93 protein-coding genes and 9 pseudogenes (2 of these 102 cut by a window edge) are annotated in these 115,343 nt (G+C 58.7%); 47 read left to right on the top strand and 55 right to left on the bottom strand.

Going from position 1 to position 115,343, the window contains the following annotated elements:
* From AB4O11_RS23550 to AB4O11_RS23535, 4 genes are all read right to left on the bottom strand, one after another.
* Positions 1-324: the beginning of a c-type cytochrome gene (locus AB4O11_RS23550; RefSeq protein ID WP_460128816.1), read on the bottom strand. Its footprint begins 1,029 nt before the window's first position; only the first 324 of its 1,353 coding nucleotides appear in the window; the start codon lies at positions 322-324; the stop codon falls past the left edge of the window.
* Between the two features lie 17 nt (positions 325-341).
* Positions 342-2,594: a xanthine dehydrogenase family protein molybdopterin-binding subunit gene (locus AB4O11_RS23545; protein ID WP_460128814.1), complete on the bottom strand. Its 2,253-nt coding sequence runs from the start codon at positions 2,592-2,594 to the stop codon at positions 342-344.
* Complete coding sequence (locus AB4O11_RS23540; RefSeq protein WP_460128812.1) at positions 2,594-3,049, bottom strand: (2Fe-2S)-binding protein; 456 nt, start codon at positions 3,047-3,049, stop codon at positions 2,594-2,596. Before AB4O11_RS23540 ends, AB4O11_RS23545 begins: the two co-directional genes overlap by 1 nt.
* A gap of 77 nt (positions 3,050-3,126) precedes the next feature.
* Positions 3,127-4,059, bottom strand: coding sequence for an AraC family transcriptional regulator (locus AB4O11_RS23535; RefSeq protein WP_460128811.1), 933 nt, complete (start codon positions 4,057-4,059; stop codon positions 3,127-3,129).
* Positions 4,060-4,289: 230 nt separating this feature from the next.
* Here AB4O11_RS23535 and AB4O11_RS23530 point away from each other — a divergent pair, with 230 nt between their 5' ends.
* Complete coding sequence (locus AB4O11_RS23530; protein ID WP_460128809.1) at positions 4,290-5,534, top strand: MFS transporter; 1,245 nt, start codon at positions 4,290-4,292, stop codon at positions 5,532-5,534.
* A gap of 16 nt (positions 5,535-5,550) precedes the next feature.
* On the opposite strand, the gene AB4O11_RS23525 is transcribed toward AB4O11_RS23530, so the two are convergent.
* Both AB4O11_RS23525 and AB4O11_RS23520 read right to left on the bottom strand, forming a co-directional pair.
* Entirely contained in the window at positions 5,551-6,012 is a 462-nt protein-coding gene (locus AB4O11_RS23525; RefSeq protein ID WP_099759175.1) for a hypothetical protein, read from the bottom strand.
* A gap of 170 nt (positions 6,013-6,182) precedes the next feature.
* Positions 6,183-6,494, bottom strand: a pseudogene (locus AB4O11_RS23520) (LysR substrate-binding domain-containing protein); the annotation flags it as partial.
* Here AB4O11_RS23520 and AB4O11_RS23515 point away from each other — a divergent pair.
* Positions 6,489-6,614, top strand: a pseudogene (locus AB4O11_RS23515) (zinc-binding dehydrogenase); the annotation flags it as partial. The pseudogenes AB4O11_RS23520 and AB4O11_RS23515 overlap by 6 nt on opposite strands.
* 123 nt (positions 6,615-6,737) lie before the next feature.
* Here AB4O11_RS23515 and AB4O11_RS23510 read toward each other — a convergent pair.
* Both AB4O11_RS23510 and namA read right to left on the bottom strand, forming a co-directional pair.
* A complete protein-coding gene (locus AB4O11_RS23510) occupies positions 6,738-7,121 on the bottom strand; it encodes a nuclear transport factor 2 family protein (RefSeq protein ID WP_093431509.1) in 384 nt (127 codons plus the stop codon).
* Between the two features lie 40 nt (positions 7,122-7,161).
* Positions 7,162-8,202, bottom strand: a complete 1,041-nt coding sequence (gene namA / locus AB4O11_RS23505; RefSeq protein ID WP_257355143.1) for an NADPH dehydrogenase NamA — start codon at positions 8,200-8,202, stop codon at positions 7,162-7,164.
* Positions 8,203-8,314: 112 nt separating this feature from the next.
* Between namA and AB4O11_RS23500 the strand changes: the two genes are divergently transcribed.
* Positions 8,315-8,704 (top strand): winged helix-turn-helix transcriptional regulator, encoded by a 390-nt coding sequence (locus AB4O11_RS23500; RefSeq protein ID WP_093431515.1) that lies wholly within the window; start codon positions 8,315-8,317, stop codon positions 8,702-8,704.
* 153 nt (positions 8,705-8,857) lie between these two features.
* On the opposite strand, the pseudogene AB4O11_RS23495 reads toward AB4O11_RS23500, so the two are convergent.
* A pseudogene (locus AB4O11_RS23495) lies at positions 8,858-9,819 on the bottom strand (AraC family transcriptional regulator ligand-binding domain-containing protein).
* Positions 9,820-9,886: 67 nt separating this feature from the next.
* On the opposite strand from AB4O11_RS23495, the gene AB4O11_RS23490 reads away from it, so the two are divergent.
* Together AB4O11_RS23490 and AB4O11_RS23485 are read left to right on the top strand one after the other, a co-directional pair.
* Complete coding sequence (locus AB4O11_RS23490) at positions 9,887-10,744, top strand: sterol desaturase family protein (protein WP_093431520.1); 858 nt, start codon at positions 9,887-9,889, stop codon at positions 10,742-10,744.
* Positions 10,741-11,334: an NADPH-dependent FMN reductase gene (locus tag AB4O11_RS23485; protein ID WP_460128807.1), complete on the top strand. Its 594-nt coding sequence runs from the start codon at positions 10,741-10,743 to the stop codon at positions 11,332-11,334. The genes AB4O11_RS23490 and AB4O11_RS23485 overlap by 4 nt, the downstream gene beginning before the upstream one ends.
* Before the next feature lie 93 nt (positions 11,335-11,427).
* Here the strand turns inward: AB4O11_RS23485 and AB4O11_RS23480 are convergent, their stop codons facing one another.
* Entirely contained in the window at positions 11,428-12,330 is a 903-nt protein-coding gene (locus AB4O11_RS23480; RefSeq protein ID WP_460128806.1) for a LysR family transcriptional regulator, read from the bottom strand.
* 123 nt (positions 12,331-12,453) lie between these two features.
* On the opposite strand from AB4O11_RS23480, the gene AB4O11_RS23475 reads away from it, so the two are divergent.
* Both AB4O11_RS23475 and AB4O11_RS23470 read left to right on the top strand, forming a co-directional pair.
* The gene (locus tag AB4O11_RS23475; protein ID WP_460128804.1) at positions 12,454-13,890 is read left to right on the top strand and encodes an aldehyde dehydrogenase family protein; all 1,437 of its coding nucleotides are present in this window, start codon (positions 12,454-12,456) and stop codon (positions 13,888-13,890) included.
* A 141-nt stretch (positions 13,891-14,031) separates the two neighbouring features.
* Positions 14,032-14,275: pseudogene (locus AB4O11_RS23470) on the top strand (hypothetical protein).
* Positions 14,276-14,710: 435 nt separating this feature from the next.
* On the opposite strand, the gene AB4O11_RS23465 reads toward AB4O11_RS23470, so the two are convergent.
* A complete protein-coding gene (locus AB4O11_RS23465; RefSeq protein ID WP_460128802.1) occupies positions 14,711-15,616 on the bottom strand; it encodes a LysR substrate-binding domain-containing protein in 906 nt (301 codons plus the stop codon).
* A gap of 94 nt (positions 15,617-15,710) precedes the next feature.
* Here AB4O11_RS23465 and AB4O11_RS23460 point away from each other — a divergent pair, with 94 nt between their 5' ends.
* From AB4O11_RS23460 to AB4O11_RS23445, 4 genes are all read left to right on the top strand, one after another.
* Entirely contained in the window at positions 15,711-16,877 is a 1,167-nt protein-coding gene (locus tag AB4O11_RS23460) for an MFS transporter (RefSeq protein ID WP_460090941.1), read from the top strand.
* 58 nt (positions 16,878-16,935) lie between these two features.
* A complete protein-coding gene (locus AB4O11_RS23455) occupies positions 16,936-17,562 on the top strand; it encodes a TetR/AcrR family transcriptional regulator (RefSeq protein ID WP_460090940.1) in 627 nt (208 codons plus the stop codon).
* A gap of 325 nt (positions 17,563-17,887) precedes the next feature.
* Positions 17,888-18,997 carry an efflux RND transporter periplasmic adaptor subunit gene (locus AB4O11_RS23450; protein WP_460128801.1) on the top strand — a complete coding sequence of 370 codons (1,110 nt, stop codon included), beginning with the start codon at positions 17,888-17,890 and terminating at the stop codon, positions 18,995-18,997.
* Positions 18,994-22,083, top strand: a complete 3,090-nt coding sequence (locus AB4O11_RS23445; RefSeq protein WP_460128799.1) for an efflux RND transporter permease subunit — start codon at positions 18,994-18,996, stop codon at positions 22,081-22,083. Before AB4O11_RS23450 ends, AB4O11_RS23445 begins: the two co-directional genes overlap by 4 nt.
* Positions 22,084-22,135: 52 nt before the next feature.
* On the opposite strand, the gene AB4O11_RS23440 is transcribed toward AB4O11_RS23445, so the two are convergent.
* A complete protein-coding gene (locus AB4O11_RS23440; RefSeq protein WP_093431546.1) occupies positions 22,136-23,050 on the bottom strand; it encodes a LysR family transcriptional regulator in 915 nt (304 codons plus the stop codon).
* A 214-nt stretch (positions 23,051-23,264) separates the two neighbouring features.
* Here AB4O11_RS23440 and AB4O11_RS23435 point away from each other — a divergent pair, with 214 nt between their 5' ends.
* Positions 23,265-24,596: a nucleobase:cation symporter-2 family protein gene (locus AB4O11_RS23435; RefSeq protein WP_460128797.1), complete on the top strand. Its 1,332-nt coding sequence runs from the start codon at positions 23,265-23,267 to the stop codon at positions 24,594-24,596.
* A gap of 31 nt (positions 24,597-24,627) precedes the next feature.
* The gene (locus AB4O11_RS23430) at positions 24,628-25,137 is read left to right on the top strand and encodes a nucleoside deaminase (protein WP_257355135.1); all 510 of its coding nucleotides are present in this window, start codon (positions 24,628-24,630) and stop codon (positions 25,135-25,137) included.
* A 73-nt stretch (positions 25,138-25,210) separates the two neighbouring features.
* Here AB4O11_RS23430 and AB4O11_RS23425 read toward each other — a convergent pair whose 3' ends face one another.
* From AB4O11_RS23425 to AB4O11_RS23415, 3 genes are all read right to left on the bottom strand, one after another.
* Positions 25,211-27,679, bottom strand: coding sequence for a fimbria/pilus outer membrane usher protein (locus AB4O11_RS23425; protein WP_460128796.1), 2,469 nt, complete (start codon positions 27,677-27,679; stop codon positions 25,211-25,213).
* Positions 27,680-27,876: 197 nt separating this feature from the next.
* Positions 27,877-28,626, bottom strand: a complete 750-nt coding sequence (locus tag AB4O11_RS23420) for a fimbrial biogenesis chaperone (protein ID WP_093431555.1) — start codon at positions 28,624-28,626, stop codon at positions 27,877-27,879.
* A 68-nt stretch (positions 28,627-28,694) separates the two neighbouring features.
* Positions 28,695-29,300, bottom strand: a complete 606-nt coding sequence (locus tag AB4O11_RS23415) for a fimbrial protein (RefSeq protein WP_093431558.1) — start codon at positions 29,298-29,300, stop codon at positions 28,695-28,697.
* Positions 29,301-29,621: 321 nt separating this feature from the next.
* Between AB4O11_RS23415 and AB4O11_RS23410 the strand changes: the two genes are divergently transcribed.
* From AB4O11_RS23410 to AB4O11_RS23380, 7 genes are all read left to right on the top strand, one after another.
* Positions 29,622-30,842, top strand: coding sequence for an EAL domain-containing response regulator (locus AB4O11_RS23410; protein WP_414926011.1), 1,221 nt, complete (start codon positions 29,622-29,624; stop codon positions 30,840-30,842).
* Between the two features lie 174 nt (positions 30,843-31,016).
* Positions 31,017-31,724, top strand: a complete 708-nt coding sequence (locus AB4O11_RS23405) for a response regulator (protein WP_460131143.1) — start codon at positions 31,017-31,019, stop codon at positions 31,722-31,724.
* 7 nt (positions 31,725-31,731) lie between these two features.
* Positions 31,732-35,364: a transporter substrate-binding domain-containing protein gene (locus AB4O11_RS23400; protein WP_460128794.1), complete on the top strand. Its 3,633-nt coding sequence runs from the start codon at positions 31,732-31,734 to the stop codon at positions 35,362-35,364.
* A gap of 104 nt (positions 35,365-35,468) precedes the next feature.
* Positions 35,469-35,852, top strand: coding sequence for a type 1 fimbrial protein (locus tag AB4O11_RS23395; RefSeq protein ID WP_460128791.1), 384 nt, complete (start codon positions 35,469-35,471; stop codon positions 35,850-35,852).
* A gap of 309 nt (positions 35,853-36,161) precedes the next feature.
* Positions 36,162-36,413: a hypothetical protein gene (locus tag AB4O11_RS23390; RefSeq protein ID WP_460128790.1), complete on the top strand. Its 252-nt coding sequence runs from the start codon at positions 36,162-36,164 to the stop codon at positions 36,411-36,413.
* Positions 36,410-36,622 (top strand): hypothetical protein, encoded by a 213-nt coding sequence (locus AB4O11_RS23385; RefSeq protein ID WP_460128788.1) that lies wholly within the window; start codon positions 36,410-36,412, stop codon positions 36,620-36,622. Before AB4O11_RS23390 ends, AB4O11_RS23385 begins: the two co-directional genes overlap by 4 nt.
* Before the next feature lie 115 nt (positions 36,623-36,737).
* On the top strand, positions 36,738-38,366 hold the full coding sequence (locus AB4O11_RS23380; protein WP_460128785.1) for a methyl-accepting chemotaxis protein: 1,629 nt from the start codon (positions 36,738-36,740) through the stop codon (positions 38,364-38,366).
* 75 nt (positions 38,367-38,441) lie between these two features.
* Here the strand turns inward: AB4O11_RS23380 and AB4O11_RS23375 are convergent, their stop codons facing one another.
* Positions 38,442-38,981 carry a hypothetical protein gene (locus tag AB4O11_RS23375; protein WP_093431579.1) on the bottom strand — a complete coding sequence of 180 codons (540 nt, stop codon included), beginning with the start codon at positions 38,979-38,981 and terminating at the stop codon, positions 38,442-38,444.
* Positions 38,982-39,280: 299 nt separating this feature from the next.
* On the opposite strand from AB4O11_RS23375, the pseudogene AB4O11_RS23370 reads away from it, so the two are divergent.
* Positions 39,281-40,198, top strand: a pseudogene (locus AB4O11_RS23370) (fimbrial protein); the annotation flags it as partial.
* A gap of 60 nt (positions 40,199-40,258) precedes the next feature.
* Here AB4O11_RS23370 and AB4O11_RS23365 read toward each other — a convergent pair.
* Positions 40,259-40,621, bottom strand: a complete 363-nt coding sequence (locus AB4O11_RS23365) for a response regulator (RefSeq protein ID WP_460128783.1) — start codon at positions 40,619-40,621, stop codon at positions 40,259-40,261.
* 23 nt (positions 40,622-40,644) lie between these two features.
* Positions 40,645-42,084 (bottom strand): ATPase domain-containing protein, encoded by a 1,440-nt coding sequence (locus AB4O11_RS23360; protein WP_186622267.1) that lies wholly within the window; start codon positions 42,082-42,084, stop codon positions 40,645-40,647.
* 501 nt (positions 42,085-42,585) lie between these two features.
* On the opposite strand from AB4O11_RS23360, the gene pstS reads away from it, so the two are divergent.
* From pstS to AB4O11_RS23330, 6 genes and pseudogenes are all read left to right on the top strand, one after another.
* Positions 42,586-43,617 (top strand): phosphate ABC transporter substrate-binding protein PstS, encoded by a 1,032-nt coding sequence (pstS, locus tag AB4O11_RS23355; protein ID WP_093431591.1) that lies wholly within the window; start codon positions 42,586-42,588, stop codon positions 43,615-43,617.
* A gap of 71 nt (positions 43,618-43,688) precedes the next feature.
* A pseudogene (pstC, locus tag AB4O11_RS23350) lies at positions 43,689-44,653 on the top strand (phosphate ABC transporter permease subunit PstC).
* The gene (pstA, locus tag AB4O11_RS23345; protein ID WP_093431597.1) at positions 44,653-45,546 is read left to right on the top strand and encodes a phosphate ABC transporter permease PstA; all 894 of its coding nucleotides are present in this window, start codon (positions 44,653-44,655) and stop codon (positions 45,544-45,546) included. The pseudogene pstC and the gene pstA overlap by 1 nt, the downstream one beginning before the upstream one ends.
* Before the next feature lie 75 nt (positions 45,547-45,621).
* On the top strand, positions 45,622-46,383 hold the full coding sequence (pstB, locus tag AB4O11_RS23340; protein WP_217827632.1) for a phosphate ABC transporter ATP-binding protein PstB: 762 nt from the start codon (positions 45,622-45,624) through the stop codon (positions 46,381-46,383).
* A 100-nt stretch (positions 46,384-46,483) separates the two neighbouring features.
* A complete protein-coding gene (locus tag AB4O11_RS23335; protein ID WP_095048981.1) occupies positions 46,484-47,182 on the top strand; it encodes a hypothetical protein in 699 nt (232 codons plus the stop codon).
* A gap of 59 nt (positions 47,183-47,241) precedes the next feature.
* Positions 47,242-47,813: pseudogene (locus tag AB4O11_RS23330) on the top strand (hypothetical protein).
* An 81-nt stretch (positions 47,814-47,894) separates the two neighbouring features.
* Here the strand turns inward: AB4O11_RS23330 and AB4O11_RS23325 are convergent.
* Both AB4O11_RS23325 and AB4O11_RS23320 read right to left on the bottom strand, forming a co-directional pair.
* Positions 47,895-49,139: a saccharopine dehydrogenase family protein gene (locus AB4O11_RS23325; RefSeq protein ID WP_093431607.1), complete on the bottom strand. Its 1,245-nt coding sequence runs from the start codon at positions 49,137-49,139 to the stop codon at positions 47,895-47,897.
* A 29-nt stretch (positions 49,140-49,168) separates the two neighbouring features.
* Positions 49,169-50,266, bottom strand: a complete 1,098-nt coding sequence (locus AB4O11_RS23320) for a carboxynorspermidine decarboxylase (RefSeq protein WP_099759153.1) — start codon at positions 50,264-50,266, stop codon at positions 49,169-49,171.
* Between the two features lie 242 nt (positions 50,267-50,508).
* On the opposite strand from AB4O11_RS23320, the pseudogene ppk2 reads away from it, so the two are divergent.
* Positions 50,509-51,425: pseudogene (gene ppk2, locus AB4O11_RS23315) on the top strand (polyphosphate kinase 2).
* A gap of 40 nt (positions 51,426-51,465) precedes the next feature.
* Here ppk2 and AB4O11_RS23310 read toward each other — a convergent pair.
* Complete coding sequence (locus tag AB4O11_RS23310) at positions 51,466-52,593, bottom strand: alanine--glyoxylate aminotransferase family protein (RefSeq protein WP_460128779.1); 1,128 nt, start codon at positions 52,591-52,593, stop codon at positions 51,466-51,468.
* A 228-nt stretch (positions 52,594-52,821) separates the two neighbouring features.
* Between AB4O11_RS23310 and AB4O11_RS23305 the strand changes: the two genes are divergently transcribed.
* Positions 52,822-53,880 (top strand): aromatic ring-hydroxylating dioxygenase subunit alpha, encoded by a 1,059-nt coding sequence (locus AB4O11_RS23305; protein ID WP_460128776.1) that lies wholly within the window; start codon positions 52,822-52,824, stop codon positions 53,878-53,880.
* Positions 53,881-53,922: 42 nt separating this feature from the next.
* Here AB4O11_RS23305 and AB4O11_RS23300 read toward each other — a convergent pair whose 3' ends face one another.
* The 6 genes from AB4O11_RS23300 to AB4O11_RS23275 all read right to left on the bottom strand — a co-directional run bounded on the left by AB4O11_RS23300 (position 53,923) and on the right by AB4O11_RS23275 (position 61,895).
* Positions 53,923-55,221, bottom strand: a complete 1,299-nt coding sequence (locus AB4O11_RS23300; protein ID WP_093431622.1) for an MFS transporter — start codon at positions 55,219-55,221, stop codon at positions 53,923-53,925.
* A 233-nt stretch (positions 55,222-55,454) separates the two neighbouring features.
* Positions 55,455-56,414, bottom strand: coding sequence for an EamA family transporter (locus AB4O11_RS23295; RefSeq protein ID WP_460128774.1), 960 nt, complete (start codon positions 56,412-56,414; stop codon positions 55,455-55,457).
* Positions 56,415-56,642: 228 nt separating this feature from the next.
* Positions 56,643-57,755, bottom strand: a complete 1,113-nt coding sequence (locus AB4O11_RS23290; protein ID WP_460128773.1) for an alkene reductase — start codon at positions 57,753-57,755, stop codon at positions 56,643-56,645.
* 170 nt (positions 57,756-57,925) lie between these two features.
* The gene (locus AB4O11_RS23285) at positions 57,926-60,160 is read right to left on the bottom strand and encodes a xanthine dehydrogenase family protein molybdopterin-binding subunit (protein ID WP_460128771.1); all 2,235 of its coding nucleotides are present in this window, start codon (positions 60,158-60,160) and stop codon (positions 57,926-57,928) included.
* Complete coding sequence (locus tag AB4O11_RS23280; protein WP_093431633.1) at positions 60,157-60,630, bottom strand: (2Fe-2S)-binding protein; 474 nt, start codon at positions 60,628-60,630, stop codon at positions 60,157-60,159. The genes AB4O11_RS23285 and AB4O11_RS23280 overlap by 4 nt, the downstream gene beginning before the upstream one ends.
* Entirely contained in the window at positions 60,627-61,895 is a 1,269-nt protein-coding gene (locus AB4O11_RS23275) for a c-type cytochrome (protein ID WP_460090924.1), read from the bottom strand. The genes AB4O11_RS23280 and AB4O11_RS23275 overlap by 4 nt, the downstream gene beginning before the upstream one ends.
* Positions 61,896-62,202: 307 nt before the next feature.
* On the opposite strand from AB4O11_RS23275, the gene AB4O11_RS23270 reads away from it, so the two are divergent.
* Positions 62,203-63,402 (top strand): MFS transporter, encoded by a 1,200-nt coding sequence (locus AB4O11_RS23270; RefSeq protein WP_093431639.1) that lies wholly within the window; start codon positions 62,203-62,205, stop codon positions 63,400-63,402.
* 94 nt (positions 63,403-63,496) lie between these two features.
* The gene (locus tag AB4O11_RS23265; RefSeq protein ID WP_460128770.1) at positions 63,497-64,420 is read left to right on the top strand and encodes a LysR family transcriptional regulator; all 924 of its coding nucleotides are present in this window, start codon (positions 63,497-63,499) and stop codon (positions 64,418-64,420) included.
* 10 nt (positions 64,421-64,430) lie between these two features.
* Here AB4O11_RS23265 and AB4O11_RS23260 read toward each other — a convergent pair whose 3' ends face one another.
* From AB4O11_RS23260 to xylA, 4 genes are all read right to left on the bottom strand, one after another.
* Entirely contained in the window at positions 64,431-65,567 is a 1,137-nt protein-coding gene (locus tag AB4O11_RS23260; protein ID WP_093431645.1) for a sugar ABC transporter permease, read from the bottom strand.
* A complete protein-coding gene (gene xylG, locus AB4O11_RS23255; protein ID WP_460128769.1) occupies positions 65,568-67,124 on the bottom strand; it encodes a D-xylose ABC transporter ATP-binding protein in 1,557 nt (518 codons plus the stop codon).
* Positions 67,125-67,277: 153 nt separating this feature from the next.
* Positions 67,278-68,279, bottom strand: coding sequence for a D-xylose ABC transporter substrate-binding protein (gene xylF, locus AB4O11_RS23250; RefSeq protein ID WP_016986083.1), 1,002 nt, complete (start codon positions 68,277-68,279; stop codon positions 67,278-67,280).
* 148 nt (positions 68,280-68,427) lie between these two features.
* Complete coding sequence (xylA, locus tag AB4O11_RS23245; protein WP_460128767.1) at positions 68,428-69,744, bottom strand: xylose isomerase; 1,317 nt, start codon at positions 69,742-69,744, stop codon at positions 68,428-68,430.
* A 175-nt stretch (positions 69,745-69,919) separates the two neighbouring features.
* Between xylA and AB4O11_RS23240 the strand changes: the two genes are divergently transcribed.
* Positions 69,920-71,101: a XylR family transcriptional regulator gene (locus AB4O11_RS23240; protein WP_093431655.1), complete on the top strand. Its 1,182-nt coding sequence runs from the start codon at positions 69,920-69,922 to the stop codon at positions 71,099-71,101.
* A 57-nt stretch (positions 71,102-71,158) separates the two neighbouring features.
* On the top strand, positions 71,159-71,815 hold the full coding sequence (locus AB4O11_RS23235; protein ID WP_460128765.1) for a dTMP kinase: 657 nt from the start codon (positions 71,159-71,161) through the stop codon (positions 71,813-71,815).
* A gap of 236 nt (positions 71,816-72,051) precedes the next feature.
* On the opposite strand, the gene AB4O11_RS23230 is transcribed toward AB4O11_RS23235, so the two are convergent.
* From AB4O11_RS23230 to AB4O11_RS23220, 3 genes are all read right to left on the bottom strand, one after another.
* On the bottom strand, positions 72,052-73,374 hold the full coding sequence (locus tag AB4O11_RS23230) for a chloride channel protein (protein ID WP_460128763.1): 1,323 nt from the start codon (positions 73,372-73,374) through the stop codon (positions 72,052-72,054).
* A 135-nt stretch (positions 73,375-73,509) separates the two neighbouring features.
* A complete protein-coding gene (locus AB4O11_RS23225) occupies positions 73,510-74,964 on the bottom strand; it encodes a TrkH family potassium uptake protein (RefSeq protein ID WP_460128761.1) in 1,455 nt (484 codons plus the stop codon).
* 221 nt (positions 74,965-75,185) lie between these two features.
* On the bottom strand, positions 75,186-76,112 hold the full coding sequence (locus AB4O11_RS23220) for an alpha/beta hydrolase (RefSeq protein ID WP_460128759.1): 927 nt from the start codon (positions 76,110-76,112) through the stop codon (positions 75,186-75,188).
* Between the two features lie 121 nt (positions 76,113-76,233).
* Between AB4O11_RS23220 and AB4O11_RS23215 the strand changes: the two genes are divergently transcribed.
* Both AB4O11_RS23215 and AB4O11_RS23210 read left to right on the top strand, forming a co-directional pair.
* Entirely contained in the window at positions 76,234-77,172 is a 939-nt protein-coding gene (locus AB4O11_RS23215; RefSeq protein WP_116256157.1) for a LysR family transcriptional regulator, read from the top strand.
* Positions 77,173-77,215: 43 nt separating this feature from the next.
* Positions 77,216-77,992 carry an SDR family NAD(P)-dependent oxidoreductase gene (locus AB4O11_RS23210; protein WP_460131141.1) on the top strand — a complete coding sequence of 259 codons (777 nt, stop codon included), beginning with the start codon at positions 77,216-77,218 and terminating at the stop codon, positions 77,990-77,992.
* A gap of 55 nt (positions 77,993-78,047) precedes the next feature.
* Here AB4O11_RS23210 and AB4O11_RS23205 read toward each other — a convergent pair whose 3' ends face one another.
* The 3 genes from AB4O11_RS23205 to AB4O11_RS23195 all read right to left on the bottom strand — a co-directional run bounded on the left by AB4O11_RS23205 (position 78,048) and on the right by AB4O11_RS23195 (position 80,443).
* On the bottom strand, positions 78,048-79,106 hold the full coding sequence (locus AB4O11_RS23205; protein WP_460128757.1) for an ArsO family NAD(P)H-dependent flavin-containing monooxygenase: 1,059 nt from the start codon (positions 79,104-79,106) through the stop codon (positions 78,048-78,050).
* Positions 79,107-79,334: 228 nt separating this feature from the next.
* Positions 79,335-79,850 (bottom strand): cupin domain-containing protein, encoded by a 516-nt coding sequence (locus AB4O11_RS23200; protein ID WP_093432626.1) that lies wholly within the window; start codon positions 79,848-79,850, stop codon positions 79,335-79,337.
* A gap of 122 nt (positions 79,851-79,972) precedes the next feature.
* Entirely contained in the window at positions 79,973-80,443 is a 471-nt protein-coding gene (locus tag AB4O11_RS23195) for a MarR family winged helix-turn-helix transcriptional regulator (RefSeq protein WP_007910265.1), read from the bottom strand.
* A gap of 284 nt (positions 80,444-80,727) precedes the next feature.
* Between AB4O11_RS23195 and AB4O11_RS23190 the strand changes: the two genes are divergently transcribed.
* Positions 80,728-81,681, top strand: a complete 954-nt coding sequence (locus AB4O11_RS23190) for a PDR/VanB family oxidoreductase (protein ID WP_460128755.1) — start codon at positions 80,728-80,730, stop codon at positions 81,679-81,681.
* A gap of 36 nt (positions 81,682-81,717) precedes the next feature.
* Complete coding sequence (locus AB4O11_RS23185) at positions 81,718-82,791, top strand: Rieske 2Fe-2S domain-containing protein (protein ID WP_460128753.1); 1,074 nt, start codon at positions 81,718-81,720, stop codon at positions 82,789-82,791.
* Positions 82,792-82,886: 95 nt separating this feature from the next.
* Here AB4O11_RS23185 and AB4O11_RS23180 read toward each other — a convergent pair whose 3' ends face one another.
* From AB4O11_RS23180 to AB4O11_RS23125, 12 genes are all read right to left on the bottom strand, one after another.
* Entirely contained in the window at positions 82,887-83,681 is a 795-nt protein-coding gene (locus AB4O11_RS23180) for a cyclase family protein (protein WP_460128751.1), read from the bottom strand.
* The gene (locus tag AB4O11_RS23175) at positions 83,659-84,660 is read right to left on the bottom strand and encodes an NAD-dependent epimerase/dehydratase family protein (RefSeq protein ID WP_460128749.1); all 1,002 of its coding nucleotides are present in this window, start codon (positions 84,658-84,660) and stop codon (positions 83,659-83,661) included. Before AB4O11_RS23175 ends, AB4O11_RS23180 begins: the two co-directional genes overlap by 23 nt.
* 9 nt (positions 84,661-84,669) lie before the next feature.
* Positions 84,670-85,653, bottom strand: coding sequence for a fumarylacetoacetate hydrolase family protein (locus AB4O11_RS23170; RefSeq protein ID WP_460128747.1), 984 nt, complete (start codon positions 85,651-85,653; stop codon positions 84,670-84,672).
* Positions 85,650-86,231 carry a cupin domain-containing protein gene (locus AB4O11_RS23165; RefSeq protein ID WP_460128745.1) on the bottom strand — a complete coding sequence of 194 codons (582 nt, stop codon included), beginning with the start codon at positions 86,229-86,231 and terminating at the stop codon, positions 85,650-85,652. Before AB4O11_RS23165 ends, AB4O11_RS23170 begins: the two co-directional genes overlap by 4 nt.
* Before the next feature lie 13 nt (positions 86,232-86,244).
* Complete coding sequence (locus AB4O11_RS23160) at positions 86,245-87,492, bottom strand: MFS transporter (RefSeq protein ID WP_460090889.1); 1,248 nt, start codon at positions 87,490-87,492, stop codon at positions 86,245-86,247.
* The gene (locus AB4O11_RS23155; RefSeq protein WP_460090888.1) at positions 87,482-89,956 is read right to left on the bottom strand and encodes an efflux RND transporter permease subunit; all 2,475 of its coding nucleotides are present in this window, start codon (positions 89,954-89,956) and stop codon (positions 87,482-87,484) included. The genes AB4O11_RS23160 and AB4O11_RS23155 overlap by 11 nt, the downstream gene beginning before the upstream one ends.
* Positions 89,957-89,960: 4 nt before the next feature.
* Positions 89,961-91,064, bottom strand: coding sequence for a WD40/YVTN/BNR-like repeat-containing protein (locus tag AB4O11_RS23150; RefSeq protein WP_460128741.1), 1,104 nt, complete (start codon positions 91,062-91,064; stop codon positions 89,961-89,963).
* Between the two features lie 60 nt (positions 91,065-91,124).
* A complete protein-coding gene (locus AB4O11_RS23145; RefSeq protein ID WP_460090885.1) occupies positions 91,125-92,513 on the bottom strand; it encodes a DUF1329 domain-containing protein in 1,389 nt (462 codons plus the stop codon).
* Positions 92,514-92,525: 12 nt separating this feature from the next.
* Positions 92,526-94,223 carry a DUF1302 domain-containing protein gene (locus tag AB4O11_RS23140; protein WP_460128738.1) on the bottom strand — a complete coding sequence of 566 codons (1,698 nt, stop codon included), beginning with the start codon at positions 94,221-94,223 and terminating at the stop codon, positions 92,526-92,528.
* A 57-nt stretch (positions 94,224-94,280) separates the two neighbouring features.
* Complete coding sequence (locus AB4O11_RS23135; RefSeq protein ID WP_116256170.1) at positions 94,281-95,417, bottom strand: FAD-dependent oxidoreductase; 1,137 nt, start codon at positions 95,415-95,417, stop codon at positions 94,281-94,283.
* Positions 95,418-95,552: 135 nt separating this feature from the next.
* Complete coding sequence (locus AB4O11_RS23130) at positions 95,553-95,915, bottom strand: Rieske (2Fe-2S) protein (protein ID WP_460128736.1); 363 nt, start codon at positions 95,913-95,915, stop codon at positions 95,553-95,555.
* Positions 95,916-95,929: 14 nt separating this feature from the next.
* A complete protein-coding gene (locus AB4O11_RS23125) occupies positions 95,930-96,871 on the bottom strand; it encodes a VOC family protein (protein ID WP_095048942.1) in 942 nt (313 codons plus the stop codon).
* Between the two features lie 257 nt (positions 96,872-97,128).
* Here AB4O11_RS23125 and AB4O11_RS23120 point away from each other — a divergent pair, with 257 nt between their 5' ends.
* From AB4O11_RS23120 to AB4O11_RS23105, 4 genes are all read left to right on the top strand, one after another.
* A complete protein-coding gene (locus AB4O11_RS23120) occupies positions 97,129-98,091 on the top strand; it encodes a LysR family transcriptional regulator (RefSeq protein ID WP_460090882.1) in 963 nt (320 codons plus the stop codon).
* A gap of 59 nt (positions 98,092-98,150) precedes the next feature.
* A complete protein-coding gene (locus tag AB4O11_RS23115; RefSeq protein ID WP_460128734.1) occupies positions 98,151-99,308 on the top strand; it encodes an alpha/beta hydrolase family protein in 1,158 nt (385 codons plus the stop codon).
* 190 nt (positions 99,309-99,498) lie between these two features.
* Positions 99,499-100,848, top strand: coding sequence for a metal-dependent hydrolase family protein (locus tag AB4O11_RS23110; protein WP_460128732.1), 1,350 nt, complete (start codon positions 99,499-99,501; stop codon positions 100,846-100,848).
* Between the two features lie 11 nt (positions 100,849-100,859).
* Positions 100,860-101,306, top strand: coding sequence for a GlcG/HbpS family heme-binding protein (locus tag AB4O11_RS23105; RefSeq protein WP_460128730.1), 447 nt, complete (start codon positions 100,860-100,862; stop codon positions 101,304-101,306).
* Here AB4O11_RS23105 and AB4O11_RS23100 read toward each other — a convergent pair.
* From AB4O11_RS23100 to AB4O11_RS23080, 5 genes and pseudogenes are all read right to left on the bottom strand, one after another.
* Positions 101,291-102,226, bottom strand: a complete 936-nt coding sequence (locus AB4O11_RS23100) for a LysR family transcriptional regulator (RefSeq protein ID WP_460128728.1) — start codon at positions 102,224-102,226, stop codon at positions 101,291-101,293. The genes AB4O11_RS23105 and AB4O11_RS23100 overlap by 16 nt on opposite strands.
* A gap of 332 nt (positions 102,227-102,558) precedes the next feature.
* A pseudogene (locus tag AB4O11_RS23095) lies at positions 102,559-103,091 on the bottom strand (DinB family protein).
* A gap of 97 nt (positions 103,092-103,188) precedes the next feature.
* Positions 103,189-103,593 carry an acyl-CoA thioesterase gene (locus AB4O11_RS23090; protein ID WP_186623203.1) on the bottom strand — a complete coding sequence of 135 codons (405 nt, stop codon included), beginning with the start codon at positions 103,591-103,593 and terminating at the stop codon, positions 103,189-103,191.
* Positions 103,594-103,721: 128 nt separating this feature from the next.
* Positions 103,722-104,471: a hydroxypyruvate isomerase family protein gene (locus AB4O11_RS23085; RefSeq protein ID WP_460128726.1), complete on the bottom strand. Its 750-nt coding sequence runs from the start codon at positions 104,469-104,471 to the stop codon at positions 103,722-103,724.
* 93 nt (positions 104,472-104,564) lie between these two features.
* The gene (locus AB4O11_RS23080) at positions 104,565-106,130 is read right to left on the bottom strand and encodes a carbohydrate porin (protein WP_460128724.1); all 1,566 of its coding nucleotides are present in this window, start codon (positions 106,128-106,130) and stop codon (positions 104,565-104,567) included.
* A 168-nt stretch (positions 106,131-106,298) separates the two neighbouring features.
* Between AB4O11_RS23080 and AB4O11_RS23075 the strand changes: the two genes are divergently transcribed.
* The 6 genes from AB4O11_RS23075 (at position 106,299) to AB4O11_RS23050 (ending at position 113,136) form a co-directional block, all read left to right on the top strand.
* Positions 106,299-107,573 carry an ABC transporter substrate-binding protein gene (locus AB4O11_RS23075; RefSeq protein WP_460128722.1) on the top strand — a complete coding sequence of 425 codons (1,275 nt, stop codon included), beginning with the start codon at positions 106,299-106,301 and terminating at the stop codon, positions 107,571-107,573.
* Positions 107,574-107,594: 21 nt separating this feature from the next.
* Positions 107,595-108,557: a carbohydrate ABC transporter permease gene (locus AB4O11_RS23070; RefSeq protein WP_460128720.1), complete on the top strand. Its 963-nt coding sequence runs from the start codon at positions 107,595-107,597 to the stop codon at positions 108,555-108,557.
* On the top strand, positions 108,554-109,396 hold the full coding sequence (locus AB4O11_RS23065; RefSeq protein ID WP_186623213.1) for a carbohydrate ABC transporter permease: 843 nt from the start codon (positions 108,554-108,556) through the stop codon (positions 109,394-109,396). Before AB4O11_RS23070 ends, AB4O11_RS23065 begins: the two co-directional genes overlap by 4 nt.
* A gap of 27 nt (positions 109,397-109,423) precedes the next feature.
* On the top strand, positions 109,424-110,569 hold the full coding sequence (locus tag AB4O11_RS23060; protein WP_257355111.1) for an ABC transporter ATP-binding protein: 1,146 nt from the start codon (positions 109,424-109,426) through the stop codon (positions 110,567-110,569).
* A 29-nt stretch (positions 110,570-110,598) separates the two neighbouring features.
* Positions 110,599-112,068, top strand: coding sequence for a glycoside hydrolase family 32 protein (locus tag AB4O11_RS23055; RefSeq protein WP_460128718.1), 1,470 nt, complete (start codon positions 110,599-110,601; stop codon positions 112,066-112,068).
* Positions 112,069-112,143: 75 nt separating this feature from the next.
* Positions 112,144-113,136 (top strand): LacI family DNA-binding transcriptional regulator, encoded by a 993-nt coding sequence (locus AB4O11_RS23050; RefSeq protein WP_460090871.1) that lies wholly within the window; start codon positions 112,144-112,146, stop codon positions 113,134-113,136.
* 47 nt (positions 113,137-113,183) lie between these two features.
* Here AB4O11_RS23050 and AB4O11_RS23045 read toward each other — a convergent pair whose 3' ends face one another.
* Positions 113,184-115,343 carry the 3' portion of a TonB-dependent siderophore receptor gene (locus AB4O11_RS23045; protein WP_460128716.1) on the bottom strand. 240 nt of this gene lie beyond the right edge of the window, so the window shows 2,160 of its 2,400 coding nt (coding positions 241-2,400); the start codon falls outside the window, past its right edge; it ends in the stop codon at positions 113,184-113,186.

Genomic DNA, 115,343 nt, shown 5'->3' with positions numbered 1-115,343 from the left:
GTCTGCCAGGCTGTAGTGGCCGATGCCGGTTTCCGTGTCCGGGGTGATATTGGTCGCATGGATTGAGCCCAGCGGTGTGGCCATTTCCAGACCGCCAGCGAACGGCGCGCCGCCCGGCACGCTGTGGCAGGCCACGCAATCGCTGAGCCGGGCGACGTATTCGCCACGGGCGACCAGTGCCGGGTCGATGTCGGCCACGGCGATCTGATGGTTTTCCAGGCGCGAGACAGGCTCGCGGGTGACATACCAGGCCAGCAGGCCTGCCGCGACCAGGCACGGCACTGCCAGCCAGCCAGCGGTTCTTGCGAATCGGCTGTTATTCATGGACGCTCCGGCGCTGATCAAGTGAAGGTGTGTCGGCTCATGGGCAGGCTGCGCACCCGCTGACCGGTTAGCCTTGCCACCGCGTTAGCGACGGCGGGCGCGACCGCAGGGAGCGGCGGTTCACCGATGCCACCCATTTTTTCTCCACTCTCGACCACCCGCACGTGAACCCGGGCCATCCGCGCAGGCGGCAGGATCGGATACAAGTCGTAATTGCGCGCCCGGGGTTTGCCATCAATCCACACGGCTTCTTCCACCAGGGTTTGCGACAGCCCCAGCGCCACGGCGCCATTGACCTGCGCTTCGACAATCGCCGGGTTGACGATGCTGCCCGGATCGATCGCCTGCCAGATGTCGTGCACCTTGACCTGACCGTTCTCGATGGACACCTCGGCGATCACCGCCGTCTCGGTACCGAACGGCGAAGCCATGGCCACGCCGCGCGCACGTTTGCTGCCATCCTCGGCGGTAAACGGCCCGCGCTTCCAGCCACCGGACAGTTCACCCACTGCTTGCAGCAGAGTGGTCAAGCGCTTGTTGTCGCGTAACAGATGCAGGCGCAAATCGAACGGGTCTTTGCCGCCCTTGTCGGCCAGTTCGTCGAGGAACGATTCATAGAAGAAGTCGTTCAGTGAGTTACCCACCGAACGCCAGTAACCGAGCATCGCCGGGCCTTTGACGTAGATCTGCGCGATGCGTTTGTTGGCGATTGCGTAGGACTTGCCCGACAAACCTTCAAGCGCCGTCGGATCGAGCTTTTCACCTTGCTTGCCGGCAAGGGCTTCGGTCGGGCCTTCGGTGGCACTGATCGCTTCGATTGCCAGCGGCCAGCCGTCGCTGTCCAGTGCGGCACGGAAATTCACTGCGGCAACGGGACGAAGCACGTCACGCAGAAATTCTTCCTCGCGACTCCAGATCAGTTTGACCGGGCGGCCGACCGCTTTCGCCAGCGCGATCGCCTGCGGATAGGGACTGGCCGAGTCGTAGAGAAAATGCCGACCGAAGAAGCCACCCAGCAGCGGCGAATGCAAGGTGATGCGCGACGGATCAAGGCCAGTGCGTTTAGCGATGTCGGCGCGGAACATGTCCGGCGCCTGATTCGGCAACCAGACTTCCAGCGAACCGTCCGGGTTGAATCGCGCCAGTGCTGAAGGCGGCTCCAGTTGGCCGTGGTTCAGGTATTGGTTGTGGTAAGTGGCGTCAATCCGGGTCTTGGTCTCCTTGAGAATCGCCGCCACGTCGCCTTCGTTTTCATCATCTTTGGCCGGGCTTTTATCTTCAGCGAGGCGCTTGAACCAGGCATCGCTGGAAAAGTCAGCGGGCATCGGCCGCACTTTGCTGTCGGCCGTTGGCTCTTGCCAGTCAACCTGAATCGCCTCGACGGCACGTTTGGCGTGCCACCAGCGCTCGGCGACCACCGCCACGGCACCCGGCAGACGATGCACGGAATGCACGCCTTTCATCGCCTTGACCTGCTCTTCGTTGCGCAGGTTGCCCACGGTCATGCCCAGGCGCGGGGCATGTTGCACGGCGGCATGGAGCATGTCGTCGACCTTCAGATCGATGCTGTACAGCGCCTTGCCGGTGGACTTGTCGTAAGCATCGAGGCGCTTCACCGGTTTGCCGATCCAGCGGAACTGGCTCGGATCACGCAGCGTCACGGAGGCCGGATCGGGAACCGGCAGATCCATCGCGCGCTCGGCCAGTTCACCGTAAGCCAGCGAGCGGCCCGACTTGGCGTGCACGACTTTGCCTGGCTCGGTGGTCAATTCACTTACCGGCACGCCAAGTTGCTGCGCGCCCGCCTGCAATAACATGGCGCGGGCAAGGGCGCCGAGGCGGCGCATCACCGGGTAACTCATGCGCACCGACATGCTGCCACCAGTGATGCGCATGCCGTTTTCTAACACCACATAGGCTTCGCCGGGCGGGGCGGCCTCGACCAGAAAGGTCGACGGATCGGCATCCAGCTCTTCACCGACGATTTGCGCCATCGCCGTGAACGTGCCTTGTCCGCCTTCCATGAACGGGCAGAGCAGGCGCACGCGGTTGTCCGGACGGATTTCGAGAAACGCCGGCACCTGCGTGCCGCGCTCAGCCGTCGCCGCTGCAACGGCAGCTTGCACGCGCGTCGCACCCAGCGGCATGCCGAAGCCGAGGACCAGAGCGCCGACGGCGGTACCGGTGAGAAAACGTCTGCGCGAAACATTGATCGGTTCGTGCAGATTCAGTGCTGAGGCTTGCAGTGAAGGGTCGATACGAACGTTCATCACGCGTCTCCCTTGCCGGCCAGCTCATGCACGGCGGCATGAATGGCGTTGTACGTTCCGCAGCGGCACAGATTGACCATCGCTGCCTCGATCTGCGCGTCACTTGGTTTAGGGTTTTGTTTGAGCAGCGCAGTGGCGGCCATCACCTGGCCGGACTGGCAGTAGCCGCACTGCGCGACCTGCATATCGACCCAGGTCGAGACCACCCGTTTGCCCACGTCATCGCTTTCGATCGCCTCAATCGTGGTGACCTCGCGGCCGACCACACCGGCCACCGGCGTGACGCACGAGCGCACGACGTTGCCATCCACCAGCACCGAGCAGGCGCCACATTGCGCCAGTCCGCAGCCGTACTTGGTCCCGGTCATGCCCAAATCATCGCGGATCACCCAGAGCAAGGGCGTATCGGCGTCGGCATCGACCTGATAGGTCTTCTGGTTGATTCGTAGTTCCATGATTCACCCGCTGATCATCGGTTGACGTGCATTGTTATGAGCGGAGACGCGCGGCGAGGCGCATCACCGGTGTTCGTTCAATTCGCGACTGTGCCGAGCGCTTCTGCCTCGAATGGCTGCCCGCGCAAAAGGGCGATGTCACGACTCGGCGCGGTGCCGAACAGCCGGGCATATTCGCGGCTGAACTGCGAAGGACTTTCATAGCCGACCGCAAACGCCGCCCGCGAAACGTCGAGGCGCTCTACCAGCATCAGACGGCGGGCCTCGTTGAGCCGCAGCCATTTCTGGTACTGCAGCGGACTCATGCCGGTGAGCTGGCGGAAATGATGGTGAAAGGTCGGCGCACTCATCTGCACCCGCGCGGCCAGATCGTCGATGCGCAGGGCATCTGCGTAGTTGAGCTTGAGCCAGTCAATCGCTTTGGCGATGCGATAACCCTGACCGTCGACGGCCGTGATCTGCCGCAGCCGTGCGCCTTGGTCGGTGTGCAGCAAGCGATAGTGGATTTCGCGCAGAATCAGTGGCGCCAGCACCGGGATCGCCTCGGGTTCATCGAGCAATGCCAGCAGGCGATCAAGCGCGCCCTCCAGCGCGGACGACAGGCTGCCAATCGCGGCGCCCGTGCCCGTTGCTGGCTGCCGCTTGGCCGGCAAGCCGCTCTTGGTAATGACCTCAGCGAGCATGCCGACATCCAGTTTCAGCACGAGGCCGACACAAGGCTGTTGGGGACTGGCGATCATCACTTCAGAGTTGGCGGGCAGGTCCAGCGACGTCACCAGAAACCGCGAAGGGTCATAGCTGTAGCCCTCACCACCGACCCACAAGCGCTTTTCGCCGCGACCGACGAGAATCAGGCTGGGTTCGATCATGCACACCACGGGCGGCGCCGGCTGGTCGCGACGAAACAGCGACAGCCCGGGTATGGCTGTGGCGAAGTCACCCGGCGCGCTCACGCGCGGGTCAATGTGCAACGCCAATGGCGATTCCTGGGGAAGAGGGGTAGGGATCATGTCGGGTCACTCCTGTTGACCGAACTCTAATCCGCGCGCGAGACGTTTCCTATCCATCACCCTGCATCGCCAGAGGATCAGGCAAGCATTCAAGAGGAATGCGCTAGGGAAGGGCCGGATTGACCGGGAGAATGTGTCTATCTGTTACAGGGGCAGTGCCCGCAAGGGCGATTAACTGCTTGCCCCTGCGCATCACATCCACACGTTTTTTTGCACCACAGGTAGTTCCCATGACGTTTCCTTCTACAGATCCTTCTAAAAGAACAGGCGGCTGGAGCGCCGTGCTGGCCATGTCGCTGGCCGCATTCGCTTTGGTCGCTTCAGAGTTCATGCCGGTCAGCCTGCTGACGCCGATTGCGGCCGACCTGCACATCACCGAAGGCCGGGCCGGGCAAGGGATTTCCGTGTCCGGTGCCTTTGCCTTGATCACCAGTCTGTTGATTGCCTCGGTCGCCGCGCGCGTCGAACGCAAGAAGCTGCTGCTGGGCCTGACCTTGCTGATGATCGTCTCCGGTACGGTCGTCGCGGTCGCACCGGGTTACCCGTCATTCATGTTCGGACGTGCGTTGATCGGGATCGCGATTGGTGGTTTCTGGTCTCTGTCGGCGGCGACTGCGATGCGTCTGGTGAAGCCTGAACAGGTTTCGCGAGCGCTGGCCATCGTCAATGGCGGTAACGCCTTGGCCACGGTGATAGCCGCTCCGGCGGGGAGCTTTCTCGGTTCGCTGATCGGCTGGCGTGGGGCATTCTTCTGTGTGGTTCCGGTCGCAGTGCTGGCCGCCGTCTGGCTGCTGATCAGCCTTCCGTCGTTCAAGGCCGAGCGCCAGGCCGGTAGCGGCAACGTCCTGCGGCTGATGAAGCAATTGCCAGTGGCCTTGGGCATGGTCGCCGTCAGCGTCTTTTTCATGGGCCAGTTCATGCTGTTCACCTATCTGCGTCCCTTTCTTGAAGGCGTGACGGGCGTCAGCGTTTCTACGTTGTCCTTGATGTTGCTGGGGCTGGGACTGGCCGGTTTTATCGGCACCTTTCTGATTGAAAGGTTTATGGGTCGCGGCCTCTATCGCACGCTGACCATCATCCCGCTGATCATGGCGGCCATCGCGCTGGCGTTGGTCAGCTTCGGCAAATCACCAGTGCTGACCGCCATGTTGCTCGGACTCTGGGGACTGGTGGCGACGGCCGCGCCGGTCGGCTGGTGGACATGGCTGGCGCAAACGCTGCCGGATGATGCGGAGGCTGGAGGCGGCTTGCTCGTGGCGATTGTTCAACTGGCGATCGCAGGAGGCGCAATCATTGGAGGTCTGGCTTTCGATCTGAGTGGTTATAAAGCTACGTTCGAGCTTAGCGCCGCGGTGTTGGTTGTCGCCTCAGTGCTGGCCTGGCTGGCGGGGCGCAATGCCACGGAAGTTCATCTTGTCGAACCGACAGCTCATTCGAGCGCTGTTTCCGGCGCTCCTGAGTCCCGATTTGTCTGATCACGCAGGAAGCGGCTCAGTGCACCAATGACGGTTGGGTCGCGACCGAGACAGTGAAGACCACGACAAACAGCACGACGAGCCCCCAGAACAACACCATGACTGTCAGCATGACGACCTTAAGGCCTTGATAAAGCCTGCGCAGCCAATGGCCTTCGGGTTTTGCGTCTGCGCGGGCTCTGAGTAGGCCTTTCAAATAAAAACCAAGCAGCGCAAGCAGTGCGCCATCTATCGCCAGCGCAGGCAGGCCGGCTAGGGGGAAAATGCTTTCCCAGCGATAGAAAGAAGACCGGCTCAGAAAGACCACATAACAAGTCAGACTGCCGTAGGGCAGTGCTCTCCACCATTTGCCGGCCAGCGCCCCGACCATCAGGCACATGATCACCATGAACGGGCTGAGGAGAATATGGAGCATCCAGTCCAGTACGTTGGGGAAGTAGTCCGGGGAATGGATGCTGCGCCAGAGGTGTTCCAACATTGATCGGGTTCCTGCCGTCCATGAAGTAAGTGCTGCTGCGGTGCTTCCTTGCTGCAGCACGGTATCGGCGTGTTTTCGGGTTACATAAGGGTGTTATGTGAGTTGGGTAAGAACCGACGTTCGCGAAGGACCGGTTCCGCCCCTTAACCACCGTTTACACAGCTCGATCGCTAGAGTTCCAGCCAGTCAGAATGAAGCTGCAGAAATCGCTCTTGCAGCCACTCGATAAAGGCTTGAACCTGGGGCGCCAGATGAGTCCGGCTCGGGTATAGCAACGACACCGGGCGAGGGGCTGGCCGATAAGGCTTTAGAATTTCCACCAAACCGCGACTTTCCAAATGCTTGGCCACGGCGATCCCGGGTGCCTGAATTATTCCGAAGCCCGACACGCCACACTGAACGTACGCATTCGACTCGGTCACGGTGATGCCAGCGTCAGGCACAAAGGATCGATCCTGACCTTTCACCGAAAAATGCCAGGGCTCAACGAGCACAAGATCCGTCCCGTGATCGATCAGGTTTATCCATTCGAGACAGCACGAGAAGCTTACGAGCATCTCGCGAGGGGAGCATTTGGAAAGGTTGTGATCAAAGTCGCTTAATAACGTAAAGGCGCCAATTTGGCGCCTTTTTTCTCGCTCATCGCAGCAGATTTGCCCGCAGATTCTAATGTCAACGCGTGAGCAGGGAGAGTCGAACACTAAACCGCCGGACGGCACTAGTCATCAAGCTGCTCCATGCGTTTGAAAAATCTTGCTGATCACAGTCCACTTGCCATCAACTTTCAGCAGATGAAAAAAGTCGGTGAAAGAGATGCCTGACATGTCGTTGGCGTCGATGCGAGCACTAGCCGCCGTACCGACGACTTCGACGCGGACGATAGCTGCTGGTGCGTCAGGAGAAGGGCGGAAACCCTTGTCGATCCCGTTGAACAGGATTGAAATTGCGCCGCCCGCCAGCTTACCGTCTCCATCGACGCTGAACATGGTCGCTTGCTCACTGAAAGCCGGCTTCATGATGCTGCTTTTGGCCTGCTTGCAGCCCTCAATGTACTGGTTAAGCACCTCGGTGATGGCTTGGTATTCTTCAACGTAAGTCGGTTTGCTCATGTGCTTGCTCCTGCTTCATAGGATTAGTGCAACAAAGGCATCAGGCTTTCGTATCAAGCCAGACAGATCCATAACGTGTGTAGGCGGTAGGAATCTCGATGATTTCCTTAAGATCATCTGCAGCGGTGCGAACCCAGAATGGGTCTCGGAGCATTTGCCGCCCGACAAACACCAGATCAGCTCGGCCGTTCTGCAAGATTTCTTCAGCCTGACGCCCACTCTGGATAACCCCCACAGCGCCTGTCGCAATATGCAATTCCTTACGCAGTAATTCAGCGGCCGGCACCTGGTAACCCGGGTAGGTCTCGACCTTGACCATCTTGACCCCGCCGGAACTGCAGTCGATCAAGTCAACGCCCTGAGCTTTCATCCAGCGACCATATTCGAGGAACGACTCGGGCGTGTTTCCGCCTTCGGCGTAATCAGAGCTGGAGATGCGCACGAACAGAGGGCGATCTCCCCAATGCGTTTTGACCTCTTCCAGCACCTCTTGCAAGAAGCGATAGCGACGCTTGGCATCACCGCCATATTCGTCGTCGCGGGTGTTAGCCAACGGCGAGAGAAACTCACTTAACAAGTAGCCGTGCGCGGCATGGATCTCAAGCACATCGAAGCCAGCTTCGCTGGCGCGACGTGCGGCATCGCCGTAAAGCTTTACCAAAGACGGAATCTCATCAGCCGCGAGTTCGCGAGGAACGGGGCTGGTTTGCGTAAATGGAATCGCCGATGGCGCGATGTGAATCAGACCGGGCAGGTCAGCGTTGCGCCCCGCATGGCCGATCTGAGCGCCGGCCTTTGCACCAAAGCCGTGAAGCAATTCTGTTAGCGCCTTCAAGCCGACAACGTGCTCATCGCTCCAGATGCCAAGGTCACCGGCTCCAATACGACCGTCAGCCTGAATGGCCAGCGTTTCGGGAAAAATCAGTGCTGCCTGACCCAGGGCACGAGCTCCGTAATGAACGCGGTGCCAGTCAGTCACGAAGCCATCATCCGCCGCCATGTGCATGCACATAGGGGACATGACGACCCGGTTTTTCAGGGTGAGGCCCTTAATTTCATAGGGTGATAACAACAAACTCATCTGGCAGATTCCATCGTGGTGAACATGGAATCATGCTAACTTTTGCAGCACATCGACGTAAGTACGCACAATTTTGTGCGGTAGGCACACTTTTTATACCAAGGTGATAACAGTGAAAAAATGTAACCCTCAGGATGAGATTGAGGCTTTCGCGTGTCCCGTCGCCTTCACTGTTGATGTCATTGGTGGAAAATGGAAATCGCTCATACTTTTTCACCTGATGTCAGGCACGAAGCGCTTTAACGAGCTACGTCGGCTGATTCCAGATATCACGCAGAGGATGCTGACACTCCAGCTGAGAGAGCTGGAGACTGACGGGGTGATTCATCGCGAAATCTATCGCGAGGTGCCACCCAAAGTGGAGTATTCGCTTACAGCGTTAGGTGACTCACTCGCGCCATTGGTGAGTGCGATGCGAGAGTGGGGAGCAGTGCATGAACGCACGATCCTGGAACTCAGGCGCTCTGCCGTCTGTGACGACAAGTTGGAATCTCTGGCTTGAATCACGCCGATGTTGAGAGGTGGAGGGGGTGAACAATGCGAAGTTTGATGCCCGCTTGGCGCAGGGTTGAAACTGCACGAGAGAAATCACTCGCGCGTGATGAGGCGAATTTTTGAGGTCGCACTGCCGTTACGAAAAATTCTGGCCGCCACCTTATTTCATGTCACGCCATCGGCTTCGGGCGTGTAGATACGCCGTCAAATCGCTGTAACCTAGTTGAGCTGCAATCTCCGTTAATGACTCTCCCTGCAATTCAAGATGCATTTCCAATTCTGCGCGAATCTGATCGAGCAATTGTCTGAAGGTTGTACCTTGTTCTTCCAGCCGTCTGCGCAAGGTCCTTGGCGTCTGGTGCAGCGACTTCGCCAGATTGTCCAGATTGGGAGTTTCACGTCTCGCTAGAGATCGTCGCGCTCCTTCAGCAACCTTGGCTGACCAACCGCTGAAATTCCGATGCGCGGCGATCCGTCGATCCAGCTCCTGCGTTAATAATTCCAACATCCCGTGATGACGGGTTTGCATTGGCAGGCTTAAGCTTCGAGCATGAAAATAGAAGCAGTTGATCGAGCAATCAAACTCAACACGATCACCAAACCATTCGGTGTATTGCTTGTAATACGACGGACGCGAATGAGTGAACTTTGCCAAAATCGGCTGCACATTGTGTCCTGTACCTCGTCGTAACTGCGCTATGGACATCACCCCGTAGTGTTCGACGACATACCGCGCCAACTCTCCTGGCGCATCAACGTTCAATTCGACTCCGACGCCGTTTTCGTCATTAACCAACCTGACATTGTCTGTGTCCGAGGCAAGAGGTGCGTAACGGGCCCAAAGGTGCATGGCTGACAAAATATCTGGACTGTACAAGCAAAGATAAGCCAAGACATGCCAGTCCTGGGGGTGAATAGCGCGAACAATTTTAATCCGATCGCCGGATCGATACGTGCCGCTTCGCGCCACAGTTGATCCAGTTCGATCAGGTTGTAATCCGTACTTTTCCGGGCAACCTGGCTATCAAGGAAGCGCTCCAATACCTGGCCCAGCCTGCCGCGATGAAAGCGTTGGGGGGCGCGGTTGGCCGGTTCTAGCTCAATTTTGTCCATTTCGCGCATTGGGAGGACTTGCTCGCAGGTTTCTAATGAAAGGGCATTGCCCGGAAGGGCCTAAATCGAGAGTGCCATGAATACAACAATGCTCGTCAATAACCCCGCAGTGATAGTAGCCGGGATTTTCCTCTCCTTCATTTTACTGGAACTTGCCTGTTCCTCGCTTCGTCAGTCGTCAGGTAGTAAACGTGACGTACTCATTGAAGTCGTCGGCTCCGGTATATTAGTGATGGTCACATTTCCTTTAGTCATGTGGCTAAGTGGTCTGATATTAAATCACGCCATCCCGGAAATGAAGGGCGCACTGACCTCTATTCCATGGATCGCAGGATTTGCGTTGTTTCTACTGCTGGATGACATGACCCAATATTGGTGGCATCGCCTGACGCATCGTATTCCTGCTCTTTATGCATTGCATCGCGCACATCATTCCGCGCCCTATATGAGCATTCGCATCGTCTACCGCAACAATAGTTTCTACTATCTCTTGATGCCGGGCATCTGGCTATCTGGCGTGTTGATTTATCTGGGGCTCGCACCCGTTTATTATGTTTATTTGATTATAAAAATGACTGTGATCTTCGCCGCACACAGCAATGTTGCGTGGGACGACAAACTTTATCGCATTCGCGCTTTACGGCCGATCATCTGGGTTCTTGAGCGAACCATTTCCACTCCATCCACTCATTCTGCGCATCACGGTTTGACTGCAGAGGATGGCGTGACTCACTACAAAGGTAATTTCGGTAACCTGTTATTTTTATGGGATGTGTTGTTCGGAACAGCCAAAATTACCCGTAGGCGTCCGCCAGCATACGGTATCGAACACTTGTCACCGATAACCTGGAAAGAAGAATTGTTCTGGCCAATCGTTCGCTCCCATCGCACGGCACCCAAGGTAAGTGAAGCTAAACAGAAGGTCGCACAATGAGTCGCCATATCGTTCTGCTGTCTGGATCGAATAGATTCAACAGTCAATCAATCAAAGTTGCGCATTATCTGCGCGAGCGGTTAGAAGCACTTGAGCTTTGTGACTCAAGCGAACTGATAGATCTGGCGTCGAGTCCGCTACCGCTGTGGCCAGAAGAAGACACTCAGAAAGCCTGGAGTGCCCAGCAATCCACCCTCAAAAAAGCAACAGCATTGATCGTGATTAGCCCAGAGTGGAATGGCATGGCTTGCCCGGCCCTGAAGAACTTCTTTTTGTACGCAGGGTTCAGCGAACTAGGACATAAGCCCGCGCTTCTAGTTGGCGTTTCGGCTGGACTTGGGGGAGCCTATCCAATTACAGAGTTACGTGCTTCAAGCTATAAAAATAGCCGGATCCTGTATTTGCCTGAGCAACTGATTATAAGAAAAGTTGAATCAATTTTTAACAGTGAGTGCCCTTCAGATGAAAATGATATGCGCATCCGTGCACGTGCCGATTGGGTTTTGCATGTTCTTTGCCAATACGATGACGCGTTGCGTACGATACGAACTTCAATCAAACATCCTCCTGAGTTCTCTACGGGGATGTGAGATTGTCGCACCTCAATAAGTTTAAAGTGCAACTGTTAAAGCTAAACATTAGTGGCTGCCGGTAAAGGTCAACTATTTCCAACTCAGTCCAGATCAAACCACAGTGGGCCGTAACTCCTGCGCTAGTTCAATCAGTGCGCGCAATCGCGCCGGCACGAAGCGATGGCCCGAGTAGTAGAGCCTCAACCCGCCAAACGACGGGCACCACGGCAGCAACACCGGCACCAGGGCGCCGCTCGCCAGTTCTTCCTGGATGAACCACTCGGAAATGAACCCAATGCCGAGGCCCGACACCACGGCCTGTTTGATGGCCAGCAACTCGTTGGACGCGAAGCACACCGGCAGATCCATCTGCAGTTTTTGGCCATCGCGCTCCAATTCCCACTGGTAGAGGCCACCGTGGGCCATGCGCATGCCGATGCTCCGGTGGGTGAGCAGATCTCGCGGATGCTCGGGCACGCCGTGGCGTTCGAGGTACTCGGGCGTGGCCACCACGAGCATGCGGATGTCACCTGACAGTGCCACGGCAATCATGTCTTGCGGCACAGACTCTGCCAGGCGAATCCCGGCGTCGAAGCCACCGGCGATGATGTCGACCATGCTTGATTCGCTGACGATGTCGATGCGCACATCGGGATAGCGCTGAGCGTACTGCTTCAATAGCGGATCCAACAGCAGGTAGGCCGCGCCATGCGGCGCATTGATGCGCAATGTGCCGCTGGGTTCATCGGGGCCGGCGCTGGCTTCCTCGCCGGCACTTTTGATCTGTGCCAACGCAGGTGCGATGCGTGCCACATAGCGTTGGCCGATGTCGGTGAGGGCAACGCTGCGCGTGGAGCGATTGAACAGGCGCACTTTCAGGCGAGCTTCCAGGCCGGCCACTGCGCTGCTCACGGCGGTGGTGGACATGCCCAACTCCTGTGCTGCGCCGCGAAAACTGCTGCGGCGCGCCACGGCCAGTACCACTTCCAGCTCGGTCATTGCTGTTCTGTGCATGGATTGTCCTGAATATAAGGATGCTTCATCAGCCAAAGGATGGCTTATCGGAATAATGAACCCTTCTTAGACTCCTTCACAGAGGCTCGATTCAGGCGAGCCGTTTTTGAGCGAGGAGTCGCCATGCAACGCATTGAACATATCTACATCAACGGCGAGTTCGTCCTTCCACACGGTCAGGAATGGTTTGATCTTCATAACCCGAGTACCGAGGAAGTCATCGGCCAGGTTCGGCTGGGCGACGCACTGGACGCACAGCGTGCGATCGCAGCCGCCAAGGTTGCGTTCCCGGCGTGGGCCCGTACCAGCCGGGAGGAGCGCATTGCGGCACTGCACCGCATGCACCGGGCCATGGCGGCAAGGGAGGAGGAGCTGCTGGAAGCCATCCTCGTGGAGTACGGCGCACCTGCGGTTCGCGGACGCTGGATGGCGACTTATCCGGCCGATGTGATTGCGCAAGCAATCGATGCACTGGAGGCGTTCGATTTCGAGGAACAGGTCGGCATGGCCGGGGTCATTCTGACGCCGGTGGGCGTGACCGGTCTGATCACGCCCTGGAACAGCAATGCAGGCTTCATCTGCAACAAGCTGGCCACCGCGCTGGCAGCAGGCTGCACCGCCGTCATCAAGCCTAGCGAGATGAGCGCATTGCAGACGCAGGTCGTGGTCAGGGCGTTGCACGAAGCGGGGCTGCCACCGGGTGTATTCAACATCGTCAACGGGCGAGGCGATGTGGTCGGTGAGGAAATCGCGCGACATCCCGATGTCGCCAAGATCTCGTTCACGGGCTCGTCCGCTATCGGGCGACACCTGGTAAAAACCGGTGCTGACACCATGAAGCGCGTGACGCTTGAACTCGGCGGCAAGTCGCCCACCGTCGTACTTGACGATGCGGATTTCCAGGCCGTCATGCCGATGGTGCTGCAAGCCGGATTTCTCAACAGCGGCCAGGCTTGCATCGCAGGCACTCGCATCCTCGTGCCGCGCCGCCGGCTGGCAGAGTTCGAGCGGATTGCGAAGGAGGGCGTCTCACAGATCCGATCGGGCGATCCGCGTAACACCGACACCGACACCGACATCGGTCCGATGGTGAGCCAGAAACAATGGGAACGGGTGCAGCGCTACATCCGTACCGGCCAGGAAGAAGGTGCGAGGTTGCTGGCGGGTGGCGAAGGTCGCCCGCAAGGCTTGCATGTCGGATGGTTCGTGAAGCCCACGATCTTCACTGATGCCAACAACCGGATGCGCATCGCGCGTGAGGAAATCTTCGGCCCCGTGCTGACAATCATTCCCTACGAGGATGATGCCGATGCAATCAGCATTGCCAACGATACGGACTATGGGCTGAGCGCCCTGGTGCTGGGAAAAAGCTCGGAACGTTGTATGAACGTCGCTCGTCAGATCGATGCGGGGCGCGTGCTCATCAACACCCTGGCCCACGAACCACGTGCGCCCTTCGGTGGATTCAAGCATTCAGGCCTTGGGCGCGAAATGGGCAGGTGGGGGATGAGCGCGTATTTGGAGCCGAAGGCGTTGATCAGCTCTGCCCCATTGAAATGACTGGGTCAGGTTCCTGTCTGGGGGCACTGGGGGGGAATGGCAATTTAGCGTTCACCGAGCGACTGAAAACGGCCCGAAGCTGCCCTTGATGTCTGTTTGTTGTCGTCATATGTTACGGGCATTCATGGAGGATCCTGGCTGATGGCTCGCGTGGGTTTGATACTGACATCCGGTTGCGGACTGGGAATATGCTTTCCCCGTTTTACGGGATCGACGTCAGGTTTTTTGCTCCTGCTATGGGGCAGTTTCGTTCGCAGGGTGGATTGGCTGTACTGCTCCAGGCACCGCCCCCGTCAGCTTCACCTGCGCAGTGTTTGAAGGTGCCGGGCTATCTTCAGAGAGCATTGCTCAGTTCAGGTCAATGTTGGCAGCGGAACATGGATGATCGCGTCGTCCCGGCATGTCGGGCACATTCTCAGGAGATAATTGATGAGCGCTGGCGATGTACCTGTGGGGCAAGTGGTACAAGGCTACGTAACGTTTGTAGGGAGTGAGGGGACGTGGATTGGAGCGCAGTTCATGAGCTTCAGTTATAGCGCCAATGGGAAGCGGTTTCACAAGTCTCTCAACGAAACCATTGACGCTTGGTCAACTGCAACTCTGCGTAAAGCCTCATACGGGCTGAAGGTAGGCGATCCGGTGTCGGTTTGGTGCTCTCTCAGCGACCCGGGTGTGTGTTGCATCGGCGAAAAACCAACCGACAAGCCGGCATTGGTGCGTTTGATTGAGTCTCTGGGAGCGATAGGGTATTTAAGTTGATCCACGCTCTCCAGGCCGACATATGTTGAATTCAACATCACGAATATCCGCAAATATCAGCTTACGTCTCGGCTGACATCCGATGATGTTCCACCAAGAAGTCGACGAACAACCGCACCCGCGCCGGCATTGCCGCGCCACCGACGAACACCGCATGAATCGGTTCCTGGTCCCCCGGGTTCCACGCTTCCAGCAGCGCAATCAGTTCGCCGCGCTGCAGATCCTCACTCACGCTGAACTCCCCGATACGGGCAATGCCGGCGCCCATTCGCGCGAATTGCGCCAGCGCTTCACCACTGCTGCATTCGATGTTGCCGCTGACCTTCAGGGCAAACGCTTTGCCATCGCGGATAAATGGCCAGTTGGGTTCGGCACGCTTGAAATTGAAGCGCAGGCAGTTGTGTTGGAGCAGGTCTTCCGGTTCCTGAGGGATGCCGTGGCCTTGCAGATACTCCGGCGATGCCACCACGACCTGGCCGGTGGTGCCGATCCTGCGTGCGGTCAGCGGGCTGTCGGGCAGATGGCCGAAGCGCACCGCGACGTCGGCTTGCCCGCCAAGAATGTCGACCACTTCGTCGCCGAGGTTGAGGTCGACGACGATGTTCGGGTAACGGGCGCTGAAGGCTGCGATCAAGGGAACGATGGCCAGCCGTCCATGGCCAAGGGCGGCACTGACCCGCAGTCGCCCCTTGGGCACGCCTTGATCGGCGATGGCTTCTTCAACTTCGTCCATGTCGGCGAGGATCCGCCGGGCGCCGCGCAGGAACGCTTCGCCCTCGGCGGTGAAGGTGATCGCTCGGGTAGTGCGCAGCAGCAGGCGGGTGCCCAGCCGTTGCTCGGTACGCGCAATGATCCGACTGACTGCCGAGGGTGTCAGGCCCAGTGCACGCGCGGCGGCCGACAGGCTGCCTTCCTGCGCAACGGTGGTGAATACGCTCATTTCACCTGATCTGCCGTTGAAATCCACTTGTGCCTCCTACGCAAAGGTGATTGCCAAAAATGCTATCTACCGCCTGAAAAGACGGGATCGTAGCATTGGCGGCATAGATAAGGAGCTTTCCATGCGTATCAATCCACCACTTGTTGCACTCGCCATCGGTGCCTTCGGCATCGGCGTCACAGAATTCGCCCCCATGGGCATGTTGCCGGGTATCGCTGCGGATCTGGGCGTTTCCATTCCCGCTGCCGGTTTGCTGGTCAGTGCTTATGCGCTGGGCGTATTGCTCGGCGCACCGCTGATGACCCTGACCACCGGCAAGATTCCCCGACGCTATCTGCTGATCGGGCTTATGGCGATTTTCACCCTGGGTAATCTGATGTCGGCCCTGGCCACCGATTACTACAGCCTCATGGTCGCCAGGGTGGTCACCTCACTGAACCACGGTGCATTTTTTGGCGTCGGCTCCGTCGTCGCCGCCACCCTGGTCGCCCCGGAAAAACGTGCCGGGGCGGTTGCGGCGATGTTCATGGGCCTGACCCTGGCGACCATCGGCGGCGTGCCGCTTGCCGCCTGGTTTGGCGAACTGTTCGGTTGGCGCACGGCTTTCTGGGGCATTACCGGCCTCGGCGTGCTGACGATGGCTGCGTTGTGGTTCGCTTTGCCCAACGTGCGGGCGCCGCAAAGCGTCGGTGTCATGGCGGAAATTCGGGTATTGGGGCGCGGCCCGGTGCTCGCCGCGCTGGCCCTGACCGTCGTCGGCTCGAGCGCGATGTTTACCGTCTTCACCTACATCGCACCGATCCTCAGCAGCGAGACCCATGCGTCCACTGCTTACATCACCGCCATGCTGATGCTTTACGGTGTCGGGTTGACGCTGGGCAACATGTGGGGCGGCAAGGCTGCTGACCGCTCGATCGATCGCACCCTGATCGTCTCGCTGAGCGTGCTGATTCTGGTCTTGTTGGCATTCACCGTACTGATGCGCTGGCCGCTGCCAGCCGCCGTGGCCATCCTGATCTGGGGTATCGCCAGCTTCGCTCTGGTGCCGCCGTTACAAATGCGTGTAATGGAAGCGGCCAAGGACGCGCCCAATCTGGCCTCGGCGGTGAACATCGGCGCCTTCAACTTCGGCAATGCGATTGGCGCGGCGCTGGGCGGCGCGGTGATCAGCAGCGGGCTGGGTTACCCGGCGATCTCCCTGGCCGGCGCGGCGATGGCGGGCCTGGGGCTGCTGATGGTGTTGGGATTTGCGTGGCGTTCCAGAACGGTTGAAGTCGCCGTGGTGTAACACGTTCAACAATGCTCGGCGAGTTGTCAGTCATTCATAGGGTGAGTAAGCTGCCCCCATGAATCAGCCATCCCTATCTGCCTCCTCGCCGAGCACTCGTGGCCCCGCCGAACACGACATTCGTGACCAGATTGTCGCCGCGGCCAACGAGCATTTCAGCCAATATGGCTACGGTAAAACTACGGTTTCCGACCTGGCCAAGGCCATCGGTTTTTCCAAGGCGTACATCTATAAATTCTTTGATTCCAAGCAGGCGATTGGCGAGGCCATTTGCGGCAACTGCCTGGGCCAAATCGCTGCAGCCGTCGAACAAGCGGTTAACGCAGAAGCGCTTTCAGCCACCGAGCGTTTGCGCAGACTGGTCAAAACCGTGATCGCCACGGGTGTGGATCTGTTCTTCAACGATCGCAAGCTCTACGACATCGCGGCGTTTTCCGCATCAGAGCGCTGGAACAGCGCCCAGGTGTACGAAGCGCAGATCAAGGGCTTTATCCTCGCCATCGTGCGTCAAGGTCGAGAAGCGGGGGAGTTCGAGCGCAAGACCCCGCTGGACGAGACCGTCGAGGCGATCAATCTGGCGCTGCGACCTTTCGTCAACCCGCTGCTGTTGCAACACAATCTGGATCTGATCGAACAAGCGCCCACACTGACCACCAACCTCATCCTGCGCAGCCTCATGCCTTGACCCATCGCTGAGCAAAGTTTTCAGGCGATTCGAGTCAACGCGGCATCCTCCTATTAAATTTCCTGTTCCCTGCACATGAGTGGCGGGCGAGCTATACATTTAGCTAGAGGTGACCATTATCGGAATTGGTCATATGAATGGTATGGCTATATACAAGTCTAGATGCCAGGTAACCATAACAATAGCGAGTCGGGCCATCCATTCGATGGACAGTCCTATATTGCTGCTGGTCAGGATGCAGTCGTTTCCTGAGGCGTGACCATTGACGATATTGGTCACAAGGCTGAGAATATGATGATCATCCTATTCCTCAGTAAGGGAACCTATGCGCCGGCTCCGACTTTTCCCCATTGCCGCATGCTTGTTGCCTCTTGCCCTGAGTGCCTGTGGCGAGTCTTCCAGCGTTGCGGATCCTCGCACACAGGCGCCGCTGGTCAGATCCGCTGCTGTTCAGGCGTCACCCGATGTCGCTCGCTCTTTCACCGGAGTGGTCGCGGCGCGCGTTCAGGGCGACCTGGGTTTTCGCGTATCGGGCAAAGTGCTGGAACGCCTGGTTGATACAGGGCAGGCCGTTAAGCGAGGGCAGCCGCTGATGCGTCTCGACCCGGTCGACCTCGGGCTGCAAGCGCGGGCGCAGCAGGCGGCGGTCATAGCTGCTCGCGCCAGCGCCAAACAGACAGCCGACGATGAGGCTCGCTATCGCAAACTGGTCGGCGTTGGCGCCATATCGGCATCAGCCTACGATCAGTTCAGAGCCGCCGCGGAGACGGCAAAGGCGCAGCTCAACGCCGCGCAAGCGCAGGCCGACGTGGCCCGCAATGCTTCGGGTTATGCGCTGCTGGTCGCTGATGCGGACGGCGTGGTGGTGGAAACACTCGCTGAACCTGGACAAGTCGTCAGCCCGGGACAACCGGTGGTGCGATTGGCCCGCGCAGGGCAACGCGAAGCCATCGTGCATCTGCCCGAAACCCTGCGCCCGGTTGTCGGCTCCACCGCGCAAGCCAGCCTCTACGGCATGAATTCAGCGGCTGTCACGGCAAAACTGCGGCTGCTTTCGGACTCCGCAGACCGAACGACGCGCACATTCGAAGCGCGGTATGTGCTCGAAGGGCCGCTGGCCAATGCGCCGATCGGTGCGACCGTGACCCTCAGCATTGCCGAGGGCGCCACCCAGACACAGGCGTTACAAGTCCCCATCGGCGCCGTTTTCGACCCAGGCAAAGGACCCGGTGTGTGGCTGATCGCCGGAACGCCGGCAAAGGTGACCTGGCGAGCGGTTCAGGTGCTGGGGTTGAGCGATGATTCGGCGCGCATCGCTGGCGACCTCACTGCCGGTGAGCAGGTTGTAGCGTTGGGCGCCCATCTGCTGCGCGATGGCGAAGAAGTACGATTGCCGCAGCAGAGCGAAGCCAGCGTTGCCGGGAGTCGTCCATGAGCCAGGGGCGTTTCAACCTTTCGGCCATCGCCGTGCGCGAGCGGGCGATCACGGTGTTTCTGATTTTTCTGATTGCCGTTGCAGGGACGTTGTCGTTCTTTCAACTGGGGCGTGCGGAGGATCCACCGTTCACGGTCAAGCAGTTGACCGTGATTACCGCGTGGCCCGGTGCGACGGCGCAAGAGATGCAGGATCAGGTCGCCGAACCCCTTGAAAAGCGCCTGCAAGAACTCAAGTGGTACGACCGCTCGGAAACCTACACACGCCCTGGACTGGCGTTCACGATGGTGTCGTTGCTCGATAGCACGCCGCCCTCGCAAGTGCAGGAAGAGTTTTATCAAGCACGCAAGAAACTCGACGATGAAGCCATCAGGTTGCCGGCCGGTGTGATCGGGCCGATGGTCAACGATGAATTTTCCGATGTGACCTTTGCGCTGTTCGCCTTGAAAGCCAAAGGCGAGCCGCAGCGCTTGCTGGTGCGTGATGCGGAAGCCATGCGCCAGCGTCTGTTGCATGTGCCGGGGGTGAAGAAGGTCAACATCATCGGTGAGCAAGCCGAGCGCATCTACGTTTCGTTTTCCCATGACCGGCTGGCGACCCTCGGCTTGTCGCCGCAGGACATCTTCGCCGCGCTGAACAGTCAGAACGTGCTGACGCCCGCCGGCTCCATCGAAACCAATGGGCCGCAGGTTTTTCTGCGTCTCGACGGCGCCTTCGACAAGGTGCAGAAAATTCGCGACACACCGGTCTCCGTGCAGGGGCGCACACTCAAGCTCTCTGATGTGGCGACGGTTGAACGCGGTTACGAAGATCCGGCCACCTTTGTTGTTCGCAATAACGGTGAAGACGCGCTGCTGCTGGGCGTGGTGATGCGCGAGGGCTGGAACGGTCTCGATCTGGGCAAGGCGCTGGATGCGGAGACCGCGCGGATCAATGCGGAAATGCCATTGGGCATGACCCTCGCCAAAGTCACCGACCAGGCGGTCAATATCGACTCGGCGGTCGGCGAGTTCATGGTCAAGTTTTTTGTCGCGCTGCTGGTGGTCATGCTCGTGTGCTTTCTCAGCATGGGCTGGCGAGTAGGGGTGGTGGTCGCCGCGGCTGTGCCGTTGACCCTGGCGATTGTGTTCGTGGTGATGGCCGCCACTGGCAAGAACTTCGATCGCATTACCCTCGGCTCATTGATCCTTGCGCTCGGGCTGTTGGTCGATGACGCGATCATCGCCATTGAAATGATGGTGGTGAAAATGGAGGAGGGCTACGACCGCATCAAGGCGTCTGCCTATGCCTGGAGCCATACGGCGGCGCCGATGCTGTCCGGTACGCTGGTGACGGCAATCGGCTTTTTGCCCAACGGTTTTGCCCAGTCCACTGCCGGCGAATACACCAGCAACATGTTCTGGATCGTCGGCATCGCATTGATCGCTTCCTGGGTCGTCGCGGTGGCGTTCACCCCGTATCTGGGCGTGAAATTGTTGCCGGACATCAAGAAGGTCGAAGGTGGCCATGCGGCGATCTATAACACGCCGAATTACAACCGCTTCCGTCGGCTGCTGACCGCGGTGATCGCCCGCAAATGGCTAGTAGCAGGCACGGTGGTCACGCTGTTTTTCGTCGCCGTGCCAGGCATGGGGCTGGTGAAGAAACAGTTCTTCCCGACCTCTGACCGCCCCGAGGTGATGATCGAGGTGCAAATGCCCTACGGCACTTCGATCGAACAGACCAGCGCCACGGCCGCCAAGGTCGAAGCCTGGTTGCAAAAGCAGGATGAGGCCAAAATCGTCACGGCCTATATCGGCCAGGGTGCGCCGCGTTTCTTCCTGGCGATGGCGCCAGAATTACCCGACCCTTCGTTTGCGAAAATCGTGGTGCTGACGGACAGTCAGCAAGCACGCGAAACCCTCAAATTCCGGCTGCGCGAAGCAGTTGCCGAAGGACTCGCGCCGGAAGCCCGTGTCAGGGCCACGCAAATTGTGTTCGGTCCGTATTCGCCGTTTCCGGTTGCCTACCGTGTGATGGGCCCTGATCCGGTGAAGCTGCGCGATATCGCCGAGCAGGTCCGGAGCGTGCTGCAAGACAGCCCGATGATGAGAACGGTGAACACTGATTGGGGGCCGCTGACCCCGACCTTGCATTTCAGTCTCGATCAGGACCGTCTGCAGGCAGTGGGGCTGACCTCCAATGCGGTCGCCCAGCAACTGCAGTTTCTGCTGAGCGGAGTGCCGATCACGGCGGTGCGCGAGGATATTCGTTCTGTGCAGGTCGTCGGGCGTGCGGCGGGCAATATCAGGCTCGACCCGGCGCAGATCAAGGGTTTCACTTTGGTCGGCGCGTCGGGACAACGCATCCCGTTATCGCAGATTGGCGAGGTCGATGTGCGCATGGAGGACCCGATTCTGCGCCGCCGTGATCGCACACCCACGATCACTGTGCGTGGCGACATTGCCGAAGGTTTGCAGCCACCGGATGTTTCGAGCGTGATCCTCAAGCAGTTGCAGCCGATCATCGAGACACTGCCCTCCGGTTACCGGATCGAGCAGGCGGGGGCTATCGAAGAGTCCGGCAAGGCGGGCAAGGCGATCTTGCCCTTGCTGCCGATCATGATCGCCATGACGTTGCTGATCATCATCGTGCAGGTGCGTTCGATCGCGGCGATGATCATGGTTTTTCTCACATCACCGCTAGGCTTGATTGGCGTGGTGCCGACGCTGCTGATCTTCAATCAGCCGTTTGGCATCAATGCGCTGGTCGGTCTGATTGCGCTGTCGGGGATCCTGATGCGCAATACGCTGATTCTGATCGGGCAGATCCATCACAACACGCTGGAAGGGCTGGACCCGTTCCACGCCGTTGTCGAGGCCACGGTGCAACGTGCACGTCCGGTACTGCTGACGGCAATGGCGGCCATCCTGGCCTTTATCCCCCTGACACACTCGGTGTTCTGGGGGACGCTGGCCTACACCCTGATCGGCGGCACATTCGTCGGCACCATCATGACGCTGGTGTTCCTGCCGGCGATGTACTCCATCTGGTTCAAGATCCGCCCTGAGCACCAGGCTCAGACTGGAACAGTCAGACTGGCGTAGTAACAACGCCTGCAATCGAGGCCCGCTTTCGCGGGCCTCTTTGTCCCCCCCGTCAAAGTGTGGTGATCTGTCCGTTGCGGTCCAGCTCATACACCTTGTTGCCCTGCAATTTCTCCTTCAGCCACCGCTCGGCCTTGCCCAGCGGTCGCTGCCGCGCCCACAACAAATCCACACCGATCTGCCAGTCCGTATGCGGATACGCCGAGAGCTGCAGTTCCACCAGCTCACCCTTGGCCAGTTCACGCTGAACGAGCTGGCGGGGCAGGGTGGCCCAACCGAGCCCGGCGCGGACCATTTCCAATAACGCCAGATAGCTCTCCGCTTGCCACAACTGGGTCGAGCGCAGGTATTCGCTGCTTGGCAGTTTGCTTGCGTGGGCGCTGAAGGCCAGGCGGCGATGGACGTGCAGGTCGTCGAAGGTGACGTTGTCGAGTTGCGCCAGTGGATGCTCGGGGTGGCAGACGTGCAGCATGATCAGTTTGCCCAGTTGCTGGAACGCCAGTTCCTTGGGGTAGCCGGGCTGCGAAAACGCCACACCGAGTACCGCTTCGCCGCTGCTGACCAGTTCGCTGACGTCGCCATACACCGGATGGCGGATGATCAGGTCGACAAAGGGGAACGCGGCTTCGAAGGCTTTGAGCACCGGCATGATCGGGCCGTACGGCGTTTCAATGGCGAGCGTCAGGCTGGTTTCGACGTTGTCAGACAGGCAATCGGCGTGGGCTTCGAAGGTCATGCAGCGTTCGAGCACGGCTTCGGCCTGCACCAGCAATTTGTGGCCGCTGGCGGTGAGGGCAGGGCTGCGGTTGCTGCGGTCGAACAGGTCGACGCCAAGGTCGGTTTCGAGGTTGGCAATCGCCGCGCTGATGGTCGATTGGGTCTTGCCCAGTTGGCGCCCGGCGGCGGAAAACGATCCGCTTTTGACCACTTGGACGAACATCAACAGTTGATCGAGTGAGAAGCGCAAGCGGTGAACTCCCGGGTCGAAAATAAAGGTTTGGAGTGGCTAACGAAAGCCTGATTGTGCCATCGAAAAAAACGATGGTTGCTAATTTGTTTCATCGTAATAAACGTTCAACTATGGCCCCGCGTCAAACGATCTCCGGGGCGGATCTGACTTTCAAGCGCCCCTGAGCATGCCCGCGATCTCAACAGATGCCGCACCTTCAGGAGCGTGTGAAATGACTACACAACGCATTCATCCGGTGGACGAGGTTTTGCCACTGCGACAGTTGTTCACGTTTGGCTTGCAGCATGTGCTGGTGATGTACGCGGGAGCGGTGGCAGTGCCGCTGATTCTCGGCAATGCCATGGGGCTGACCTCGGCGCAGATCGTTTTACTGATTAACGCCAACCTGTTGACCTCGGGTGTGGCGACGTTGATTCAAACCCTTGGCTTCTGGAAGTTCGGCGCGCGGCTGCCGCTGATTCAGGGCTGCTCGTTCATAGCCCTGGCGCCGATGATCATGATCGGCAAGGAATTCGGCCTCAGTCAGATTTTCGGTGCGGTGATCGCGGCAGGCTTTATCACCATTGCTCTGGCACCGGTGTTCAGCCGCTTGCTGCGGTTTTTTCCGCCGGTGGTGATTGGCAGTCTGATCACCATTATCGGCATCTCGCTGATGCCGGCAGCGGCGATCTGGCTGGGCGGTGGCAATCCCGACTCGGCGGACTTCGGCAATCCCGCGAACTTGTTGCTGGGCCTGGCCACAGTCAGCGTGACGTTGCTGATCTACGCCAAATTCAAGGGTTTCATCGGCAACCTCAGCGTGCTGATTGGCCTGTTTGTCGGCAGCCTGATCGCAGCGGCTTGCGGCATGACTCACTTCAATCGGGTCAGCGAAGCGGCGTGGTTCGAGCTGAGTGCGCCAATGGCCTTCGGCGCGCCGGAATTCGCACCGGTGCCGATTCTGATCATGACCCTGGCGATGCTGGTGATCATGGCCGAGACCACCGGCAACTGCCTGGCGATCGGCAAACTGACCGGCAAACCAACCACGCAACAAACCCTCGGCAACGCGTTTCGCGCCGACGGCTTGTCGACCATGCTCGGTGGTTTGTTCAACAGTTTTCCCTACAACGCCTTCACTCAGAACACCGGTTTGATTGCGCTTTCCAACGTGAAAAGCCGCTTCGTCGTCGCTGCTGCCGGGGCAATCATGGTGCTGATGGGCTTATTCCCGAAACTCGGCGCGTTGATCGCCGCAGTGCCGACGCCAGTGCTCGGTGGCTGCGCGATCGTGATGTTCGGCATGACCACGGTGGCGGGGATTCAGGAACTGTCACGGGTGCAATTCGAGGGCACGCGCAACGGCATTATCGTCGCCGTCTCGGTGAGCGTCGGCGTGCTGCCGATGTCCTTTCCGGCGCTGTTCGAACACGTCGGCCCGACCCTGAAACTGGTGCTCGACAGCGGGATTTTCCTCGGTGCGATCACCGCCATCGTCCTCAACATCCTGCTCAACAACGATAAAAAATCGACCGAAACCATCGGCGCTGAACTCGTCGACTGACTGTTTGTTTTCCACTGCCCAGGAGTTACCCATGAATCAATTCACTCAACTCATCCCGGCCGGCGTCAGCGAGCTTGATCTGACCTTGCTGCGCCAGACCATCGCCTTGTCCGAGGCATCGAAGCAACGCGGTCGCCATCCGTTCGCGGCACTGGTCGCCGATCGCAACGGCAAGGTGATTGTCGAAGCGGGAAACAACTCGATGCCGCCGGAAGGTGACCCGACGCAGCACGCGGAGTTGGTAGCAGCCGCCGCAGCGGCAAAATTGCTGTCACCGCAAGAGCTGGAATTGTGCACGCTGTACACCAGTGCCGAACCTTGCTGCATGTGCGCCGGCGCGGTCTACTGGACGGGCATCGGGCGGGTGGTTTATGCGTTGTCGGAGCATGCGTTGCTGGAGTTGACGGGGGATCATCCGGAGAACCCAACGTTCTCGCTGCCATGCCGCGAGGTGTTCGCCAAGGGGCAGCGCAAGGTCAGTGTGTTGGGGCCGATGCTGGAGGGGGAGGCGGCTGAGCCGCACAAGGGTTTTTGGTCGTAACAGGGAGCTGCAGAAACGACAAGGCTCTGAATAAATCAGAGCCTTATCGCTTAAGACTGACGTATTGAACGTGTTATTTCGATGTGTCTACGCTGGTTGAGCAAGTAAGCCTGTAATGCTCATAGTTCAAATCCTTCAGTCTTTCTGGAAGCTTGTAAGGGGCGGGGCAACTCTTGCCCTGCCACTTGATTGTGATGATGCCTTGATCTTTGGTAACAAGCGCTAACGCCTTGCCGGTGGGGTCGGAAAGCGCCAGTTGTTTACCGTCGGCGTCCATCAATACCGCTCCGAATGGAAGGGGTTTGCCCTCGGCATCGTAGAGTTCGAACTGGATCCGTCGCCCTTTGCTGCCTTCGAAGCGCGCGAGCACGACTGAACCTCGTCTCGGTACGAGTTGTTGAGTGGCGTTGTCCAACTCGATTTCACCGCCGAGATTGCGTGTATCCAACGTCACCCAGTTCACGCGATAGGGCTGTGCATTTGGAACGACGGCATAGCCGTTGAGGCCGGTTTTTACGCCGGAGTAGCTGCTGACTTCTACCCCTGACATGCCAGGCACCGCCACCAGTGCGAATGTTTCGCCGACGGTCTGGCCCATGTTGATTCCCCCCGCGTGGGCCACGATCGAGCCGGCCGCGCTCAGGTTCTGTGATTCATAACCGCTGCCTCGGCTATAGCCCAATCCAAGATCACCCATCGCTGTACGGGTACTCAGGCTCAGTGAGCCAGAGCGATCACCTTGCACACTGCGCCCGGTCTGTACGGAATAGTAGGTGTCACTGTCTTCAGTCAGATAACCATTGATCCCGGCTTGTGTACTGGTGCCGGTATTCTGATGATTGCTGGAAATATAGGCGCGAGGTGCGCGAGGTGTCGATCCGAGTGGGAATGAGATCGAAACGCTCAGTTGGGTGTCGTGAGTGGTGTCACCGCGTGCGCCGAACTCTTCGGTTTTACTCAAACTGATGTTGTAGTTCAGGTCGCGCCAATTATTGTTGTAACCGGCAGAAAAGCTGCGCGAACCACCGCGATCCCAATAGCGCTGATCACTGGCATTCAAGTACAGCGAGCCGTACTGGCGCGCTTCACCCAGGGTCTGGTTGACCGTGAGGTCGGTACGGGTTTTGGCGTTACCTGCGCGCCGCGTAGCGCCGGTGCTGGTGTCCTGAACGTGGTCGGTCAGCGTGCGGTAACCCTCGGTCGAATAACGATAGGCGGCGAGGGTGAAGCTGGTATCGGTGCCGGTGAAGGTCTTTGCATAGAGCGCGCGTACGCTGCTGCCCTGGGTCGTTTTACCGAATGCCTTGCTGGACGATTGCGTGAGGTCCAGTGACATCGCGCCAATCGACGTGTTCTTCGCCGCACCGACGGAAAGCGCTTTGAAACCGTTGCTGGCCTGAATGCCGGCAATGCCCGTCAGGTTGCTGGTCAAGCCGTAGGCGAAAGTACCGCCCAGGAAGGCTGGCTTGTCGTAGCCTTCGCTGTTGTTGTTGAATTTGCCGCTCGACAGGCTGTACTTCAATTGACCCTCACGCACCATCGTCGGCAAGGCGGAGAACGCCTGCCGGGTGACCTTGCGCCGACCATCCGCTTCGACAACGGTGATCTCCAGATCACCATTGGAGCCCGATGGATAGATATCACTGATCTCGAACGGCCCCGGCGGCACGTTGGTGGTGTAAAGAATGTAGTTATCCTGGCGGACCTCGATCTTCGCATTGGTTTCAGCCACGCCACGAATGATCGGCGCATAGCCGCGCTCACTGTCTGCGCGCATGCCTTCATCAGACGCCACCTTGACGCCTTGATAGCGCACGCTGTCGAACAGATCCGAATCGGAGAATATTTCCCCCGCACTCAGTTGCCCCTTGATCGCCGTGAGGTCGCGCTGGATGAACGTGCGGTTGCTGACAAACCGGTTGGGCCGGCCGGTGGCACTGCTCAGATTGGACTCGTTGCGCAAACGCCAGGCACCGAAGTTGATGCCGTTGCGCAGACCCAGGTTATTTGAGATTTGCGTCGAGTAATAGGTTTTGCTGCGGGAGCTGCTCAACTGATAGTTGATGAACCCGGCGGCCACGCCATCGTCCCAAAGTTCTGGGTCAACATAGCCGCGCATGCCGCGCGCCATCGCGACCTGCGGCACGCTGATATTGAGGCGCAGGCGGTTGGCGTCAAAACTGAGACTGGCTTGTTCGATCATCGACGCAAGATCGTAGTGATCGGCCGGCCGTTGCTCATCAACCAGACCTTGCTCACGCAGTTTGCGCATGTCCACACCCAGCTGCTGTAACAATTCCAGGGTGATACGTGGCTCGACTTTGCCGTTGAGCGGGTTGGCCGCGAAATCAACGTCGCGACGACCGACCAGCGTGCCGTTGCTGAACACGTCAACGCGATATCGGCCCGGCAGAACGCTGTTGGCATTCAACAAGGGTTGCAGATCGACCGCCGATGAACCTTCAAGAAACAAGGTATTGAAAGCTTCACCCGCTACCGCGGCGGGGGCATCGGCACCCATGGCGAATCCACAAATGGCCATATTGATGGCAAAGCACAATGGATGCAGGCAGCCCAACGCCGTTTTGTTTTTATGGCGCGCAACGTGATGCTTTACACAACTTGCAGATGTGTGGTGTTGGGAGGAAAACATGCAATTTGCCTTATCAGTCCGTGTTGCTTCAACCGGAGTCCGGAACTCGTAAATAGCTTGTGAATTGGCGGGGTGGGGCGGGGAAGTTACTGGGCGGATGCATCTTTCACGCGCTCGGCATGACTTTCGGTAGCGCTGAGCGGTGCATCGAATCGTTGTTGTGCGCCGTAATCATTAATGGCTGAAAACGTCAGACGCGGAGATCCAGGTGGCAACTCTTTCAAGTTGAATGAACGAACTTCGCCCGGAACGATCATTGTCGAATCAATCACCAACTCTGCTTTTTTTCCTGCAGCGACTTTCAGGTCGGCCAGCGACACATGGTAATTACTCTGGTTTTTTACTTTCAGTACCGACTTGCCAGCTTGCGTGACCAATTGCCATACAAGTTGCACCGGCGCTTGCGCAGCGTCACCGGTCAGTCCGTCCGGACGGAAGAACACCTTGATGCGCTGACGTACCGCCAGTTGCAGCGTATTGACATCGGCAGCACTGGCCTGAGGGATTTCCTGCACGTTCAGCCACACCACTGACTCTTTGTCCGCAGGCATGCCCCGGCCCTCATAGAGAATCCTCAACAGTTGCTGTTGATTGGGTTCGAGTCGGGCCAGCGGTGGAGTCACCGCAAATGGCGGCGCGCTGCCAGCGGTGTCGCCGGCATCCAGCCACGATTGCGCCAGGATGGTTTGCCCGCCGTTGCGCACGGTGACGTTTGCCTCTTTGTGCGCGCCATCGAAGATGACCCGGGTGGAACTCAAGGAGATGCTGGCGAATGCCGAGTGCGTCATCAACACCCCGGCAAGCCCCAGACACAGCGGAAAATAGCGACTTAACATAGTTTTCACCGATTGATCTGGTCGGGAAGGACGAGGCACAGCGGCCCCGTCCAGGTATTGCGCGCTGCTTATTCGTATTCGAGAACGAACGGCAGAGTGGCGTTACCGGTACCTGCAGTAGCGGTGGCCTTGTCGCCGGTGGTGACGTAAGCGGCTGCGAACGACAGGGTGCCGTCGCCGCCAGTGGTGCCGTCGCCAGTCAGGCTGGTCTGAACTTTGGCTGTGGCTTCGGAACTCAGGTCGATCAACTGGCCGTTGCTGTCCAGCAGCGCGATACCTACGCCTTTGGCCGCATCAGTACCTTGCAGCTTGAGAACTTTCTTGCCATCAACCAGGCCCGAACCGCCGTTGACGGTTGGTTTGAACAGCATCGACACCTTGGTGCCGGCGTTGCAGTTCACTTTCAGGTTGAAATCATTGGCAGCCACGCGACCAGCACCCGGGGCAGAATCGGTGCCCATGTCTTTGATCGATACGCTGCCCATGTCCACGGCAATCATCTTGTCGTTACCCGAAGCGCCATCTACCGAGCACGCATCGTTGTTGATGACGCCGGTAAAGCTGATTTGACCGCTGCCGCCCTTGACGGCTTTAGCGGCTTCTTCTTCAGCCAGTGCACCAGTGGAGGCAGCCAGTACGGAAAGAGTGAGTACTGCGAAAGCGAACTTTTTCATGTTTATATCCGAAGTTATTGTGAAGTGCTGCATTGAAATGCCAGGCCATGTTAGGTCGGTGATAGCGATGGGTCTTTGAGATTTGTCTTAAACCGTAGCAAGTGCGAGCAAGTCAGCAATATCGGAAGTGAGTATTTATATCTTCAGTTAATTTACGGCAGACCAAATGAGACAATTCTTAAAGTCGCGCGGGTTCTATTTGGTTAGTATTCGCGGATGCAGAAATTCTCAGTCAGTGCAAAGTTTGTCGGTGTTCTTTCTGCTTGAAAGATAATTCAGATGTTTTGCTATTAATAGCTGATAGAAAGAGGTTCCCGGTTTGTGAACACGCTTCGTATATTGGTATTGGAAGATCACGCCTTCCAGCGCACGGCTGCGGTCAGCGCGCTTAATAGTCTGGGTTACAAAAATATCTTTCAGGCGGCTGACGGCAAAGATGCGCTGGCTTTGATATCTCAGGCAGGGGGCGTGGACGTTGCGTTGTGTGACCTGAGCATGGCCGGGATGGATGGTTTGACCTTTTTGCGCCTGGCGAGAGAGGCCGGATTGATTCGCGCAGTGATCATCTGCAGTTCGTTGCCTGAAGACTTGTTGCGCACGGTTGATCGAATTGTCACGTTGCAGGGCCTGGAATTGCTCGGCAGTGTTGCAAAGCCGTTGATGGTCGATGTGCTGGCGCCATTGCTGGCGCGCTATCGGCCGCACAGCCAGGTCGATGTCAAAGTGGCGGAAAGTCATCTCGATCAGCCTTCGGAGAACGAAGTGCTTGAAGCGATACGTCGGCAGGAGTTTCGCGCGTACTTCCAGCCCAAGTTTCATCTGCGCAGTGGTGAAGTGGATGGCGCCGAGGTGCTGGTGCGCTGGCAAAGCCCCAGTCGCGGGTTGCTTTCACCGGGTATGTTCCTGCCCACGATCGAGCGTTGCGGGCTGCTTGATGAAATGTTTTTCAGCCTGCTCACGCAAGGATTGAGTCTGCAGCGTTTCGTGCAGTCCCACGGCAAACCGTTCAAGCTCGCGTTCAATCTTGACGTGACGCAGATGGCCAACCCGAATCTTGTCGATCGGATCAAGGCGCTGTTGCGCATTCACGGTGCCTCGCCAGCCGGGCTGATATTCGAGCTGACGGAAACCGGTCTGCTGCAGATGCCCGAGATCAGCATGGAAAACATGGTGCGTCTGCGCATGCTCGGCTTCAGCCTGGCAATCGATGATTTCGGTGTCGGCTATTCTTCGCTGGAGCGACTGTGTCAGATGCCGTTCAACGAAATCAAACTCGACGCCGGCTTCGTGCAGAATTTCCAGCAGGCTCGCTACAGTGCGGTCATCCACGGTGCCTTGGCGTTGGCGCGCGAGCTGGACATGCGTGTGGTGGCAGAGGGTATTGAAACCGCAGACCAGGTTCATCACCTGGCTCGACTCGGTTGCCAGTGGGGGCAGGGCTTCTTCTACGCTCGCCCCATGAATTGGGCGCATCTGGTCGATTGGCGCTTCGAGGGTCAAAAGTCGTCCTGGCGCCGCGCAATAGGTACGTCCGACCTTTGATGCGCGCTCGCGGTCTGACTTTTGGGACAAAGCCCTATTTCGTCGTGTCTTCAAAACAATCATCATGTGCCGAGAAATCAATCAGATGCACCTGAAAGCTTCGGTGATGCCCGGGATCTGCTGCGGTTGCCAAGTGCTGATGATCCTTCAACCCTCCTCATCATGGAGTTGCTCATGCATTGGTCAGTCGTGAATCCGTTACGCGTTGCCATCCTTGATGATCACTCGCTCATACGTCTGGCGATGAAATCGCGGCTGACGCGCGAAGCCGAGTTCAGTGTCGTGGGCGTGTACGGGAGCAGCGCGCAGTTGCTCGCTGGATTGCGCGAGGTCGAAATCGACCTGCTGATACTCGACTACAAGCTGCACGATGGTGAGCTGGACGGGCTCAATCTGATTCGGCTTCTGCGCAAGCAATATCCAGACATGCGCATCCTCGTCTCATCCTCTGAAGAGCGCCCGGCGGTGGTGAACATGGCGATCGGAGCGGGCGTCAGTGGATTCTTCGGCAAGTCCCAGCCAGTCGATGACCTGATCACGGGCATCCGCTGCGCAGCGTCCGGCCAGTTGTACCTGTCGCCGGCAATGGCCTTCGAGCTTGATGTGCTGCCTGCGTCGGTCGATGAGCCTGCTGGTGCCAATGATGACGGCGCGGTGCACAGCGACGATTTTCTGAGCAATCCTTTGCTGTCGCCGAAGGAGAAAGAAGTCTTGCGCTGCTGTCTCGAGGGCATGGGGGTGACGCAGATCGCTTTGAAGTTCTCGCGCAGTCGCAAAACCATCAGTGGGCAAAAACAGGCCGCTTTCAAAAAGCTTGGCATTCGTGGTGATGCAGAGCTGTTCAAGTTGCAGCACAGCCTGACAGCCGACAACCAGGGATAACTCGCTTATGTTTCATCTGTTGCGCGGTGTTTTGCTCGTCAGTGTGCTTTTCGTATTCGGTAGCGGGTCGTTGTGGGCAGCAGAGCCGCGCACTCTGCAGGTGTTCGGTCGATCAGACTGCAAGGAGGTGCAGGTCGATCTGAGCAATGAAGACTGGAGTTGGCTCCGGCAGAAACGCAGCCTCGTATTGGGATCGGCGCTTCCGGATTTCCCGCCCTATGTCATGACCGCCAGCGGTACGCGTTATGAGGGGATTGCCGCCGACATCGCCTGCATTATCGGTCAGGCCCTGCATGTCGAAGTTACCGTCAAGGCATATCCCGACCGTCGCGATGCCATGGCGGCGCTTGAACGTGGCGACATCGACATGTTGGGCAGCTCCAACAGTTTCGAGTTGATCGACGGCCTCGTTACGCTCAGCAAGCCTTATGTCGAAGACGTGCCGGCAATGTTCATGCGCGGCGATGATCGGCGACCGATGCCGGCCAATCTGGCCGGTTTGCGTATTGCGGTTGCCGACGATTACCTGCCATCCAGTCAGCTGCATGGCTTGTATCCCAACGCCGAGTTCGTACTTTTCCCATCGAACGAGTTGGCACTGGCTGCGCTGGCCTTTGGCAAAGTCGATCTGTTTCTGGGCGACACGGTGTCCAGCAACTATCTGATCAACCTCAACTACTTCAACTATGTGCGCCTGCACTCTTTCGTCAAAACGCAAACCAACGGTTTCAGCTTTGCCCTGCGCCGAGGTAATGATCAATTGCTGCGTCTGATCGACTCGGTCATCGAGTCGATGGGTGAGGGCAAGATAGCCGAAATCACCAAACGCTGGTCCGGTGGCGGCGGGGCACTGACCCCCAAACGTATTGACCTGACACCCGGCGAAGCACGCTGGCTTGAGCTGCACCCGGTCGCGCGGTTCGTGATCAATGACGATCAGGCGCCATTTGCGTTCTTTGATGGCGATGGCAACTTTGGCGGAATCGGCGCCGATCTGCTGGAACTGATTCAGCGGCGCACTGGTTTGCAGATCGATGTGAAGCGCACCGACAGCTTTTCCAGCTTGAGCACACGCCTGCTGGATGGCAGCGCCGATATCTCGTTGCTGACGCCAACCGTCTCCCGTGAAGTCGGTATGCGTTTCACCCACCCGTTCCTCGCCAGTCCTTTTGTGATCGTCACCGCCAAGGACGCTGGCGCGCCTTCAAGCCTGCAGGAGCTACGCGGCAAGCGCGTCGCCGTCCCCGAGAGTTCGGCGGAGCGTGAGCTGCTCAAGGATTATCCCGACATTGAAATTGTCGACAACGAGACAGTGCTCGGCGCTCTGGCTGACGTGAAGGATGGGCGAGCAGACGCGATGATTACCACGCTGCACAGTGCGCGCTATTACATCGCTCACATCTACAGCGACAGTTTGCGCATCTCCAACATCGTCGGCATGAACAAAGGTTTCCTCGCCTTCGCCGCCCGACGCGCCGATACCGAACTGGTCAGCATTCTGAACAAGGCTCTGCTGAGCATTCCACCCGATGAGCTGGACGTGATTCTCAACCGTTGGCGTCCCATTGCCGCGTTCTCGGGACTGTCGTGGCGCGATTACAAGGTGTTGATCTATCAAATCAGCGCTGGTGCCTTCTTGATTATCCTCGGATCGCTGGCGTGGAATTTCTATATTCGCCGGCAGATCCGCGAACGCAGTCGGGCAGAGCGCTTGCTCGGCGATCAACTGAAGTTCATGGGGGCGCTGATCAACGGCACGCCGCATCCCATTTACGTACGCGATCGGGAAGGTCGGCTTGTCACCTGCAATAACAATTATCTGCAGACGTTTGGCCTTTTGGAAAAAGACGTGATCGGCAAGACCGTGCTCGAAAGCGGCAAGCGCAATCGCCAGGAAGCGTTGCAATTTCACGATGACTATCTGCGCGTCATCGAGCGGGACGAACCTTACGAGGTGGATCGCACGCTGCATGTTGGTGAAACGCGGCTGATCATTTATCACTGGATCCAGCCTTATCACGACACGACGGGGGAAGTCAGAGGCGTGATCTGCGGCTGGATCGACATCAGCGAACGCCGCGAACTGATCGAGGAGTTGCGTTCGGCGAAAGAGCTGGCCGATGAGTCAAGCCGCGCCAAAACCACGTTCCTCGCGACCATGAGCCACGAGATCCGTACGCCGATGAGTGCCGTGATCGGCATGCTTGAACTCACCCTCAAGCGCGCCGAGCAGGGCCACTTCGATCGACCGGCGATTGAAGTGGCCTACGACTCGGCGAAAGGCCTGCTGGAGCTGATCGGCGATATCCTCGATGTGGTTCGCATCGAGTCTGGGCATGTCAGTCTTTCGCCGAAACGTGCCAACCTGCGCGAACTTGTGGAGTCCGTGGCGCGGGTGTTCGACGGCTTGGCCAGGCAGAAGAGTCTGGTATTGAAGCTCGATATCGACGCCACTGTCGGCTGTGACGTACTGGTTGATCCGATGCGATTCCAGCAGGTGCTCTCGAATCTGGTCGGCAATGCCATCAAGTTTACCGATACCGGGCATGTCAGCGTCTCGATTCGCGGCCAACGCCTTGCTGACGAACGTTTGCAGGTCGATCTCAAAGTCGAGGATACCGGCATCGGCATTTCCAGCGCTGATCTGCAGAACCTGTTCCAGCCGTTTTCGCAAGCCAATCACGGCCCCTCGAACCGGGGCGGCACCGGTCTGGGATTGGCGATTTCACGTTCGTTGTGCGAGTTGATGGGCGGGCGACTGAACATCACCAGTACGCTGGGCAAAGGCACCTGCCTGGAAGTGTCGCTGTTCTTCAATATCCTCAGTCCGCTCGGCGGCAAGGTGCTGCCTGTTTCGGTTGTCCAGGACAAGCCAGTGCCGACGCTGCGGATTCTGGTAGTGGATGACCAGAGCGCCAACCGTCTGCTGCTGACGCAGCAGCTCAGCTTTCTTGGCCAGGCGGTGCGTGATGCTGCCGATGGAGCGCAGGCATTGGCATTGTGGCGTTCGGAGCCGTTCGACATTGTGATCACGGACTGCAACATGCCGGTCATGAACGGCTACGAACTGGCCCGCACTATTCGCCAGGACGAACGCGACAGTGGTGGAGCGCCGTGTATCGTGCTGGGCTTCACAGCCAACGCACAGCCGGAAGAAAAAGTGAAATGCCGAGAGGCGGGGATGGACGACTGTCTGTTCAAACCGATCAGCCTCAGCACCTTGTCGACCCTGCTTGCCGGCTGGGAAAAGGACGTCGAAACCGAGCCAGTTGAAAGCCCGCCTGCGGCGGGTATCAAGGAGCTGGGGTCGATTCGCGAGCGTCTGACCGAGCTCACCGGAGGCGATCTCGACATGATGAAAGAACTGCTGCGCGAGGCGCTGTCGAGTTGTGAGAAGGATCTGGAGGAGCTGCATTCGCTGATACCCGAAAGCGATCCCGGGTTGTTGGCTGACCTGGCACATCGGATCAAGGGCGCGGCGCGCATTGTCGCCGAGCATCAGGTCATCGAGGCGTGTAACGACCTTGAGGCCGAGTGCGAAGCGCCGGTCATCGATCCACTGGATATCAATCGCAGCGCGTTGAAGCTGGAGCATGCACAGGCTGATCTGATCAAGAAAATCAAACGGGTCGAGCTGTAACCGTATTGGCGCAGGGCTCTGCTGACTGGCCTTGCATTGAAGGGGGACGTTAAAGATCATTTTGCAACGGGCGATACCTTGGTTAATAACCATGGAGTTTCGCGATGATCATTCGACGTCCTTTATTGATTGCCTGTCTCTGCCTGCTGAGTTTTGACACCGTCAGCGCGGCCCAGTCTGCGCCTGTCAGCGGAGTGATTCGCTTCAGCGGACAGATCGTCGAGACAAGTTGCATGGCGAGTGGCGCCAGCCTTGCTTCTGCTTCTGTCGAGCTGCTTGATTGTCCGCAGGCGAGCACTGGTCAGATGTTCTCGGTGACCAACGTCAGTGCGGCAGGGCGGGGTGAGCCGCGCCAGCAAGTGTTCGTGAAGATGATTGCCGATACCCACGAGCAGGAAAAATATTACGACCAGCGTTTGCTGCTCACGGACAACAAGGGCCATCAGATAACGACTGGCAATTACGTCGTGACGCTGACGCTGCCTTGATGGACTGAGAAGAATGAGTTTGCGCCCCTTGTTTCAAGGTTACTGACAACAAGGGGCGTTAATAATGAGAATTGTCTGGTTCGTATACGACCGTCCCGCGCTCCTGGCATTGCGCCGCTCGCCACCGTTGCAAAATCCCTCCCTCCAAAGACTTTGAACCAGGCCGGGCCTCGCTAGCGCGGGCTTGTCATCAAGGTGTGGTTTTCGCTCAGCGATCCCTGCGGTCATTTTGAGACAAGTCTCATATCGGCCAGGTTGGCCCTTTGGTTATTTTCTTGAAAGGAAGAATGGAGCTGCCAAAGGTGTCCGATGTTTCTTGAAAATAACCGAAGTCGATCCTTGCGGATCCTGATCGCCGATAACGACGTGCGTAGAGGTCTGTCGATTGAACAACAGTTCAACAAGCTGGGCTGTCTCAGCGTAGTGAACGTCTGTACTTATCGTGACCTGAGAGTACTGACGTATTACTGCCCCCAACGGCTCAGCCTGGTCGTCGTCAATGCTGAGTTGCTCAACGAGATGGCGATGGATCCGCTCGATTTTTTGGGGAAAACCCGTTGATTCGTCACCTGCTGATTTTCAACCCCAGTGATGATCATCAGTGGTCGAAGACCGTCTTCAATCCGCATCCGCAACGCTGGATGCGTCTGGTCTCGAAAATCGATCTGCCGCGATTGGCGGATTTTCTGATGCTGGCCGACCCGACGCTCAAGGAGCTGGCGGAGCCGGCCTCATCCGACTCCACGCTTTCTTCGGGCGCAAACCGCTAGCTGTTGCGCCTTCGCGCGGTCATCCGCTTGTGCTTTGAGGTGCTATTGCTCAGCGCCTGCTTTGCTGCCCGCTCGTTTGCCCCATTGTCTTGAATACACTCTAAGGTAAGGCATCATGCTGCTTCGTAAACTCAATCTCGCGCCGCGTTCGGCGCTGTGTTTTGGCTTGTTCTGTCTCATGATTATCGCGATCGGATTGATCGCCTTGCAGCAAGTCGACTTGCTCAATAAGGCGGAGACCTATGTCGAGACGACCATCGTGCCGAGTATCAAGCTACTCGGACAACTGGATCGTGAACTCATCGAAATCAAGGGCAATAACGCCCGCCTGCGCAACCCTATCGAAACACCTGAGCGTAAGGCTCAGGCCTTGATGGACATTCAACAGTCGCGTCAGCTCATCAAAAAACATCAGCGCGCACTCATTGATCTGCTGGCAACTGACGCCGGGCGTGAGGCCTTCGAGGCGTTCGCCAAAGCACAACAAGTCAATGATCAGGCGCAGGACCAATACCTTGAAACCGTGGCAAAAGGGCAGCTTGAAGCGGCCATTGCGCTGTCTAAGAATCAGATGCGTGCCGCCTCGGACGGCGTGCAGGTCGCGCTCAAGAAGCTGATTGCTCTCAATGAGATCGAAGCTTATGAAGCGGGCAAGCAGGCCGACAATGTCTACGAACACACGCTGTGGATCGTCAGTGTGTTCATTATCATTGCCATCGGTGCTTCCTTGGCCCTGGCGGTGTTGTACACGCGCAGCCTGACGGTGCCGATTGCAGGCTCACTAAGGGTAGCGGAGTGCATCGCCGCCAACGATTTGAGCGAAACCATCGCGCTAGATGGTTCCGATGAGGCAGCGCAGATGCTGTCGTCGTTGGCCGCGATGCAAGCCAGTTTGCGTGATGCGCTGATCATGATCCGTGACTCGTCCACGCAGTTGGCCGAAACCTCGGAAGTCATGCACGGCGTCACCGAAGATATTTCGCGTATCACTCAGCGTCAGAGTCATGAAATCGAAATGGCCGCCACCGCCGTGACTGAAATGAGTGCGGCGGTGGAGCAGGTCGCGGACAACGCCGCATCGACCTCGCAACTGACGTCGGAATCAAGCGCCGCAGCCATTGCCGGTAAAGCCCAGGTCAGCGAAACGGTCGCGGCAATCAATCTGATGGTTTCCAGCGTGCATGGCACCTCGGCAGAAGTGCAGGCGCTTTCTACGATGGCGAGCGATATCAGCAGCGTGCTGGACGTGATCCGAGAAGTCGCCGAACAAACCAATCTGCTCGCGTTGAACGCGGCCATCGAGGCGGCGCGGGCGGGGGAGGCGGGCCGCGGCTTTGCCGTGGTTGCAGATGAGGTGAGAGGGCTGGCGCAGCGTACGCAGAAATCGACCGAGGACATCGAGTCCATGGTCAGCTCCATTCAGTCGGGCACCAGCAGGGCAGTTACGTCCATGAGCCACACCCGCTCTCAAGCTGAAAGAACACTCGAGATGGCCAATATCGCCGGCGAAGTGCTGACTGACATCACTGGGTCTCTGAATCTTATCAATGAACGAAACCTGCTGATGGCGACCGCTGCCGAAGAGCAGGCTCAGGTTGCGCGCGAAGTGGATCGCAGCCTGATCAGCATTCGCGACCTGTCTTGCGAAACTGCAGAAGGCTCGAAACAGACCGCCGTTGCGTCGGCGGAGCTTTCGCAATTAGCGGCATCGCTGAATAAGTTGACCAAGGAATTCAAGCTGTAAAGAGTGAGCAGGAAGCCCTGATCACCAGGGCTTTGTTTGATCCGCGGTCAATCCTGTTGTGCAGCGGCCGCTACCTCATTTCTGTGTTGGCTGCTCGGTTTGTGCCGTCAGTTGTTCAATGCAGGTGGCGAGTTGTTTTTCATAGCTTTCAAGCACCGCTTCGGCTTCAGCTTCGCGCTCATCACGCAAGCGAAAGAAGTCATCGCGACTGAGCTGGTCCGCTACGAGGCGGATATTTTGCTCGATGATCGCGCACAGTGAATCTTCATCCTCTAACGCGGCGCTGGTTTGCGCCGCGCGTTGAGTGTTTTCGAGCTCCGTCTTTGCCGTCTCGGCGGCCTTCGCCTGTTCCTTCGCGGTAAGCAGGTCAGTCTCCAGTGCCTGCTTTTGTTCTGCCAGACGCTTGAGTTCTGCGCTCATTGACTGGATGGCATCGGCTCGCTGTGTGAGCTGGATCTCCTGCTTTTGCACCACGGCCTTCAGTGGAAACAGATTGTTGAGCTCATAACCGGCGGCGACAGTCATGGCGATCAGCGCCAGTGCCAGAATCGTCAGGCAATAGATGGCGGCGTTGCTCTGGGGTTTTGGGCTATTGAGGGTATCGAGGGCTCTCACGGAATCGTTTCTCCTTTCAAGAGTGGACAGTGTAATGACCGAATTCCGTTGCGCCTTTAAGACGAGTCTTAAATTGTCTGTTGGTTATCTGCGCTGGTAAAGGATGGTGTTCAATAACGTGTCCTTTTATAGGTTTTTCCGATTTGGCTAGTTAGCTATAAATCTATGAGAATTGTCTGTTTGTTGAATAAATAAACTTTTTGCGCAAGTGCTGTTTATTTATTATCTTCTCGTTCCGATTGTGGTGATTTTGCAGCCGATTAAATATTCGCGCCATCGTCAATCATTCAGTTGTTTGCATGCAATGCAGAGTCAGAGAGAGTGCTATGAAGTTATCCCGTATATCAATTGTCGGACTCTTGTATATGCTGTCGTCAAATACAATGGCGGCGGTATGCGAATTTTATCCCGACAATTCCATGGGCGACCTCCGAGTTGTCCTTCCGGCCACGATCTCGGTGCCGCGGGACACGCCGAACGGCACGGTTATCTATGAAAGCCCAATCGTGACCCTGGGAGCCATTCCCAGTTCGTTCAGGTGCTCTGCGGTACACAATGAAGGTGTTCGCAATTCTGTGGGCGTCACCCAATCAGGCGCGCAGATTTTTCCTGTTGGAAATACCGGGATCGGCTGGCAATGGATTCGACCGCCATCGGGCAAAGCATGGAAAGGCTTTCCGGGAGACACCGACGTTGCTGGCGGTTGGGGGTGGAATGGCACTCAGCACATCTTGCGTCTTGTAAAAACGGGTGAGATTTCCGGTAGTGCGACGATACCCTCAGGCCAATTGGGGAAATTTGTCGCTGCTGAAATCGAGCCTCTGGCATTGAATACAAGTGGCACGCGGGTGGTCTCACAGTCTTGCGAAACACCCGATGTAAAAGTTGATATGGGTAGCTATAACTTGAGCGATTTCCCGAAGAACGGTGCCTATGCCAAGGAGCAATACTTTTTTCTCAGTATGAAAAACTGTCCTACCGGAATAAACAACTTCCGCTACTCCTTTTCGCCCACTGCGGGCAGCCCTCTGTGGGACGCTAATACTGGCATGGTAAATCTGAACAGTAGTTCCACTGCCAAAGGTTTGGCATTGCAGATGCGCTTCAGAGACGGGAAGCCACTCAAGCTGAATCAGAACTACATAATGAAAGCGCCTACATCGGAAGGCGGGAATGCATCTGTAGACTTGCAAGCGCGCTTCGTGCGCATTGAGCCCGCAAATTCACAAATGAGAGCGGGCAATGCCAATGCGGAAATTGCCTTTGTCGTTGAGTATCTATGAGGAGGCCAACAGCTTCTTCACCTCAGCCACAATCACCGCAATGTCGAAAGGCTTGGGCAGCACCACGTCAAACAGATCCGAGCGTTGCATGCCAATGTGCGCCTGCGCTCCACTCATGAGAATGATCGGCAGGTGTTTGACGCAAGGCTGAGCACGCACGGCTTCGGCGAATTCGAGGCCGTCCATGACCGGCATCATGAAGTCCGTGATGATCAGTGCTGGCCGTTCTCTCTGCAGCACTTCGAGGGCTTTCTTGCCATTGCTGGCCGTCACCGTCATGTAGCCTTCATCCTCCAGCGCAAAGCCAAGAATGTCAGCAATCAGATACTCGTCGTCGACTACCAGGATGGTGGTCATGTTATTTCAACCCGCTCGAAGACTTACGATATTGAACCAGGCAATGACTCGGATGAGACGGAAGGTTCATTTCTCAAAGCCTTTTCCAGGAACACATCTTGATCACGGATGACTACCTCGAACCGCGAAGGGTTGTAGGAGCTATCACGTATCTTGAGAATGGAAAGCGTCCTGCGAAGTTCAGCGTGATTTTCAAAGAAACGCATGAGAATCAGGTTGTCGGCAATACTGGACAGGTCGGAATTCGGTGCGCTGACCTCGGAGCCGAACAGATCGCGCATTTCCCAGGAGGCAAAGACCGTGACGCCTCGGGATCGCAGCTCGTTCATCAGTGCACTGAAAAAGTCGGTGATGCGTTCCGGTGTGGTTGAAACCCGAGTCATGCCGCTGAGGCTGTCGATGAACAGGCGCTTGATACCTTTTTCATCGACCAGGCTCAGCAGGCGCGCACCGAGGGCGTCGAGCAAGCCCTCGGTGGTCGGCTGCCAGGCAATGCTCAGTGCACCGCTGTGTTCCATTTGTTCAATGTTGATGCCCAGCGAACGGCCTTTGAGTCGCAGCCGTTGCGGGCTCTCATAGAAACCGAAATGCAGGCCCGGCGCTTCGGCCGTCGACTGCGCGAGAAACTTCAGCCCCAGCGTGGTTTTGCCGATCCCGGAAGGCCCCATGACGAGCGTGACGCTGGAGCTGTGCAAGCCGCCACCGAGGATGTCATCCAGCGAAGCGATGCCGCTGGGTATGCGTGTCATGTCTGCGCTGTCGGGGGCGGAAGGGCGTTTGTACAGACTTTCCAGGCGCGGATAGACCACCAGGCCTTTTTCGGTGATTTCACACTCGTGAACACCGGTCAAAGCGCCGCTGCCGCGGGTCTTGCGCAGGTGAATGCGGCGCACCGATCGCGTGCCGAACAGCTCTTCGCCCATTTCGATGACGCCGTCGACCATCGTGTGTTCCGGGCTGCCGTCGTCAAGGCGCGAGCTGGTGAGAAACAGCACGGTGCAACCGGCGAATGCCGCATGGCCTTGCAGTTCGGAGATGAATTTTTTCGTGTCGATCGGTGAGTCGGCCTTGGAGCGCGCGTTGAGCAAACCGTCGACGACCATGACCGTCGCTTTCTGCCGGCTGATTTCGCGCCGCAGCAGTTTCACCACTTCATCGAGGCCTTCGTTTTCCAGCGTATCGAAAGCGCTGACAAACTGTATTTCAGCGCCCACTCGGGATGCGTCGAAAAAACTCATGGTCGATAGAAACTGAAACAGCCGGTCGTGGGACTCGGCCAGCAACGTGGCGACCAGAACGCGACCGCCATTGCGGGCATGATTGAAGCCGAGCTGATTGGCGAGGATGGTCTTGCCGGAACCGGGGCGGCCCTGAACGATGTACGAAGCACCCGCGACCAGGCCACCCTGAAGCAGCGCGTCGAGCCCTTCGATTCCGCTTTGAAGGCGTTTTAGCTTTTCCACTATGCGACCCTGATCTGAAAAAACAGGCTTGTTAAGCCGGATGGATGAAATGCTAACGCCATTTCCATTTTTGGGCCATGGCGGTGGAGGCAAAGTAGCGTTGGAAAGTGGCGCTTGGCGAATGGCGGCACGCAATCCGGGAATAAGGACAACCCGCGCGCAAGAAGATTCGATTGCCAAATCCCGTAAACGACAAAGCCGGAATAGGCAGGGCTTTGCCCGACCTGAGATAACGCAGGCGATGGGATTCGGACTCATGGCGACGGCCAGCGAATTCTCACGCGCCTGCCGCCGCAGCGGGCGAGTAAAAATTCAGATCCACTGTCCTGGTAAGTCATGTGCGTCGGTACTACTGCGCAATAGGTATGTGCGAGGAGGGGGTACGATGAGTAAGGGTAGCAAGGGGGCAAAACGATTGAGGCGGGTTCCTGCCATCCAACGTTCATAAAAACTTAACGAGATTGCTGCAGAGTTAGGGAGCCCCTATAAGGAGTTTCCTTGATGAAACGATTGATCAAGTCTGCTGCGTTCGTTGTGACTGCATCTCTGTTGGCTACCTCAATGTCCTTCGCGGCGGAAAACGTCCGGCTGACAGGCTCCGGAGCCAGTTTTCCGGCACCGATCTACCTCACCTGGTTCAAGGATTTCAGCAAAAAGTCGGCGGGTGTCACTGTGGATTACCAATCCAAGGGCAGCGGTGCGGGTGTACAGGACTTTTTGAATAAAACCGTTGATTTCGCCGCCAGTGACTCTGCGATGAAAGACGAAGACATTGCCAAGGTGGGCGAGGGTGTGCAGTTGCTGCCAATGACGGCGGGTGAAATCGTGCTGGCTTATAACCTGCCGGGCAATCCTAAAGGGCTCAAATTGCCACGCGACGTCTACTCCAACATCTTCCTGGGCAAGATCACGCGCTGGAACGACCCGCAGATCGCCGCAGCCAACCCCGAGTTGAAACTGGCCGATACACCGATCACGGTTGTTGTGCGAGCGGACTCCAGCGGTACCACTGCGGTGTTCACCAAGCACCTGGCGGCCATCAATCCGGAATTCAAGCAGGCGCTGGGTGAGGGCAACACCGTCAACTGGCCGGCCAGCGACAAATTCATCAAGTCGCCCAAGAATGACGGTGTGACAGCCACCGTACGCCAGACGCCGGGTGCCATCGGTTACATCGAATACGGCTTTGCCAAACTTGCCAAGGTTGACTTCGCGCAGTTGCAGAACAAGGCCGGTCAGTACGTGGTACCGAACGCGGAAAGCGGCGCCGAGGCACTCGCTGCGGTAAAAATGCCCGAGAGCCTGGTGGCCTGGCTGCCAGATCCGGACGGCGCCAAGTCTTACCCGATCACTTCCTACACCTGGATGATCTTTCGCAAGGACAACGGTAACCCGGCCAAGGCCAAAGCCATGCGCGAGATGGTCGAGTACAGCTTGACCGAAGGGCAGAAAATCGCCGACTCGATGGGTTATATACCTTTGCCACAGTCAGTCGTCGATCAGGTTCGCAAAGCGTCTGCCAACATCCAGTAAGCGCTCGTGAGGCCTCTCTCGGCGCCTGCTTTCAGCGCCGGGAGAGTTTCCCTTCATTCCGGAATTAGCCAATGAACACACCTTTTGTCGTACCGGTTAATCCGGCTTCTGCGTGCCAACCACCGTCCGCAAAGGACTTTCTGGTCGACCGCGTCTTCCGTGCGCTAGCGCAAATAGGCGTGGTGCTGATTCTGGCGCTGGTCTTTGCGCTGATATTCGAAGTAGGGCGCAAGGCCATTCCCGGCATTGAGAAGCACGGCCTGGATGTGCTTTTGGGGTCCGTCTGGGATGTCAATCAGGGCAAATACGGCATTCTGCCGGCCATTTGGGGGACGCTCTACAGTGCTTTCATTGCGCTGCTGATCGCCGGTTTTTTCGGTGTCAGCATGGCGATTTTTCTAACCCAGGATTTCCTGCCCGCCAAGCTCGCTGCCGTCTTCCGCACCATCGTCGAGTTGCTGGCAGCCATCCCCAGCGTCGTTTATGGTCTCTGGGGGATCTACGTGGTGATTCCGGCAATTCGGCCGCTGGCGGAGTGGCTGAACAGCGAACTCAGCTGGATACCTTTTTTGGCACGTCGTTGAGCGGACCTGGACTGCTGCCGGCGGCGCTGGTGCTGGCAATCATGATTCTGCCGACCATTGCTGCCGTGTCGCAGGACGCCCTCACCGGCGTACCGATGAAAACCAAGCAGGCGGCCTACGGCATGGGCACCACCCACTGGGAAGCCATTCTCAAGGTGATGGTGCCATCTGCCGCCACCGGCATCTTTGGTTCCCTCGTCTTGGGGCTGGGCCGCGCGTTAGGTGAAACCATGGCGCTGGCCATGCTGGTAGGCAACGCAAACAACATCTCCCTTTCTCTCTTTGCCCCGGCCAATACGCTGGCGGCCTTGCTGGCGTTGAATTTCCCCGAGGCAGGGCCGAATGAGATTGAAGTGTTGATGTACGCCGCATTGGTCCTGATGTTCATCACGCTACTGGTGAACATCATCGGTTCCATGATCATGGTCTATGCCCAGCGTGGTACTAAATAATGACTGACATCACGTCCTCTGAGGCTGCATTTCCTAGCCTGCAGCGCAAGTTTGAAGGTCGCGCGCTGCGCAGCCTGGTGTTGACCATGCTGGTCTGGGGCGGTGCGCTATTGGCCAGCGTGCCATTGATCTCCGTGCTCTACATGCTGATCACTCGCGGCGGCGCACGTCTGAATCTGGAGGTCTTCACCGAACTTCCGCCCACCGGTTTCGAGACGGGTGGTGGCTTCGGCAACGCGATGGCCGGCACTTTCGTCATGGTCGGTATCGCAGCGGCGATCGCGGTGCCGGTCGGCATCATGGCGGCCATCTTTCTGGCGGAACTGGGCCCTGACAGCAAGCTGGCAAACGCCGCGCGCTTTGCCGCCAAGATGCTCACGGGGCTGCCCTCCATTCTGGCCGGGGTATTCGCCTACGCGCTGGTCGTGATGACCACTGGTACTTACTCGGCGCCGGCCGGTGGCGTGGCACTGGCCGTGCTGATGTTGCCGATCGTTGTGCTGACCGCTGAAGAGTCGATGCGGATGGTGCCCAAGATCATGAAAGATGCCGCCTACGGCATGGGCTGCACCCGTTCGCAGGTCATCTGGAAAATCGTCTTGCCGACCGGCATGCCGGCGATCCTCACCGGGGTCATGCTGGCCGTGGCTCGCGCTGCGGGCGAAACCGCACCGTTGTTGTTCACGGCGTTGTTCAGCAACTACTGGATCTACCACGATGGCAGCCTGGCGGTCATGAATCCGACGGCCTCGCTCGCCGTGCTGATTTACAACTTTTCCGGCATGCCCTTCGACAACCAACTCGAACTGGCATGGGCGGCCTCGCTGGTGCTGGTGATGATCGTACTGGTCGTCAATATTGTCAGCCGTATTTTCGGCAAGCCCAAGTACTGAGAACGGAGCATCTGAACCTTGAACGCATCAAATCTGCAAGTCGCGGCTCCGTTTGTCACTCAGGCGCCAGTGGTCATGGACTGCAAGCTGGACAAGATTTTCTACGGTAACTTCCTGGCCGTGCGTGACAGCCATGTTCCGATCGAAAAAAACAAGATCACCGGTTTCATCGGTCCATCGGGTTGCGGCAAGAGCACCGTGCTGCGCAGCCTCAACCGGATGAACGATCTGGTGAAGGGATTTCGCTTTGAAGGGCACGTGCATTTCCTCGGACAAGACGTTTATGGAAAGGGCGTTGATCCAGTGGTCGTGCGTCGTTATATCGGCATGGTGTTTCAGCAGCCGAATCCGTTCTCGATGAGCATTTTCGACAACGTTGCATTCGGCCTGCGCCTCAATCGCTACAAGGGCGATCTGGGCGACCGCGTGAAACATGCCTTGCAGGGTGCCGCGCTGTGGGATGAGGTCAAGGACAAGCTCAAGGTCAGCGGCCTGTCCCTCTCCGGTGGCCAGCAGCAACGGCTTTGCATCGCCCGTGCCATTGCGACCGAACCGGAAGTGCTGTTGCTGGACGAGCCGTGCTCGGCACTCGACCCGATCGCGACCCGGCGGGTCGAGGAGTTGATGATCGAGTTGAAGAAGGATTACACCATCGCCCTGGTGACTCACAATATGCAGCAGGCCATCCGCGTCGCTGACACGACCGCTTTTTTCTCGGTTGATATTTCCCAGGGGACGCGCACCGGCTATCTGGTCGAGATGGGGCCGACAACCCAGATATTCGATAAACCGCGTGAACAAATGACCGAAGACTACATCAGCGGCAAGTTCAGCTAAGCAGCAATTATCCAGTCAAGACGGCAAGCGGCCATGGACAAGGGTGCGGTACTGGCATCCGGCCGTTTGACCCTTTTATCTACCGTTCTCAGGATTGCCAATGTCTGCAACGCGTCGTCTTGATTTGCCCGCGATTGAACGGGTATTGCGAGAGGTTCAGGGCCGTTTCTCCGAACTCAGCAGGCACTTTACCGAGCCTCGCGATCCCTTCACTGACGAAGTGCTGCACAATGTGCTTGAAGGCTATGCGCTGATTGACGACTATGTCGCTCGCGGTGTCGACCTGTTCGACCTTCAGCAACTGAACCTGATGCTGGAGATCAACGCTACCGTCCTCTGTGGCCGGGACCCGGTTCGCCGGCTGGAGTACGCTCAACACCTGGCGGCGACCGAAGAGCACTTCTTCAACAACGTTGAGGGGGGGATAAAGGACCTGTTCAACTGGTATTGCGCGTATCGCAGCGAGTCAGTCTGGAAGCGAGCGGCTGGCGTTTATGTTCGAATCCTCAGCAAACCGCAGTTGTTTATCGAGGGTAATAACCGCAGTGGCTCACTCATCGTCAGCTATTTGCTCATGCGCGCGGGATTACCTCCATTCGTGCTGACGCTGGAAAATGCCGGGGGTTACTTCAATCCGTCCTCGGTCATCCGCAACTCCGCCAAGCATGGGGTAAAGGCGTTGTATGAATTGCCCAAAATCAAGAAAAAGTATGCGGCCTTCCTCGAAGGTCAGGCGCCTGAGTCGATGAATTTTTTACTCAAAGACAAGACCTCGCCCGTCTTGCAAGGGGGAGATTGATGAGCGGGCAACCCATTTCCGCCAGGTCCCAGGCTTCCGTCAGCCGCGTTTGGCAAGCCATGCTCGGTGCTATCCCCATGAGCGTATTCGCTCGCCAGCGCATACGGGTTTCGTTCGATATCGATGACACGCTGGCCTGCCAGCTGCATCACTGTGCCGTCGAGCAGAGCTGGTTGCCGGCCTGCTTGCATCGTTGGCTCGGCGAGCCACTGCGATGCGGCACGCGCTCATTGACCCGCGAGTTGCGGCGTCAGGGCTGCAGTATCTGGGTTTACACGTCGTCCGGTCGGACCCCGGCCTATATCAGGCGCTGGCTGTTGTTGTATGGCATCCGCGTCGACGGGGTGGTCAACAGTGTGGTGCATAACCAGGCATTGGTGACAAACGGGTTGGCAAACGGTCCGTCGAAATTCCCCCGGCCTTCGATATCGACTTGCATGTCGATGACTCCGAAGGGGTGCGCTCGGAAGGCCATGATCACGGTTTTCGCGTTGTTGTCGTGCACCCGGAGGATGAGCATTGGGCGCAGCGGGTTCTGGATGCCGTCGCCGACGTACAGGCACTGCTCGCCCGGCAACAACAGGGCAGGAGCAGGAATCCGGCGCAACAATGTCCGGAAGCCGTGTCCTGATTTTCAGTGCAGACAAAAACGCCGCTCAATGAGCGGCGTTTTTTGTAGCGGGCAGTGACGCGTCGCGGGTTATTGCGAGCCTCAGGCTACGCCGTTCCAGGGACGATCTCCGTTTTCATCCTTGATGCGGGTCGGCAGTCCCATGACGTCCAGCGCCTTGAGGAACGGCTCAGCCGGCAGTTCCTCGACGTTGGCCATGCGCTGCACATCCCACTCGCCACGGGCGACCAGCAGGGCAGCGGCAACAGGCGGTACGCCGGCGGTGTAGGAAATGCCCTGGCTGTCGGTTTCGGCAAAGGCTTCCTCGTGGTCGGCCACGTTGTAGATGAACACTTCGCGCGACTGGCCATCCTTGGTGCCCTTGACCAGGTCACCGATGCAGGTCTTGCCGGTGTAGCCGGGCGCCAGCGAACTCGGATCAGGCAGCACGGCCTTGACCACTTTCAGCGGCACGACTTCCAGGCCTTCGGCGGTCTTGACCGGTTGTTCGGACAGCAGGCCGAGGTTCCTGAGGACCGTGAACACGTTGATGTAGTGCTCGCCGAAACTCATCCAGAAACGTACGTTGGGTACGCCCAGATTCTTCGACAGCGAGTGCACTTCATCGTGACCGGTCAGGTACAGGTTCTGCGAGCCCACGACCGGCAGGTCGTCGGTGCGTTTGACTTCGAACATGGTGTTGCTGGTCCACTGGCTGTTCTGCCAGCTCCACACCTGCCCGGTGAATTCACGGAAATTGATTTCCGGATCGAAATTGGTGGCGAAATATTTGCCGTGGGAACCGGCATTGACGTCAAGAATGTCGATCGAATCAATGCGGTCGAAATACTGTTGTTGTGCCAGTGCTGCATAGGCGTTGACCACACCCGGGTCGAAGCCCACGCCGAGAATGGCGGTGATGTTCTTCTCTTGGCACTCGGCGAGGTGCTTCCACTCATAGTTGCCATACCAGGGCGGGGTTTCGCAGATCTTGCCCGGCTCTTCGTGAATGGCGGTGTCGAGATAAGCGACGCCGGTATCGATGCAGGCACGCAACACCGACATGTTGAGGAACGCGGAGCCGACGTTGATGACGATCTGGGATCCGGTTTCACGGATCAGCGCCTTGGTCGCCTCGACATCCAGGGCATTGAGCGAGAAGGCTTTGATATCGGCGGGTTGTTTGAGGCTACCCTTGGCCTTGACGCTGTCGATGATGGCCTGGCATTTGGAGATGTTGCGCGACGCGATAGCGATACGACCGAGTTCATCGTTATGCTGCGCGCACTTGTGGGCCACCACCTTAGCGACACCTCCTGCACCAATGATAAGAACGTTCTTTTTCAATTGCTTTTTCTCTCCTTTGTCTGTCCGTTTCAAGAAAGGCTGGACAGGTAGTCTTCGTAACCGAATTGGCGAACCACTTCGACGGTACCATCGAGTTGTTTCACCACGATGGATGGCATTTTCAGGCCGTTGAACCAGTTCTTCTTGACCATGGTGTAGCCGGCGGTATCGATGAATGACAGTCGATCGCCAATGGCCAGCGGACGGTCAAACTGGAACTCGCCGAAGATGTCTCCGGCCAGGCACGATTTGCCGCACACCATGTAGGTGTGTTCACCCTCGCTCGGCGCCAGCTTGGCGTTCAGGCGATAGATCAACAGGTCGAGCAAATGGGCTTCAATGGAGCTGTCCACGACGGCCAGGTGCTTGCCGTTGTAGAGGGTGTCGAGCACGGTGACTTCCAGCGAAGCGCTGTTAGTGATCGCCGCTTCGCCAGGCTCCAGATAGACCTGCACGCCGTACTTTTGCGAGAACGCCTTGAGACGAGCGCAGAACGCATCCAGCGCATAGCCTTCACCGGTGAAGTGAATGCCGCCGCCGAGGCTGACCCAGCTGACTTTGTGCAGCAGCTCACCGAAGCGTTCTTCGATGGTGCAGAGCATTTGGTCGAACAGGCCGAAGTCGCCGTTCTCACAGTTATTGTGGAACATGAAACCGGAGATCTGGCTGATAACGCCTTCGATCTTCACCGGGTCCCATTCGCCTAGACGGCTGAACGGACGCGCCGGGTCGGCCAACAGATAATCGGAGCTGCTGACTTGCGGGTTAACGCGCAGGCCACGGACTTTGCCCTCAGAGCGCTCGGCAAAACGTTGCAGCTGGCTGATGGAGTTGAAGATGATCTTGTCGCAATTGTCGAGCATCTCCTCGATCTCATCGTCAGCCCAGGCCACGCTGTAGGCGTGGGTTTCGCCTTCGAACTTCTGACGACCGAGCTTGAGTTCGTACAGCGACGACGACGTGGTGCCGTCCATGTATTGCTGCATCAAGTCGAACACTGACCAGGTCGCGAAGCACTTGAGCGCGAGCAGGGCTTTGGCCCCGGACTGTTCGCGCACATAGGCGATCTTCTGCATGTTGGTCAGCAGTTTCTGTTTGTCGATGAGGTAGTACGGTGTCTTGATCATTTCGAGGCCTCCGGCAAGGCCAGCCAAAAAAGGATGCGCATTGTGCCCGGACTGACCACATATCGAAAGAGCAGAGCGTACGACTGGTTCAGCAAATCCCCCGAAAGGTTGAACGCTCGGGACGTCCGGCCGGGATACAACGTCTGCTTCAAGCAATCAGCAATCCCGAGAACCCCCGGTAACTGCTCAGTCATAAATCGCCGTCAGTATGGCAGTACCATCCCGTCCCCGAGGTCTTCACCATGCCCTCAGCTCAAGATCAGTTGATACACCGCATTCAGCGCGAGCTGCTCGACCACAGTGACGAGGAGCTGGAGTTGGAGTTGTCCGAAGACGGGCATGACCTGAACACACTGTTCGATGACCACGTTCCGGATGGTATCGAGAAGGACGACCGACGGCTTTATTTCAGCGAGTTGTTTCGCCTGCAGGGTGAACTGGTGAAGTTGCAAAGCTGGGTGGTCAAGACCGGACACAAGGTAGTGATCTTGTTTGAAGGGCGCGATGCCGCTGGCAAGGGAGGGGTAATCAAGCGCATAACCCAGCGGCTCAACCCCCGGGTATGCCGAGTCGCTGCCTTGCCCGCGCCCAACGACCGCGAACGAACCCAATGGTACTTCCAGCGATATGTCTCGCACCTGCCGGCAGCAGGTGAGATCGTGCTATTTGACCGCAGTTGGTACAACCGCGCCGGCGTTGAAAAGGTCATGGGATTTTGCAACGAGTATCAGTACGAAGAGTTTTCCGGACCGTGCCAGAGTTTGAACGGATGCTCGCCCGTTCCGGCATTCAGTTGATCAAGTACTGGTTTTCCATTTCCGACCAAGAACAACACCTGCGCTTCCTTAGTCGCATTCATGACCCCCTCAAGCAGTGGAAACTCAGCCCGATGGACCTGGAGTCACGTCGGCGTTGGGAGGCCTATACCAAGGCCAAGGAAATCATGCTCGAACGCACCCACATTGCCGAAGCACCCTGGTGGGTGGTGCAAGCCGACGACAAGAAAAAAGCCCGGCTTAACTGCATCAATCATCTACTCGGCCAAATGCCTTACGAAGAAGTCGAGTTACCGCAGATCGAACTGCCGCAGCGCGTGCGCGAGGAGGACTACTCTCGCAGTCCTACGCCACCGGAACTCATGGTGCCTCAAGTCTATTAAACGGCCGAACCGGGCGGCCCGACGACGGGTCGCCGGGTATCTAAATGACCTCATCCAGTGCCTGCTCAAGCAGGTTGACCGTACGCTCGGTATTCTGCAGCTTCTCCAGTCCGAACAGGCCGAGGCGGAAGGTCTGGAAGTCGGCCGGCTCATCGCATTGCAGTGGCACGCCGGCAGCGATCTGCAGGCCGTGCTGGGCAAATTTCTTGCCGTTCTTGATATCGGCATCATCGGTGTAGCTCACCACGACGCCGGGGGCCTGAAAGCCTTCTGCGGCGACGCTTTTGATGCCTTTGCCGGTCAACAGCGCACGCACCCGATCACCCAGCGCCTGTTGTTCATCGCGAACCTTGTCGAACCCATACGCTTGCGTCTCTTTCATCACGTCATTGAACCGCGCGAGGGAATCGCTGGGCATCGTTGCGTGATAGGCATGTCCGCCCTGTTCGTAGGCTTGCATGATTTGCAGCCACTTTTTCAGGTCGCAGGCGAAGCTGCTGCTTTGCGTGTGTTCGATGCGCGCAAGCGCCGCAGCACTGAACATAACCAGGGCGCAGCAAGGGGAGGCGCTCCAGCCTTTCTGCGGAGCGCTGATCAGCAGGTCGACTGAGCATTTGTGCATATCCACCCAAATCGTGCCCGAGGCGATGCAGTCCAGCACGAACAGGCCACCCACTGCATGCACGGCGTCGCCGACCGCTCGCAGGTAGTCGTCGGGCAGGAGGATCCCGGATGAGGTTTCAACGTGGGGTGCGAAGACCACCTGCGGTTTCTGCGCCGCGATGGCGGCCAGTACTTCGTCCAGCGGCGGCGGGGCGTAGGCGGCCTGGCGACCCGGCTCTACCGGCCGTGCCTTGAGCACCGTGGTCGCCGCCGGGATATTGCCCATCTCAAGGATCTGGCTCCAGCGATAACTGAACCAGCCGTTGCGGATCACCAGGCACTGCTGGCCGGTGGCGAACTGCCGCGCCACCGCTTCCATGCCGAATGTGCCGCTGCCCGGAACCACTGCAACCGCCTCGGCGTGGTAGACCTGTTTCAGGGTCTTGGAAATGTTCTTCATCACGCCTTGGAAGGACTGCGACATGTGGTTGAGCGAGCGGTCAGTGTAGACAACCGAGTACTCGACCAGCCCCTCAGGATCGATACTGGGATATAGCTTTGACATGGGCGTGCTCCTTCGGCAGAGAGGTAAACATCATTGGCAAGCAAGTGTAGGCAAAGGGCAGGGCAAGGGCACTGGCAATTCACGTTGGCCAAGTGGAGCCCTCTGGTTTAGTTTTGCATTCCAGGGTTTTTCTGACTTGAACTCACCGTACTGACGGATCGCACGCCCCCCATGCTTACAAACCTGTGGTATGTCGTTCTCCCATCGTCACAGTTGACTGATGGACTGATGCCGGTTCGATTGCTCGGACAACCTTTTGTGGCGTTCCGCGATGACGCTGGCGTCGCGCATGTGCTGTCGGATATCTGCGTGCATCGCGGCGGCTCACTGTCGGCCGGCAGCAAGGTCGGCAACAGCGTGCAGTGTCCCTATCACGGCTGGCGGTTTGGCGCTGATGGTGTGTGCTCGCAGATACCGGCGCAGCCCGACCTGCGGATTCCCGCCAAGGCCCGCGTCGATGCCTACCCGACGCTGGAGCGATACGGTTGGATCTGGGCGCTTTTAGGTGATCTGCCAGAATCTGAGCGTCCAGCCTTGCCCACGCTCGACTGGATCGACGATCCCGCCATCCGTGTGGTCGCGGGTCACTTTGACTGGCAGGCCAGTTGGGACCGGATTATCGAAAACGGTCTGGACTTCGCCCACGCACCGTTTGTCCATGGTTCAACCTTCGGTGATCCGGATCATCCCGAGATTGAATCATTCGAGGTCGACAGCGATGCGTGGAGCGGCAGCGCCCAAATGCTCATGCGCAGGCCGGCACGCAAAGGGCTGCTGCGGCGTAAATCCTCCACCGAGTTTGTCAGTGTGGCCACCGTGCCGGGTTTTCATTTGTCCGGTCCTTGCACAACGCTTGAGCTTGAGTTGCCCAACGGCTGGCGGATCTACATCGTCTCGGCGCATGTGCCGATTGACGCCAATCGCACGCGCACCTGGTGGATGATGGGCAGAACGTTCCTGCGCACCCGACTGCTGGATCGCAGGTTCATTGCCAGCAATATCCGTATCTTCGAACAGGATCATGCCGTGCTGAAAAACGTCCGACCAGAGCGTGTGCCGGACTCTTTTCAGCAGGAGGTTTCGTTGAAATCCGATGCGCTGCAGATTGCCTTTCGCAAAGACGTGCAGGCACTGGAGCAGCGCGGCTGGCGCATCGATGAAGAGCGTCTTGCGCGAACGTTCACCGGACGCAAGGCTTGTGCGATACCCAGCCCCGAACGTCGTCAGATTCGCGCTTGGGCGATTGAGCCGATTCCGCTCGTGGATATCACCCACGAATCTGAATAGCGGTGCGAGCCAGTCTGCGCTTGGCACAGACTGGCGCAACCCTCAGCGCGTCTCACATTGTGGCGAAGGTTCGCCGCTCAGTGCATCAACCATCGGCGGATGCTCCTGCACTGCCTGACGCAGATCTTCGGTCACCCGCAACTCCGCGCCTGTCGGCGAGAAGGTTGCTGCCGCTGCAAACGGCGCGGGATTGGCGGGAACCGGGCGTTTGCCCCGGCGCCACAGGAAGAAGGTGACCATACACAGATTGACCAGCGCAAAGACCCAGAACAAACCATTGGCACCGAACGAGTTCATCACCGGCGAAATCATCATCGGGCTGATTGCCGAGCCCAGCGAGTTGATCAGCAGCAGTCCCTGAATCATCGGCACCAAGGCTTCGGCAGGCGCACGGTCGGCAGCATGGCTGACGGCAACCGGGTACAGCGCAAACACACCGCCACCGAGCAGAAACAACATCACCGCGAGCAGCGTCGAGGACAACGGCACCAGGACGATCACCAGCGACAACACGGTGCACGCCACTGTCAGAATCGTCAGCACCTGCAAACGATCCTTGCGGTCGGACCAGCGCCCGACCGGGTACTGCAGGAGCATCGCGCCGAGGATCGTCCAGGCCATCATGCTGCCGACTTCACCGACATTCAGACCACTGCGCTGCAAGTACAGCGGCAGCAAGGTGTAAATCGCCGCAATAGTCACACCCGAGCCAAAACAGCCGACCAGCCCGGTCGGTGTCACGCCCAAAAGTTGTCGTGGCTTGAGCGGTTCGACCTGATCGAGCAGCGGCGACACGCGCGGCAGGATCACGATCGGCAGCACCGACAACGAGGCGAGCATGCCGGCCACCATGAACGGTGCGCTGTCGCTCAACCCGGTGATTTTGCCCAACGTTGCCTGGCCCAGCACACCGGCGCCGTACAAGACGATCATGTACAGCGCGAGCAAGCGCCCACGAATCTTCGCGTCGCCCGCCAGCAGCAGCCAGCTTTCGATCACCAGAAACACGCCGACCGTGGCCCAGCCGTTGATCAGGCGCAGGGCGAACCAGCCCCAGGTGTCATAGAACAAGCCCTGCAGCAGGATGGTCACGGCGATCAGCGAGGCGAAACTGCCGTAGGCGCGGATATGGCCGATGCGCAGAATCAAGCGGTCATTGAATACGGCGCCCAGGGTCAGGCCGATGAAGTAGGCCGAGGAAACGATGCCGATCATCGTGGTCGACGCACCGGCAGCGTCCAGTCGAAGGGTGGTCAGCGACGACATGAAACCGTTGCCCAGCGCAACAATGAATAGCCCGAGCAGGGGCGCCAGCGCCATGGCCAGCAAACGCGGAGACATAAAAACCTCTAGAGGACGAACAGCGCAACGTGCGCCGCTGCGCATGCGATTGCCAAGCCGAAGTGTGTTGTGGTGCAGGCAGACACCGAGGGGGCTGCAAGAGAGCGCGGGATTCTAAGGCTTGTGCAGGATTTGCCAATAGCTGTTTGCTGCGACGTTGGGACGCAGGGGTTGCCACCTATGTTTGTCCTGAGTGGCCGGAGGAAAAACAGCTTTTTGCCATCATCCAAGTGCTAAATTGCTGCTTTAACCTCAGCCTTGACCACTGATTTACGATAAGTCAGCAAAACGATGCCCGTGACCACAATCACCCCGCCGAAAATCTGTCCTCTACTGAGCATTTGGTCCAGCACAATCCAGCCCATCAGTAGCGTTGCCAATGGTTCGATGTTCATGACCGGCGCATTGCGCGGCATGTCGAGTCGCGGCACGGAAATGAACAAGACGATAAAACCTGTGCCGTACAGCACTACCAAAGTGGCGAGGGCCAGCCATCCGGTCGAGGTGGCGGGCAGGTTCAATCCGCCGGGAAGGGCGCCCGTCAGCCCTGCCAGGTTGACGCTGCTGAACACGATGAAAATGGTCAGCAGACTGCGCACCGAGCCACGTACCTGAGACAGTTTGTGGTCGGTGATCCACAGCGCGCAGGCGAACACGCTGGCGGCGCAGAACGCGAGCGCGACGCCCGTCAGCCATTGCGCACTGACGTCTGTCGTGGTCGAGAGACGCCCGGGCACGTCCAGCACAAACACCAGACCCAATAGAATCAGACCCATCAATGTCGCGGTGCATGCGCTCGGTCGCGGGCCACCCAACGCCCATGTGAGCAATGCCAGCAGAATGGGGAACACGTTCGCCACCAGCAGGGCCAACGCCACCGGCACCCGTGCGACAGCGGAATACAGACACAGACTCTGCGCAGTGATCAGCAACCCCAGCAGCAGTTGCCAGCGCCACGCACCCGCCGGCAAGCGCAGACTTTGTCTTTGCCACAGCACCAGGATCGCGAGCACCAGCAAGGTCCCGCCGGAACGCATTAAAATCGCCAGCAGCACCCCCGCACCGTCATCAAATGCGACTCGCGCCGCCACATGATTGCCGGCAAACGCGCAGCCCATGCACAACAGAATGATTACTGCGAGAGAGCGGGGGTAGGGTGGCGGTACGGTTTGCGCAGCGGTAGGGCGAGGCATGGCAGATCTCAGGATTTTTAGCCGTTCGAACGACTTGGTTTTTATTTGGTTGTCGTACAACTAGCCCGTTTTATCGCATTCGGCGACGTCGGGCAATAGACCTGAAAGCGCAAAGCTACGCATATTTTTGCCGTTACGGTGGATTTTTCTCGCCTTTGTTTAACTGAAGAGATCGTATGACCTAATAGAAAAGGGGCGAGTCCGCCCCTCCCATAGGTCTGCATTTGTTCAGGCATGAAATGGATAATCGATGTAGCCACGCTGATCCCCGCCAAAAAAGCTGCCGGGGTCTGGCACGTTGAGCGCCAAACCATCATGCAGCCGACGCGGCAAGTCCGGGTTGGCCAGGAACGGACGGCCAAACGCGATGATGTCGGCACGATCGGCAATCAGCGCCTGTTCCGCAGATTGCGCATCGTAGCCTCCCGCCAGGATCAGCACGCCGTTCCAGGTCTTGCGCAACTGGGCAATGATCGCGTCCCAGCGTGGGTCGAAATTTTCATCTTTGACTGTGCCGACCATCGCTGGCTCGACCAGGTGCAGGTAGGCCAGATTCCAATGGTTGAGCGCTTCGACGAGGTGGCCGAAGGTGGCCTCCGGGGTGTCATCGCCCATGCCCATGAAGCGCCCCATCGGCGTCAGGCGTACGCCGACCCGTTCGGCACCGACTTCTTCAGCGACGGCCGCGACCACTTCCAGCAGAAACCGCGCGCGATTCTCCACGCTGCCGCCATAGGCATCGTCACGCTGGTTGCTGTTGCTGTTAAGAAACTGGTCGAGCAGGTAACCGTTGCCAGCATGAATCTCTACACCGTCCATGCCCGCCTGCAATGCGTTGCGCGCGGCCACGCGGTAGTCCTCGACGATGCCGGCGATTTCCGCGGTTTCCAGCGCGCGTGGCACCGGCACATCTCCCCAGACGCCGTTACCGTTTTCGTCGACGATAAACGTCTTGCCAGGCACCGGCAGCGCGCTGGGCGCAACCGGCAGGCCAGCATCGGGTTGAAAGCTGGGGTGGGACACCCGGCCGACGTGCCACAGTTGCATGAAGATCAGCCCGCCGGCCTCATGCACCGCCGCGCTGACGTCACGCCACGCGCGGACCTGCTCGGAGCTGTAGATGCCCGGCGTCCAGGCGTAACCCTGAGCCTGCCGGGAAATTTGCGTGGCCTCGGTGATGATCAGTGCGGCACTGGCCCGTTGGCGGTAGTACTCGGCGTTCATCGGCGTCGGTACATCGCCCGGTTGGCCGGCGCGTGAGCGCGTCAACGGTGCCATGGCCACGCGATGGGCGAGGGTGTAAGGACCGAGTGCGAGGGGTTGGAACAGACGACGGGTCATGGGTAGCTCCAGATTTCAATAAAAGGAATTCAAGCGCGGCAGTGGGGCCGCGAACCAGTGCCGCTAACTTAACCGGGTGTCGTGAGGGTGATAATCGGTGACCGGCGCTACGCTGTTTTGCGCACGGCGCAATGGCGCCCGTGCTCATCAGCGATGAACACGGACGTGGCTCAGGCGGATTGGTTTGAGCGCGTCAGCGGTAGGTTCAGCCAGCGCCGGCCAGTGGCGTTGGCGACGGCGTTGCCAAGGGCGGCGGCCATCGGCCCCTGGACGATTTCAGCGGCGCCAAGGAAGGGTTCTCCCGGCTGGTCGAGCAAATGCACATCGACTTTTTTCGGCAGTTGCGTGAAACGCAGAATCGGATAGCCGCTCCAGTCGTAGCTGCGAATGCCTCCCGCGTCGTAGGCGACTTTTTCGTACAGGGTCCAGCTCGCGGACTGGACGATGCCGCCCTCGACCTGATTGCGCAGGCCATCGGGGCTGACGATCTGGCCGACGTCCACCGCCGTCACCACGTGATCGATACGGATCTCGCCGGTCTGCGGATGCACTCGAAGTTTCACCGCGATGGCGCAGTAACCCATGATGTTTTTGTAGCGGGCAAAGGCGAAACCGATACCGGCGCCGGGCTCGCTGCTTTTTTGCGGCCAGCCGATCTCGTCACGCACACGTTCCACCACCGCGCGAGCACGCGGGTCGCTGAGATGGGCCAGACGCAAAGCAACCGCGTCGATGCCGGCCCGGATCGCCAGTTCGTCGATACTCGCCTCGATGGCAAAGATGTTGATGTGCGCACCGAGCGAACGCATGGCCGAGGTGCGAAAGGGCATCTCGGTGACGAAGGTCATGTTGATGCGCGTCGAGTTCAACGCGTACAACGGCACCGCGTTGCGATCACCATCGCCCTCAGGCTGAGCGATTGGCACGGATGGCGCCGAGGCAAAAGGCCGCGCGAGCAAGCGTGCCGGCAACAGCCGCCCGGCGTTGACGATGCGTTCGTTATGCGGCGTGGTCCAGAGTTCGTAGGCCCAGTCCTGCAGTCGACCGTGGCTGAGGCCGGCGTCGACTTCGGAGACCATCGCCGAGCTATACGGCTCCCAAAGATTTTCCTGCTCGCGCATCCACTGCACGCGCACCGGCGTCCCAGGCACGCGCAGGGCAATCAATGCTGCATCGGCGGCGGCATCATCGGCGCCGTTATGCCCGTAACACCCCGAGCCTTCGGTATGAATACAGCGCACCCGTTCAGGCGGCAGACCGAGCATTTCGGCAATCCCGGCGCGCAGCGGGTAAACACCTTGCGTGTGGGTCCAGACGGTAAGCGTGCCGTCCTTGAACCAAGCGACTGCGCAAGACGGGCCGATTGAGCCGTGCATCAGATATTGCTTGGTGACCCGCGCCTGAAAACGCGTGTCGGCCGCGCCGCTTGGCGTGCCGCTGTTGCTGATCGGATAGCGCCGTGAGGGCAGACGTTTGAGCAGACCATGAATCTCAGTCGCCTCGGGAATCGCCTCGCCGCCGCTCCATTGCGTCACCACGCTGGCACGGCGCATGGCTTTGATCGCTTGCCACTCATCACCGGCGACCACCGCCAGATAGTTGCCGTCACGGATCACCTTGACCACGCCAGCCAGCGCTTCGATGGACGCCGCATCGAATGCTTGCAGCGTGCAGCCCGGACGAGGCGGGCGGATCACCCGCGCATGCAGCATGCCCGGCAGGCGCATGTCCTGGACGAATGCTGCGCCACCGCTGACCTTCGCCGGAATGTCGAGGCGCGGCAACGAATGGCCGATCAGTTTGAAATCAGCGGCGGCCATCGCCGGTGACTGAGCCTTGGCATATTGATGCACATCGACATGCTTGACCGCGTCGGCGTAACTCATCCGTTGAGCGGCCGGGCCTACGATCACAGCGTCGCGGGTGCTCAGCAGTGCTGCATCAATCTGCCAACTGCGCGCGGCGGCATCGACGAGCATTTCGCGCACCTGCGCGGCGGCGTTATACAACGCGGTACCGCTGTCGAAAATGCTGTGGCTGCCGGCGGTGTAGCCTTCGTTGGGCGTCAGCGCGGTGTCGGCGGTGAGCAGGTTGATGGCGGTCGCCGGCACCTGCAAACGCTCGGCGGCGATTTGCAGCAGCGCGGTTTTTACCCCGGTGCCCAATTCAACCTTGCCGGTGTAGACGGTGATGCCGTCGGCGCCGATGCGGATCCAGGCGTCGAGAAACGGGTTGGTGCGCAGGCTTCCGGGCAGGTCGGGCGCGAGGACCACGGTGCCGAGCGTATCGACTTCCGTATCCGCCAACACACGCCGCGCGACCGGCATCAGGGTGAACGCCATCAGCAACGCACCACCACGCAGGAAGGCGCGCCGACTCGGGTTCAATTCATTCGACTCACTCATGTCAGGCTCCCGTTGTGCCCGGCCACCTGCTTGATCGCCTCGATGATGCGCAAGTGCGTACCGCAGCGGCACAGGTTGCCGGCCATGTGCTCGCGAATGGTCGCCTCATCCGGGTGGCGATTACGCTCAAGCAACGCCTGCGCGCGCATCAGCATGCCGGCAATGCAGTAACCGCATTGCGCGGCCTGTTTCTCAATGAACGCCGCTTGCAGAGGGCCGGGTTTTACCGCACTGCCGAGGCTTTCCACGGTGCGGATTTTTTTGCCTTCGAGGCCGGCGCAGGGCGTCAGGCAGGCGAACACCGGTTGATCGTCGACGATCACCGTGCAGGCGCCGCACTGACCGAGACCGCAGCCGTATTTGGCGCCGTTGAGGTTCAAGTGGTTGCGCAGCGCATACAGCAGCGGCATGTCCGGCTCCAGCTCAAGCGCTTGCGCGGCTCCGTTGACGTTGAGAGTGATCTGGCTCATTTCGTCTCCTGACGTAACGCTTCAATAGTGGAAGAGAGGTCGGCCCACGGCTGATCGGGGCGGGCTTGCTGGCGCAGATACGCGGCCAGTGCGCCGAGTTGCGCGTTGTCGAGGCTGGCGGCGAATGCAGGCATCAGCGGACCGGGCGATCCGGCTGTGGCGGGCAAGCCTTCAAGCACGGTTTTGAGGAAATTGCGCGAGCTGGCCGCTTGCAGCGCCGAGGTGTTTTGCAGGCCCGGGCGACCATCGATGGTGCGCATCGGCGCCGCCGGGCCATGGCAACCGGCGCAGGCGCTGCTGAAGAGCAGGGCGCCGGTCGAGTGGTCTGCCGCTTCACTGGCAGGCGTCTTTGGCGGCGGTTGCGTCAGTGGGTGCGGGTTTTCCAGGCTGAGCAAATACTCGGCAATCGCCTCGGCTTCACTGGCGGGCAAGCGGGCCAGACTCAAGCTGACCGGACGCATCGGCCCGGCGGGTGTGCCGTGGCCATCAACGATCTCAGCGCGCAGATAGCCGACCAGTTGCGCGCGACTCCACGGGTTGCTGCGTTGCCCCATGCCGACCAGCGCGGGCGCCTGCCAGCCGTCAACGCTGCCGCCCTGCAAGTATTCCGAAGATTTTTCCGCGCCGATCAGGTTCAGCGGCGAATGGCAGCCAGCGCAATGGCCCGGGCCGTCGACCAGATAACGCCCGCGATTCCACGCCGCGCTACGCCCCGCCAGCGGCGTCAGTGGCTCACCGTGCAGGAACAGCAGGTTCCAGAACGCCACCAACGGACGAATATTCATCGGGAAATTCATCTGGTTGTGCTCGGCCGGCGCGTGCACGGCGGGGCCGCTCATCAAGTAGGCATAGGCGTCGGCGATGTCTGCTGCGCTCATGCGCCGGTAGTGCACGTAGGGGAACGCCGGATAGAGGAAGTGACCATCGCGAGCAATGCCTTGACGCATCGCCCGCTCGAAGGCCGGCAGCGACCATTGGCCGATACCGGTCTCAGCGTCCGGGGTGATGTTGGTGCTGTACAGCGTGCCGAACGGCGTTACCAGCGGCAGCCCGCCGGCCAGATATTCACCGCCGGGGCGGGTATGGCAGACCGCACAATCGCCGGCCTCGACCACCCGCGCGCCGCGTTGCAACTGCGCAGTATCGAACATCGTCGGGCGCTTGATCGGCGCAATTGCCGGGCGCCACATCAGCCAAACGGCGCCGATCAGGCCGAGCACCGCGACGACGGCCACGCTGATCCATAACGTTCTGGACTTCAGCAAGTGGCGGTTCATGAGACGGAGAAAAACGCGGCAGGCAATGGCAGAACGGATGGGATACGGGTCATGACAACGCTCCTTGTAACAGCCGGGGAAGGGCGCCCCCAGGAACGACGGCGCCAAGGGCCAAAGCGTAGAGAAACCGTCATCACGGGAGAATCACCCGCGCACGCAACAGCGCGTTGCGCGAGAAGCAACGCTTGCGCCGTTGCACCGGACGCATCACTGCGTTGCTCGCCGCGTGGATTCTGCGCGTCGTCACAGGGCCGTAGCCTTGGCAGCACTTTCCTGAACTCAATGAGGTGTCATCATGCTCACGGGCAACCCGGCCGTTGCGGCAAATGCCGAACAGCCAACTTCACTGTCCGGCCTGATGGTCGCGTTCCTGGCATTTTGCTGTGGCGCGGTCGTGGCCAATCTTTATTACGCGCAGCCAATTGTCGAACTGATTGCACCGCAGATCGGTCTGTCCAGCGCTAATGCCAGCCTGATCGTTTCTCTGACGCAGTTTGGCTACGCACTGGGCCTGTTGCTGCTGGTGCCACTGGCCGACCTGATGGAAAACCGCCGGCTGGTGGTCGGCTTCACTTTGGCGGCGAGCGTCACATTGCTGTGCGCCGGGCTGACCCATTCACCGTCGATGTTCCTGCTGTTGTCTTTACTGATCGGTCTGACCTCGGTGGCCGTGCAGATCCTTGTGCCGTTGGCGGCACACCTGGCGCCCGAGGCCAGTCGTGGCCGCGTCGTCGGCAATATCATGAGCGGTCTGCTGCTGGGCATTCTGTTGTCGCGGCCACTGTCGAGCCTGTTGGTTGAAGTGTTCGGCTGGCGCGGGGTGTTTTACAGCGCGGCGGCCCTGATGGCGGTCATCGCGCTGGTCACTGCGGTGGCGCTGCCGCGTCGGCTGCCGACGCATAAAGCTTCGTATGCTGCGTTGATCGGTTCGGTGTTTGCCTTGGCCCGGCGCTATCCGCTGTTGCGTCAGCGTTCGCTGTATCAAGGGCTGCTGTTTGCCAGTTTCAGCCTGTTCTGGACTCTCGCGCCGATTGAACTGATGCGTCACCACGGCTTCACTCAGGCACAAGTCGCGATCTTCGCGCTGGTTGGTGCGGTGGGTGCCATTGCGGCGCCGATTGCCGGACGTCTGGCCGATGCCGGGCATGGTCGTCGCGGCACGCTGGTCGCATTGCTGCTGGCGCCGGTTTCGCTGCTGATCGCCGCACTCCCGGGCAGCGGCTATGTTTGGCTGGTGGTGTGCGCGGTGCTGCTGGATTTCGCCGTGCAATTGAACATGGTGCTCGGCCAGCGTGAGGTGTACGCCCTCGATCCGCACAGCCGTGCGCGCCTGAACGCCGTGTACATGACCAGTATTTTCGTCGGCGGCGCGCTGGGGTCGCTGGTTGCGAGCCCGTTGTACGAGCATTTCGGCTGGAACCTGTCCGCCGTAGCTGTGGCGCTGTTGCCAGCGCTGGCGCTTGGCTTGTTCCTGAGTCGCCAGGCCGATGTCTGAACAACCGGCGAGTGCGGGCAAGCACGGCGGTACAAGACGAGGGGGGAACAGTGATGCACAATCATCCGCGTTCCCTTTCGACCGGACCCCGCATATGGACAAGTTGCTGGCACTGAAGATGTTTGTGGAAACCGTGCGCTGCGGGGGCTATTCCTCGGCAGCGCGCAAACTCGGGATATCAACGTCGTCAGTGACACGGCAAGTCGCAGGGCTGGAACACGAGTTGGGCGCGAGCCTGCTCAATCGCACCACGCGCAACACCAGCGTGACCGTTGCCGGCCAGACCTATTTCGAAAAAGCCGTGGCGATTCTCGACGCGATTGACGAGGCCGATGCCGTCGTTGCCGATCGTGGCGCCGAAGCGCAGGGCCGTCTGCGTATCAGCGTGCCGGTGGAGTTCGGTCGGCGCCTGATTGCGCCGCACCTGAGCCGCTTGCTTGAGCGGCATCCGGGACTTGAGATCAGTCTGTCGCTGAGCGATCAGGTCAGCGACCTGCTCAGCGAGCAGATCGATGTTTCGGTGCGACTGGGGTCGTCGGTGGTCAGTGAAGACATCGTCAGCAAACGCGTGGGGCAGTTCGAACGCTGGGTGGTGGCCAGTCCGGCGTATCTGGCGCGTAGCGCAACGCTCTGTCACCCACGGGATTTGCTGGAGCATCAATGCCTGCGTTTCGATTACGGCGCCACCCACCAGCACTGGACTTTTCAGAATGAAGACGCGCCCATCCAGCTCAACGTCCACGGGCGCCTGCAAAGCAATAATGCCGACATCCTGCGCGAAGCCGCCATCGGCGGCGGCGGGGTGACGCTGCTGGCCGACTGGCTGGTACGCGACGACGTGGCAGCCGGCCGGCTGACCCGCTTGCTTGAGCAGTACGAGGTCAATCCCGGCAGCGCCAGCACGTGCATCAACGCGTTGTATTTACCCAATCACCGAGGGTCCAGCCGGATCAATGTGTTTATCGATTTCCTCATGGAAATTCTCAGCCCGGTGGCCGCGACCACGCCCGCTGCGTGATGCCTGCGGCTCAACGGCGCCCGGTCCGCGTACTGACATCAACCCAAACCGCCAACACCAGGATGCTGCCCTTGACGATCATCTGCCAATAGCTGTCGACGTCGAGCATCGACATGCCGTTGTCCAGACTGGTGATGACCAGCGCGCCGAGGAGGGCGCCGTACACCGTGCCGGAACCGCCGCGCATGGAAGTACCGCCGATAAAGCAGGCGGCGATGGCGTCGAGTTCGCCCATGCTCCCGGCCGAGGGCGAACCGGCGGCGAGGCGCGCAGTGTTGACCACGCCGGCGAGGGCGCACATCACGCCCATGATCCCGAAAATCCACAGCTTCACCGCCTGCACATTGATCCCGGACAGGCGCGTCGCTTCCATGTTGCTGCCCACGGCATAGACGCGCCGGCCGAACACGGTCTGACTGGTCACGTAGCTGAACACGCCCAGCAGAATCAGCAACAGCAGGACCGGCACGGGAATGCCGTCATAGCTGTTCAGCGTCTGCACGAAAGCGGCGAGCACGGCGCCGATCACCAACACGCGGACGACATCACGCACCAACGAATGCGCCGCGAGGCCGTGAAGGGCGCGATTGCGCCGCTGTTTCCAGGTCAGGAACACCGTCAGCGCGAACAACAGAATGCCCAGGCCCGTGCCGATTGCGTGGGGCAGGTAGCCCTGGCCAATGTAGACCAGCTCCGGCGACACCGGCGCAATGGTCGTGCCGCCAGTAATCCCCAACAGAATCCCGCGAAACGCCAGCATGCCGCCCAGACCGACGATAAACGAGGGGATGCGCAGATAAGCCGCCATGTAACCGTTGGCGAGGCCAATCATCAGCCCGCAGAGGGCAACCAGACTCAGGTTCGCCAGCAGCGGAATGTGATAGACCACATCGAGAATCGCCGCGAGGCCACCGAGCAGGCCCAGCAACGAGCCGACCGACAAATCGATCTCGCCGCTGATGATTACCAGCACCATGCCGCAGGCGAGAATGCCGGTGATCGACATTTGCCGCAGCAGATTGGAGAGGTTGCGCGGGGTGAGGAATCCGCCCTCGGTCTGCCAGCTGAAGAACAGCCAGATCAGCACCACGGCAAACACCAGCGCGAGCATTTTGTAGCGGGTGAACAGTTGTTTGACCTGATTCATTTACGCGGTTTTCCGATCATTATTGTTATGGCTGCCAGGCTGGCTGAGGGCGGCGGCGAGCACCTGTTCCTGGGTGAGTTCATGGTTGATGAAGTCACCACGCAACTGACCTTCGCCGATCACCAGCACGCGGTCGGAAACACCCAGCACTTCGGCCAGTTCCGACGAGACCATGATGATCGACACGCCGGCAGCGGCCAGTGCGCCCATCAACTTGTAGATTTCGTATTTCGCGCCGACGTCCACACCTCGGGTCGGCTCATCGAGAATCAGTACCCGGGGTTTGGCCAGCAGCATCTTCGCCAGCACGGCTTTTTGCTGATTGCCCCCCGAGAGGCTGGTGATCGGCAGGAACGGGCTGGCGGTCTTGAGGTGCAGGCGCGAGATTTCCCGATCAATGCAGCCCAGTTCGGCTTCGGCATCGATGCGGGTCAGTTTTGAGTAGTTGTCCAGCACGGCGAGGGTGATGTTCTGGCCAACGCCTAGGTCAGGAATAATGCCTTGGCGCTTGCGGTCCTCCGGCACCAGGCACAGGCCGGCACGGATGGACTTGAGCGGCGTGCGCGTGTCGATGGGTTGGCCATCGAGCCAGACTTCGCCCTCGTGGCGACCGGGGTAGGCGCCGAACAGCGCAGTCACCAGTTCGGTGCGGCCAGCACCGACCAGCCCGGCGATACCAAGGATCTCGCCGCGTTTGAGGGCAAAGGAAACATCGTCGACCCGTTTGCGCTTGGGGTTGTCGACGTCGTAGCAGGTGATGTGCCGGGCTTCGAAAATCACCTCGCCAATAGCGTGCGGCTCGGAGGGGTAGAGGTTGCTCATTTCCCGCCCGACCATTTGCGTGATGATCTGCGCAATATCCATGTCCGCCATCGCGGTGGTGGCGATGTGTTTACCGTCGCGAATCACCGAAATGGTGTCGCACACGGCGGCCACTTCATCGAGCTTGTGCGAGATGTAGACGCAGGCCACGCCTTTGGCTTTGAGGTCGCGAATGATGTCCAGCAACACCTCGATTTCCGAACGGCTCAAGGCTGATGAAGGCTCGTCGAGGATCAGCAGGCGGGCCTTCTTGTTCAGGGCCTTGGCGATTTCCACCAATTGCTGATAGCCGCCGCCGTACTGCGAAACCGGCAGCGATACGTTCATGTCGGGGACTTTCAGTTCGCGCATCAGGGCTTCGGCGCGGTGAATCATCGCCGGGTAATTCATGCGTCCGCCGGGCAGTGTCAGCTCGTGGCCCATGAAAATGTTTTCGGCCACCGACAGGTCGGGCACCAGCGTCAGTTCCTGGTGAATGATGACGATGCCGGCAGCTTCCGTTTCACTGATCGATTGCGCTCTGAGTGGTTGCCCGTCCCAGAGGATTTCACCGTCCCAGGTGCCGTGGGGGTAGACCGCCGAAAGGATCTTCATCAGCGTCGACTTGCCGGCGCCATTCTCGCCGCACAGGCCAACGCACTCGCCGGGCCTGACCTTGATGTCGATGCCGTTCAGCGCTTTGACACCGCCGAAGGTTTTGACGATGCCGTTCATTTGCAGCAGATAGTCGGACATGGAGAGGGCTCGTATATCAAAGACTCACGCACCACGAAGCCTGTGGGAGCGAGCCTGCTCGCGAAAGCGTCAGTTCAGACAATGCTTCGTTGACTGACACACCGCATTCGCGAGCAGGCTCGCTCCCACAAGGGTTTTTCGCATTACCGGAGATCACTTCCCGGCAATCTGCGCCTTGGTGTAGAAGCCGTCCTGTTCGAGCAGGTCGATGTTGTCCTTGGTCAGCGGGGTGGGCGTGAGCAGGATGGTGTCGACTTTTTTGCTGCCGTTGTCGTACTGCGAGCTGAAGGCGGGTTTTTCGTTGCGCGCCAGTTGTACCGAGAGCTTGGCGGCTTCGCTGGCGATCAGTTTCAATGGTTTGTACACGGTCATGGTTTGCGTGCCGGCGATCACGCGCTTGACTGCGGCAAGGTCGGCGTCCTGCCCGGAAATCGGCACCTTGCCGGCCAGTTGCTGCGCCGCCAGTGCCTGAATGGCGCCGCCCGCCGTGGCGTCGTTGGAAGCGACGATGCCGTCGATTTTGTTGTCGTTGCGGGTCAGGGCGTTTTCAACAATGCTCAGCGCTTCGGTCGGGTTCCATTCCTTCACCCACTGCTGGCCGACGATCTTGATATCACCCTTGTCGATGGCCGGTTGCAGCACTTTCATCTGGCCTTCGCGGAGGATTTTGGCGTTGTTGTCGGTGGGCGCACCACCGAGCAAAAAGTAATTGCCCTTGGGCGCCGCTTTCAGTACACCGCTGGCCTGCATCTCGCCGACTTTTTCGTTATCGAAGGAAATGTACGCGTCGACATCGGCGTTGAGAATCAGCCGATCATAGGACACGACTTTGATTCCGGCTTTCTTCGCTTCGGCCACCGCGTTGGTCAGCACCGTGGCGTTGAACGGAACGATGACGATGACATCGACGCCCCGGGAAATCAGGTTTTCGATCTGGGAGATCTGCTTCTGCTCGTTGGCATCGGCCGATTGCACGAAGACCTTGGCGTCCATTTTTTCTGCTGCCGCGACGAAGTAATCACGGTCACGCGACCAGCGTTCCAGGCGCAGATCATCAATGGAGAAACCTATTTTCGGGTGGGCTGCGTCAGCCAGCACCGGCAGCGACAGCAAGGCCAGAGCAGTGGCCAATAACGTGCGTTTTACGTTCTTCATGTGGGGCGTCCTTTTATTGTTGTTGGAAAGACACGGCCTGATGATGAGTATCGGGCTGGTAAAACTGTAGAGAATCCGCAGACGCCGCAGGCACAGAATTGTCGTGCAATTGTCACAGCGTCGAAGCGCCGGCAGATTCTCGTAGCGATCAGCGATAGAGGTAGCGGTTGACGATGTTCTCGAGCATTTCCTGGCGGCCGCTGACGGCTTGCGGGTTCAACTCGTTGGTGAACGCGAGCTCGGCCAACGACTCAAGGTTGAAGTCACCCGTCAACACCGCCTGCCCGAACGGCTGCTGCCAACCGGCGTAGCGTTGGTCCTTGAGCCGTTGCAGTTCGTCGTTCTGCACCATGGCCGCTGCGCGTTCTAGCGACAGGGCGAGAACGTCCATGGCGCCGACGTGGCCATGGAACAGATCGATCTGATCGAGGCTCTGGCGGCGAACCTTGGAGTCGAAGTTGAAACCGCCATTCTTGAAGCCGCCGGCCTTGAGAATTTCATAGGTGGCCGGGGTCATCTCTTCGACGCTGTTAGGGAATTGGTCGGTGTCCCAGCCGTTTTGCGGATCGCCACGGTTGGCGTCGATGCTGCCGAAAATCCCCAAGGAAACGGCCGTCGCAATTTCGTGATGAAAGCTATGCCCGGCCAGGGTCGCGTGGTTGGCTTCGATGTTGACCTTGATTTCGTGTTCCAGCCCGAACTGCTGAAGAAAGCCGAACACGGTGGCGCTGTCGTAATCGTATTGGTGCTTGGTCGGCTCCTGCGGCTTGGGTTCGATCAGCAGGTCGCCGGTGAAACCGATCTTGTGCTTGTGCTCGACCACCATGCGCATAAAGCGGCCCAGCTGTTCGCGTTCACGCTTCAAGTCCGTGTTGAGCAAGGTTTCATAGCCTTCGCGACCGCCCCATAACACGTAGTTGGCGCCTTTCAGGCGATGGGTCGCGTTCATGGCGCTGAACACCTGGGCAGCGGCGCAGGCGAACACTTCCGGATCGGGGTTGCTCGCGGCGCCGGCAGCGAAACGCGGGTTGCTGAAGCAATTGGCGGTGCCCCACAACAGCTTGATCCCGCTTTGTTCCTGATGTCGCTCGAGGTGATCAACCATCTGTGCGAAATGGTTGCGGTACTCCTTCAGTGACTGGCCTTCCGGAGCGACGTCCGTGTCATGGAAGCAGTAATAGTCGATACCCAGTTTGGAGAAGAATTCGAAGGCCGCGGCTGCTTTGCCGATCGCCAATTCCATGGGATCGCCTGCGTGTTGCCAAGGGCGCTTGAACGTCCCCGCACCGAACACATCGGAACCCGGCCAGACGAACGTGTGCCAGTAACAGGCGGCCATGCGCAGGTGTTCGCGCATGGGTTTGCCGAGGATGAGTTTGTCGGCGTCGTAGTGACGGAAGGAGAGGGGGGAATCGCTGTTTGGGCCTTCGTAGCGAATCGGCTCGACATCAGGGAAATACTGCATGGACCTTGTCCTTGTTGTTCTTGGCGGTGTCTCGATACTAGCAACGGCCCCGACCCCGCTGATTATGAAAAGCATCAACACGGGGTGCGATTTTGCGTATTGAGCTTCTTCGGCCAGGCGCCTAGTCTGTGTCAATCGCCTCTGTGACAAGGGGCTCGGGACAAGCATAAAAACAATGAAAACCGTACCGCCTGTTCACCGCATCGCTCTGTTGTTCAACGGCAGCAAGATCTACGACCGTGGCATCATCAGCGGCATCGGCAACTACCTGAGCAGCACTCGGGCCTCCTGGGACCTGTTTCTGGAAGAGGATTTTCTCTGTCGTTTGAAAGGCATCGAGCGCTGGCAGGGTGACGGGATCATCGCCGACTTCGACGATCCGTTGATTGGCGAGGCGTTGGCCGACATTCAGTTGCCGGTGGTGGCAGTAGGGGGCTCGTACGAGGATAAGCGCGCCTATCCGAAAGCGATTCCCTACGTCGCCACCGATAACAACGCACTGATAACGCTGGCCTACACGCACTTGATCGAGGCGGGACTGCAGCGTTTCGCCTGTTTCAGCCTGCCTGAAGCGCAAGCCAATCGCTGGGCGCAAGAGCGCGAAAAAGCCTTCCGCAAATTGATGAAGCGCGATGGTCTGCACGGCGAAATCTATCGCGGCATGGGCACCAGCGCACCGCTGTGGGACAGCGCCGTCGAACAACTGATCGCCTGGTTGCAAAGCCTGCCCAAACCCATCGGCATCATCGCCGTCAGCGACGCCCGTGCGCGCCAGTTGCTGCAAGCCTGCCTGACTGCCGGTATCGCCGTGCCGGAACAGGTGGCATTGATCGGCATCGACAACGACCCGCTGACCCGCAGCCTGACCCGCGTGCCGCTGAGCTCAGTCATCCAGGGCACCGAAACCATGGGCCGTACCGCCGCGCAATTACTCCATCAGATGCTCCATGGCATGCCGTCCACCGGTACACAAATCCTGATTCCTCCCGATGCGGTCAACGTGCAGGTGTCGAGCTTGCATCAACCTTTGGGCAATCCCTACGTCATGCAAGCGCTGCTGTTCATCCGCCAATACGCTTGCCAGGGCATCAAAACGGCGCAGGTGGCGGCGTATGTCGGTGTGTCGCGTTCATCACTCGAAGCGCATTTCCGCGCCGAGCGAGGCTGCAGCGTGCACGACGAGATCCTGCGTTTCAAACTGGCAGCGGCCACCAGCGGATTGAAAAATACTGACTCGGTGATCGCCGACGTGGCGCGCAGTTGCGGGTTTAAATCTGCGCAGTATCTGCACACGGTGTTTCGCCGGGAGTTTGGCTGCACACCGCGGGAGTATCAGCAAGGGGCAGGGATGCGCTGATGGAATACCGGAAATGAGGTTAGAGTGGGCATCAATGTCTTGATTGTTGCGTGAACAATGAATCGTCCGCTGTTCGTTTCTCTGGATGGGCCCAAAGGCACCGGCAAAACCACACTGTTGGAGGCCGTTACGCAAGTACTGAGGGCGGGCAACCAGAAAGTCATCCGGCTTTGCGAGAGAAAAAGCGATCCGTTCAGGGGTGAAACCATGGCCTTGATTAACACTCTGGCGAGAAATCCTTGCCGGGATCTCGAGTGGGCTGTGTGTCAGCGCCTCGCGGATAGCCGTCGCTGGATCTCCCAGAACGTTCTGACGAAGCAGCCGCTGGACAGCATCATCCTGATCGATCGCTGGTATCCCTCGGATGCCGCGTTTCGCCAAACCATCCCGTTTGCCGAAATTCTTCAATTGAATAGGGAGCGAGACGTGCGGGTGCCAGATCTGCATGTCGGCGTCGTCACCGATCCGGATATTTCGTGGGCGAGGGCGGCGACGCGCTCGCGGGGACTGGGCGGCACTGTGATCCAGAAGCACGCCGCACATGTGGCGTGTACGGAAATGTTCGAGCAAGCGGTCAAGGATCACGGCTGGATGTTGTGCCGTAATGAAGGAACGGTTGAGGAGGCGACGATGCTGGTGGTTTCTCGGATCTATGAGGTGCTTGGGTTGAACGTCGAAGTGGATGCCGTGCTTGGCGCTCAGGGTATCGCATAGACCTTGAACAGTTTGTTCGCCGTGTCGCTGGCAACCGCCACGTGCGATTCACAGGAAGGCCAGAGGCTGTAGTTGATAGCTTGGTCGCAAACTACTCTCGGCATTACGAATAAACTTCTGCGCCGCCCGGTGCTCAATTGACGTAGTCATTGAAGGATTGCACATGATCGCTCGTTGGCGCTGCAACATGAAAAGGATCAACTGACCTCACTGGCTAGCAGAATCACACGGTAGGCTTATTGAGTTGGATTCTTCGGTTTAGTGGCAGCTTCTGCATTCTCGAGAAAGCCTCGCGCCAATTGCTGGTACAACTCAGGGCCCATTCTTGAACTGACAGCCTTGGCAATCAGGGCTACCGCCATGAGACTGATCACCATACTGTGGCTATCAATCATCTCCATCACAATGATTGCAGAGGTGATTGGCGACTGAGTAACGGCAGCCAGAAAACCAACCATGCAGAGTGCAATTGTGGGCTGCGCGGCCAGATGGAATAGCTCTGCGGTATTGGCGCCGACTGCGGCCCCTACAGCGAGCGAGGGAGCGAAAATGCCTCCGGGAATACCAGAGAAGTAGGTTACTACGGTCGCCAGGAAGCGAGTAATGGGAGCGTGCCATGGCAGGACTACATCAGATGCGATGACCTGAGAGGTAATGCCGTATCCACTACCAAACGACATTCCGCCACTCAGCCAACCCAATAGAGCGACGACCAATCCACAAATGCCGGCAAACCATACTGGGTGCAGGCGCCGCCATTGCCAGATGATGAACTGCGGATGCCGCTGTGGCCATAACAACATTCGACTAAATAAACCACCCAATAGCCCGCAACCAATCCCTATGACTAATGCCGGGACGACTATGTCGAGGTTGATGTCCTGAATGCCGAAATGACCGAAATAGTTGTAGTTTCCCTGTAAGGCAATGGCAACCATCCCAGACAGGATGATGGTGCTGAGCAGAACACCGCTGGTACGGGTTTCCAACTTGCGTCCCAGTTCTTCTACCGCGAATGCGATCCCGGCCAAGGGCGTATTGAATGCAGCCGCAATACCCGCAGCACCTCCCGCCAGAATGAGATCCTCGCTGCGCACGATTCGCGCATTGGGCAGGAAGCGGTGAAAGAAGTGCATGATGGATGCGGCAACCTGGACTGATGGGCCTTCGCGTCCCGCCGAAAAGCCGCCGGTCAGCGCCAGAGTTCCGAGGCTTATCTTGGCGAAAGCAATTCGCAATGAAACCAGTCTGTTAATGGGCTTACCTTGACGCGCAAGTCGTGTTGCTGCAATTACCTGCGGAATTCCGCTGCCTTGGGCGCCGACGAAAAAGCGTGTTGTCAGCCAGACTACGAGCATGCCGATCAGTGGGGTGTAAACAAGAGGAAGCCACGCTCGCTCTGCGGTCTGTTGAGCAAACTGCGCCAGGGCTATGTCCGCGAGCCTTGCAAACGCCACCAGCAGCAAGCCGGCTATGGTTGCCGCAATCCATAATGTGACTCTAGTACGCCAGCGCATGGAGGCGAAGCCTCGGCGTAACAGCATTATCGGTTTGATCACCCGAAGGGCTCCCCTTGAAGTCGCCATATTGACCGCAAGACTAACCAAATAAGCAGCTTGTTCCAAACAGCTTTGGCAGCGCCACAAGACAGGCTCTTTTGGCGCTTACAGGTATTCATCTATCCAGTGATAGGGCTAATACCTCCAAAAAACCGGTGTAACGAGTACCAGCACGGTGAGTATCTCCAGCCGTCCCAGCAGCATGCCAATGGTCAGCAACCATTTTGCTGCGTCAGGTAATGATGAGAAGTTACCAGCGGGCCCAATGATTGTGCCCAAGCCTGGTCCCACGTTGCACACCGCCGTAGCAGCTCCGCTCAACGCTGTCGTCCAATCCAGTCCGATCAGGGCGAGTCCCAGAGCGATCACTGCAATGGTGATGGTGAAGAAAAATGAGAAGGTCAAAAGCGAACGCAAGATCTCTTCGTCAATCGGATGACCGTTGTACTTCTTTTGAATCACCGCACGAGGATGGATCAACTGCTTCAGGCTACTCACTAATAGAGCACCAGCAACCTGGAAGCGGAAAATTTTAAGGCCACCAGCTGTTGAGCCTGAACACCCGCCGACGAAGGTCAGATAGAAAAAAAGCAAGACTGCGAAGCTGCCCCACAAGGTGTAATCACCTACAGCAATTCCGGTGGTCGTGACAACCGAGGTCACATTGACCGCCACGATACGAAACGCATCCCACCATCCGTAGTCGCTGTGGAAACACAGCCATGTCCCCACCGCTAGCCAAGTCACAATCAGGAAACCAATAAACCCGCGTACCTGGTGATCCTTGAGCAGCGCACGCCGATTGCCGCGCAATGTCGCGACATAGAGGGTAAACGGCAGGCTACCCAGAATCATGATGACCACCGCGATCCAGTGAATCGCTGGCTGCGTCCAATGCCCAAGCGAGGCGTCAGAAGTAGAGAACCCGCCAGTCGAGATCAACGACATGGCATGGTTGACCGCTTCAAACGGCGTCATGCCGGCGATCCAGAGTGCTGCTGCCCCGGCGCCAGTGAGCCCAAAATAGAGAAAGAGAATGGACTTGGCTGCCACATGAGAGCGAGGTGTTACTTTCTCCGACCAGTCTGAGGACTCTGTCTGGAAAAGACGCATACCCCCCACTCGCAGCAGTGGAAGGATCGCCACAGCCATGCCGATGAAGCCGATACCACCCAACCAGTGCAGCATTGAGCGCCAGATCAACAATCCAGGTGAAGCGGTATCCAAACCACTCAAGACAGTTGAACCCGTGGTTGTAATGCCGGACATCGTTTCAAAAAAAGCGTCGGTGTAACTGATGTGACTGATGAACACCATCGGCAACGCCGCGAAGGTACATACCGCCAGCCAACTGCAAGTCGTCAGTAGATACATATCTCTTGGACGAAGCTGGGCATTGTCTGGACGACCTCGCGCTATCAAAAGGAGGCCAGTGATGAAGGTAATCAAGCTCGACCAGAGGAAGGCCGACAGGTCATCGCTGCGCTCATAGGCAACCAGTGTGATCATGGGAATAGCCATGCTCACAGCCAGCGTTATTAGAAAAATACCCAGAATGAAACCGATGAGCCGTAGTGCTGCAAGTGACATGAAAGGAACCTACTGATTTAGCGCCGTGCAGTATTGGACGACGAACCCTTCAGCCCCGTAAATTTTTCGTAAAATTTTTCCCTCAACCCATTAGAGATTGCACCTCATTATGGGGGAGGAACTAGCTTGCTCAGGTTTTTTGAATAGCCTGATGAAGCTTTAATAGAAACAGGATGAGCAAAACCGCAACAGCCACACAGCTATCGCGGTTGTTCTGCGTTTTAGCGGTTAGCGTCGGCCAAGCCAGCCTCGATGAAGCGAACGGAACTCTCCATAGCCTGCTGACCTTCTGGCAGCATGGTGGCGTAGAAGTGCCAGGCGTGGAACATCGCAGGCCATACTTCCAGGTTCACGCGAACTCGGTTATCAGCCAGGTGAGCTGCAAGGCGCATTGCATCACTCAACATCAGCTCGTTCTCGCCGATTTGCACCAAGATTGGTGGGAGACCGGTGACGTCCGCGAACACAGGTGAGGCCAGAGGATGATTGGCCAATGTGTCGCCCAGGAATGCTCTGGCGAGGATGTCCAGGACAGGCTTGGAGTTCAGAGGATCCAGACCTTCACGGTTGCTCATGGAAGCACCGGTGTGTTCGAGGTTCGCCCATGGTGAGATGGAGGAGCCAACCGCAGGCAATGGAAGCCCTTTCGATTTAGCCGCGACCATGACGCTGACAACCATTGCGCCGCCAGCCGACTCGCCAGAGAACGCAATTTTGTTAGCCGGGATTTTCTGCTCAAGCAACCATTCGTAAGCGCGCAATGTGTCGTCAATAGAGGCTGGAAACTTGTGCTCAGGAGCGAGTCGGTAGTCCGGCATGTACACACGAGCACCGAGCATTTTCGCGTAGTTGCCGCCGATACCGTGGTAGCCGTCTGGACGTCCTACAATGTAGGCGCCGCCGTGGATGTACATCACGACCGCGTCGGTTTTGATCTCGTCCGGAGTAACCAGTGTGCCGAGTACGCCACCCATGTCGACTGCTTCGAATTTAACGCCAGCTGGCGCTGGATTTTGCGCGAGCATTTTTGCGTAAGAGTCGCGGATGTCGCTCATTTTTGTGGTGGTATCGATTCCCTTGAGAACGGGTACCAGATCGCTAAGGCTATTGGCCCAGGTTTGGACGGCTGCTTGGACTTTAGTGTTCATAATGACCTCAATTGATCGTTGGGAGTGGATTAGCTAATTGAGATACTATGCTTACTATTGGGGAATAGGGTTCCCCATAACAGGTGCTAAGCCGCCCGAACGTTGAGACCACCGAGGCCAAATGGAACTCCATAACCTGAATGATATTGCCGCGTTTGTGAGCTCGGTAAACGCTGGAAGCTTCACTGCGGCGGCAAAACAGCTTGGCCTTACGCGCTCTGCAGTGGGGAAGTCGATAGTCAGGCTCGAGGCTCGTTTACAGGTACGTTTACTGAATCGCACTACGCGTAGCTTGAGCATGACCGATGACGGCCAGGTTCTGTATGAGCGCTGCGTGGGCGTTCTTCAGGATCTGGACGACGTGGAGGATGCCCTTGCGTTTCGTCGTTCGACACCCAGTGGGCGACTGCGGATGAGTCTGCCGGTTGCGTTGGGCAGACTTCATGTCCTTCAGCACATTGAGTGCTGTCTTAAGGATTGGCCCTCCCTGAGCGTGGATATCACCTTTTCTGACAGGCTGGTCGATCTGATCGATGAGGGATTTGATCTCGCCATGCGCATCGGGCCACCGAAGGAAGATTCTCGGTTGTTAACGCGCACTGTGGCCTACCAACAAATGATTACCTGCGCTTCACCCAAATATTTGGATCAGCATGCCGAGCCTAAAACGCCGGAGGATTTATCCGAGCACCAGTGCCTGCATTTCGTGAGTGGTGGGAGATTGCTTCCCTGGAATTTTCGCGTGAATGGTAGCGCTGTGTCCGTTACTCATGGTGGAAGGCTACAGATGGACAGTGCTGAGTCATTACACCAGTCAGCTGTCGCTGGCCTGGGTATCGCGACTCTTCCTTCCTACGTGGTGAACGACGATTTGAGGAGCGGCAAGCTTGTTCAATTGCTCGCTGGGTATGCAGAGGCCGCAGAGCCTATTCGGGTGATCTACCCTAGCAAGCGGCACCTCTCTCCAAAAATTCGACTCTTCATCGATAAGCTCGTGGAGGCTTGGTCACCATGCCCACCATGGGAGCATCACCTAGGGGAAGGCACTCACTCAGGTTGATCAGTGAGCGAGGTGCGTAATTGCAATTACAGAGGCAACGATGATGAATTCAACCTGGGCAGATCAAGTGGCACTTGTGAGTGGAGCGGGCAGTGAGCTTGGAATCGGTATGGCCATTGCCCATCGTCTCGGCGCTCAAGGGGCCAAGTTGATCGTCACGGCAAGCAGCGCACGCATCAATGAGCGGGTTGCGGAGTTACGTGCCGCCGGCTTCGAAGCAGTGGGTCGACCGGTCGACTTGACTCAGGAAACTCAGGTGAGTGAATTCGTCGCTTGGGCTGAGGCCGTCTGGGGCCGCATCGATATTCTTGTAAATAATGCCGGTATGGCGATGCAAGGGAGTCCAGAACAGTTCTCCGAGTTCACGAGTACGAGCCTCGAAAGCTGGAATCTTTCCATCGCTAGAAATCTGACAACTGCGTTTCTGTTAACCCAAGGGGTGTTGCCTGGGATGCGAGCGAGAGGCTATGGCCGCATAGTGAACATCAGCTCAACTACCGGCACGCGGGCCAGTAATCCAGGGGAGGCTGCTTACAGTGCTGCAAAGGCGGGAATGGTAGGAATGAACATGAGTCTAGCCCTTGAGGTGGCTCATCAAGGTATCACGGTGAACTCAGTTGCCCCTGGCTGGATAGCTACAGGGTCGAGCACGCCTGATGAAGTCAAAGCTGCATGTTCTACGCCTCTCGGGAGAGCGGGGCGCCCAGACGAAGTGGCCGCAGCCGTTGTATTCCTGGCTTCACCTGAAGCGAGTTACATCACCGGTGAACTGCTCGTGGTGGATGGAGGCAATTGTCTGGTTGAGAACAAAGCGGGTTAAGACATTTTAATTCCTGAGAGGGACCTCAACGTTGCCTGAACTGCGCCGCGCTGACTCACTGCTCCAGCAAAAACCGCTCAATTTCCTCAACGGTACTGCGCGCCGTTCGGGTCACGCCGATCAGTGTCGCGGAAGCGGCACCAGTCCAGTCGCCATAACCCACCAACCACAAACGCGGTTCCTGAATCGAATGCGTACCTTTGACGGTCACGCGCCCGTCGGCGGAACACACGCCCAGTGATTCCAGATAGCCGAGGGCAGGGCGGAAGCCGGTGCACCAGATCACCGCGTCGACCGGCGTTTGCGAGCCATCAGCCCAAGTCACGCCGGTCTCGGTGAAGCGCAGGAACGGCCGAACCGCGTGCAACACGCCGCGCTCCCGTGCCTCAACGACTGGCGGCACCATCACGATATCGCCCAGGCCGCCAACGGGCTGTTCAATGACGATGCCGGCCAGTTGCGCTTTCCAGCGCTCGGTGGCTCGCTCGAAGAGCACGCGTCCATCAACGTCATCGGCAAGAAACTCTGGCGGCTGCGGAGTAACCCAAGTGGCATCGGCCACTTGCGAGACTTCAGCGAGGATCTGCGCACCGGAGTTGCCACCGCCCACCACCAGGACTTTTTTCCCCGCAAACGGCTTGGCGTTAACGTAATGGGCCGAATGCAATTGCTGACCCGTAAAGGTTTCGCTGCCTGGGTAATGCGGCAGGTAGGGATGACGCCAAGTGCCGGTCGCACTGACCACGGTACGGGCCAGCCAATTGCGACCCTGGGCTTTTACGTTGAGGTGATTGCCCCGACGTTCAATAGCGTTGACCCAGTAGGGCCGTGCGACAGGAAACTGGTAGCGTTGCTCATACTGGCGCAGGTAATCGAGTACGTTGTCGCGACTGGGGTAACCGTCAGTGACCGGAGGCATCATCCAACCGGCGATGGAACTCCAGGTCGACGGTGAAAACAGTCGCAGGGAATCCCAGCCATGCCGCCAGGCGCCACCCGGTGCTGCTTCGGCATCTATAATCACAAAGGAACGCCCGGTACGGCGCAGGAAGTAAGCGACGGCGAGTGCAGACTGGCCACCGCCAATAATCGCAACATCCACTTCGGCAGGCATGGGGAATCCTTGGGTCAGCGAGGTTCAGGTTAAGTTAATCCATTTGAAGTGGACGTTTGTTGATGTTGCTCAATCGGTGGCGTTGTAATGGATATGATTTAACATAATATACATTACACGTAACAAGATGTTTCGAGATTAGCCACGTTGCCCGCGAGATTTCATTCTCCTGCAATGCTCCAAACCGGCTTTCCCTCCAACCTGATTAATCATTTGAATCTGCATCGCTCAATCCTCATCCCGCGTCAGCTTTTCAATCAATGCTCGATGCTGTGGAAACGCTGTCGTGAGCTTCTGGCGATTCCCCATCTCCATGTCGGCAAAATCAAATCCTGGCGAAACCGCTTCACTGATCAATCCAAATCCGTTTGTCCCGTCCAGCAATCGTGATGCTTTCCAGATGCCGCCCGGTACGTGCAATTGCAAACGCTGTCCTGCGAGAACATCGTTGCCCATGATGACTGTCTGCAATGAACCGTCCGCATGGATCAGGCTGTATTCGAGTGCGTCGCCCAAGTGGAAATAATGCAGGATGTCAGACTGATTGAAATGAAACTGGCCCACCGGTGATTGCTCGGTCAGCAGATAGTAGATCGACGTCATCAGGTAACGTGGGCCGCCAGCGGTTTCGAGCCAATCGCGATGGTCTGACTGATAGGTTCTACGAAAATAGCCGCCTTCGAGATGAGGCTCGAGATTCAGCGCATTGATCACGTCTTGTGTGCTTGCTTTACGTTGAATCATCGCCCGCCCCCTTGATTTTATGGTGGTTTTTTATAGCTCAACTAAACGACCATTTAGTGTAGTTAAGCGCATATCGAAGACGAATGACGAATTTTTCAGACAAATCTCGATCTTTCGCTGATTCACTCCTCACTCGGGTCATAACTGTTCACATTGGGCACTTGCAGATGCAGGCGCCCAAGCAAGTCAATCAACGTGTCGACCTCAGCCGGGGTCAGTCCGCTGAGCAGACGCGACTCTCGCTCAAGTGCAACTTTGAGCACGCGGTCATGCAGTTCTTTGCCGCTGGCCGTCAATCGCACGGTGTAACGCCGTGCATCCTTGGGATCCAACTGACTAGTGATCCGCCCCGCTGCTTCCAGCGTCTGCAATGAACGACTGACAGCGCTCTTGTCGAGTCCGATCGCCTGGCAGATTCGATTGGCGGTGATGTCGGATTCAACGGCGAGCATCGAAAGCATCCGCCATTCAACCACGCCGATTCCGAAGTGTTTGCGGTAGCACTGGGAAGCCCCGGTGGCGAGTTTGTTCGCCAGGAACGTCACCAAGCCAGGTACATAACGCGACAGGTTCAGTTGTGTATCGGTAGGCATCGAGAAAACACCGTAGATCGAAGATCTTGCAATATGGTTGACACCGCAACTAAATTATCTGAGGATTCACTCAGCCTGTCATTGCGGACGATGCGCCGCATGATACGCCGTAGCACAACCTCAAAAAAATAATTAACAGGTCTTGCTTATGAACTCTCGCCAGCCGTGCCCTTCCTTGGCGCCCATGATTACCCACCCTTTCTACTTCTTCTTGCCCGGCTGATTCGTCACCCGCAAACCCCCTTTCGTTTTTCAGCAGCCACTTAAATGTGGAGGGAGAAGTCATGCTTCAAGTCAACGTCACCCGCAAAGTCGTCGAGGCCGAGGGCATCTGCAGTTTCGAGCTGTGCGCAGCGGACGATCAGCCATTACCACCGTTCAACGCCGGTGCACACATCGACATCCACATTGCCGGCGGCCTTACCCGGCAATACTCGCTGTGCAATGACTCCCGAGAGCGTCATCGCTACGTGATCGGTGTGCTGAAGGATCCCGCCTCCCGCGGTGGTTCCAACGCGATGCACGACACCATCAGTCAGGGACAGACACTCAGCATCAGCGAGCCGCGCAACCTCTTTCCACTCGCGGACTCAGCCAAGCGCCACCTGCTTTTTGGTGGTGGGATTGGCATTACGCCGATGCTGGCGATGGCCCATGAACTTCATCATCAAGGCGCGGATTTCGAGCTGCATTACAGCTTTCGATCCAGCGAGCGTGCCGCGTTTATCCAATACCTGCGACAAGCGCCGTTCGCCAGCCACGTGCATTTGCATGACGACAGCGGATCACCCGAACAGAAACTCGATGCAACCGCCCTCCTCGCCGCGCCAGGTACCACGACTCACCTTTACGTGTGCGGCCCCGCCGGTTTCATGAATTTCATCCTCGACACCGCGCAGACCGCTGGCTGGCCCGAAGATCGCGTGCACAGAGAGTTCTTCGCCGCCGCACCTGTCGATGCAAGCGCTGATTCGCCTTTCGAAGTTCAGCTAGCTAGCAGCGGGCAGATTTTTTACATCCCGGCCGATCGCACTGTATTCGAAGTCCTGGATGAGGCCGGGATTGCCATCGAATCATCGTGCGAGCAAGGCGTCTGCGGCACCTGTGTCACGGGCTTGCTAGAAGGCATTGGCGATCATCGTGATCAGTTCATGACGGCTGCAGAACACGCTGCCAATGACCGTTTCACCCCGTGCTGCTCACGTGCCAAATCGCCCCGCCTGGTATTGGATCTTTGACCTGAACCGAGCACCGACCGCTCGCCGGAGAACATCATGACTACCGCTGCCCAACCCCTTGCACACGAAATCGCCCCGGCCACCGTGCCTAGTTTCCCGCTCGATCAATGGTACGTCGCAGCCTTGAGCCGAGAACTCACAAACCAACCCCTTGGCCGCACGTTGCTGAATAAACCAGTGGTGCTTTTTCGCACGGCGGATAACCAAGTCGCCGCGCTGGAGGACCGCTGCTGCCATCGTGCATTGCCCTTGTCTGGCGGCACAGTGGAGGAACGCGGTTTACGCTGCGGTTACCACGGCCTGCTATTTAATGAAGGCGGTAAATGCATCGAAATACCCGGACAGGACAAGATCCCGAGCAAAGCCAAAGTCCCTTCCTACCCCGTCCAGGAACAGAACCAGATCATCTGGATCTGGTTCGGCAGCGCTGAGCATCCGCAGCCGACATTCGCGCCGCCGGTCTACGACGTGCACAGCAGCGGTAAATACCTGTTCGACGGTGATGTCTATCACTACGACGCGCCTTATCAACTCATCCACGACAACCTCATGGATCTTAGTCACCTGGGCTACGTCCATCTGCACACCATTGGCGGCAACGCCAGCATTCATATGAACGCGAAGATGAACGTCGATGGTGATGACTCAATGGTTCGCGTGGTTCGCCACATGCCCGACTCCGTTCCGCCGCCGACCTACACCGCGGCCTACCCGTTCAAAGGCAACATCGACCGCTGGCAGGAGATCGAATTTCACTTCAATCACCTGCGCATCTGGACCGGCGCGATAGATGCGGGCACGGACGATCTGCACAACCCGGATCGGGGCGGTTTTCATATGCGCGGCTTTCACGGCGTAACGCCGGAAACAGACACCACAAGCCATTACTTCTGGACCATGGCCACCAACCCTGAACATGATCCCGAGGCCGTCACAGCCAAAGTACTGCATCAGACGCGATTGACGTTCGACGAAGACAAACTGGTGATCGAAGCGCAGTACCAGAACATGTGCCGGTTCGGTACGCGCCCGATGATTGATATTCACGTCGACGTCGGGGCCAATCGTGCCCGCAGAATCATCGAGCGACTGCGCAATCCAACGGGTTGATTGCTTCAGAACAGTGGCGGCGGCAAACGCCGTCCACTGTGTTCAAAGCCTGCCGTTCTCTTACTATCGTTGAAAGAATGCCTCAAACAGCCCGATCACTCTTCGAAAATAGCCACCGCGCGCACAAAACCTGCGGACGCATGCCGGATCTTGTAGGGAAAGCACGACACCGTGAAGCCGCTCGCTGGCAGGGATTCGAGGTTGGCCAGTTTTTCCATTTGCCCGTAGCCAATATCGCGCCCGGCCTTATGCCCTTCCCAGATGATCGAGGCATCGCCGCTGGCAGCAAAACGTTCACGGGTGTATTTGAACGGCGCGTCCCAGCTCCAGGCATCGGTGCCGACCACGCGTACGCCGCGTTCCAGCAGATACATCGTCGCTTCGCGTCCCATGCCAATGCCGGCGTCGAGATACCCGGGCTGACCGAACAGTGCACCGGCGCGTGTGTTGATCAGCACGATATCCAGCGGTTGCAGCGTGTGCTCGATACGCGCCAGTTCCGCGTCGACCTCTTCTGCCGTGACCACGTGACCGTCAGGCAAATGGCGAAAATCCAGTTTAACCCCCGGCTGCAAACACCAGTCCAGCGGCAACTCATCAATGCCAAATGCCGGCTCGCCGCCATCGGTGGTCGAGGCGTAATGCCACGGCGCATCCATGTGGGTGCCGCTGTGGGTGGTGATCTGCAGGCGCTCGGCGGCCCACGATTCATTGCCGGGCATCTGCTCAAGCTGCAAGCCCGGGAACATCGCGGCCATTTCCGGCCAGCCTTGTTGGTGATCCATGTAATCGATTTTCGGCAACAGCGGTGGCGGGTCTGTGTACGGGTTGTTATCGAGGGTCACCGAAAGGTCGACCAGACGACGTTTACGCGGGATGGGCTGTGACATGAGGCGTATCTCCGTTCAACGGCAGATGCCGAAAAGGGGCTGGGTTGAGGGCGTTGCGAATAAGCGTGGCGACGCTGCCGTCATGGCTGAAGCCGACAGCGCGGGCTTGTGGGGTTTTCAAGGGCGGCATGCGCCCAAACAGGGTTTCGAGGTCAAGGTCAGCGGCGAAACTGATCAGCGCACGGCGTTGCTCGCCGTAAGTTGCCGCCAAGGCATCGACCACCTGGGCGATGGACAAATGCAGCACTGGCAATTGCCAGACACGCTGTTGCGCGGCGGCGTCATCCAGTTCGGCGGCGTGGATCAGGTTGTTCACGCAACAGCGCGCCGACATCCACCACGCTGTTGCTTGCGGTGATACCGGGCAGCAATACTCAGCGCCCTCGGCAAAGGCACGCATCAAGTCGCTCATGAAAGCCGAGCGCAAGCCGTTGGGTTCGCGCGGGCGCGCGACAATGCCCGGCAGGCGCACCGCGCGGCTGTCGACTTCACCGCGCCGACCCAGATCGATCAGCGCGCGCTCGACCATCATCTTGTGTGTGCCGTACGACAATTGCGGGTGCAGTTCAGCCTGTTCGTTCATCTTCGCCGGCAGATCAGCGCCATACACCGCAACGCTGCTGGCATACACCAGCACCGGAGGTCGCGCCTTGTTGCGCAGTTGATCGAGCAGTTCGAGGCTGGCCAGCAGGTTGACCTGATAACCCGATTCGTAATGCGCCTCCGCTGCTCCCCCGGGGACGCTGACCAGGTGAAACACCACATCGATGCCGTCGGCCAAGACCCGACGCATCAACGCCGCATCCGTCACGCTGCCGCTGTGCCGACGCAGGCGCGGGTCGTCTGGCAGGCCTTGGACATCGGTGTCCAGCACCAGCAACGAAAGAATGACTTGCCCGCGCAAACTGCCGCGTGCGAGCAGACAACGCAGCAGTTCGCGACCGACAAAGCCATTGGCTCCGGTAATCAGTACACGCATGGGTGTTCCTCAGCCGTTGGCCTTGACGACGCGTTGATCGATCGCACCAAACAGTGACTGACCATCGCTGCCGGTGACGTCCATGCGCACGCGATCACCGAAACGCATAAAGCCAGTCACCGGAGCGCCCTGCTCGATCATCTCGATGGCCCGGCGTTCGGCGATGCACGCCGAGCCGACGTTGCGCTCGGCGTTCGACACCGTGCCGGAACCGATCAGCGTGCCGGCGCGCAAGCGTCGGGTTAAGGCTGCGTGGGCGATCAACTCGCCAAAATGAAAGTTCATTTGCGCGCCGTGCGGCTGGCCAAACCACTCGCCGTTCCACTGCACTTGAAGGGGCAAATTGACGCGACCGTCTCGCCAGGCTTCGCCGAGTTCATCCGGGGTAATCGCCAGCGGGGCAAAACTGGAGGACGGCTTGGCTTGCAGAAATCCAAAACCGGTGCGCATTTCACGCGGTGCCAGCGCACGCAGGCTGACATCGTTGATCTGCAGGATCAGCTTGATGTGCTGCAACGCGTTTTCCGCCGAACAGCCCATCGGCACATCATCGACCAGCACGACAAACTCGCCTTCGAAATCGATGCCCTGGCTTTCGCTCGGCAGTTCGATGTCATCGTGTGCGCCGAGGAAGTCATCACCGGCGCCCTGGTACATCAACGGCGTGCGGTCAGCGCCTTCGATCGGATCTAGGTTGAACGCTTTCTGCATCAGTGCGCCGTGACTGAGAAACGCCGAACCGTCGCACCATTGATAAGCACGCGGCAACGGCGCCATCGCCTGCGCCGGGTCGAAGGCAAAGGCCTCGCGGCAATCGTGGTTTTCAAGCTCACGCGCCAGGACTCGCAAACGCGGCTCGGCTTCAGCCCAGTTTTCGATGGCGTGTTGCAAGGTCGACGCTACCGAACGGGCGTCGATAGCCAGGGCCATGTCGCGCGAAACCACCACCAATTGGCCGTCACGGCTAGCGTTTTTCAAGGTTGCGAGCTTCATGCAGTTTCTCCCGGGCAGTCTTGCAATTCAGCGGCGAAACGCCCGTCCAGCAGAATAAACACCATGCGCGCCATGGCCTCGGTACGGTTGCTCCACGCGTGATTCGTGCCGCGCTGAACCACCACGTCGCCGCGTTTGAGGTGGACTTCTGTCTCGTCGAGCACCAGCCAGACTTCGCCTTCGGTGACGATGCCGTAATCGAGGGTTTCGGTGCGGTGCATCAGTTTGTGCCGCGAGTTCGCCTGTCCGGTGCCGGCATGCGCCTGGCCAATCTCGGCGAATGCAGCCGCAGCAGCGGCATCGCTGACCTGGTTTTGCACGCTGTCTGGCGGAATGTCGACGACACGAATCACACTGCCCTGCGGGTCGGGGCTCAGCTGTAAAGGTTTGCTGGTTGGATCATCGGCATTGTCGAGCAGTGCCGGACTGCCGCTGCTGTTCCATATTTCATGAAACACCGTGCCTGGCACCGCTCGCAGTGCGAAGACGTTGGCCGTTGCTCCGAGACTGGCGACGACGGCGCGGCCCTGGGCATCATGCCCGGTGACCACGCGTTTGAAAGGGGGAAGCGCTTGCATGGAATATCCTCGTTCAATGGCCGTTGCCGATGGAGTCGTGACCGCCGACATGGGGGCGGGTCAACAGTCCACCGAGCCTCGGCACGGACAGACAAAACAGCGCCACGACCAGTTGCAACCAACCGATCATGGCTAATGCTTGAGGCAACGCCGTGGAAGTCCCGGAAGTGAAGGCGAGTACCACCAGGGGGCTGATGAACTCGCCGGCAAAAATCGCGGCGGTGAAGCACCCCGCCGCTCGCCCACGCTGAGCAAAGCCGACTTGCGCCATGATCCAGGTGATCAACGTCGGCAACATCAGGCCGATGCCCAGACCGTTGACCAAGACCGCGACCACCACGTGCGCGTGGCTGCCGGCAGCGGCCATCAACAGCCCGCCAATGCCGGCCAGGCCATAGGCAATCAGCAACACATGCTGGCTACGCAAACCGCTCAACAGGCGAAAACTCAAGGCCCCGACGAGCACGCCAAGTTGATTGGCGCCCATGGTCATGCCGATCTGCTGCGGCGCATCCACGTGCAACAAGTTGAGCAAGTAACCGGCCTGCACCGGCACGATGAACAGGCTCAGGCCCGCGAGCAGAGACAATGCATACATGGGCGTGAGTGCCCGCCATGGAAATGTGCGCGGGACTGGCACCGGCAGCGTTGTCGCCGGTTGCACGCGGGGTTGTGGCTCCCAGAGTTTCCACGCCATCAGCGGCAGGAAGATCAGCCCGACTGCGTACAGCGCAAACGGCGTGCGCCAGTCGTCCTGTCCGAGGAAACCACCCAAGGCGATAAACACCGCAGCGGACAGCGACGTCGCGACCATTTGCAAGGCGAACAAGCGCTCGCGTCGGGCGCCACTGTAGTAGTCGCCCATCAGCGTGGTGCAGCAGGTCATGATCCCCGCCTCCGCCAGACCGATCCCGGCGCGGCTGGCGACAATCGCCGCCAGCGAATCCAGCCACAGCGGCAGCACACCGCAAAGCACGTACAACGCCATGCTCGCCAACAACAGCGGTTTGCGCCCGAGACGATCGGCGATGACCCCGGCAAACGGCGCCAGTAGCGCAATCATCAATGCCGGCAGGGTCAGCACGATCGGCACCAGCACAGTGCTGCCTGCGACCTCGGCAAAATGTGCCTGCATGCGCGGCAATACCGGTGCGAGCAATACCGCGCCAAGCACTGGCAGACAGCTGCCGAGCAGCAACAGCAACGATTGCGTCAAACCGGCGCGACGGCCGCTGTTTTCCAATGAAGACTCAACGGCCATGACAGGTCTCCCGATGACGCGATTGAACAACATCTACCGCCACGGCTCGCGACGGCAGGGCCAGATTGATGGCCTCCTCCGGCGTTTCTGCGTCGGTGTTCGTGCGCCGTGCAGGCAGCAGAAAGTACGCCAGCGCTGGCAACAGCAGCAGCGCGCCGACCATGTTCCAGACGAACATGAACGCCAGCAGCACGCCCATGTCAGCCTGGAATTTGATCGGCGAGAAGATCCACGTGGCCACGCCAATGGCGAGCGTGATACCGGTGAGCATCACCACTTTGCCGGTGGACACCAGTGCGCGGTAATAGGCTTCTGACAGGCTTGCGCCTTGGCGCAGATGGCCGAGCAAGATGCTCATTACATACAACGCATAGTCGACGCCAATGCCGACACCCAACGCGATCACCGGCAACGTCGCGACCTTCACGCCGATGTTCAGCCAGACCATCAACGCTTCGCAGAGGATCGAGGTGACCATCAGTGGAATCACCGCGCACAGCGTGGCGCGCCACGAACGGAAGGTGATCAGGCACAGGACGATCACCGCCCCGTAGACCCAGAACAGCATCTCGCGATTGGCCTGCTTGACCACGATATTGGTCGCCGCTTCGATGCCGGCATTGCCCGCTGCCAGCAGAAACTGCACATCATCGTTGTTATTGGCGGCGGCGAATTGCTCGACGTGCTCGACCAGCCGCGTCAGCGTTTCAGCCTTATGGTCGGTGAGGTAAGCGTACAGCGTGAGCAGGCTGCAATCCTCGTTGTACAAGCCGCGTGGCGCACTGGCGGTGATCATGTTGAGCATCGCCTGATTGTTCTGCAGCTCGTACCACTTGGCGCTGCCTTCGCTGAGGCCAACCAGCATGCGCCGGTTGAGCAAGGCCAGCGAGTTGGTCGAATCCACCCCCGGCAGCGCACGCAGCTGCCAGTCCAGCGCATCGACTTTGGCGAGGATGTCGTAACGCGCACATTGCCCGGCCGGGGTCTTCACCATCACTGCGAACAAATCACTGCTGGCGCCGTAGTGCCGGGTCAGAAACGCATCGTCCTGGTTGTAGCGTGAGTCGGCCCGCAGTTCCGGTGCACCGGCATCCAGATCACCGATCTTCAATTGCAGACTGACCACAAAACCCAATGCCGCCAACGCCAGGCTGATGGCAATGCACAGGCTGGCCCAGCGACGTCGGGTAAACAGATCGAGAAAACGCCAGAAGCCATGACGCCGCGCGCCGGCCTGATCGTTCTGCTCGCTCTTCAGGCTAAGTTGCGCCGCACGCGGCGTTACGCCGACATAGGACAGCAACACCGGCAGCAAAATCAGGTTGGTGAAAATCAGCACCGCCACACCGATACTGGCGATCACGGCCAGATCCTGAATCACCTGGATCTTGATCAACATCAGCACGGCAAAACCCACTGCGTCGCAGAGCAATGCCGTCAGTCCGGCCAGAAACAGCCGTCGAAAAGTGAAGCGTGCGGCAACGACCCGGTGCATGCCGCGACCGATGTCCTGCATGATGCCGTTCATTTTCTGCGCGCCATGGCTCATGCCGATGGCAAACACCAGAAACGGCACCAGCACCGAATACGGGTCCAACTGATAGTCGAGCAACGGCAACAGGCCCAGTTGCCAGACCACCGCCACCAGCGAACAGAACACCACCAGCACCGTGCTGCGCAGGCAGCGCGTGTACCAGAACAGCACGGCGGTGGTGATCAGAATCGCTACGGCGAAGAACAGCAGGATCTGCTTGAGCCCGGCAATCAGGTCGCCGACCTTTTTCGCGAAACCGGTGATGTGAATGTCAATCCTGTCGTTCTGGTACTCGCTGCGCAACGCTTCCAGTTGCTCCGACAGCACCGAGTAATTCAGCGCCTGGCCGTCGGCAGTCGTTGCCAGCAACGGCACGTAAATGATGCTCGAGGTTTGATCGAACGCTACCAGTTGGCCAAGCTCGTTGGAGCGCTGCACGTTGCGGCGCAAGGCCTCGAGACTGGCCGGTGTGCCGGCGTAATCGTCCGGAATCACCGGGCCGCCATCCAGTCCGTCTTCAGTCACCGCGACCCAACGCGTTGCCGGCGTCCACAGCGACTTCATGTAGGCACGGTCGACGCCGGGCAGCAGGTAAAGCTTGTCGCTCAGCGCCTGCAAGGTTTTCAGATAATCAGCGTCGTAGATATCGCCCTGGCGATTGGCGACGACGATGCGCAAGGAGTTGCCCAGACCGCTGAGCTGCTGTTGATGTTGCAGATAATTGGCGATGTAAGGTTGTTGCGTGGGAATCATCTTTTCGAAACTGGCGTTCAGCTCGACGCGCGTGGCCTGATAGCCCAAGAAGAGCGTGGTCACCAGGCACACCAGCAACACCCACAACCGATGATTGAACAAAGTGCGTTCCACGACCGAGCCGGAGCGCGGGTCGAAACTCGCCAGGCTGGCCGTGGCGTTGTCGAATGGTTTCATAACCTCACTCCGAAGCTGTAGCAGTGGGCGACGCCAAGCGCGTCACCCCGGTGAAACCGGCCAGCACCAGGCTGCCATCAGCGGCCTCGACGACGCTGGCAATCGGTTTGCCCAGCGGTTTGCCGAAAGGCTCTAGGGTGGGTGCATCATCCGAGGTGCGAAACATTGCGCCCGCCTGATTGACCAACAACAACTGTCCGTCAGCGCTGCGGATCGCATCACTGAAGGACACCGGCATCGGTACGGGCGCGGGCACGAAGCTGTTGCCGCCGTCGGTGGAAATGAACGCGTTGCCTTTCAATCCTGCCGCCAGCAGCGCGCCGTCATCGCGCAGTTGCAGGGCGAAGAAACTGCCGCTGTAAGGGCTGTCGAGCGCGACGAAGGATTGTCCGCCGTCCTCGGAACGGGCCACGTAGCCTTGCTCGCCAGCGATGAACCAACGCTCGCCTTGTTGCGCGATGGCATACAGGTGCGCGCCCATCGGATTGTCGATCTGGCCCATCAGCGAGTGCCAGCTCACGCCGCCATCCTCGGTAGCAAACGCGAGGCCGTAGGCGCCGACGATCAGGCCGTGACGCGCATCGGTGAACTTGAGGCTGAGAAACGGTTTGTCCGCGCCTTCGCTGACCAACCGTTCGGCGGTTTGCACGCGCGCCGCCGCTGCGTCGGGGTCAGTGGCTGTCGGCAATTGCTCGCGTGCGGCGTGCAATTCCAGTTGCGCAGCGCGGTTGCCGTCCAGCTGCAAAGCCCAGTTTTCACCGCCGTCATGGGAGACCAGCACCGCACCGGCATGGCCGACCGCCCAGCCGGTGTTGGCATCGACAAATTGCACCGCTGTTAGGCTGACGGATACCGGCACCTGCGCCTGCCGCCAATTGATGCCGTTGTCATCGGAGAGCAAGACGATGCCGCGTTCGCCGACCGCCACCAACCGCGCACCTGCCCGCGCCAGATCAAGCAAGACGGCTTGCCGGGCCTGCGGCGCGCGCATCGCCGGGGTGTGCAATACATCACCGACAACAGCAGCCTGAGCCTGGCTCACGGGTAATACGCAAGGCAGCGCCAGTAACGCTAACAACCGCCCGAGCACCTGACAGATTCTGTTCATACCGACCTCGAAACCAGCTGTGAAACCCGATCGCCACACCGTGTCGCGATCCGGCCCGATTCAACGAACCCCGGCACCCGCCATCGCCGCCGGCGAGAATTCCGACGCCTTGTAGCGATCGACCACGCCGTATTGCTCAGGCAGACCGGTGTAGACGTTCTGGATAAACCAGGCGCCGGAGGTCAGGTCGTAGAACCCCGACGACAGCTGTGCCTGCGCTGGCAGATCCGGCAGCACGGCCGGGAGCGACCACAAAGTTTTGGCGAGTTGGCCGTTGGCGTCCCAGCGATCGCCGAGCATGGCCTGCCAAGTATCTTCGTCGAGGTAGTAACGGCCCTTCGGCAATTGGTGACGCTTGCCCGGCGCGAGTTCGGCGTCCACCACCCATACGCGATGCAGCTCCCAGCGCACGTAATCAGGGTTCATGTGGTGAGCCAGAAACAGGTCTTCTGGTTTGCCGGCGGTCAGGACTTTGTTGGTGTTGTAAGGGATATACATTTCCTGCTTGCCGACCAGTTTCCAGTCGAAGCGATCAATGCGTCCCTGAAACACGCTCAACTCATCGAACGACATCACCCCGGCGGTGGCCGGCGTCGGTGTGTCGCAGCAGGCATTCGGCAACTTGCGCACGCGGCGCTGGCCGGTCAGATAGACGTGAGCCTGGGACTTGTCGCCGTTGATATTGGTGCGGCCCATGATTTGCTCACCGGCACGCAACGGTGGGCCGACGTTAAGCAGGCGGAACAGCCAGTAATCACCGGCGAAGCTTTCCGGTGTGCCGTCCTGGTAGTAATACGGCATGTCCTGAATCGCCTGGCCGTCGGTGGTCATCACCTGTTTGCCGTCTGCAGTCATCAGGTAATGGCGAAAGTGCATGGCCAGTGACGTGCCGCGCCAGTTGAGGATGTGGTTCCACATGGCTTCCGCGCCGTTATGCGGAATCGGGAATGGAATACCGCCAAACGCACCTTCGGGCACAGGTCCAGCGCTGCTCTCGACCAGCTTGGCGCGGGTCGCGTTTTTCAGGGTGTTGTCATACACCCATTGCGGCGCAGCGGCCGAGCGACGGGTCGGATAGACGTCAATGCGATAGGTGTCAGGAAAACGCTTGAACATCTCCTTGGTGCCATCGCTGAGCTTGCCGGCGTATTGCGCCAGGTTCTTCGAGGTGATGCTGAACAGCGGCTTGTCGGCCGCAAACGGATCGCTGCGTTTGCCGCCCTCCTTGAAGGCCGGATCGACCTTGGTGTAGCCGCCATCCCAGGCTGGAATCGAGCCGTCGGCATTGCCGGCGCGCTCGGCACCGAAAGGCGTCAGCGACTTGTTCAATTTCGCCGCTTCGTCAGCCGTGGCTGCTGCGGCACCCTGACTCAATACCGCCAGGCTTGCGAGCAACGCGAAGCTCAAGGCTTTGAGTGTGAACGCGGCATTTTTGTTGTTATAGGTCATGCGCAAGTCCTCTTAAAACGTGGTCTTGACGGAGAAAGCCAGGTAATCCCGATCTTTCAGCGATTGCTGGAAATTGAATTGGCTGGCCGCGTTGAGGTTGGTGTTCTCGGGGCCGTAGTAATGCGTGTACGTCAGGCCGGCGGTCACACGGTCGAGGTAAGTCGCGGTAATACCGATATTCATGTCACCGCCGTTATCCGCGCCGAACGAACTGACAACCGCCGATTTGCCCAGCGGGAAATAGCTCAGGCCAACCGGAATGCTGATATCCACGCCGGGAAAAAACTGCCGATAAGTCGGGGTGTAAACCATCTTGAAGCCGAGACCGTCATCGGTGCCGTTGGGGTCTAGTGCGGCACGGTTTTTCGTGACGCTGAGCAGACGGTTCCAGGCGACCTCACCGACGAATCCGGACTCCTTGGCAATGAAGTTCGGCCCGAACGATGCGATCACGTTGAGGTTGATGTGCGCGGTGCGCCCGACGGCATAAAGCGCATCGTCATCGTTGTCGGCAGCAACCCCCGGTAGCACCGTGACGCCGTTGGACACCAGCGGCATGTTCCAGCGCATCGAGGCTTCACCGGCAAAGCTGTAGGCATCGACTGTGGTGGAGAAACTGGCGCCCAGCGCGCGGATGTCTTCCGGGTAAACCCAGTAGTAATCGCCGATTTGGCCCGTGCTGAAGTTCGGTGCGCCAGTGGAAGGTCTTAGGTACAGCTTGGGAGTCTTGTCGTGGTACTGAATGGCATAGAGACCGTACTCCACGGTCTCGGCGCTGTATTTCAGTTGCAGGCCACCCTGCCCCGAATCTCTGGCATCTTTGTCTTTGCCATGGAAAAACGCCGCCGGACTGCTGGCGTTGCCACCCAGAAACGCCGGAAATGGCGCGCCGACAATCAGCCGTTCATTGCCTTCACCGATGGTGTCGCTGGTAGAGAAGTAACTGCCTGCGCCGGGCAAGCGTGTTTCTTCCCATTCCAGTTGGTAGAACGCCCCGAGCGATACGTCGTCAGTCAGTTGGAAGGTGCCAGACAGTTGATTGACCGGACGGGTGATTTCCTTGAACTGCGTGTTAGGCACCGACTGCGCCTTGACCACGTCAACCGGGGCCATGCCACCGGCAATACCGTTGGCGCCGAAGAACAGGCTCTCGCCCCAGATCAGGCCATGACGGCCGGCGCGCACCGATGTTGCGCGGTCGGCCAGTTCACCGTTCCAGTAGACGAACGCGTCGAGGATTTCGCCGTCACCACCGTGCAAATGACGGGTGTCATCAGTGAACTCGTCGTAGCCGACCGACCGTGCGTTGGCGCGGGACGGATCGTTATTGTCGTTGTTGCCCTGGTACTCGCTGTCGTACCACGCTGCACCGCTCAAACGTGCGCCGAAATCCTGAAACGACAGATCCAGCTCCGAGAGGATGTCGGTGCGATTGGAGATCAGGCCCTTTTTAAAGGCACGATCGCCATCGTCCTGATTGAGCGCCACCTGCCCCTCGGTCAACTTGCTGCTCGGATTCTGCGTGCGCCAGGCAGCGCTGTACTTGATCGTGTTGTCCCAGCGCAGCTTGAAATCCGGGTTGCCGGTATCAATGTCGAAAGCCTGAGCGGCCTGGCTGCACAGCACCAGCAGCGCAGCAACGCTCAAACCAAAGGGTGCAGACGAGCAGACCGGGCGACGCGCGAGCGCCGCAGTCGTAGAACTAACCATCGCGTTAACCTCTTGTTTTTATAGTGGTAACTGCTGTGGATGAGTCGCAGGTGGGGCTTAAATTGGCTCGGCTGTACGCGCGAGCATTTGTTTGACCAGGCCAATGCGATCGAAGGCGCGGTCGTGCTGCATCTCCTTGTCGCCGGCCAGCACCGAGCTTTCGCTGATGTATTTGCAACGCTCGAAGCGCCGCGCCATAAAGCGCTGCAACTGCTGCTCGACGCTGGTGGCGGCGGACTGCTCGCGAGTGAGTTCTTCGCTGAGCACAATCGCGTCTTCGATGGCCATGCCGGCGCCTTGACCGAGGTGCGGCGTGGTGGCGTGGGCCGCATCGCCAATCAGCAGGACGCGGCCGCGATGCCATGGCTCATCAACGAACACCACTTCCATCGGCTTGTAGACGACCTGGCTGTTGTCGGTGATTTGCTCACGCAGCTCGCCGATCAGCCCGGTAAAGCCTTGCAGGCGCTGGCGCATCTGCGCAGCCAGATCGGCAGGATCCATCCACGGATTGGACGGTTCGTGGGATGTCAGAAACAGGTACATCAAGTCGCCGGCCAGCGGCACCAGCCCGGCGTTGCCGTCAGCGCTTTGATAGTTGGCCAGATGATCGATTTGTGGCGCGCGGGGAAAGTTGTAGCGCCACACCGACTGACCTGTGAAACGCGGGGTGTAGGCATCGCCAAAGACCAAGCTGCGCACTTTCGAGAACAGTCCGTCGGCACCGACCACCAAGTCGTAGTGGCCGCGATTGCCGTCGGTAAACAACACGTCGACCTCTGTGCCGTTGTCATCCAGCGCTTCCACACTCAGGCCCAAACGCACGTTGGCGCCGAGTTGCAAGGCGGTTTCGCTGAGGACTTTATGCAGCGCCAGGCGAGAAATGCCGACGTTGGCGGGATACTGCGGGCCGGCCAGTCGCTGACCCGGAATGCGCGCCAGTTGCTGTCCGCCGGGGCCGTAGATGGCGACGTCTTCGAAGGCATAAGCGGCATCGAGATAGCCGTCGAGAACGCCCAGCTTGGCCATTTCGCGGACGACGTTGCTCTGCTGAATAATCCCGACACCATAGACTGTCCATTCGGACTTGAGCTCGATCAGATCGACCTCGATACCTTTACGCCGCAAGGCGATGGCCGCACACAAGCCGCCGATACCACCGCCCACGATCAGAACGTTGTTCACTGCACTCATGGTGTTCTCTCTTTTTATTCTTGTGATCGATGCTGCGTCGGGGCACGGCATCGTTGGGTGAAGCTTCCCGGCAAAGCAGGGATTTGACTAATCGCGAGTAGGGATGCGATGTATCGCCGTACGCGATACCTCGATTTATCCCTGCAGCGGCAACCCCTCAGGCATTTGCACCAGCAGCCAGCCGTCCTTCTCGCAGAACGGCAGCGCCTCCAGCGTCTGGCCCAGGCACGGGCCGTAGATGCACTCGCCGGTCGCCGGCAGAAATTGCGCACCGTGGGCGTAGCAGATGATCAACTGGCCATCGGCGGACAGGAAACGGTCCTTGCGATACTCCAGGCGCACGTCCAGATGCGGGCAACGGTTGCGATAGACCCGCACCTGATGGTCATGACGCAGGGCAAACACGCTGTCGCGGCCCTGCGCCAACGGATCGAACCCGCGCGCCCGGCCCTCCTCCAGTTCGTCCAGTCGACACAGTGGCTGCGCAATAGCGCTCATGATCTGCGCCGGCCTCAACCGAGTTTCGGCGGCGGGCCACCGGGGGCCCATTTTTCTTTGGCGCTGAACAGGAACAGCTGCGAGTTATCCGCCGACAGCGGTGCGCGACGGGCCTCCCAGGCGTCATCGTGCTTGTCCATGTCGGCGTCATATTCGATGTGGCAGCCCAGCGGACTGTTGAAGTACCAGAACCAGTTGGAGCCAAACAGGTGACGGCCCGGCCCCCAGAAACTGGTCCAGCCTTTTTGCTCGAAACGCGTCCCGGCCAGCAGCACTTCGGTGCCACTGCCCATGTGGAAGGTGAAGTGTTCGCAGCCCTTCATGTGCGGCGGGGTCTGGATCATGAACAGGCAATGGTGATCATCGGAGCCTGCCGGGCGCATGAACGGCCCGGCGCCAATGAAAGTGTCGGTGGTGCGAAAACCCAGACGCTCGGCGTAAAAGGCTTCAGCCTTTGCCGCATCAGGGACGAAATACACCACGTGGGACAAAGTGCGCGGAGCAGCGCCCATATCGAGGGTAATGCCCGGCTGGTTAAGTGGCCGCTGTGGCGCATGACCGGCGGCATTGGTCAGGTCATCCGGTGCGCTGTAAGGCCTGCGTACGCTAACCTGAAAAGCGATCGCGAAACCCATGTCGTCAACGCTGTGCAGCACGTCGTGCTGATCACGACGGACGATGCGATCTCGGGCCAGCTCATCTTCGATGGCATCCAGATCGCTGATCGCGCCGACCCCGTAGACCGTCTCGCGAATGGACGGCGCCGGGCCGATTGCCGCCGGCAAATCAGGATCGTCGGCTCGACGGATAATCACGGCGGTGCCGTCCAGCGCTTCGAAACGCCCGCCTTCGCTGTCAACGCCGACCGGCGCAAGGCCGTAGTCGCGCAGGCAATCGGTGCAGGCTTGAATGTCATCGACGCCAAAAATCAGGGCATCAAGGCCAATGATGTTCATGGCTTACCACTCCATTGAAATTATGATCCGGTGACGGTCGCCATGGACGCCTTACAGCGTGCCAGGCCTGACTGGAAACCGGTGGTGGTGTCGGCAGCAGGGCCGACTGCGGCGAAGATTGGCGTACGGGCTGAGCGCTGACTAATCGCGAGTCGGGATGCGACCTATCGGCAAACGCGATACCTGCGACGAAGGTTGACGCGCCAATGGATTCGTTCGAATGTATTGCGAAAATAAATACAAGAACGGACCTGCCCATGCGTTTCAACCATCTGGATCTGAACCTGCTGGTCGCGCTCGATGTGTTGCTCGAAGAGCAGAACATCACCCGCGCTGCCGAACGCCTGCACATGACCCAGTCCGCAACCAGCGGCGTGCTTGCGCGGTTGCGTACCTACTTTGAGGATGAGCTGCTGGTTCAGGTGGGGCGCAAGATGCAGCCCACGCCCTATGCCACGGAGCTGGCCAAACCGGTGCGTGAAGTCCTGCTGACGATCCAGTCCTCGATTACCGCCAAACCGGTGTTCGAGCCGGCCACCAGCAAGCGCCATTTTCGCTTGGTGACCTCGGACTATCTGATCAGCGTGCTGTTCGCCCAGGTGATCCAGAACATTCATCAGCAAGCGCCCAACATCACCTTTGAAATGCTTGGCCCCAGCGACAATTCCGGCGAGTTGCTGGTACGTGGCGAGGTCGACCTGATGATTGTTCCCGAGCGATACATCATTGAAGGCCACCCTTCGCGCCTGCTGTTCGAGGAAGAACACGTGTGCGTGGTGTGGCAAGGCAATACGCAAGTCGGCGACACCCTGACCCTTGAGCAGTACATGGAGATGGGCCATGTCTCGGTGGGATTTGGCCGTACCCGGCACATGAGCATCGAAGAATGGTTCATGAATCAATACGGCTTCAATCGGCGCATTGAAGTGATCACCAGCGACTTCAATACCCTGCCGCAATTGATTGTCGGCACGCAGCGCATCGCCACGATGCACCAGCGTCTGGCGAACCTCTACGCGCACTATCTGCCACTGCGCATCCTGCCGCCGCCGGTGAAAATCCCGGTCATGCGCGAGTACATGTTGTGGCACCGCAGCGTTGACGGCGACCCGATGCACCGCTGGCTGCGCGAACGCATCAGCGAATCCATCCAGCATCTGCAACACGTGCCCATCGTATCTCGCGATACCTCGTATCCGCCGTCACGATTGGCCAATTAGTCGGGTGATCCTTAACGTGCCTTGGGAATGCCAAGGCAACCATAAGGACAACAATAATCATGTTTCGCTATTTCCCGACCAACTACGTTTGGAATCTCTCTGTCGACCTGGCCATTGAAATGGGCGCCCGCATGGGTGAAATCGAAGAGATGTGCGCCCCACTGCAAGAGGCTGCGAAACAGCCAGACGCAGCCGATACCCGCGCCTTTCGCGAAACCTGGGCGAAAATGGCTGACAAGCTCTGCGGTCTCGCCGAAGAAGACGAAGGCAATGCCCGGATGCTCTCGGCAGGCGAAAAATACAACCGCGCCGCCACCTACTATTTAACCTGCGAGCGCCTGCAAGCCCACGGCGCGCCGGGCCGTACCGAGCTGTATCAGCGTTTTCTCCAGACCTTCAAGCGCGGCGTCGAACTGTCGCGTGAAAACTGTGAACGGGTGGAAATTCCTTACGAGGGCAAACATCTTTCCGGCTTGCTGGTGCGCGCCGAAGGCGTCGAGGGTCCGGCGCCGATACTGGTGCAGGTCAACGGCCTGGACTCGACCAAGGAAATGAAATACCGCGTGGGCCTGCCAGCCTGGCTGGCGAAACGCGGCATCTCTTCGCTGATCATCGACCAGCCCGGCACCGGCGAAGCGCTGCGCCTGCATGGCCTGACCGCACGATTCGACAGTGAACACTGGGCCAGTCGTGTGGTGGATTGGCTGGAAACCCGAAGCGACATCGATGCCAAACGTATCGGTCTGGAAGGCGTCTCGTTGGGCGGTTATTACTGCCCGCGCGCGGTTGCCTTCGAACCACGCTTCGCCTGCGGCGTCGTCTGGGGCGCCAACCATGACTGGCGTGATGTGCAAAAGCGTCGACTGGAAAAGGAAGGCAGCTTCCCGGTGCCGCACTACTGGGCACACGTCTGCTGGGTGTGGGGCGCCAAGGACGTCGAAGAGTTCATGACCATCGCCGAAAACGTCCACCTCGATGGCGTGCTCGACCGGATCAAGGTGCCGTTCCTCGTGACCCATGGTGAGCAGGATTCGCAGATTCCGTTGAAGTGGGCGCATCGCACCTACGAACAACTGGTCAACAGTCCAAAATGCGAACTGAAAATCTTCACCGAACGTGAAGGTGGCGTGCAGCATTCGAGCTTCGACAACAGCATCAATGCCGGGCATTACATTGCCGACTGGGTTGCCGAAACCCTGGGCGGTCGCACCGCTTGAACCACTGAAAAAAACACGCCATGAAAAACGCCGGACAATCTCTCGATTCTCCGGCGTTTTGCATTAACGGATTTAAGCGCTGGCGCACCTATTGGCGCCGTCAATACTCAGCCATCGATACAATCTGCTGGTCGTCCCCTCGCCTGCTCTCTAGCCTCTCTTTGCAGAACAATCACACAGCGAAGACGCCATGACTGCCCTGCACCTGAAATGCCAGACCCTGTTCGACGGCACCGGACTGGAAACCCGCCAACAACAGACATTGATCGTCGAAAACGGCCTGCTCAGTTACGTCGGTCCCACCGCGTTGGCACCGGCTCCCAATCCAGGCGATACGCAGGTGGATGCAGGGGATAATTTCGTCATGCCGGGGCTGGTGGATGTGCACACTCATCTGGCTTTCGGCAACGCTCAAAGCGAAGAAGACATAGATTTATGGACCAGCGACGAATTTCGCGCGTTACGCGGGATGTTCTTCGCGCAACACGTGCTGGCCGCCGGCGTCACCAGCATGGTCTGCCCCGGTGACAGCGGCCAACTCAGCATCGCCGTGCGCAATGCCGTCACCGCCGGTTTATTTGAAGGCCCGAGGATCGCAGCCAGCAGCCGCGTCATCACCAATCGCCAGAGTCTCAATGACTGGTTCCCGAGTCGGGTCGGCGCTCCTGAATACTTCACCGCCCAATTGGTCACCAGCCGTAGCGACACCCTCGCGGAGATCCGCAAACAGGCCAAGGACGGCGTCGACCTGATCAAGATCGCCATGGACGGCACGCACCGTCGTCCCAATGGCGAAATCATTGCGGCCTTCACTGCCGACGAAACCTTCGAAATGGTTGAGGAAGCGCACCGTCTGGGCTGCAAGGTCGCCACCCATGCTTACGGTCGCGAAGCCGTGATGTACGCGGCGCGTGCAGGCGTTGATCTGGTTTTCCATGCCTTTTACATGGACGACGCGTGCATAGAAGCGTTGCTCGAGGCCGGCAGCATCCTAGCCCCGACCATGACGTTCCCGCAGAACACCGTGGACTTCTGCCAGCCCCATGATCCGGCGATCAGCACCGGTTATGCCGGTTATTGTGCGCGCACACTGGAGGTCGGTTCGGCGGTGCTGAAACGCGCCAAAGCGGCCGGCGTACCGTTTGCCTGCGGCAGTGATAGCGGGTTTGCGGTAACGCCCTACGGCGAATGGCACGCCCGAGAACTCGAGTTGCTGGTGACCCGCCTCGGCTTCACACCAGCCGAAGCTTTATACGCCGCAACCGCTGTCGGTGCGCGCTGCATGCCGCGCGGCGAAACCCTCGGCACGCTGCAGGTGGGCAAGCAGGCAGACTTCCTCGTGCTTGATGGCTCACCACTGGATGACATCCGCATCCTCCAGGATCGTTCGCGCCTCAAAGCGGTGTACAAGGCCGGTCAACCGGTACGCATGGATCGGAGCCCCTACAACCCCAAGCAGGTGTCCGACTTCAACTCGCTGAAATGGACGGATCTTTACACCCGCGACCGTGTGGCCCAACTGGGCAAGTGGGCCGTATGAGGACAGAGGCCATGCAACGACTTGATCTACTGACTGCGACGAACATCGCCAGCGATGCCATCCGCATCGCTAGGGAAACCGGGATCAAACCGCTGGGCGTCGCGGTACTGGATGCCGCCGCCCATCCCTTGGCGGTTTTGCGCGACGAACACGCCACCTTCCTGCGCCCGCAAATCGCCACCGGCAAGGCACGCGGTTGCCTGGGCATGGGGTTTGGCGGACGTGAACTCGCGCGGCGCGCGCAAGCCATGCCGGTGTTTTTCGACGCTATCAACAGTTTGACCGGCGGCGAGGTGATTCCGGTAGCGGGCGGCGTGCTGATTCGAAATGCCGAGGGCATGATTCTCGGGGCCATCGGCATCAGTGGCGATACCTCGGACAACGACGAGCGCTGCGCATTGCTGGCCATCGCCAAGGCCGGATTGGTCGCCGACAGCGGTGATCAACCAGGGGGCTGATCGAGTAATGCGGCCTGTTCCATGAGCAGGCCGCGAAACCATTGCATGGCCGGGTCATGTTCTTGATAGGGATGCCATTGCAAGACTTGTACGGCCTCGGGAAACGCCAGCGGTGCCGGGTGAATGCGCAACGGATAACAATGGGCGAAGCGTTGCGCCTGTCGCTGAAACACCGTGGCAATGCGTGCGGTACCGACAATGAATTGCGGCATCAGCACAAAGCTTTCCACGGTCACCGCCACTCGCCGCTCAATGCCGAGTTCATGCAGGTGCACGGCATCCATTGCCAGGTTTTGCCCGTTGGCAAACTCGCGCACCACGTGCGCCGCGCCGCAAAAGTCGGCCAGGCTCAGTTGCTCGGCAAACTGTGGCTGTTGGGCGCAGACGATACAACAGAGCTGGTCAGTCATGAGCGGCACATGGGGATAGGCCGGATTCAGCCGTCGTTGCGGCACGATCACGCAATCACTACGCCGATAATCCAGCGCTTCGCTGACGACATCGCCGTCACGCGGCACAGGCATGTCACGCAGGCTCAAGCGAATACCCGGAGCGATACGCGCCAAAGCATGGCTGACCGCCGGAAGCAGCACGTCGGCGACGTAATCAGAGGCCACTAGAGTGATGTGTCGGTCGCAGTTCGCCGGATCAAAATTCAGCGGTGCGTCGACGATCTCCCGGGTCAACGCCAACGCTGCACGCACTTTTGGCAGCAACTCCAGGCCCAGCGCCGTGGGTTCCAGGCGGCGCCCCACTTGCACCAGTAACGGGTCGTTGAAATGTTCACGCAAGCGGCCAAGAGCAGAACTGGCCGCTGATTGTCCCAGGCACAGACGCTCGGCCGCTCTGCTGACGCTGCATTCGCTCAGTAAGGCGTCCAGCGCAACCAAGAGATTAAGGTCGAGGCGTCGATATCGCATGTGGGTTCCGCTGAAGGTGATGGTGACGTTTTTGCCACTGTTTACAGGCAGGATCAAAAACGAACCATGACCTTAGCGAGCTGTGTACCCATGCGCCAATCGCGTGTTTGGTTGGGAGGTATCGTTTACGCAGATACCAAGCGCCGGAAAACCATTTCCGCTCCCCCCACTGCTTTAGTCGTCCTGATCTTAGTCATGACACCACCGGAGGAAGCCACCAAACGTTGTTGCGATAGGTACTGATTCACCCTTTAGAAGAAGGTCGAACTGACCGAACGCTACATCAAACACTTCTTAGGATGAGCGATTGTAGAGCACGATGCCTTGCCCCTTTATGTAAGCGGAATGAGGGCGACCAGATCCGTATCACCTATGTCGACACCCGCTTGTGAAAGCAACGTTGTCACTTGTCCGCGGTGGTGCGTCTGATGGTTGAAAAAATGCATGACCAAGCCATAAAAGCTCCTGTCAGCGGGTATTCCTTTGATGCTCGTGTAATTGAGGGGGCATCCATGTCCGGCTCTGCAATGGAGTCAGACCACTTTACAATTTGCTGATCAAGCCACACTCGATGTGCCGAAAGATCTCGGATATTCGAGAAAAGCAACTGGTCGAGGCTTTTGGGGGCAGGAAGCTGCTGAATCGGTGCCAGTGCCAAGTAGTTAGCAGGGTGCTTGGCGAATCGATTTAGCCAGACAGTGTCGCCGGCCACCACGTGGTTCAACGTCCCGAGAATTGAACCAAAGAATGCTTTCCTATCCACTGAGAGCTCTTCATCTGACAGGCTTCTGGCTGCCTCATAAATCTTTGCGTTCATCCATTCGTTATAGTTGGCCATCAGGCAAATATGACTGGTTCGGTTCATCGTCCTCGTCCTTTCAATGAATCGCTTGCAATCGATCCACGCTTATCTTGCATCCCAGCCCAGTGTTGCGCTTTGTTGTGAGGAACCGTCTGATCGTCTATGAAAGAAGCGCTCGCAACGGAGCTGGAATGGGCACAACTTCCTTACTTTCCGGTGATACACAAACGTGTGTGACATTCGCGGTAAATGCCAGCACGCCTTCGCCTATAAACCCCTCAACCAAAAAAGTAAAAGAGTGCTCGCCCAACCTGGCCACGCCAACTTTAATAGTCATTTCGTCATCCCACGTCACCGGAGCCAGCAACTCGATCGACATCGCACGCACCGGCGGCAATATATTAAAACTCATCACAGCCCTAAGCCCCGGCCCCCCTACCCATCTGTCGAGTGCTACACCAATGGCCTCTACAGCAAAATATGAGAATCGCGGGGTGTAAACCACCCCTGCCGGATCACAATCTCCGAACAAAATAGTTCGACTTACAAAAACCGCATCAGGCATTAAATCCCCCCTACCCGCCAGCGTCAGGCCGATATCGATGAATTCTTCTCGCTCGGCCATCAAGGGCTTCTGCCTTTGATGGCGGCGATTGTCCCCATATCAGCGACTCAAAGATTTTTGTCTGGAACCTAAGCACTCAGCTGCTTGATCCAGTCAAGACTCGCAACGGTAGAGCCAGAAGGACGGTATTCACACCCGATCCATCCGGCGTAGCCGCGCTGCTCCAGCGCCGCGAACAAGGCAGCAAAGTCGATATTCCCCGTTCCCGGCTCGTGACGCCCCGGGCAATCGGCAATTTGCACATGCACGGTTCTGTCATAAAACCGCGCCAGCACATCCGCTGCGTCTCCAGTCAAAAGCTGGGCATGGTAAAGATCAAGAATCAGTCCGACACTCGGGAAGGTCTCGAGTACCTGCTGCGCCTTGTTGAAGTCGGACATGTAATAGCCGGGCATCGCCTCTGCGCTGATCACTTCGATAAGCGGCCGCAGCCCCTGATCTTCCAAGTACTTCACCGCATATTCCAGGTTGCCCGCGTAGGTTCGCTCAGCGTCATTCTGCGTGGTAACGCCCGACATGATGTGGACATCCGCACACGCCAAGGTCTTTGCGTAGCGGGCGGCCTGGAGCAACCCGTCACGAAATTCCTCTCCCCTGCCCTGTAACGCGGCGATGCCCTTGGTCACGCCAGCCGGGGCGGCGAACTGAATCAACGGCAAACTGTATTGGGCTAGATGGTCGGCAAGCAGACTGGCGTCGAATTCATACGGTGACGGGAACTCAACTGCCCGGAAACCGGCGGCTGCGGCGGCTTCGATGCGCTGCAGGAAAGGCAATTCATTGAATTGGAAACCGAGATGAGCATTGAACTTGAGCATTGGGTAATCATCCATCCTGGGAAGAAACGACATCATTAGCCTGGAGCATCCTTTGCCGCTCCAGCACTGCACTATCGCAAGTGCGTTCAACGATTAAAACCAGGTTTCCATCTGGATACCGTATTGCCACACCCCTCCCGCCTGGAAGTCGGACATGCCAAAGGAGTCGTTAGTACTGAACCGGTCCAGATCCGAAGACCAGTTCATGTAGCTGGCGAACACTCGCAACTCCGGACGCGTGAGTAGATCGCCGACGTCGAGTTTGAATGTCGGGGCGACCGTGAACTTCCAGAAGTTACCATCGACCGCATTACGTTGTAGATAGCCCTTGGGGTCGAGGTTCATGGTTTGCCAGCTCATTTCGTAGGCCATTTCGAAGTTGCTGTTGATTTTGTTGGCCAATCGCACGTTGAGGGTCAGCCAGCGGTAGTCGTCACCTTTAACGTATCTATCCTTGCTCTGTTCGGCCAGCAAGCTGGGCCCGATGCGCCAGTCAGAGGTCAGCGGGGTCTCACCGTAAAGCGCCAGACGCAGCGCGCGGGCGTCGTCGATCAGTTCACCGTCCGAGCCAACGTTCTTGACCTCTGCCCCCAGGCCTTGTCCATAGAGCAGCGCCGTTTTGAAGAAGCCTTCCCTGCCGAAAAAGGTTTTCTGGTGATTGGTCAGCATGCTGTGCAAACCGCTATCCGCAGGCGTCAAACCGGCCTTGTTGGTGTGGGTGCCGAAATCGTTTTTCTTGGCGCCGATGGCGTTGTACATCCACTGCCACTGGCCATCCGCGAAGAACTGGTTGGAGGTCAGGATGTAGCTTTCCACGTCGGCATTAATACCGCCCTGACTGAAATCTCCGTAGCTACGCCCAATCAACGAGTAGTTCGAGCGCCAATGCTTGTTCATCTGCACATCGTAAATTCCACCGCCGGTGCCGGCGAGGTAAACGACATCGGAGTCCAGCCAGTGGATATCGAAATTATCTCTATCGAAGCGCTTGCCCGCCCATAGCGTAGCGTTCTCGAAGACTGAATTGCCTTTGAATGCAGCGACATGGTCGAGCGTGGCGAACACTTGGCGCACGTTCAGTTTGCTTTCGTCGGCCGTCCAGTCATTGGAGCTTTCCACACCGTCAGCGATGGAGACGGTGAATTTGGAACGGGTACCGTTTTGCGCATAGACCTCTTTCGACAGGTCGATACGCATGTAGGTGTCGTCCTCGTTACCGAGTCGCCCGACTGCCCCGCCCACCGAACCGGCCGGCGTTGTATAAGGGCCGCCACGCCCGCCACCCAGCCCCTCGTCAACCAGCAATCCGGAGCGCGCATAGCCGTTGAAGCTGAACCCATCGGTGAGGTTCGCGGTACTGCCCTCCTTCTCCAGGCTTTGCTGACGGGCTTCGAGTTTTGCCAGTCGGGTGTCCAGAGCAGGTGCCGAAATGGCTGTTGCGTTAGAGGCGACGGGTTGCAAGGGCGGCGCCGCGCGTTTGACCTGCTGCAATTCCCGGGCAAGTGCCTGGGTCTGCTGTTCGGCCGTGGCTGCACGCTTTTCCGCTGCGCTGGCACGCGCCTCAAGTGCGGCCATGCGCTCTTCCAGTGTCGCGGCCTGAGCGGTCGCTGCGGATGTGCCGAGCACACCTGCCAGTAGCCAGCCTGTTGCTTTGTGCATATGAAATCCCTGTTTTGTTTTTATTGTTGGTTGACGCAAACGGCCGTTTTTTACGTGCGTTGCGAGTTGTCGCAATCGACGAAAAAAAGGATGCCTCATCGCAAATACGCTGCTACATTTGGCGATGTTAACGTTAACTTTTCTAAAAACAAAAATAAAGGACGCTCGATGAAACACCTGAAATCGCTCCTGCCCGTTGCATTGATCACCCTGTCTGCCGCACTGCCATCCGTGTCGAACGCAACCGATCTGACGATCTCTTGCGGTGCAGTGGGTGCGGAGTTGCAACTGTGCAAAGAGGCCGTCGAGACATGGTCGAAACAGACCGGCAACAACGTCGAGGTGGTCTCCACGCCTAACTCGGCAACCGAGAGGTTGTCGTTCTACCAGCAGATCCTCAGTGCGCAGTCCACCGACATCGACATCATTCAAATCGACATGGTGTGGCCGGGGATGCTGGCCAAACACCTGCTGGATCTGCGGGAGGTGCTTCCCGCCAACGCGACCCACGGCTACTTCCAGGCCCAGGTCGATAACGCCACGGTCAACGGCCGGCTGGTGACGATGCCGTGGTTCACCGACTCGGGGCTGCTGTATTACCGCAAGGACTTGCTTGAGAAATACAACAAACAGGTTCCTCAGACGTGGGAGGAAATGACCGCTACCGCCAGGGATGTGCAACAGGCTGAACGCAACGCCGGGAACGCCAATGCCTGGGGTTACATCTTTCAGGGACGTGCCTACGAGGGGCTGACGTGTAATGCGCTGGAGTGGATCAGCAGCCAACCGCAAGGCGGCCTGATCAATCAACGCGGCGACATCGTGGTCAACAGTCAGGCCTCGAGAGCGGCGTTAACGCTGGCGAAAAGCTGGGTCGGAGATATCTCTCCGCGTGGCGTGCTCAATTACACCGAGGAAGAAGGACGTGGTGTATTCCAGTCGGGCAATGCGCTATTCATGCGTAACTGGCCTTATGTCTGGGCCCTGGTGCAAAGCCAGGACAGTGCCGTAAAAGACAAGGTCGGCGTCGCTCCCCTGCCCCGCGGCGGCGAAACCGGCGAGCATGCTTCCACCCTCGGTGGCTGGGGGCTGGCGGTATCGCGTTACAGCGCTCATCCCAAACTTGCCGCAGAACTGGTGAGCTACCTGACCAGTGCCCAAGAGCAAAAACATCGCGCGCTGACAGGCGGCTATAACCCGGTGATCGAGTCGCTGTATCAAGATCCCGAGTTGCTCGCGGCCATGCCTTATTACGCTCAGCTGCACAGCATTCTCAACGCTGGGGTCATGCGCCCCGCCGCCATCACCGCCGATCGTTATCCACGGGTCTCCAATGCCTTCTTCGATCGGGTGCATGGCGTGCTGGCGGGCGAGTTGCCCGTGGATCAGGCACTGGCCGAACTGGAAAGTGAACTCACGCGTATCAAACGCCGGAACTGGTAAGCCACAAGGAAGGAAATCACCATGTCTGTCTCTACGACCCATGCCCCCTTTGACGAGCTTCTGCTCACGAGGGAAACGCCTGTACAACGGCGCCGGGTGCGCGCTGCCTGGCTGTTCCTGACGCCAATGCTGGTCTGCCTGGCCCTGGTGGCCGCGTGGCCGCTGCTGCGCACATTCTGGTTCAGCCTGACCGACGCCAGCCTGGCAGACACCGGTGGCGCAACCTTCATAGGCTTGAGCAATTATCTGTTGTTCAGCGATTCCGGCTGGTCGGGCATCCTCGTCGATCCGCAGTGGTGGAATGCGGTGCGCAACACGTTGTATTTCACGGTGGTCTCGGTGGGGCTGGAGGTCGTGCTGGGACTGTTGGTGGCCTTGCTGCTGAACATCAAATTCACCGGCCGTTCTCTGGTGCGGGCGTTGATTCTGATTCCGTGGGCGATTCCGACGATTGTCTCGGCGAAGATCTGGTCATGGATGCTCAACGACCAGTTCGGCATCATCAATCATCTGATGCTCAGCCTCGGCCTGATTGATACCCCCCTGGCCTGGACGGCAGATGCCGACCTGTCGATGTGGGCGGTGATCATCGTTGATGTCTGGAAGACCGTCCCCTTCGTCACGCTGCTGATGCTGGCGGCCTTGCAGATGTTGCCGAGCGATTGCTACGAAGCGGCCAGGGTCGATGGCATTCATCCGCTGAAAGTGTTCTGGCGCGTCACCCTGCCACTGTTGATGCCTGCACTGCTGGTGGCGGCGATCTTTCGCATCCTCGATTCGCTGCGGGTATTCGACGTCATCTATGTGCTGACCTCGAACTCGTCGAGCACCATGAGCATGTCGGTGTATGCCCGTCAGCACCTGGTGGAGTTTCAGGACGTCGGTTACGGCAGCGCGGCGTCGACGCTGTTGTTTCTCGTGGTCGCAGTGATCGCCATGCTTTACCTCTACCTCGGACGCCGTCAACTGGAGGTCCGCGCATGAGCTCGCGCCTACTGAAAAAAGCGCTGTTGCGCCTCGGATTCTGGTGCCTGATCGGGGTGTTGTTGCTGTATGCGGTTTTCCCGTTCTACTACGCCATCGTGACATCGCTGAAGCCCTCCAGCGCCTTGTTCGAGGTGAGCTACTGGATCGAAAATCCTGACTTCTCCAATTACGCGGCGGTCCTCCACCAGGCCTCATTCCTGCGAGCAATCGGTAATTCGCTGGTGGTTGCGCTGTGCGTGGTCACATTGGCGCTGTTCCTCAGCCTGACCGCTGCCTATGCCTTGGGCCGGGTGAAATTCCGTGGGCGTGGCACGGTGTTGATGATGGTCCTTGGCGTGTCGATGTTTCCCCAGGTCGCGGTGCTGTCGGGACTGTTCGAAGTGATCCGCGCCTTGGGCCTGTACAACACGTCGTGGGCGTTGATCCTCAGCTACACGATTTTCACCCTGCCCTTCACCGTCTGGGTACTGACCACCTTTATGGGCCAACTGCCCCATGAACTGGAGGAAGCGGCAATCATGGATGGTGCGTCCCCGTGGGTGACGCTGACCCGCGTGCTGTTGCCGCTGCTCTGGCCAGCCCTCGTCACGACTGGCTTGTTGGCCTTCATCGCCGCGTGGAACGAGTTTCTGTTTGCCCTGACGTTCACCCTCACCGACAGCCAACGCACGGTGCCGGTGGCCATCGCCTTGATTTCCGGCGGCAGCCCCCATGAGTTGCCTTGGGGCTTGTTGATGGCCGCCTCGGTGTTGGTCACCGTCCCACTGGTGATTCTGGTGCTGATCTTCCAGCGCCGAATCGTTTCCGGCCTCACTGCCGGCGCGTTAAAGGGTTGATGCCCAATAAAGACAAGGAACCGCATCGTGATGAAATTGAAACTGGACAACGTGAACAAACAATTGGGCGGCGCGCGGATTCTTCGCGACATCAACCTGGAGATCGCTGCGGGTGAATTCGTGGTGTTCGTCGGTCCTTCGGGCTGCGGAAAGTCGACGCTGCTGCGGCTGATCGCCGGACTGGATTCGATCTGCGCCGGCGACCTGCTGATCGACGGGCGCCGGGTCAACGACCTCGAACCGCGCGAACGTGGCGTCGGCATGGTGTTTCAGTCCTATGCGCTGTACCCACACATGAGCGTCTACGACAACATCAGTTTTGGTCTCAAACTGGCCAAAACTGAAAAGAGCAGCTTGCGCGAGCGGGTACTGAAAACTGCGCAAATCCTGCAATTGGACAAACTGCTGCAACGCAAGCCAAAAGAGTTGTCTGGAGGGCAGCGTCAGCGTGTAGCCATGGGCAGAGCCATGGCGCGGGAACCGGACATTTTGTTGTTCGATGAGCCGCTCTCCAACCTGGATGCGTCCTTGCGGGTGCAGATGCGCAACGAAATCGCCCGGCTGCATGCCCGACTGCGCTCAACCATGATCTACGTCACCCACGATCAGGTCGAAGCGATGACCCTGGCCGACAAAATTGTTGTGCTCAATGGCGGCCACGTCGAGCAGGTCGGCTCACCGCGCGAACTCTACGAGCGCCCTGCCAGCCGCTTTGTCGCCGGTTTTCTCGGTTCGCCGAGAATGAACTTCCTGCCGGCCCGCCTGCATGCGCCGGGCGAAACCAGCCTGGTTGATACTCCGGTTTTGGGGATGACCACCCTGCCCTTCGACAGCTCGAACCTGACGGCAGATGCCTCGCTGAGCCTGGGCGTTCGCCCGGAACACCTGTCACTCAAAGCGGCGCCGGGAAGCGCTGGCGTCGTCGTGACCGGGGTCGAATACCTGGGCAGTGAAACCTATGTGCACCTGGATACCGGGCAGGACGAGCCATTGATCTGTCGTTGTGAAGTCAACGCCGGATGGCAGGCAGGCGATCGGGTCGAACTGCAGCCGGACATCGACAAGATTCACCTGTTCGACACCGACGGCTTGGCATTGAAGCGCTACCCGAAAGTCATTGAATCCATGGCGGATGACCTCTCTCTACGCTCAATCCGAGCACACGCCCTATGACCCTGTCTTTGAATACCCCGAGCGATCTCATGTCTTCGACCCTTGACCTTGCGCAGCGCGCACTGGCTGACAGCCAGTCTCGCGTCATCGAGGATTATCGACCCGGTTACCATATTGCCCCGCCGGCAGGCTGGATGAACGACCCGAACGGGGTTGTGTACTTCCGCGGTGAATATCACGTTTTCTATCAGCATCATCCCTTCGACGCGAAATGGGGGCCGATGTATTGGGGCCACGCCAAGAGTGCCGATCTGGTGCACTGGCAGCACCTGCCCATTGCGCTGGCACCCGGCGATGAGTGCGACCGCGACGGCTGTTTTTCCGGTAGCGCCGTGGTCTGTGGCGATACCCTGGCCCTGATCTACACCGGGCACACATGGCTGGGCGAAGTGGGTGACGAGCGCTTGATCCGACAGGTTCAGTGCCTGGCAACCAGCAACGACGGCATCCGCTTCGTCAAACACGGCGCAGTGATCAACAGCGCGCCGCAAGACGCCATCATGCATTTCCGCGACCCCAAGGTCTGGCAGCAAGATGGCTATTGGTACCTGATTGCCGGCGCACGTCTGGGCGACAGACCGCTACTGCCGCTGTACCGCTCCACGGATCTGCACGTCTGGGAATTCCTCGACTATGTGTCCGGCGGTAGCGAGGGCGATGGCTATATGTGGGAATGCCCGGACCTGTTTCGCCTGAATGGACGCGATGTGCTGCTGTACTCTCCGCAAGGCATGCAAGCCGACGGTTATGACCGGCTCAACAAATACCAGAGCGGTTATCGAGTGGGCCAGCTCGACAACCAGTGGCACTTCACCGGCGGGCCTTTTATCGAGCTGGATAACGGCCACGATTTCTATGCAGCGCAAACGCTGTTGGCCGCCGATGGTCGGCGCCTCGTATGGGCATGGCTGGACATGTGGGAAAGCCCGATGCCGAGCCAGGCCCATCACTGGTGCGGCATGCTCGGATTGCCCCGCGAACTGGAACTGTGCGCCGATCGCCTTCGCGTGTATCCGGCACGCGAGCTCAGCGCGCTGCGAATGGCGCCATTGCCGGGTACGCCTTGGTGGGAAGCATCGGGAGCCCGCTGGGTGCCGGAGGTAAACGGCGACATGCTCGAAATCCATGTGCATCTGGATCTGCTCGGCTGCACTGACGGCCACTTGGGAGTCGCCCTCCGTTGCAGCGACGATGGCCGCGAAGAAACCCTTCTCTACTATGATCCGTCACTGCAGCGCCTGGTGCTTGATCGCAGCCGCTCGGGTGCGCAAGTCACAGGCCAGCGCAGCGTGGCGATAGACCCGACACAAGAGCGCTTGGAACTGCGCGTGTTTCTTGATCGCTCATCCATCGAGGTATTCGACGAAAACGGCCGCTTCAGCCTCAGCAGTCGCCTCTATCCGCGTTCCGACAGTCTGGGCGTGAAGCTTGTGGCCAGCGGGAGTGGCGGGCGCGTCTCGATTGCCAAGGCATGGCCTCTGGGTTCGGGATGGTCATGAGCGGCGTCATTCGGGTCGCGAGAAGCCCGGGCCCTGTGTCATGATTCTGCGTCAACCTGACCGGCCGCACTTCGCATGACTTCAGTGAAAGACGTTGCACAGCTGGCCGGCGTGTCCCTGATGACGGTGTCTCGAGCGCTCAATAGTCCGGAAAAACTGAGCCCCGAAACCCTTCTACGGGTGCGTCGAGCCATTGATGAACTGCAATTCGTACCCAGCCTGTCAGCGCGCAAGATGCGCGGTGACAACCTCCAGTCGCGAACCATCGGTGTGTTCGCGCTGGACACTGCGACCACGCCCTTCGCGGTCGAGCTGCTGCTGTCCATTGAGCAGACCGCGCAACAGGCCGGTTGGAATGTCTTTATCCTCAACCTGCTAAGCAACCCGCCCACCGACCAGAACATCGATCTGATGCTGTCGCACCGTCCGGACGGCTTGATCTTCAGCGCCATGGGGTTTCGCCAGGTCAGCATTCCCGAGCGCTTGAAGAGCAAACCTCTGGTGCTCGCCAATTGTCTGGCAGATGACAGCAGCCTCGTCAGCTATGTACCCGACGACGAAATGGGCCAGTATCGCGCCGTACACCACGCGTTGAGCCTCGGCTACAAGCGTCCTTTGTGTATCAATCTGCCGAAACAGAGTCTGGCATGGGGGCTGCGACAAAAAGGCCTGCAGCGTGCCTGTCAGGCATTCGGACTGGCGCCGGACACGCTCCTGCAATACGACCTTTCCGATCATGATGCCTATGGTGAAACAGCCGCTATCCTCGACCGGCATGTCATTGATGGTCGCCCCCAATTCGATATTTTGATCTGTGGCAACGACCGCATTGCCTTTTGTGCCTATCAGTTGTTGTTGGGGAGTGGCCTGAAAATTCCCGACGATGTCGCCGTCCTCGGCTACGACAACATGATCGGCATTGCCGAGTTGTTCATCCCGCCGCTGACCACCGTGCAACTGCCGTACTACGACATTGGGCGCCAGGCTGCACGGCATCTGATCGAGACCCTGGAGCTTTCGGGAACCCAGCGAGTTGACTGTCCATTGGTGGTCAGGACATCACTGTAAGAGTGGGTCAGCTCGCTGAGAGCACGCTTTTGATTTACCGAGTGGAATCAGAAATCCACCGTCGCTGAAAGCAGATAAGTTCTCGGTGTCGACAACGTCAACCCCGGTTCACTGTCATCCGAAGCGCCTGCTGAACTCCAGTAGCGTTTATCCAGCACGTTCTCGACGTTGGCGCGCAGGGTGATGGTTTTCTCATCGACCTTGAAGGCGTACCGCGTACCCACGTCAAAGCGCTCCCAGGAGTCGATTTCCTTGTTGTTCGACTGATCCAGATACTGCGAGCTGGAATAAATGCCGCGCCCGCTCAACGTCAGGCCCTGCACCGTCGGCACGTCCCACTCGGCGCCGAGATTGACGTTGTATTTCGGCGTGGCCGGCGCGCGATTGCCGTCGAACGTGCCGTTGGTGGTGTGGGTCAGCTCGCTGTCGATGTACATCACGCCGCCGAGCAACCGAAGGCCTTTGAGCGGTTCGCCAAACATGCTCAGCTCCACGCCGTTGTTCTGTCGTTTGCCGTTCGGGCCGAAGACCCGGGTCGTGGCGTTGGTTTCATAGGCGGGTTGCTTGATCCTGAATACTGCTGCCGTTAAAGCATACGAACCGGCGTCGTACTTGGCACCGATCTCGACCTGACGGCTGATAAACGGCGGGAAGATTTCGTCTTCGTTCACTGACGTTGACGGCGCGATCTTGCCCTGGCTCAGGCCTTCCATGTAGTTGGCGTAGAGCGACAGCTTGTCAGTCGCCTTGAACAGAATGCCGCCCGAGGGCGAAACCTTTTCCTCGTCGTAAGCCGTGTCGCCTTTGACGTCATCGCTCCAGTCATCGACTTTCACTCGTTGCCAGCGCGCACCGAGGGTCAGCAGCAATCGATCGTCGAAAAAGCCCAGGGTGTCGGATAACGCCACGCCGCTGAAGCGGTTTTCCGTGTAGACCTTGGCGTCGTAGCGCGTCGGCGTGCCGGGTTTCGCGGTTTCCACCGGGTCGTACAGGTTGCTGCGACCGGCCGCGTAACGCGCGCCGCCATTCTCGAAATCCATATAAAAGTAGCTGGCCGCCAGATTGACTTCATGGCTCACCGGCCCGGTATGGAACCAGTTGCGCACGCCGGCGGTGGCGGTACGGACATTCTCGTCGCGGGTGAAGTCGCGCGGCAGTACGCTGAAATCGCCGGCATCGTTGGTGACGGAAACGGCGTGGCGCAAGAAGTCATGATTACTTTTGCGCGCGCCGACGCCGCCGTACAGCATCACCGAATCATTGACGTCGAACTCGGCGTTGAACGTGCCGAAGGTGTCCTCGGTTTTCGCCTGAGTCCACGGTTGCGCGTAGTTGCGATGCACCTTGTTCGCGCTCGGAACCTTGGCATTGGCCGCGACCTGCACGCGCTCCTGCGGCGCGTCGGTATCGCGTTCGGTGTGGCCGATATCGGTCGAAAGTCGCAAGCGCTCACCGCGAAAATCCAGGCCGAGCACGGCCATGTCGCGGTCGACACTTTGATGATCCCACTCGGTATCACCGGACTGCTTGACGCCGTTGAAACGCAAGCCGAACTGATTGTCCTCACCGAACCGCCGGCCGACATCCACCGCGCCGCCAACCTGATTGTTCGACGCATAATTGGCCGTCAGCGAGGTGATTGGTTTGTCGGTGGCACGCTTGGGCACCACGTTGATGCCCCCGCCCACGCTACCCCGTGGCGAGATGCCGTTGATGAGTTGGCTCGGGCCTTTGAGAATGTCGACGCGATCGGCCATTTCCATGTCGATCGTGTAAGTCGGCAAAACACCGTAGAGGCCGTTATAGGCCACGTCGCTGTTGAACAGACTGAAACCACGGATGGTGAATTGCTCGTAACGGCCACCGGCCGGGTTGGTCGCGCGCACCGACGGGTCGCTGGCGATCAGATCGCCCAGCGTACGGGCCTGTTGGTTTTTCACCGTCTCGCTGGTGTAGGTGGTCATGCTGAACGGGGTTTCCATGAAGTCTTTCGACCCCAGCAAACCCTGTGAACCGCGACGCGCGACCTGGCCGCCGGCAAACACATCGGCATCGCTGGAACCGGTGGCACCGAGAATCGACGTCGGCGCCAGTTGCAGGCTGCTGCCCTCGGCGGCTGGAATCAGTGTGTAGGCCTGCTCGCCCAGCGGTTGCAGTTGCAGACCGGAACCCAGCAACAAGCGAGCAAACCCCTCCTCCACAGCGAA

Source organism: Pseudomonas sp. H1_D05 (genome assembly GCF_054682705.1).
Note: the sequence above shows the minus strand (reverse complement) of the source record. Positions and strands in the feature narration are given on the sequence as shown.

Bases quoted from the DNA above. Each gene is read 5' to 3' on its own strand.
- namA (WP_257355143.1), bottom strand. From the start codon at position 8,202: ATGAGTTTGTTGTTATCACCCTATGAAATTAAGGGCCTCACCCTGAAA.
- AB4O11_RS23430 (WP_257355135.1), top strand. From the start codon at position 24,628: ATGAATCAATTCACTCAACTCATCCCGGCCGGCGTCAGCGAGCTTGAT.
- AB4O11_RS23540 (WP_460128812.1), bottom strand. From the start codon at position 3,049: ATGGAACTACGAATCAACCAGAAGACCTATCAGGTCGATGCCGACGCC.
- AB4O11_RS23070 (WP_460128720.1), top strand. From the start codon at position 107,595: ATGTCTGTCTCTACGACCCATGCCCCCTTTGACGAGCTTCTGCTCACG.
- AB4O11_RS23105 (WP_460128730.1), top strand. From the start codon at position 100,860: ATGCAACGACTTGATCTACTGACTGCGACGAACATCGCCAGCGATGCC.
- AB4O11_RS23395 (WP_460128791.1), top strand. From the start codon at position 35,469: ATGATCATTCGACGTCCTTTATTGATTGCCTGTCTCTGCCTGCTGAGT.
- AB4O11_RS23390 (WP_460128790.1), top strand. From the start codon at position 36,162: ATGTTTCTTGAAAATAACCGAAGTCGATCCTTGCGGATCCTGATCGCC.
- AB4O11_RS23215 (WP_116256157.1), top strand. From the start codon at position 76,234: ATGGAACTCCATAACCTGAATGATATTGCCGCGTTTGTGAGCTCGGTA.
- AB4O11_RS23185 (WP_460128753.1), top strand. From the start codon at position 81,718: ATGACTACCGCTGCCCAACCCCTTGCACACGAAATCGCCCCGGCCACC.
- AB4O11_RS23450 (WP_460128801.1), top strand. From the start codon at position 17,888: ATGCGCCGGCTCCGACTTTTCCCCATTGCCGCATGCTTGTTGCCTCTT.
- AB4O11_RS23285 (WP_460128771.1), bottom strand. From the start codon at position 60,160: ATGAGTGAGTCGAATGAATTGAACCCGAGTCGGCGCGCCTTCCTGCGT.
- AB4O11_RS23305 (WP_460128776.1), top strand. From the start codon at position 52,822: ATGCCGGTTCGATTGCTCGGACAACCTTTTGTGGCGTTCCGCGATGAC.
- AB4O11_RS23155 (WP_460090888.1), bottom strand. From the start codon at position 89,956: ATGAAACCATTCGACAACGCCACGGCCAGCCTGGCGAGTTTCGACCCG.
- AB4O11_RS23170 (WP_460128747.1), bottom strand. From the start codon at position 85,653: ATGAAGCTCGCAACCTTGAAAAACGCTAGCCGTGACGGCCAATTGGTG.
- AB4O11_RS23125 (WP_095048942.1), bottom strand. From the start codon at position 96,871: ATGAACATCATTGGCCTTGATGCCCTGATTTTTGGCGTCGATGACATT.
- AB4O11_RS23480 (WP_460128806.1), bottom strand. From the start codon at position 12,330: ATGCACAGAACAGCAATGACCGAGCTGGAAGTGGTACTGGCCGTGGCG.
- AB4O11_RS23140 (WP_460128738.1), bottom strand. From the start codon at position 94,223: ATGGTTAGTTCTACGACTGCGGCGCTCGCGCGTCGCCCGGTCTGCTCG.
- AB4O11_RS23110 (WP_460128732.1), top strand. From the start codon at position 99,499: ATGACTGCCCTGCACCTGAAATGCCAGACCCTGTTCGACGGCACCGGA.
- AB4O11_RS23545 (WP_460128814.1), bottom strand. From the start codon at position 2,594: ATGAACGTTCGTATCGACCCTTCACTGCAAGCCTCAGCACTGAATCTG.
- AB4O11_RS23365 (WP_460128783.1), bottom strand. From the start codon at position 40,621: ATGACCACCATCCTGGTAGTCGACGACGAGTATCTGATTGCTGACATT.
- pstA (WP_093431597.1), top strand. From the start codon at position 44,653: ATGACTGACATCACGTCCTCTGAGGCTGCATTTCCTAGCCTGCAGCGC.
- AB4O11_RS23115 (WP_460128734.1), top strand. From the start codon at position 98,151: ATGTTTCGCTATTTCCCGACCAACTACGTTTGGAATCTCTCTGTCGAC.
- AB4O11_RS23290 (WP_460128773.1), bottom strand. From the start codon at position 57,755: ATGACCCGTCGTCTGTTCCAACCCCTCGCACTCGGTCCTTACACCCTC.
- AB4O11_RS23175 (WP_460128749.1), bottom strand. From the start codon at position 84,660: ATGCGTGTACTGATTACCGGAGCCAATGGCTTTGTCGGTCGCGAACTG.
- AB4O11_RS23220 (WP_460128759.1), bottom strand. From the start codon at position 76,112: ATGAACACTAAAGTCCAAGCAGCCGTCCAAACCTGGGCCAATAGCCTT.
- AB4O11_RS23195 (WP_007910265.1), bottom strand. From the start codon at position 80,443: ATGCCTACCGATACACAACTGAACCTGTCGCGTTATGTACCTGGCTTG.
- AB4O11_RS23295 (WP_460128774.1), bottom strand. From the start codon at position 56,414: ATGCCTCGCCCTACCGCTGCGCAAACCGTACCGCCACCCTACCCCCGC.
- AB4O11_RS23180 (WP_460128751.1), bottom strand. From the start codon at position 83,681: ATGTCACAGCCCATCCCGCGTAAACGTCGTCTGGTCGACCTTTCGGTG.
- AB4O11_RS23320 (WP_099759153.1), bottom strand. From the start codon at position 50,266: ATGATCAAGACACCGTACTACCTCATCGACAAACAGAAACTGCTGACC.
- xylG (WP_460128769.1), bottom strand. From the start codon at position 67,124: ATGTCCGACTATCTGCTGCAAATGAACGGCATCGTCAAAACCTTCGGC.
- AB4O11_RS23260 (WP_093431645.1), bottom strand. From the start codon at position 65,567: ATGAATCAGGTCAAACAACTGTTCACCCGCTACAAAATGCTCGCGCTG.
- AB4O11_RS23460 (WP_460090941.1), top strand. From the start codon at position 15,711: ATGCGTATCAATCCACCACTTGTTGCACTCGCCATCGGTGCCTTCGGC.
- AB4O11_RS23200 (WP_093432626.1), bottom strand. From the start codon at position 79,850: ATGATTCAACGTAAAGCAAGCACACAAGACGTGATCAATGCGCTGAAT.
- AB4O11_RS23210 (WP_460131141.1), top strand. From the start codon at position 77,216: ATGAATTCAACCTGGGCAGATCAAGTGGCACTTGTGAGTGGAGCGGGC.
- AB4O11_RS23165 (WP_460128745.1), bottom strand. From the start codon at position 86,231: ATGCAAGCGCTTCCCCCTTTCAAACGCGTGGTCACCGGGCATGATGCC.
- AB4O11_RS23130 (WP_460128736.1), bottom strand. From the start codon at position 95,915: ATGAGCGCTATTGCGCAGCCACTGTGTCGACTGGACGAACTGGAGGAG.
- AB4O11_RS23405 (WP_460131143.1), top strand. From the start codon at position 31,017: ATGCATTGGTCAGTCGTGAATCCGTTACGCGTTGCCATCCTTGATGAT.
- AB4O11_RS23535 (WP_460128811.1), bottom strand. From the start codon at position 4,059: ATGATCCCTACCCCTCTTCCCCAGGAATCGCCATTGGCGTTGCACATT.
- AB4O11_RS23475 (WP_460128804.1), top strand. From the start codon at position 12,454: ATGCAACGCATTGAACATATCTACATCAACGGCGAGTTCGTCCTTCCA.
- AB4O11_RS23280 (WP_093431633.1), bottom strand. From the start codon at position 60,630: ATGAGCCAGATCACTCTCAACGTCAACGGAGCCGCGCAAGCGCTTGAG.
- AB4O11_RS23400 (WP_460128794.1), top strand. From the start codon at position 31,732: ATGTTTCATCTGTTGCGCGGTGTTTTGCTCGTCAGTGTGCTTTTCGTA.
- AB4O11_RS23240 (WP_093431655.1), top strand. From the start codon at position 69,920: ATGAAAACCGTACCGCCTGTTCACCGCATCGCTCTGTTGTTCAACGGC.
- AB4O11_RS23310 (WP_460128779.1), bottom strand. From the start codon at position 52,593: ATGTCAAAGCTATATCCCAGTATCGATCCTGAGGGGCTGGTCGAGTAC.
- AB4O11_RS23080 (WP_460128724.1), bottom strand. From the start codon at position 106,130: ATGCACAAAGCAACAGGCTGGCTACTGGCAGGTGTGCTCGGCACATCC.
- AB4O11_RS23065 (WP_186623213.1), top strand. From the start codon at position 108,554: ATGAGCTCGCGCCTACTGAAAAAAGCGCTGTTGCGCCTCGGATTCTGG.
- AB4O11_RS23160 (WP_460090889.1), bottom strand. From the start codon at position 87,492: ATGGCCGTTGAGTCTTCATTGGAAAACAGCGGCCGTCGCGCCGGTTTG.
- AB4O11_RS23235 (WP_460128765.1), top strand. From the start codon at position 71,159: ATGAATCGTCCGCTGTTCGTTTCTCTGGATGGGCCCAAAGGCACCGGC.
- AB4O11_RS23445 (WP_460128799.1), top strand. From the start codon at position 18,994: ATGAGCCAGGGGCGTTTCAACCTTTCGGCCATCGCCGTGCGCGAGCGG.
- AB4O11_RS23135 (WP_116256170.1), bottom strand. From the start codon at position 95,417: ATGAGTGCAGTGAACAACGTTCTGATCGTGGGCGGTGGTATCGGCGGC.
- AB4O11_RS23455 (WP_460090940.1), top strand. From the start codon at position 16,936: ATGAATCAGCCATCCCTATCTGCCTCCTCGCCGAGCACTCGTGGCCCC.
- pstS (WP_093431591.1), top strand. From the start codon at position 42,586: ATGAAACGATTGATCAAGTCTGCTGCGTTCGTTGTGACTGCATCTCTG.
- AB4O11_RS23190 (WP_460128755.1), top strand. From the start codon at position 80,728: ATGCTTCAAGTCAACGTCACCCGCAAAGTCGTCGAGGCCGAGGGCATC.
- AB4O11_RS23525 (WP_099759175.1), bottom strand. From the start codon at position 6,012: ATGTTGGAACACCTCTGGCGCAGCATCCATTCCCCGGACTACTTCCCC.
- AB4O11_RS23490 (WP_093431520.1), top strand. From the start codon at position 9,887: ATGAATACAACAATGCTCGTCAATAACCCCGCAGTGATAGTAGCCGGG.
- AB4O11_RS23265 (WP_460128770.1), top strand. From the start codon at position 63,497: ATGGACAAGTTGCTGGCACTGAAGATGTTTGTGGAAACCGTGCGCTGC.
- AB4O11_RS23075 (WP_460128722.1), top strand. From the start codon at position 106,299: ATGAAACACCTGAAATCGCTCCTGCCCGTTGCATTGATCACCCTGTCT.
- AB4O11_RS23415 (WP_093431558.1), bottom strand. From the start codon at position 29,300: ATGAAAAAGTTCGCTTTCGCAGTACTCACTCTTTCCGTACTGGCTGCC.
- AB4O11_RS23085 (WP_460128726.1), bottom strand. From the start codon at position 104,471: ATGCTCAAGTTCAATGCTCATCTCGGTTTCCAATTCAATGAATTGCCT.
- AB4O11_RS23335 (WP_095048981.1), top strand. From the start codon at position 46,484: ATGTCTGCAACGCGTCGTCTTGATTTGCCCGCGATTGAACGGGTATTG.
- AB4O11_RS23225 (WP_460128761.1), bottom strand. From the start codon at position 74,964: ATGTCACTTGCAGCACTACGGCTCATCGGTTTCATTCTGGGTATTTTT.
- AB4O11_RS23050 (WP_460090871.1), top strand. From the start codon at position 112,144: ATGACTTCAGTGAAAGACGTTGCACAGCTGGCCGGCGTGTCCCTGATG.
- xylF (WP_016986083.1), bottom strand. From the start codon at position 68,279: ATGAAGAACGTAAAACGCACGTTATTGGCCACTGCTCTGGCCTTGCTG.
- AB4O11_RS23435 (WP_460128797.1), top strand. From the start codon at position 23,265: ATGACTACACAACGCATTCATCCGGTGGACGAGGTTTTGCCACTGCGA.
- AB4O11_RS23380 (WP_460128785.1), top strand. From the start codon at position 36,738: ATGCTGCTTCGTAAACTCAATCTCGCGCCGCGTTCGGCGCTGTGTTTT.
- AB4O11_RS23300 (WP_093431622.1), bottom strand. From the start codon at position 55,221: ATGTCTCCGCGTTTGCTGGCCATGGCGCTGGCGCCCCTGCTCGGGCTA.
- AB4O11_RS23485 (WP_460128807.1), top strand. From the start codon at position 10,741: ATGAGTCGCCATATCGTTCTGCTGTCTGGATCGAATAGATTCAACAGT.
- xylA (WP_460128767.1), bottom strand. From the start codon at position 69,744: ATGCAGTATTTCCCTGATGTCGAGCCGATTCGCTACGAAGGCCCAAAC.
- AB4O11_RS23055 (WP_460128718.1), top strand. From the start codon at position 110,599: ATGTCTTCGACCCTTGACCTTGCGCAGCGCGCACTGGCTGACAGCCAG.
- AB4O11_RS23205 (WP_460128757.1), bottom strand. From the start codon at position 79,106: ATGCCTGCCGAAGTGGATGTTGCGATTATTGGCGGTGGCCAGTCTGCA.
- AB4O11_RS23120 (WP_460090882.1), top strand. From the start codon at position 97,129: ATGCGTTTCAACCATCTGGATCTGAACCTGCTGGTCGCGCTCGATGTG.
- AB4O11_RS23420 (WP_093431555.1), bottom strand. From the start codon at position 28,626: ATGTTAAGTCGCTATTTTCCGCTGTGTCTGGGGCTTGCCGGGGTGTTG.
- AB4O11_RS23530 (WP_460128809.1), top strand. From the start codon at position 4,290: ATGACGTTTCCTTCTACAGATCCTTCTAAAAGAACAGGCGGCTGGAGC.
- AB4O11_RS23510 (WP_093431509.1), bottom strand. From the start codon at position 7,121: ATGAGCAAACCGACTTACGTTGAAGAATACCAAGCCATCACCGAGGTG.
- pstB (WP_217827632.1), top strand. From the start codon at position 45,622: ATGGACTGCAAGCTGGACAAGATTTTCTACGGTAACTTCCTGGCCGTG.
- AB4O11_RS23145 (WP_460090885.1), bottom strand. From the start codon at position 92,513: ATGACCTATAACAACAAAAATGCCGCGTTCACACTCAAAGCCTTGAGC.
- AB4O11_RS23425 (WP_460128796.1), bottom strand. From the start codon at position 27,679: ATGGCCATTTGTGGATTCGCCATGGGTGCCGATGCCCCCGCCGCGGTA.
- AB4O11_RS23100 (WP_460128728.1), bottom strand. From the start codon at position 102,226: ATGCGATATCGACGCCTCGACCTTAATCTCTTGGTTGCGCTGGACGCC.
- AB4O11_RS23150 (WP_460128741.1), bottom strand. From the start codon at position 91,064: ATGAACAGAATCTGTCAGGTGCTCGGGCGGTTGTTAGCGTTACTGGCG.
- AB4O11_RS23270 (WP_093431639.1), top strand. From the start codon at position 62,203: ATGCTCACGGGCAACCCGGCCGTTGCGGCAAATGCCGAACAGCCAACT.
- AB4O11_RS23090 (WP_186623203.1), bottom strand. From the start codon at position 103,593: ATGCCTGATGCGGTTTTTGTAAGTCGAACTATTTTGTTCGGAGATTGT.